A 112,611-nucleotide genomic window follows, 5' to 3' on the forward strand; every position below is an offset into this window, starting at 1 on the left:
CTTGTCGGGTAAGTTCCGACCTGCACGAATGGCGTAACGACAGCGGCGCTGTCTCCACCCGAGACTCAGTGAAATTGAAATCGCTGTGAAGATGCAGCGTTCCCGTGGCAAGACGGAAAGACCCCGTGAACCTTTACTATAGCTTTACACTGAACGTTGAGTTCGTCTGTGTAGGATAGGTGGGAGGCTATGAAACCATGGCGCTAGCTGTGGTGGAGCCAACCTTGAAATACCACCCTGTCGTGCTTGACGTTCTAACCTGGGCCCATTATCTGGGTCGGGGACCGTGTATGGTGGGTAGTTTGACTGGGGCGGTCTCCTCCTAAAGAGTAACGGAGGAGCTCGAAGGTACGCTCAGCGCGGTCGGACATCGCGCACTGTGTGCAAAGGCATAAGCGTGCTTGACTGCAAGATCGACGGATCAAGCAGGTAGGAAACTAGGACTTAGTGATCCGGTGGTTCTGTATGGAAGGGCCATCGCTCAACGGATAAAAGGTACTCCGGGGATAACAGGCTGATACCGCCCAAGAGTTCATATCGACGGCGGTGTTTGGCACCTCGATGTCGGCTCATCACATCCTGGGGCTGTAGTCGGTCCCAAGGGTATGGCTGTTCGCCATTTAAAGTGGTACGCGAGCTGGGTTCAGAACGTCGTGAGACAGTTCGGTCCCTATCTGCCATGGGCGTTGGAGATTTGAGAGGGGCTGCTCCTAGTACGAGAGGACCGGAGTGGACGAACCTCTGGTGTTCCGGTTGTCACGCCAGTGGCATTGCCGGGTAGCTATGTTCGGAAGCGATAACCGCTGAAAGCATCTAAGCGGGAAGCGCGCCTCAAGATGAGATCTCCCGGGGCACAAGCCCCCTGAAGGAACCATATAGACTATGTGGTTGATAGGTCAGGTGTGTAAGTACAGCAATGTATTGAGCTAACTGATACTAATGATCCGTGAGGCTTGACCATATAACCTCAAGTTGCCTTGGCCGACATGACATGTCGATAGATCCAAGTGCACGCTACGTCACAAGACCAAACGAGAGGCAGGCGCTCAGGCGCGTCTCTTTGTAAAGCCGGCACATCCGTGCCCGCTCCCTGCAAAGACACGACCTGCGGCGACACTCCAAAAGCCTCCCTGGTGAAATTAGCGCTGTGGAACCACCCGATCCCATCCCGAACTCGGAAGTGAAACGCAGCTGCGCCGATGGTAGTGTGGCTCAAGCCATGCGAGAGTAGGTCATCGCCAGGGTTTATACCCCGAAAACCCCGTTGCTCATGCAACGGGGTTTTCCTTTTTTTGCAGGCACCTGATTTCAGGCGCCGCATCCGGTAGCAGACGACCGTAGGTCGTGTGACACAGGGACAAATGCCGAGCTGGCGCAACGCGCCGCTCCAACCGTCTCCCTGGTGAAATTAGCGCTGTGGAACCACCCGATCCCATCCCGAACTCGGAAGTGAAACGCAGCTGCGCCGATGGTAGTGTGGCTCAAGCCATGCGAGAGTAGGTCATCGCCAGGGTTTATACCCAAAAACCCCGTTGCTCATGCAACGGGGTTTTTTCTTGTGCGCCGACTGACAGTCGGCGCCTACGCGCAACGGGGTTTTTTCTTGTGCGCCGAGCCGTTCGTTCCCGGCGGTTGATCGGGATGCAACCCTACCGGCGTCGACTGACATCGTGATTGAGACTTCCCGGATACAACCAATCACGGGCAGACGCCACCCTGTGGCCATGTCCAGTCCACGTCTCCTCATCGGCCGTCGCTCCCTCCAGGGGGCGTACTACATGCTCACCACCACGGTGGCTGACCGCCAACGCATCTTCATCGACGACGCCACCGTCGAATGCGTGGTCGAAGCCCTGCGCTGCTCCGATCGTGAAAAACGCTCGAAGACCCTCGCCTGGGTGGTCATGCCCGACCATATCCATTGGCTCATGCAACTGGGCAACGGCAACATCAGCCGCTGCATGCAGGCCTTCAAATCCCGCTCCTCTCGTGCCGTGAACCTGCACCGCGGCAGCCAGGGCTCCTTGTGGCAACGCGGCTTCTACGACCACTGCATCCGCTCGGACGAATCGCTGCTTGCACAGGCCAACCACCTCATCGAGAACCCGGTTCGTTCCGGACTCACCACGAAGGTAGGCGAATACCCTTACTGCTGGAGTCGCTGGCCATCAGCGACAGAATGACCAAAAAAAAGCGGCGCCCATCAGGGCGCCGCTTCTTCAACACCAGCGATGCAAACCAGGCTTACTTCGCCGCAGGCGCAGCCGGCTCGGTCTTGCCCTTCATCATCTCGTCGCGCGCCGCCTTGAACGGGTTGCCTTCATACCAGTTCGGCCAACGGCCGCCAACGGCCAGCTCCTTGCCCACGCCGTACAGCAGCTGCAGGTCTTCCACCGTGCCGTCCAGCTTCCAGGTGCTCGCGTCGTACTCATCCTTCGGGCCGTGGTAACGGTCGCGGCCATAGGCCTCGGCCGCCTTGCGCCCGGCATCCACGCCGCCGTCCAGCAGGTCTTCGCCGCCATCGGCATACAGCGCCGGCACGCCCGCCTTGGCGAAGTTGAAGTGGTCCGAACGGAAGTAGAAGCCGCTCTGCACCGAGCTCTCGCCGTGCAGCGCGCGCTTCTGCCCAGCGGCCAGCGGCTTGAGGATGTCCTCCAGCTCGGAACTGCCGAAACCGGTCACCGTCATGTCCTTGGCGCGGCCGGCCACCGACATCGCGTCGATGTTGATCACACCGGCGATCTTGTCCAGCGGGAAGGTCGGGTGGTTCACGTAGTACTTCGAGCCCAGCAGGCCCGACTCTTCCAGCGTCACCGCCAGGAACACCACCGAACGCTCCGGCGCCGGCTGCTGGTGCGCCATGGCATCGGCGATCTCCAGGATGCCGGCCACGCCGGTGGCGTTGTCGATGGCACCGTTGTAGATGTTGTCGCCCTGCTCACCCTCGTGCTTGCCCAGGTGGTCCCAGTGCGCCATGTACAGCACCGCCTCATCGGCCTGCTTGGCGCCCGGCAGCACACCGACCACATTGCGCGACTTCTTCTCGGCAATGGTGCTCTTCAGGTCCAGCGACAGCTTGGCCTTCAGCGGCACCGGTTTGAAGCCACGCTTGTTGGCATCCTTGTAGGCCTGGTCGAGGTCCAGCCCGGCATCGGCAAACAGCTGGCGCGCGGCGTCGGCGCTGAGCCAGCCCTGCGCCGGCAGGCGCGGTTCCGGATCGTCCTTGGCCGTCAGGTCGTACTGCGGGCCGGCCCAGGAATTCTTGACCACGTCCCAGCCGTACGACGCGCCGGCGGTGTCGTGCACGATCAACGCCGCTGCGGCACCCTTGCGGGCGGCTTCCTCGAACTTGTACGTCCAGCGCCCGTAGTAGGTCATGCGCTTGCCGTCGAACAGCTTGTCGTCGTTGGCATGGAAGCCCGGGTCGTTGACGAACATCACCACCGTCTTGCCCTTCCAGTCCTGCCCGGCGTAGTCGTTCCACTTCTGCTCCGGCGCGTCCACGCCGTAGCCGACGAAGACCAGGTCGCTGCCGTCGATCTTCACTTCCTTCTGGCCGCTGCGCGTGCCGATCACCATGTCGGTGCCGAACGTCAGATCGCGCTGCTTGCCCGCCTGGTCCAGCGTCAACACCGTGCTCTCGTCGGCGGTGGTTTCGGTCATCGCCACCTCCTGGAACCAGCTGTCGCCATTGCCCGGCTGCAGCCCGATGCGCTGCATCTGGTCGCGGATGTACTCAACCGTGCGGTCCTCGCCGGTGCTGCCCGGCGCGCGGCCTTCGAACTCGTCCGAGGACAGCGTCTTGACCAGCTCGCCGAAGTCGCCGGTGTTGATCTCCGGAGAGAAGGCGTGGCCGGCGGCGGCCGGGGCGGTATCAGCGACCGGCGCGGGTGCCGGTGCAGCGGTCTCGCCCTTGCACGCGGTCAGCGCGGCAGTGGCGGCCAGGCACAACAGAAGTTTGCGGGACATCATCGATTCCTGGAGATAAAGGGCCGGTGCGCGGGCACCGGGTGCAAGGGTATCAATCGTTCGGCGCCGCGTCGGTAGTGAACGGCACGGGTTCGGCGCCGGTGACCGCGCCGACATGGGCGCTGCGGTGCACGTACAGCGTAACCTCGCGGTCGAACTGCAGCGGACCCTTCACGGCCGCATTGGGGCCGATGATCACGCGCGGCTTGCGGCCCGGGCCCAACGACAGGCTGAAGTTGGGCTTGTTGACGTGGATCCCGCCTTCAACCACCGACCCGACGCCGACGGTAATGTCGCCGTTGACCGTCTCGATACCCTTGGACAGGCGCGTATCCACCAGCCCGATGCCACCGTTGACGGTCTCCACGCTGCCATCGATGCGGGTGCCACGGTCGGTGAAGATGCTGCCGTTGACGGTCTCAAGGTCGCCGTCGATCTCCACCTTCTGGCCGACCCGGATGCTGCCGTTGACCGTGGAGATGCCCCGGGTGCGTGCGCGGTCGCCGATCCTGATGCCGCCATTGACGGTCTGGATGTCGGCGGTCTCGGTGTCTTCGTCCACGGTGATGCCGCCGTTGACGGTTTCAAGATCGCCATAGGCCTGGCCCGCGGTGGCATGGATGCTGCCATTGACCTTGCTGATGCTCTCGTTGGCAAAGGCGGGCGCGAAGGGCAGCACCAGGGCCAACAGCAGCGGTAGCGGGAAACGTTTCATGCATGCCTCGTCCGGTATGCGGCTGGCAGGCCGCCTGCAGGAATGTCACCATGCAGCGCTGCAATCCGCATCTGCCTGAAGTCACTGGAACGCCCTTGCGCCCCAACGTCTTTTCCTCACGCCGGAGTAACAATCCGAACGCTGGGCACGGCCGTGGCCCGCGCTGGCCGGTGGCGCTGGCGATGCTGGTACTGCTGGCCGCACTGGCCGGTGCGGCGCCGCTGGGTGCACAGAACCCGAAGGAAGCCGAACGCAAGCTGCAGAAGCTGCGCACCGAGCTGAAAGGCGTGGCGCAGGAACGGCGCACCCTGGAAGGCCAGCGCGGCCAGGCCTCGCGGCAGCTGCGCGAGGCCGATGAAAAAGTGGCACGTACCGGCCGCGTGCTGGCCCAGACCGAAACGGCACTGCAGCGCGAAACCCGCGCCCTGCAGGAACTGCAGCAGCGCCGTACCGCACTGCAGAGCGGCCTGCAGCAGCAGCGCCAGGAGCTGGCGTCGCTGCTGCGCGCTGCGTATCGGATCGGCAACAACGCCCCCCTGAAGCTGCTGCTCTCGCAGGACCGGGTGGCCGATGCCAACCGCACGCTGGCCTATCACCGCTACCTGCAGCGCGAGCGCGCGCGACGCATTGGCGCGCTCACCGCCGACCTGACCGAGCTGCAATCGGTGGAGACGCAGATCGTCGAACGCCGCCAGGCCCTGGAAGGTACCCGCCAGCAGCAGAAGCAGCAGGCGGCGACGCTGGCCGATGACCGTCGCACCCGCGCGGCCGCCGTGGCCAGCCTGGACGAACGTTACAAGGACCGGAGCGAGCGCGAGAAGGCGCTGGGCCAGGACGCCAAGGCGCTGGAATCGTTGCTGGCCAACCTGCGTGCCGCCGCCGCGCGCGCCGACGCCGAGCGCCGTGCCGCCGCGCGCCGCGCCGCTGCCGAGAAGGCGGCTGCGGACAAGGCCGATCGGGCCGCCGCCGCCAGCGGCACGCGGCCGCCGCCGCGCCCGGGGAAAACACCGCCTGCGGTGGCCTCCGCACCTGCACCCAAGGTGGGTGGGCTGGGCTGGCCGCTCTCCGGCAACCTGCTGGCGCGTTATGGCGGCAAGCTGCCCGATGGCCGCACCAGCAGCGGTGTGCTGATCGGTGCCGGTGCCGGCAGCACCGTTACCGCAGTGGCCGACGGCACCGTGGTGTTCTCCGACTGGATGACCGGCTACGGCATGATCCTGATCGTGGACCACGGCAACGGCTACATGAGCCTCTACGCGCACAACGACACCCTGCTGCGTGACGCCGGTGCCACGGTGAAGAAGGGCGACGCCGTGGCCAAGGTCGGCAACTCGGGCGGGCAGGGCGTGACCGCGCTGTACTTCGAACTGCGCCGCAACGGGCAGCCGGTGGATCCGTCGTCGTGGTTGCAGCGGCGGTAGGTGTGCGTGCAGCCACCCTTGGGGTGGCGCTCCCGTTCAACAAGAATTTACCGTGCCTTCGCGCATAATCGGGCCACGCATCCCCGGTGCGTGTCGTCCCGTCCCCCGCTCACTCTGGAGTGCTTCATGCGCGTAGCCCGTTCCGCCACCCTGCTGCTGGCCCTGGTGCCGGCGCTGTCCTGGGCACAGCAGACCGCCCAGGTGCCGGAACGCGGAGGCGATGCGGCCGCCACTGAAGAAGCGGTGACCTCGCGTGTACCGCTGGAGGAAATCCGCCGCTATGTGGCCGTGTACAACGCGGTACGCGCGGCGTATGTGGAGCCGGTGGACGACAAGAAGCTGATGCAGTCGGCCATTCGCGGACTGCTGCTGGACCTGGATCCGCACAGCACCTATTTCGACAAGGAAGACGCCGAGGCCTTCGACGAGCAGGCCGAGGGTGCCTATGAAGGCATCGGCGTGGAGCTGCAGCAGCAGCCGGACAACAGCAGCCTGAAGGTCATCTCGCCGATCGACGACACCCCGGCGGCCAAGGCAGGCATTCTTGCCGGCGATCTGATCATCGCCATCGACGGCAAGCCGATCAGCGCCATCGAGGCGACCGAGCCCCTGCGCGGCAAGGCGGGCAGCAAGGTCGTGCTGACCATCGTGCGCGAGGGCAAGGCCAAGCCGTTCGATGTGTCGATCACCCGCGAAACCATCCGGGTCACCAGCGTGCGCAGCCGCATGCTGGAGCCTGGCTACGGCTACATCCGCCTGAGCACCTTCCAGGCCGACACCGGTGCGGATTTCCAGAAGCACGTGGCGCAGTTGCAGCAGCAGGCCGGTGGCAAGCTCAAGGGGCTGGTGCTGGACCTGCGCAGCAACCCCGGCGGGCTGCTCACTGCAGCGGTCCAGGTCGCCGACGACCTGCTCGACAAGGGCAACATCGTCAGCACCCGTGGCCGCATCGCCATCAGCGATGCGCGTTTCGATGCCACCCCGGGCGACCTGCTCAAGGGTGCGCCCGTGGTGGTGCTGGCCGACGCCGGCTCGGCCAGTGCGTCGGAAGTGCTGGCCGGCGCGCTGCGCGACAACGGGCGCGCCCGCGTGGTGGGCAGCCGTACGTTCGGCAAAGGCTCGGTGCAGACCGTGCTGCCGCTGGACAACGGTGATTCGGTCAAGCTGACCACCGCGCGTTACTTCACCCCCAGCGGCAAATCGATCCAGGCCACCGGCATCGTGCCTGACGTGGAACTGCAGCCGGAAAAGAAGGCCGGGGAGGAAGACGATCTGCCGGCAAGCCTGTCCGACTACAGCGAAGCGACCTTGCCCGGCCACCTGCGCGGTGACGAAGAGGGCGGCGAGGGCTACCAGGCTGGCGATGTACTGCCCGGCGACGGCCCGATCAACGACGCCCTGGCCGAACTGAAGCAGCCCGGCTCGGTGGCCGCAAAACAGAAGGCCGACGCGGCAAAGAAGCCGGCGCCGAAGGCAGCGGCAAAGCCGGAAGCAAAGCCGCTGGACACGCCGACCAAGCCCTGATCGGTAGTGCCGGCCGCTGGCCGGCTCTGCATGCATCCCACCGTACGAGGAGCCGGCCAGCGGCCGGCACTACGGTGTCGGCTTAGAACCCGTGCCGCTTGCGCAACCGCCGCGCGATCGCCGCGCGCACATACACCCCGTACGCCAGCCCGAACGCGAAACCGGCGATATGCGCCCACCAGGCCACCATGCCGAAGGTTGGGCCGATATAGGCGAATACCACCTGCAGCCCCGCCCATACGCCAATCAGCAGGTAGGCCGGTGCCCGCACGAACTCCAGGAACAGGCCCAGCGGAATCACCACGCCCAGCCGTGCCCCGGGGAACAGCGCCAGGTAGGCGCCAATCAGTGCCGACACCGCGCCGCTGGCGCCGATGATGATCTGGTCCGGGCTGCCCATCGTGTAGATCGCGGTCAGGTTGGCGATCGCCCCGCCGACCAGGAACAGCAGCATCAGCCGCCACGGGCCCAGCACCCGCTCCGCCGGCAGGCCAAAGATCAGCAGGAACACCAGGTTGCCCAGCAGGTGCGACCAGTCCGCGTGCAGGAACAGCGCGGTGAACAGCCGCAGCACGCTGCCGTCCTCGAAGGTGGCCCACCAGTCCAGCGGCCGGGTCAGCCCGGTCGACAGCGCGCCCCAATCCAGCCACAGGCTGCGCCGCGCATCGCCCGGCCGTGAGATCGACCACAGGAACGCGGCCCACAGCGTGGCGAACAGCAGGGGCGTGGCCCAGCGGACGGCGGACTTCTTGCGGGAGGGGAGCGAGACGAACATGGATGGGCGCTAGCCTAGCGCGGCAGCGCTCCTGAAGGGCGCGCGACGGGTTCAGCCTGAATAGCCTGAAGGGCGATGACCGTTATTGTTTCATTAACCGGTCTCGGTATACTCGCATACGGCGTCGTATGTCGGGAGGGGAATCCGGCGCGTTGTTTTCGGCCTTTCGGGGCGGGGAATGGCGCAGGCGCGCGTTGCCAAACATCACACGCATTTCCGGAGAGAACAAACGATGCATACCGCTTCCACCCTCGCCCGCGTCACCGCCCTGGCCGTCGGCATCGCCGGTGTCCTGGCCGTTGGCCACGTCAACGCCGCCGCCTTCCAGCTGAAGGAAAACAGCGCCAAGGGCCTCGGCCGTGCCTTCGCCGGTTCGGGCAGTGCCCAGGGCGACGCCTCGATCATCGCCGTCAACCCGGCCGGCATGCGCCAGCTGGAAGGCATGCAGATCCAGGGCGACCTGAGCGCCATCAGCTTCAAGGCCGAATACGAAGGCACCGGCCGCAAGCCGACCGGCCAGCCGCAGACCGGCGGTGACGGCGGCGACGCCGGCATGATTGCCCCGGTTCCGGCCGCTTACTTCCACATGCCGATCGGCGAACAGGCCCACTTCGGCGTGTCGCTGACCGCGCCGTTCGGCTTCAAGACCGACTACGACAACGGCTGGGTGGGTCGCTACAGCGGCCTGAAGACCGACCTGAAGGCCATCGACCTCGGCTTCGCCGCGTCGTACGACGTCAACCCGTACGTGTCCTTCGGCGCGTCGGTGTTCGTTGAGCACCTGACCATCGAACTGAGCAACAACATCGACTTCGGCACCGCGCTGGCCCAGTCCCGCGTGCCGGGCTTCGCCCCGGGCAGCGCCGATGGCAAGCTGACCGTTGAAGGTGACAACAACGCCGTGGGCTGGACCGTCGGCGGTCTGTTCAGCCCCGATGAGAACACCCACATCGGCTTCAGCTACCGTTCCAAGGTCGAGCACAAGGTCACCGGCGGCGACGCCACCTTCGACGTGCCGGCCAACGCCGCTGCCGTGCTGGCCGTTGCCCAGCCGGGCCGTTTCGTGAGCACCTCGGGCAAGGCCACCCTGACCCTGCCGGCGTCGGCCACCATGAGCGTGACCCACAACGTCAACGACCGCTGGACCGTGATGGGTGACGTCACCCGTACCGCGTGGTCGACCGCGTTCGACCAGGTCACCATCGACTACGCGTCGGCGCAGCCGGACTCGGTGCTGGAATTCGGCTACCGCGATACCACCTTCGTGTCGCTGGGTACCGACTTCAAGCTGAGCGACACTGTCACCCTGCGTGGCGGCGTGGCGTATGACCAGACCCCGACCACCGACGCCCACCGCGACGTCCGCGTGCCGGACACCAGCCGCAAGTGGCTGTCGCTGGGCGTGGGCTGGACCCCGTCGGCGAACATGGAATACAACTTCGGTTATACCCACCTGTTCACCAGCGACCCGAACCTGAACGTTGCGGGCACCACCAACAACCAGGGCAACTCGCTGACCGGCAAGTACAAGGTCCGCGGCGACGTGCTGGCTGCCTCGTTCAACTACAAGTTCTGATCCACGGCGTTCGCGCCGCGTAGTACCGGAAGGCCCCGCGAAAGCGGGGCCTTCTGCGTTTTGGGAACCGAATGGGGACAACCGACGGGGGGCATCGATGGGGGAATCGATGGGGAGGCCGATGTCCGCTCTACCCAGTCGATTGCCTCAACACTCGGGCGCACGCCCTGCCGCATACAACAACCCCTGCCGCAGGTGCGTCTGGAAATCCCGGTTGCGGTACACCGCCTTGTCATGCCCCAGGCCGGTGTACCAGCTGCGCCCGCCATCGTAGGCATGGCACCACGCAATGGGATGGTCGCTTCCCATCGTGCCGCCCTGGTACAGACGCTCGTCCACGGTGGCGGTTACCTGCACCTTGGGGCGCGGGTTGCTGCGGTAGTTGTACAGCTCGTCGCGCACCGGCCACGCGTTGCCATTCGGCTTGCCGCCGCGCTCCGGCTGCACGCGGCTGAACTGCAGGTCTTCCGGGTGGTTCTTGAAATACGCGCCGACCAGTTGCCCATACCACGGCCAGTCGTACTCGGTATCCGCCGCCGAATGCACGCCCATGAAACCGCCCCCGGCACGGATGAAGGTTTCCATCGCCTGCTGCTGCGCGGCATCGAGCACATCGCCGGTGGTGTTGGCGAACACCACCACGCGGTAACGCGCCAGGTTGGCGTCGTTGAAATCGGCCGGGTTCTCGCTCTGGTCCACCACCATCCGCTCGCGTTCGGCCAGCAGGCGCAGCGTGCTCACGGCCGTGGGAATGGAGTCGTGGCGGAACTTGGCCGTGCGGGTGAAGACCAGCACGTGCTCGTTGGCCACCGCCATGGCCGCAGGGACGGAAGACAGGAACATCGCCAGCAGCAACGGCAGGAGAGTGGGGCGCATGGTCGGATCATGCCACAGCCACGTACAATCCCGTTCCCGCGCGCCCGGCCTGCTCTGCATGCGGCGCAGGAGTCGTTCCACGATCCATGACAAGGAAACCACATGTCGCCCGTTCTGCTCCGCTCCACGCTGGCCTTGGGCCTCTCCGCGCTGGCCGCACCGGCCTTCGCCGCCGACTTCGCCACCTGCTTCACCCTCACCCCGGGCGTGTCCTGGTCCAATGGCGATGAAACGCTGACCATCGAGAAGGCCACCTTCGCCGGCCAGGACGCCATCAAGGTGCACAGCGCCGGGGGCGGCGTGGGCACGGCAAGCTACTACGACACCAGCGGCCGCCAGTTGCTGGGCGAGGACCGTTACGGCATTTCCGCCTGGGGCGGTGATGCCTCCCAACCGGTGATGACCGACACCTTCAAGCCGGCCCCGACCTTCCCGCAGAGCGCCAAGCCGGGCGAGCGCTTCCAGCTCAGCGGCAAGGGCGAACGTACGCACCATGTGGAAGAAACCGTCACCGCGATCGAGTACGACGGCTTCTCCGACTACACCTTCGTCGGCTTCGAAGATGTGGAGGCCGAGGTGGGCTACCAGCCGCGCACCTTCAAGGACACCTGCCACCTCACCGCCACGTTCGAGGACAGCCGCATCGAGGCGTGGTACGCCGCCGGCTTTGGCCGCATCAGGTTCGAGCGCTACACGGGCAACGACCTGTTGATGCGCGACGAGATTCAGACCATCGAGTAATGCCCGCCGCTGGCCGGCAGCGTCCGGTTAACAAAAAACCCCGCTTTCGCGGGGTTTTTCGTTATCGCAACGGGTGTGCGATCAATCGCCCAGTGTCAGCAGCGACGCGTTGCCGCCGGCCGCCGTGGTGTTCACGGTGACGGTCTTCTCGGTGGCGAAACGCAGCAGGTAGTGCGGGCCGCCGGCCTTCGGACCGGTGCCGGACAGGCCCTGGCCGCCGAACGGCTGCACGCCCACCACTGCACCGATCTGGTTGCGGTTGACGTACACGTTGCCCACGTTGACCCGCGAGGAAATGCGGTCCACGGTTTCATCGATCCGCGAATGCACGCCCAGGGTGAGGCCGTAGCCGGTGGCGTTGATCTGGTCGATCACCGCATCGAGCTGGTCGCCCTTCCAACGGATCACATGCAGCACCGGCCCGAAGATTTCCTTGTGCAGCTGGTCAAGGTTCTTCAATTCGTACGCGCGCGGCGCGAAGAAGGTGCCATGTGCCGCGGCTTCGCTGAGCTCGGCAGCGGCAATCAGGCGCGCTTCCTTCTCCATGCGCAGCGCGTGTTCCTGCAGGATCTGCAGCGCATCGGCATCGATCACCGGGCCCACGTCGGTGGACAGCAGGCCCGGGTCGCCGATCTTCAGTTCGGCCATTGCACCGGCCAGCATCGTCATCACCTTGTCGGCGATGTCGTCCTGCACGAACAGCACGCGCGCGGCCGAGCAGCGCTGGCCGGCCGAGGTGAAGGCCGAACCGATGGCGTCCTTGACCAGCTGTTCCGGCAGCGCCGACGAGTCGGCGATGAAGGCGTTCTGGCCGCCGGTTTCGGCGATCAGCACGCCGATCGCAGCGTCACGCGCGGCCATCGCGCGGTTGATCGCACGCGCGGTGTCGGTCGAACCGGTGAAGGCCACGCCGGCCACGCGCGGGTCGGCGGTCAGCGCCGCACCGACGGTGGCACCGTCGCCGGGCAGGAACTGCACCACGCCTTCGGGAACGCCGGCGTCCAGCAGCAGCTTCACGGCGTAGTAGCCGATCAGGTTGGTCTGTTCGGCCGGCTTGGCGATCACGCTGTTGCCGGCGGCCAGCGCGGCGCTGACCTGGCCCAGGAAGATCGCCAGCGGGAAGTTCCACGGGCTGATGCAGACGAACACACCACGGCCATGCAGCTGCAGTTCGTTGGACTCACCGGTGGGGCTGGGCAGCTTTTCGGCGTGGCCGAACTGCTCGCGCGCCTGCTTGGCGTAGTAGCGCAGGAAGTCCACCGCTTCGCGTACTTCGGCGATCGCGTCGGGCAGGCTCTTGCCGGCTTCCTTCACGCACAGCGCCATGAACTCGGCCAGGCGGGCTTCCAGCTGGTCGGCGGCGTGTTCCAGGATGGCGGCGCGGCTGGCGGCCGGCGTGCGGTTCCACTGCGGCTGCGCGGCCACGGCGTTGGCCAGCGCCTTTTCCACGGTGGCGCTGTCGGCCGGCTGCCACTGGCCCACCACCTGGCGGGTGTCGGACGGGTTGACCACGTTCAGCAGCGCGCCGGTCGGCTGCGCGCCCGGCACCAGCGGGGTGGCCTGCCAAGGCTTGACGGCGGCGTTGAGCTGCTCGGCCAGGGCGCGCAGATCGTTGTCGTTGGCGAGATTGACGCCCATGGAGTTCTTCCTGTCGTGGTTCTGGCTGCGCAGCAGGTCAACCGGCAGCGGGATTTTCGGATGCGGGATCGAGTCGAACGACGCCACGGCTTCAACCGGATCGCGGATCAGGTCGTCGATGGCCACGGCGTCGTCGGTGATGCGGTTGACGAAGCTGGAGTTGGCGCCGTTCTCAAGCAGGCGGCGCACCAGGTACGGCAGCAGGTCTTCATGCGAACCCACCGGCGCGTACACCCGGCACGGCACGTTGAGGCGATTGGCGGGCACCACTTCGGCGTACAGGTCATCGCCCATGCCGTGCAGCTTCTGGTGCTCGTACTGGCCGCCCTTGGCGATGGCCTGCACCGCCGCGATGGTGTGCGCGTTGTGCGTGGCGAACATCGGGTAGATCGCATCGGCATGCGTGAACAGACGCTTGGCGCAGGCCAGGTAGGACACGTCGGTGTTCTGCTTGCGGGTGAACACGGGATAGGCCGGCAGACCGTCGATCTGCGCGCGCTTGATCTCCGCATCCCAGTAAGCGCCCTTGACCAGGCGCACCTGCAGGCGGCGGCCGATGCGACGGGCCAGGTCGGCCAGATAGTCGATCGTGTAGGGCGTGCGCTTCTGGTACGCCTGCACCACCACGCCGAAGCCTTCCCAGCCGGCCAGCGAGGCATCGCTCACCACCGCCTCGATGATGTCCAGCGACAGTTCCAGGCGGTCGGTTTCCTCGGCGTCCACGGTGCAGCCGATGCCGTAGGACTTGGCCAGCTGTGCCAGTTCCAGCACGCCCGGCACCAGGTCGGCCATTACGCGTGCGCGCTTGGCATGTTCGTAACGCGGGTACAGCGCCGACAGCTTGATCGAGATGCCCGGGGCCGAATTGACGTCGCCGTCCGGACGGCCGCCGCGGGCCTTGTGGTCGCCGCCGATCGAGTGGATCGCGCGACGGTAGTCTTCCAGGTAACGCTTGGCGTCCTTCATCGTCAGCGCGCCTTCGCCGAGCATGTCGAACGAATAGCGATAGCTGGCGTTGTCGCCCTTGTGCGAGCGCGACAGCGCTTCGTCGATGGTGCGGCCCATGACGAACTGATGGCCCATGATCTTCATCGCCTGGCGTACGGCGAGGCGGATCACCGGCTCACCCACGCGGCCCATCAGGCGCGCGAACGCGCCCGGTACGTCGGCACGGGTGCCGTCGTTGATCTGCACGATGCGGCCGGTGAGCATCAGGCCCCAGGTGGAGGCGTTGACCAGGACCGAGTCGCTGCCGCCCAGGTGCTTCTTCCAGTCGGCATCGCCCAGCTTGTCGCGGATCAGCTTGTCGGCGGTGTCCTGGTCCGGAATGCGCAGCAGCGCCTCGGCCACGCACATCAGCAGCACGCCTTCCTCGCTGCCCAGGTCGTACTGGCGCATGAAGGCTTCAATCGCGCCCTGGTCCTGGGCGCGCACGCGCACGCGCGCCACCAGGTCGGCCGCAGTGGCCTGCACCTGCGCCTGCTCGTCGGCGGGCAGCCGCGCCTGCGCCAGCAGCTCGCGCACGTGGCTGGCCTCGTCCTTCATCCAGGCATCGGTGATGGCCTGGCGGAACGCATTGGGAACGGCCGGCAGCTCGGGGGACAGCAGCGGCGGGCGGGACGCGCCGGACGAAGCCGGGGCGGGGGGAAGGGCAGAAGGTGCGGTCATGCCGGTCGGCTCGTGGAAAACTTGACCATTTTAATCGTTTTTTCGCTCGATCGAGCAATCCGATCCAGCTGCCTGATGACGTTCATAGCCTTTCATACAGGGGGATTCGGGCGGTTTCGGCCAGCCCGTGTTTATTGTGCTGATTTCGTCAAATCGGCCGCCGATCCTCATGCTGTATTGCACCATTTCCGAAACTGTGAATGGACCCTTGCGGCTCGCGCGACAGCAGGGCTACCATCGAGACGTTTCCCGCGGCAGGAAAACGCGGTTGCGACATGATCGAGGTGCTGACAGCTCCGGACGGATCAGGGACGCAACTGCGGCTGCGTCCCCCACGGGCGCTCGATGCCCGGCAGTTCGTCCTGTTGTTTGCTGTGTTGACGGGGGCGATGTGGCTGGTGGCTGGCTTCGGCTGGGTCGCCGGCAACGTATTCGCCCCCCTGTTCGCGCTGCTGTACAGCCTGTTGCTGGCGGCGGCACTGCGTGTGTTGTGGCGTAGTGGAGAACGGCAGGAAGAAATCCGGGTAGTGCCGGCGTGCGTGGAGGTTATCCCCGCACCCGGTCAATCGCCGGTGTTCAGCGCCCACCCGCATTGGGTGAGGCTGATCACCGACGACGAGAGGGTCCGGCTTGCGTCCAGCGGTAGGCAGGTGGAAGTGGGGAGTTTCCTCGCACCGGCCGAACGCCAGGCACTGGCAGAGACACTAGAAGGCTTGCTCGCGGCCAGCGATGGCTGCAACCGACGACGCTAAGGGTCTAGGCAATGAAGCAACGCAGAAAGTGGGGCACGAGGTTCGCGAAGGCAGTGGGGTGTGGGGCAGCGCTGACGGCGCCGGCACTGGCGTGGGCCCAACAGGCCGACCCCAAGCCGTGGCAGCTGAACATGGGCAAGGGGGTGACCCAGAGCTCGCGGTTGGCCTGGGAATCCAACATGTTCTCGCTGTGGGTGTGTACGGTCATCGGCGTGCTGGTGTTCGGCGCGATGTTCTATGCCATCTTCAAGTTCCGCAAATCCAAGGGCGCGGTCGCCGCCCAGTTCAGCCACAACACCAAAGCCGAGATCATCTGGACGGTCATTCCCGTGCTGATCCTGGTGGTGATGGCGTGGCCGGCCACCGCGAACCTGATCAAGTTCTACGACACCCGCGATGCCGAAATGACCGTCAAGGTCACCGGCTACCAGTGGATGTGGAAGTACGAATACCTGGGGGAGGACATCACCTTCACCAGCCGCCTGGACCGTGAGTCCGACCGCGTCCGCCAGAGCGGCAAGGTGCCGGACCGGGAGACCCATCCGCACTACCTGCTGGATGTGGACAACCGCCTGGTGCTGCCGGTGGATACCAAGGTCCGTTTCGTCATCACCTCCGACGACGTGATCCACGCGTGGTGGGTGCCGGCCCTGGGCTGGAAACAGGACGCCATTCCGGGGTTCATCAACGAGGCCTGGACCAACATCGAACAGGTCGGCGTGTACCGCGGCCAGTGCGCTGAACTGTGCGGCAAGGACCACGGGTTCATGCCGATCGTGGTGGAAGCGGTGTCCAAGGAGGACTTCCAGAAATGGTTGGCCGAACGGCGGCCCAAGGCGGCGCCCGATCCGGCACCGGCACCGGCCGCGCCGGAAGCCACGCCGGCCCCTGCGCCGGCACCGGTCGAACCTGCAGCAGCCCCGGCAGCCGACAACGCCTGACATCGAGCCGCGCGCACCGGTCGGTGCGCGCGGGTACCAGCGGAACCAATGAGGTGTAGTTGCGATGGCGCATACCGCAGTTGACCACGACGGGCATCACGGGCATCAGCAGACGTTCTTCGAGCGTTGGTTCTTCTCGACCAACCACAAGGACATCGGCACGCTCTACCTGCTCTTCAGCTTCATCATGTTCATCATCGGCGCGGCGATGAGTGTGATCATCCGTGCCGAGCTGATGCAGCCCGGCCTGCAGTTCGTCAAGCCGGAAACGTTCAACCAGCTCACCACCGTGCACGCGCTGGTGATGATCTTCGGTGGCGTCATGCCGGCCTTCGTCGGCCTGGCCAACTGGATGATTCCGCTGCAGATCGGCGCGCCGGACATGGCCCTGCCGCGCATGAACAACTGGTCGTTCTGGCTGCTGCCGGTGGCCTTCAGCCTGCTGCTGATGACCTTCCTGCTGCCCGGTGGCGCGCCTGCCGGCGGTTGGACGCTGTACCCGCCGCTGTCGCTGCAGGGCGGCTACAACGTGGCGTTCACCGTGTTCGCCATCCACGTGGCAGGCATCAGCTCAATCATGGGCGCGATCAACATCATCGCCACCGTGCTCAACATGCGCGCGCCGGGCATCGACCTGCTCAAGATGCCGATCTTCTGCTGGTCCTGGCTGATCACCGCGTTCCTGCTCATCGCGGTGATGCCGGTACTGGCCGGTGCGGTGACCATGCTGCTGACCGACAAGTTCTTCGGCACCAGCTTCTTCAACGCGGCCGGTGGCGGCGACCCGGTGATGTTCCAGCACATCTTCTGGTTCTTCGGTCACCCCGAGGTCTACATCATGATCCTGCCGGCGTTCGGCGTGGTCAGCGAGATCATCCCCACCTTCAGCCGCAAGCCGCTGTTCGGCTACCAGGCCATGGTCTACGCGGTCGCGGCGATCGCCTTCCTGTCGTTCATCGTCTGGGCCCACCACATGTTCACCGTGGGCATGCCGCTGGGTGGCGAGATCTACTTCATGTTCGCCACCATGCTCATCTCCATCCCCACCGGGGTGAAGGTGTTCAACTGGGTGAGCACCATGTGGCGCGGCTCGCTCAGCTTCGAAGCGCCCATGCTGTGGGCGGTGGCCTTCGTCATCCTGTTCACCATCGGCGGTTTCTCCGGTCTGATGCTGGCCATCGTGGTGGCCGACTTCCAGTACCACGACACCTACTTCGTGGTGGCGCACTTCCACTACGTCCTGGTGACCGGCGCGGTGTTCGCGCTGATCGGGGCGGTGTACTACTGGTGGCCGAAGTGGACCGGGCGCATGTACAACGAGACCTGGGCCAAGGTGCATTTCTGGTGGACGATCGTGTTCGTCAACCTGCTGTTCTTCCCGCAGCACTTCCTGGGCCTGGCCGGCATGCCGCGCCGCATTCCGGATTACAGCGTGGCGTTCGCCGACTGGAACCTGATCAGCTCGATTGGCGCGTTCGGCATGTTCGCCACCCCGTTCATGATGGCGGTGATCCTGATCGCGTCGCTGCGCAACGGCGAAAAGGCTGCCGACCGTTCCTGGGAAGGTGCACGCGGACTGGAGTGGACGATTCCCTCGCCGGCGCCGGCGCACACCTTCACCGTGCCGCCGGTGATCCGCCCGGGTGACCTGGCCCACGACGACATCACCCATTGAGGTTGCCCATGCGCACGCCCGAGCACGACATCGATGACCTGGCCCAGCGCCGCCGCCGCGCGCACCGCACGGCCTGGGTGGTCGGCGGCGTGGCGCTGCTGGTGTACGTGGGCTTCATCCTGAGCGGGGTGATCGGGCGATGAACGACCCACGCCCCGCCGCGCCCGCGCGTCATGCGGGACTGCCCCGGCTGATCGGGGTGGCGGTGGCGGTGTTCGTGCTGACGTTCTCGCTGGTGCCGCTGTACCGCATTGCCTGCGAGAAGGTGTTCGGCGTGCGTCTGGAGCGCGGCCCCGGTGCGGCGGCGGTGTCCAGCCATGCCGGCAAGCGCACCGTGCGCGTGCAGTTCGACGGCGGGGTGAATTCCAAACTGCCGTGGTCCTTCCATCCCGAACAGCTGACCATGGACGTGGTGCCCGGCGAGCTCAACGAGGCGCTGTACTACGCCCGCAATGACAGCGACCGCACACTGGTGGGCAGCGCGGTGCCGTCGGTGGCACCGGCCAAGGCCTCGGGGTACTTCAGCAAGACCGAGTGCTTCTGCTTCACCGCGCAGACCCTGCTGGCGGGCGAGAAGCGCGACATGCCGGTGCGCTTCATCGTTGACCCGGATCTGCCGGCCAACGTCACCACCATCACGCTCTCCTACACCTTCTATAAAAACGATGCGCTGTCCGCGCAGCTGGCAGCGGCGACCCCGCCGGCCACTGCACGGTCCGCACCCTGATACGCACCTGGATACCGACCATGGCCCTGCAAAGCCCCGATGCCAACGTGTACTTCGTGCCCACCCACAGCAAGTGGCCCTTCATCGGCTCCATTGCGATGATGGTGACCATGGTGGGCGTGGCCAGCTGGCTCAATGACGCCGGCTGGGGCAAGTGGACCTTCTACGTGGGCCTGGCAATGCTGGTGCTGACCCTGTTCTGGTGGTTCAGCGACGTGGTGCGCGAATCGCAGGCCGGGCACTACAACCACCAGGTGGATGGCTCGTTCCGGATGGGGATGGTGTGGTTCATCTTCTCCGAGGTGATGTTCTTCGGCGCGTTCTTCGGCGCGTTGTTCTACACCCGCAACCTGGGCCTGGCATGGCTGGGCGGCGAGGGCGACGGGGTGATGACCAACGAACTGCTGTGGGATGGCTATTCCGCGGCGTGGCCGACCAACGGACCGGGCGCGATCGGTGGTCACTTCCAGACCATTCCGGCGTGGGGCCTGCCGCTGATCAACACCCTGATCCTGCTGACCTCCGGCGTTACCCTCACCATCGCCCACCATGCGCTCAAGGCCGGCCACCGCCGCCAGCTGCTGGTGTGGCTCGGCATCACCGTGGCGCTTGGCGTGTTCTTCCTCACCCTGCAGGCCGAGGAATACATCCACGCCTACAAGGAACTCAACCTCACGCTGGGCTCGGGCATCTACGGGTCCACGTTCTTCATGCTCACCGGTTTCCATGGGGCGCATGTGCTGCTGGGCACCATCATGCTGGCCGTGATGTGGCTGCGTTCGGCCAAGGGGCATTTCACCCGCGACAACCACTTCGGCTTTGAAGCGGCCGCGTGGTACTGGCACTTCGTCGACGTGGTGTGGTTGATGCTGTTCCTGTTCGTCTACGTGCTGTAGCGTCGGGCCGACACCGTGCCGTGCCCGACCGGGTGCGGCCTCAGCCGCCGATGCCGTGCGGCTTGATCCACCCGCTGTAGATGCCGAGGGCCACCAGCGCGATCAGTGCCACCGACACCACGATGCGGCGGGTGAGCGCATTGACCGTGCGCTTGGTCTGGCCGCGATCGACCAGCAGGTAATACAGGCCCGCGCCCAGATTCCAGACGATGACGATCAGAAACGCGATTACCAGCAGGGTCTTCAACGAATCATTCATGCGCAGCTCGATGGCAGGGCGGGTTCGCCTATATCACCGCGTTTTGCCGGCGTTGTCATGATGCGCAAGCACACGCGCCTGATCGGCTGGGTGGCGGCGCTGGGCGTGATCGTCGGCTTCTGCCAGCTCGGCCTCTGGCAACTGCAGCGCATGCACGACAAACAGGCGCTGCTGGACCAGCAGCTGCCGGCGCGTGCCCAGACCCTCACCCTGGCCAAGGCCCAGGCTGCCCCCGCGCAGCTGCGCTGGGTGGACGACCACGGCCGCTTCCTGCGCGGCGTGGTGCTGCTGGACAACCAGACCCGCGGCGGCCGGGCCGGCATCAAGGTCTACCAGCCGTTCCGCAGTGCGGCGGGTGCACTGGTGCTGGTCGACCTGGGGTGGCTGCCGATGCCGGCTGACCGCCAGCTGCCGCCGATCGTGCCGCGGGAGGGCGACGCCCGCGTTGCCGGCCTGCTCGCACCGCCGCCGGCCACCGGGCTGGCACTGGGCCCGGCGTTGACGCCGACCGCGCAACCGGGCGTGTGGCTGGCCAATCGCATGCCGCCCGCCGAGGTGGCCGCCGCGCTCACCCTGTCGCCGGGCAGCCTGCGTACCCCGGTGCTGCGGCTGGACCCCGCGCTACCCGGCGGCTACGCGCGCGACCTGGACCTGCTGCCCAACACCCTGCCGCCCAGCCGCCATCTGGGCTATGCCGTGCAGTGGTTCGGCCTGGCACTGACGGTGCTGATCGTCGCCCTGGTGCTCGAATGGCGCCGCCGTATCCCCCGTAAAACGGCACGCCCAACCCAACCATGAGAAAATTCCACGCATGAATGCCATCACCCCGGAACAGCTCAAGGCCCGCAACCGCGGCCGCTGGATGCTGGTCGCGCTGTTCGGCCTGTTCTTCGGGGCCATGGCGCTGGCCGGTGTGCTGCGCTTCTCCGGCTGGCAGCCCGCCGCCCACCGCAACACCGGGCAACTGCTGCAGCCCCCTGTGGATGCGCGCGCGCTGCCGCCCACCCTGGCCAACGGCCAGCCGTACCCGTGGAACCCCGAATCGCACGTGTGGCGCATCCTGGTGGCACCCGCGCCAGGCTGTGCGGCCGAGTGCGTCACTTTGTCGCAGGGATTGGCGAAGGTGTGGCAGCTGTTCGGCCATAGGGCCGATAATGTCGAGATCCTGTGGCTGGGTACGCCGCCGGCCGAGGTCCAGGGCCTTCCCGCCCTGCGCGTGCTGGCGCCCCAGCCGACCCTGCGTGCCGCCTTGCCCACCGTGGATGACGCCGCCGGCACGCCTGTGTATGTGATCGACCCCAATGGTTTCGTGATCATGCGGTATGCGCCGGGATTCGAATTGGCCGGTCTGCGCAAGGACCTGGCCACGCTGTTGAAACTGAAGTGAGTTCCGTTTGATGAACCCCACCGCGCGCCCGGCGCTGCATCGCAATTTCCACCGTCTGGCGTGGTTTGCCCTGATCATGACGGCCAGCACGATCATGTTCGGTTCGTTCGTGCGTCTGTCCGATGCCGGCCTGAGCTGCCCGGACTGGCCCACCTGCTATGGCCGCGTGACCTGGCCGCAGCATGCGCAGGAGGTGATCGGCCACGAAGCGGCCAAGATCCGCCCGCTGGAAACGCACAAGGCGTGGCGCGAACAGGTGCACCGTTTCCTGGCCGGCGCGCTCGGCATCGAGATCCTCACCCTGGCATTGCTGGCCACCCGCCGCCGTCGCTGGGGCAGTACCGCCGTGGTCACCGCCTGCGTACTGGTGGCCACCGGCATACCGCTGTACATGATGGGCATGCACGTGTCCGCCAGCATCCTGGCGATCACCGGTGAAGCCATCCTGCTGATCGCCGCGCTGCGCTGGAACAACATCGACCTCGCCCGCGCGGCGCTGCTCACGCTGGCGGTGGTGATCTTCCAGGCGCTGCTGGGCATGTGGACGGTGACCCTGCTGCTCAAACCCATCGTGGTGATGGGCCATCTGCTCGGCGGCATGCTGATGTTTGGTTTGCTGGTGTGGATGGCGTGGCGTGCCACGCACATGCCGATCACGCTGGTGGAAGCGCCGAAGCTGACGTGGCTGCTGCGTATCGGCGTGGCGGTGCTGGTGATGCAGATCGCACTGGGCGGCTGGGTCAGTGCCAACTACGCGGCCTTGGCCTGTGGCGGCGGCAGCGCTTCGCTGGACAACTTCCCGCGTTGCGTGAGCCAGTGGTGGCCGCCGCACGACTTCAAGGAAGGCTTCACGCTGTGGCGGGGCATCGGCGTGGATTACGAAGGCGGCGTGCTGGATGGCGCGTCGCGCATTGCGATCCAGATGGCGCACCGCATGTTTGCCGTGGTGGTGGCCGTGTACCTGCTGTGGCTGTCGGTGCGGTTGTTCCGGCTGCCGAGCATGCGCGGCTGGGCCAGCGCACTCGGTCTGCTGGTGGTGCTGCAGATCACCCTGGGCATCCTCAACGTGAAGCTGGCGGTGCCGCTGGAAGTGGCCGTGGCGCACAGCGGTGGCGCGGTCGCGCTGCTGTTCGTGCTGGTCACGCTGATGGCGCGCCTGCGCTCACCTTCCGACGTGGTGGATGAAACAGCTGGAGCGACACCATGAGCGTTCGGCAGTATTGGGATCTGACCAAGCCGAAGGTCGTGGCGTTGATCGTGTTCACCGCGCTGGTGGGCATGTTCCTGGCCGTTCCCGCGTTGCCCACCGCCGAGCAGGCCATCCGCGGTGCGCTCGGCTTCCTCGGCATCTGGCTGGCGGCCTCGGCCGCGGCCGCCATCAACCAGCTGCTGGACGCGCAGATCGACGCGCAGATGGCGCGCACCTCATGGCGACCGCTGGTGGTGGGCAAAGTGAAGCCGTGGCAGGTGCTGGTGTTTGCCGGCGCGCTGATCGTGCTGTCGATGACCATCCTGGTGCTGTGGGTCAACGTCATCACCGCCGTGCTCACCTTCGCCTCGCTGATCGGCTATGCGGTGATCTACACCGTCTACCTCAAGCGCGCGACCTCGCAGAACATCGTCATCGGCGGCCTGGCCGGCGCCACCCCGCCCCTGCTTGGCTGGGCGGCCATCACCGGCATGCAGGGTCCGTGGGACTGGGCGTACGCGTCGCTGCTGGTGCTGATCATCTTCATCTGGACCCCGCCGCATTTCTGGGCGCTGGCGATCTTCCGCCGCGAGGACTACGCCAAGGCCAAGATCCCGATGCTGCCGGTGACGCATGGCGTGGTGTACACCCGCAAGTCGATCCTGGTGTATTCCATCGTCCTGGCCATCGTCAGCATCCTGCCGGTGGTGGTGGGCATGAGCGGGCTGTTCTATCTGGGTGGCGCGGTGGTGCTCAACGCCGTGTTCCTCTGGTACGCCTGGCGCATGCTCAATCCGCCGGACGAGCTGTTCTCGATGAAGATGTTCGGCTATTCCATCGTCTACCTGATGGCGCTGTTCGCGTTCCTGATGGTGGACCACTGGATGTTGCCCTGGTTGTAGGGCGTACCCACCAACGGTGGGTACCTGCCTGGGCCGGCACCCTCCCAGGGCCCAACGTCACTGCCGCCGCATCACGGCGAAGTGCTGTCTGCGTCCAGCAATCGGGCCACGGTGAACCGTGGCAGGAATACCCACACGTCGTAACTGCGATCAGGTGCGGTTGACGGCCTGGGTTGCGGGCCGTCGTAGGTGACCAACGGCAGCGGGCCGCAACCACGATCTCCCTGGCAGCCCCAGAACGCGCCGCCACGTGCCTCGATGCGGACGTTGTACAGCGGCAGGTCGCCGAGCAACCACGTCAAGGTGGGAGGGCTCCGCTGCTCGCGCGAACCATGGTTGTTGCCGGCCAGCACCAGCAGGCGGCCTGATGCAGGCAACTGCGCATGACGCTCGCGCACGACGCTGGCCATCGCCGCATCCCGCGAGCCACTGACGACCTCCTCTGCCGGCGGAATCCGATCAACGCCGAACACCTGCACATCGCGGCCCTGCGCACGCAGCACTCGAATGGCCTCGATCAGGTCCAGCATGTCCTGGCTGCGGCGCCCATCATTCACATGGCTCTGGACGCGCCAGTAGTCGCCATCGCGCACGGCAAGCCGCGCGGCGGCGTCGCCGTTGGATGCCAGATAGGTGGAAAGCGCTGCATTTTCAGTCTCGGGCAGTTCGATCCCAAGCTGCACCGGCAGGCCATCGGCCGCATAGGTTTCCATCAGCGCCTGCACCAGAAGCGGTGTCTCGCGCGTGCCGTGCAGTTCGCCCAGTACGATCAGCCGGTGGTCGCCGGCGTGGGCCACGATCCGCGCCGCGATCTCTTCCTGGCCTTCGGGTGGCGCTGCGCTCGCACTTGCGCAGGCCAACGCCGCTGCCAGCGCCATCGCCATCGCCCATCTCCATCGTTTCATGCCATCGCTCCGTGATTGGTCAGGAAAGCAATGGTGCCTGCGGTGACAAACTCAAGGCCTCGAAGCGAGGAGTGAGGAGTGAGGTGCGCGATGTCCAAGTGCCGGGCGTGCCTTGGTAGGGTCGCTTCCCAAACGACTGCACTCAGACACCACCAGTCCGGTAAGGCAAGACCTTTGCCGACGTTGGGCATTGTAAGCGCCGTTACGTTTGTGATCGCGCTTACCGTCCGCCAATCATCGATACCGGCGGGGCGCTTCTCCGCATCCTGCGACCGCGCCGCTTTGCATCCATGCGCAGTGTCATTTGGGAGACGACCTGCCGGCACTCCCCTCACATGGATGGCGCTTGAGGCAAGGTCTCTTGTAAGAAACCCCCGCGTCGAGGGGTGGGGAACCGATTGCACGACCTACAACGATACACAGCGCTCACTTTCATCAGAAACAAGCCCGTAGAAATGACGTCGCGAGACTTTGCTCGCTCAATCTAATGGAGCTCGAGTGCCATCCATAAGAGACATCGGGGTCGTAGCCGCGACGGCTACTGCCCTACTCATCAGTGCAGAAGCATCTGCTGCGATGAAAGCCCTGAGTCGTGCCAACTGTCTGTTGTTCGTCAATGAATCAATCACGTATGACAGGCCGCTTTTCAGGAGAATGCCGGGATCAGCCGCGAGCACCCATCATGCGCAAGGTGAACTGAAGCCGAGGCACACCCTGGGGGCGCCCAACAATGGAACGGTTTGGTGGCGGTTTCGCGCGGGCGACCAGTCGCACAACGAGCGGATCACGGTGAAGGGCTACCACACTTGGATTTTCAGGGGCAAGGTAAATGTCGAAAACACTTACGCAGTCAACTGCAATCTGACCGAATGGTGATCTTCATGAATACTATGGCCGTGTCGTTGCTGATTGCTGCGTCGCTGTACAGTGCGCCGAGCTTCAGCGCCCAGAACGAAGTGGATGCGGTAGGAAAGTGGTTGAATGAGCGAACCATGCGCGCCGCAATGGAAGACAGCAGCAATGGAGTGCGCCGCTCGTCTGAGCAGGGTACCTATCAGGTCATTCCCCTGTCTGAGTTGGATGCACCCGAAGAAGTCAAGCAACACTTCCGTAGCGAAATAGCTCTAAGTCGAGCCGGAGTGCGACGGGTTTCCAATGGCGAGATCCCGTCGCAGGGCCAGCTGACCTCTTCGCTTCCGAGAACCGTACGTTCCAACGCAGAACTGCGTAGGCGATTGCCTTCGCCGCCATCCGATCTCCAAAGCACAATTCTCGGTGCGGCGGAGCTGATCGGAATGGAGCCAAGCGGCGCACTGGATGGGCTCAAATCCACCGGTCTAACCCGTTTCTATCGCGTGAATGGCCTGGGTATCGTCGAGTTCAATGAACACAACTTTCGTGCCCCAGGCAGCAAAGTAGAAGTGATTGCAGAGTTTCAGAACATCCGCGTTAACGGTGTGCCTGCGCAGCTGGAACAAGTCTCGGATGATCTCGGGCGCAGCCGCGCAACGTTGGAATGGGCAGGGGAAAACAAGGCCTACTCGCTGATCGCTATCGGGGAAGGCGACGTGGCGCAAAAAGCCATCGTGTTGCAACAGATCGCCGCTGGTGTGAAAGATTGATACGACGGCGATAACGGCTCAACGCTTCCACGTGCTGTCCTCCGGTAGGGTCGCTCGACAGACGACTTCCGATAACGTCGATCAGCGCAATGGCGGCATGACCTTTGCCGAAAGTGTCTCAAACGGTCGATGTCGTTCGGCATCACGCGCATCATCGGCCGCTCACCGGTATCGGCGGTCGTCTGTCGGGCGACCCTACCGCGGGTTGACGGGGTCGCGCGCATATCGCTGCGCGATCATCGCGCAGACGATCAGCTGGATCTGGTGGTAGATCATGATCGGCAGCACGATGGCGCCCAGGCTGCCGCCGGCGAACAGGATCTTGGCCATCGGCACGCCGGTGGCCAGGCTCTTCTTGGAACCGCAGAACAGGATGGTGATGCGGTCTTCGCGGTTGAAGCCAAGCCGCCGTGACAGGAATGCAATCGTCGGCATGGCGATGCCCAGCAGCACCGCCGCCACCACCGCCACGGTGAGCAGCGACAGCAGCGGGGTCTTGCTCCACAGCCCTTCGTTCACTGCTTCACCGAACGCCGAATACACCACCAGCAGGATCGTGCCCTGGTCGGTGTAGCGCAGCAGCGCGCGCTGCCGTTCCACCCACCCGGCGATCCACGGGCGCAGCAGGTGGCCGGCCACGAAGGGCACCAGCAGCTGCAGCATGATGCTAAGGATCGCCTGGCCGGGGTTGTGCATGCCGCCCTGTGTGCCGGCCAGCAGGGCTAGCAGCAGCGGGGTGAGGAACACGCCGAGGATGCTCGACAGCGAGGCGCTGCACACAGCGGCGGGCACATTGCCACGCGCCAGTGATGTGAACGCAATGGAGGACTGCACCGTGGACGGCAGCGCGCACAGGAACAGCACGCCGATGTACAGCTCGGGGGTGAGCAGCCAGCCATCCAGTGGCTTGAAGGCCAGCCCCAGCAGCGGGAACAACGCGAACGTGCACGCCAGGATGGTGAGGTGCAGCCGCCAGTGCAGCATGCCCGCCACGATGGACTCGCGCGACAGCCGCGCGCCGTGCAGGAAGAACAGCGCGGCAATGGCCACATCGGTGACATCGTCCAGCACCATCGCGGCGGCGCCGTGCATCGGCAGGAACGACGCCAGCAGCACGGTGCAGAGCAGGGCGAGGGTGAAGTTGTCCGGTCGCAGGCGCGACCACCAGCGGGTCATGGTGGGCAGGCTCCTGTAGAGCAGGGGGCGGTGGTGCGTCGCTACAGACGCAGGCTTGCACGGGCCTTCAGCAGCTCGCGCATCTCGTACTTGTCAGTATCGTCCAAGCCGTGTTGTCGCTGCTTGGCGTTAAGGTCATCGATCCGCTGGAGCAGCAGCTGCTTCTCCATCTGCACCACTGCGTCGTGCAGCTCCTCGGTCCAGCTGGCTTCGTCGCCGGCCAGTGTCTGCGCGGCCAGCTTGTGCAGCGATTCCTGCTCTTCACGACCGTCGAAATGCTCCAGCAGTGCACCGGTCCTGATGTCCGGGCGCTGCTCGACCAGGGTCAGCAGTTCGATCAGCAATTCCACGCCCGGCAGGCGCAGGCCGCCGAAGTGGTGGCCTTCCAGGGTCATGGCCAGCGAGGGCTGCTGCAGCAGGATCGCAATGGCCGCGCGCACCAGGCTGCGCCGCTGCGCCGGGGCGACCGCGCGCGGCGGCGGGCGCTGTGCCGGTGCGGCCGTCGTGTTGTTGCCCAGCCCGGTCAACGTGGCCAGCTGCTGCTTCATCAGGTCGCCGAAGGCGCCGTCCGGAATCTGCGCCAGCATCGGGCGTGCGCGCTCGGCCAGGCGCGCCTTGCCGTCCAGCGTGGTCATGTTGACCTCGCGGGTAAGTTCATCGAAGAAGAACTGCGACAGTGGCGTGGCCTGCTTGAGGCGTTCGTCGAAGCCTTCCTTGCCTTCCTTGCGGACGATGGTGTCGGGGTCTTCGCCATCGGGCAGGAACAGGAAGAACGCCTGGCGCCCGTCCTTCATGCGCGGCAGCACCGACTCCAGCGCGCGCCAGCCGGCGCGGCGGCCGGCGGCGTCACCGTCGAAGCAGAAGAACACGTCCGGCGCGTTGCGGAACAGCAGCTCGGCGTGTTCCGGCGTCGTGGCCGTGCCCAGCGTGGCCACCGCCTGGGTAACCCCGAACTGGAACAGCGAGACCACGTCCATGTAGCCCTCGACCACGATCAACCGCTCGATCTTCTGGTTGGCCTGGCGCACCTGCCACAGGCCGTACAGCTCGCGTCCCTTGTGGAACAGCGCGGTTTCCGGCGAATTGAGGTATTTCGGGCCGTCGTCCTTCTCCATCACCCGGCCGCCGTAGGCGATCACGCGGCCACGGCGGTCGAAGATCGGGAACATCACCCGGTCGCGGAACTTGTCGTAGACGTGGCCGCGGTCGTTCTTGGAGAACATGCCGGCACGGTCGAGCAGCTTCATGCGCCGCTCGTCCTTGCCCAGTGCATCCTTCAGCGCGCTGTAGCCATCCGGCGCGTAGCCGATGGCAAACCGCGTGCGGTTCTCCTCGTCCACGCCGCGCTGGTCCAGGTAGGCGCGGGCCTTGTCGCTGCCTTCCAGCGCCTTCTGGAAGAAGCGCGTGGTGGCGTCGAGTGCGGAATAGAGGTCGCGGCTGTCATCCTGCTGCTGCGCGGTGCGCGGCTGGGTGTCGCGCGGCACTTCCATGCCGACCCGCTTGGCCAGCTCGTCGACGGCGTCGAGGAACTCCAGGCGGTCGTAGTTCATCAGGAAGCTGATCGCGGTGCCGTGCGCCCCGCAGCCAAAGCAGTGGTAGAACTGCTTGGTGGGTGAGACCGTGAACGACGCCGATCGCTCGTCATGGAACGGGCAGCGCGCCGAATATTCCTTGCCCTGTCGCTTCAGCGGCACGCGACTGCCCACCACTTCGACGATGTCGGAGCGGGCCAGCAGGTCGTCGATGAACGCGTCGGGGATACGGGCCATGGGCAGCAGGCAGGGGGCGTGACCGGCAACGGCCACGCACGGAAGCGGGGGACCCCACTAGTCTACTAGCTGGCGCTGCCTTCGCCCGGTTTCGGCGGGACGATCCCGGCTTCGGCCAGGTGGACGCGTGCACGCAGGCGCTCATCGATCACGGCGGTCATCAGCGCGCCCACGAAGAACACCACCGTGGCGTAGTAGATCCAGACCAGCGAGATCACCAGCGCGCCCATGGAGCCGTAAGCACTGCCGGGCGCCACCGTGGCGATGTACAACCCGATCGCATACCGCCCCAGCGCGAACAGCGCAGCGGTGATCGCCCCACCGATGAAGGCCTGTCGCCATGCCACGCGGCGGTCGGGCAGGTAGTGGTAGAGGAAGGCGAAGCCGACCGTGTACAGCAGCAGGCTGGTCAGGTAGCCGATGGCGGGCAGCACCGAGGGCAGCTGCGCGAAGGCCACCTGCAGCATGGTGGTGGCGGTCATCGACAGGATCAGCAGGAACCCCAGCGCCAGCACCACGCCAAACGAGAACACACGTTTGCGCAGCCAGGCCACGATCCCATCCAGGCGTTCGCCGCTGGTGTTGAAGATGAGGTTCAGTGCGTTCTGCAGCTGCGCGAATACGGCGGTGGCGCCGATGAACAGCAGCAGCGTGCTCCACAGGCCGGCCAGGGAACCCACGTCCGGCTGGTTGTCGGCGTTCTGCAGCACCGTATCGGCCACCGTGGCCGCACTGCTGCCGGCCACATCGCTGATCTGGCCGATCAGCGCCTGTTGCGCGGGCGGGTACAGCGAGGCGGTCAGCCACAACAGCAGCACCAGCAGCGGTGCCATCGACAGCAGGGCGTAGAAGGAGACCGAGGCGGCCTGGGTGAGAACGTCGATCTCGACGAAGCGCTTGCCTACCGCGACCGGGAAGCTGCGTTCGAGCCGGTCCACGTACTTGCGCAGGCGGGGCGGAACGCCGCTGTGCGGGTGTGCGGGCGTGGGCGTGGGGGAAGGAGGCAGCGAAGACATGCCTGGATTTCTAGCAGGCCCGGGTCGAAGGCCGGGTGAAACGCGTGCGGTGGCGTGCCGCGTGCACCGACCAGCGGTCGGCGCCTAGCGCGGGGATCGACCGACGGTAGGCACACGCGCAGCGCGGGCATACCGTGGGTCGTGTCCCTCGTGCACTCAAGCGGCCAGCTGCTGCTTGACCAGCTTGGACACCAGGCCCATGTCGGCCTGACCGGCCAGCTTCGGCTTCAGCGCGCCCATCAGCTTGCCCATGTCGGCCGCGCTGGTGGCGCCGGTTTCGGCAATGGCGGCCTGGATGGCGGCCACGATCTCGGCTTCGCCCATCTTGGCCGGCAGGTAGGTATCGATGATGACCAGCTCGTCGCGCTCGATCTGGGCCAGGTCTTCACGGTTGGCCGCTTCGAACTGGGTGATCGAGTCCTTGCGCTGCTTGACCATCTTGTCCAGCACGGCAATCACGGCGGCGTCGTCGAGCGTGATGCGCTCGTCCACTTCGCGCCGCTGGATGTCCGCGTTGATCAGGCGGATCACGGAAAGCTTGTGCTTTTCGCCCGCCTTCATGGCGGCCTTCATGTCATCGGTGAGCTGCTGCTTCAGGCTCATGAAACACCTCGTGTCGGTGAAAGGGTGGGGCAAGGGCGCGCGACCGATGGAAACGCAAAAAGCCGGTAACGCTTGCGCGTTCCGGCTTCGGCTCCGCCGCGACAGGCCAGGCCTGCCGCATCGAAGTTGCGTCCGATCAGTACAGGCGCTGACGCTTGGTGACGTCGCGCGACGAGCGGCGCAGCTGACGCTTCACAGCAGCAGCAGCCTTACGCTTACGCTCCTGGGTCGGCTTTTCGTAGAACTCGCGCTTGCGGGTTTCGGCCAGCACGCCGGCCTTTTCGCAGGTGCGCTTGAAGCGACGGAGCGCAAACTCGAAGGGCTCGTTCTCGCGGACTTTAACGCTGGGCATGGAATCTCCGGGACACAGTAGAACCGGGTCACGCCCGGTGAGAGCCGCACATTATAGCGGCGACAAAAGAAGTTGCAACCCACCCCGGCAAAATTCCTGGCCTGAGGTAGTGAAGGGCACGTCGGCGGTACATCTGCCAAGGCCTCAAGGGGTCCATAATACCGGTTATGCGAGTACTTGGTATCGAATCTTCCTGCGATGAGACCGGCGTGGCGGTGTATGACACCTCCCGCACCGGTAGCGACGCCCTGCGCGCCCACACGGTCTACAGCCAGATCGCCCTTCACGCCGAATACGGCGGGGTGGTGCCCGAGCTGGCCAGCCGCGACCACGTGCGCAAGCTGCTGCCACTGATCCGCCAGACCCTGGCCGAGGCCGGGTTGGGCGTGGGCGACATCGACGGGGTGGCCTACACCGCCGGTCCGGGCCTGGTCGGCGCGCTGCTGGTCGGCGCCGGCGTGGCCCGTTCGCTGGCGTGGGCGTTGGAGGTGCCTGCGGTCGGCGTACATCATATGGAAGGCCACCTGCTGGCCCCGCTGATGGAAGAAGACCCGCCGGAGCCGCCGTTCGTGGCGCTGCTGGTGTCCGGTGGTCACACCCAGCTGGTGGCGGTTGACCGGATCGGTCAGTACCGGCTGCTGGGCGAGACCCTGGACGACGCGGCTGGCGAAGCCTTCGACAAGACCGCCAAGCTGATGGGCCTGCCTTACCCGGGGGGGCCCCAGCTGGCCGCCCTGGCTGAACGCGGTACGGCGGGAAAGTTCAGGTTCACCCGCCCCATGACCGACCGACCGGGGCTGGATTTCAGCTTCTCCGGCCTGAAGACCCAGGTGCTGCTGGCCTGGCGCGACAGCGACCAGAGCGAGCAGACCCGCGCCGACATCGCCCGCGGCTTCGAAGATGCCGTGGTCGAGACCCTGGCGATCAAATGCGAGCGCGCGCTGGATGCGGCCGGCACCGACGTGATCGTCGTGGCCGGTGGCGTGGGCGCCAACAAGCGCCTGCGGGCCAGGCTGCAGCAGATGGCAGAGCGTCGTGGCGGCCGTGCCTGCTTCCCGCGCCCGTCGTTGTGCACCGACAACGGCGCCATGATCGCCTTCGCCGGCGCGCTGCGCCTGGAAGCGGGCCAGCACAACCCGCCGCAGGTGCAGGTCACCCCGCGCTGGGACATGGCGACGCTGCCGGCGGTGTAGGGGCGGCAGTTCCATCGATTCCTTTGATACTGAGATGGTGCCAGCAGTTTTGTCCGCGCCCGCGCCGCATGCTGTTGGGAACGAGGAGTGATCATGTTCAAAATCGATCTCAAGAAGGTGGTCACCGTCGGCGCCGTCAGGGACGCCAACACGCGGCTCATGTCCGGTGCCCACGCAACCGGACGCTTCATTGGCAGCGCACCGGGCAGCACCATCTCGCTTCAGTTGACCTCGGAGCAGATCAACCAGGCCGGTAGGGTTGCCTTCAACTCATTGAAGCGGCGGTAGTCATGAGCGGGCCGCATGTCACCTACGGCACGCGCATCGGTGTCCTGAACCTGGCATCTGACGTATTCGAATATGAAGTAACGTCCAGAGTGGATTGACCCCGGCGCAGGGCCCGTCAAGCACCGGTTCCAGGCACGTTCTGCCCCGCCCCGTTACCATGGTCGCCATCTTTCACGTGGCACTCCTATGGACAAGGTATTCATCGAAGGGCTTGAGATCGATGCCCTGATCGGGATCTACGATTGGGAACGGCGGATCCGCCAGACCCTGCGTTTCGACCTGGAAATGGGCTTCGACAACCGCGTCCCGGCCGCCAGCGACGACATCGCCGATACCCTCAACTACAAGGCCGTGAGCAAACGCATCGAGCAGTTCGTGCGTGAGTCCGACTTTGGCCTGGTGGAAACCCTCGCCGAGCGCATCGCCGAGATCGTGCTGCGCGAATTCAACGTGCAATGGCTGCGCCTGAAGCTGAGCAAGCCCGGTGCCGTGCGCGGCGCCAAGGCCGTGGGCGTGATCATCGAACGCAGCGCCGCCTGACGCCACACCCCCGGTAGCGCCTGCCGCTGGCAGGCCCCCGCACGCCCGAGAGAAATCGACACACGATGGTAGACGCCGTAATCGCCGTACAGTTTCTGGAAAACCTGCAGGACACCCTCGAACCCTGGCCCTGGGCCTACAGCGCGCTGGTGCTCTGCGCCCTGGCGCTGGCCGCCTGGCTGGCGAACTTCGTGACCAAAAAGGTCCTGCTGCGCGGCCTGCGACGGCTGGTCCGCCGCCTGCCGGGCAACACCGCCGGCCCCGAGGGCGGCAGCAACCTGCGGGTGATCTCGCGCCTGGCGAACGTGGTGCCCAGCATGGTCATCGCCGCCGGCATCCGCATCGTCCCCGACCTGCCGCCGGAACTGGTGCTGTTCGTGGTGGGCGCGTGCCGGGCGTGGGCCATCCTGACCGTGGCGCTGGCCGTCTCGCACGCGCTGGATGCGGCCAACGAGCTGTACGAACGCCGCCCCGACTCCCGCAACAAGCCGATCAAGGGCTACCTGCAGGTAGTGAAGATCGTGGTCTTCGTCATCGCCGGCTTGTCTATCGTCGCCACCCTGCTGGGCGTGAAGCTCGGCCCGCTGGTCACCGGCCTGGGCGCGGCCACCGCGGTGCTGATGCTGATCTTCCAGGACACCATCCTGTCGCTGGTGGCCAGCGTGCAGATCAGTGGCGATGGGCGCGTGCGGCTGGGCGACTGGATCGAGATGCCCAGCCAGAACGCCGATGGCGATGTCATCGATATCGCGCTGCACACCATTACCGTGCAGAACTTCGACAAGACCATCACCACCATCCCGACCAAGAAGCTGGTCACCGAGTCGTTCAAGAACTGGCGCGGCATGCAGGAAGCCGGCGGGCGCCGGATCAAGCGCGCGCTCTACCTGGACCAGCACAGCGTGGGCTTCGTGGACGCGCCGGGCCTGGCGCGGCTGGAACAGTTCGCCCTGCTGAGCGACTACCTGCGCGACAAGCAGGCCGAACTGGCGCAGTGGAACACCGAGCTGCAGGCCAAGGGCGTGGCGGCGATCAACGCGCGCCGGGTCACCAACCTGGGCACCTTCCGCGCCTATGTGGAACGCTACCTGCGCCAGCACCCCGGGATCCATACGGACATGACCCTGCTGGTACGGCAGCTGCAACCGACCACCGAAGGCCTGCCGCTGGAGGTGTACTGCTTCACGCGCACCACGGCCTGGGCCGGCTACGAAGGCATCCAGTCGGATGTGTTCGACCACCTGCTGGCGATCCTGCCGGCGTTCGGGTTGCGGGTGTTCCAGGCCTCCAGCGATGCCATGTTGATGGCCGCGCAGCAGCAGCGGGGCGGCGCAGAGTAAGCTCCCCTGCTGCCCGGCGAAGCGTGAGCAACGTCAGGGAATTCCCCCCGGGGAAGAAAAATGAACGCCAAAATCATTCACAACGGGTCCGGGAACGCTAGAATCCCGGCCTTGTAAACGTTTTCATAAGGATAGCCGGTGGCCTCCGATCGCATCGAAACCCTCATTGCCCAGATGACCGTCGAAGAAAAAGTCGGCCAGCTGGGTGTGTTCGCGGACATGGTCCGGCCGTTCGCCCCGGACGTGAACCCCGAAGCCAACGTCAGCAACGCCGACCAGGTGCTGCAGCAGGTGCGCGAGGGCAAGGTGGGCTCGCTGTTCAACGGCGTGGGCGTGGAAGCCGGCCGCCGCATCCAGCAGGTGGCGCTGGAAGAGAGCCGCCTGCGTATTCCGGTGATCCTGGCCGCCGACGTCATCCACGGCATGCGCACCGTGTTCCCGATCCCGCTGGGCGAAGCCGCCAGCTTCGAGCCGGACCTGGCCGAACGCACCGCCCGCGCCACCGCCATCGAAGCGACGGCGGCCGGCCTGCACTGGACCTATGCCCCGGCCGTGGACATTGCCCGTGACCAGCGCTGGGGCCGGGGTGCCGAAGGCGCCGGCGAAGACGTGGTGCTGGGCTGTGCGTTCGCCGCCGCCCGCGTGCGCGGCTTCCAGGGCCCGGACCTGCGCGCGGCCGACGCGCTGCTGGCCACGCCCAAGCACTTCGCCGCCTACGGTGCGGTGATGGCCGGCATGGAATACAACATGGTGGACATCTCGCCGCAGACCCTGCGCGACGTGCACCTGCCGCCGTTCAAGGCCGCCTTCGACGCCGGCGCGCTCACCGTCATGTCGTCCTTCAACGACATCAACGGCGTGCCCGCCAGCGCCAACGCCGAGCTGCTGACCGACATCCTGCGCGGGGAGTGGAACTTCCCGGGCGTGGTGATTTCCGATTACACCGCCGACATGGAGCTGGTGGCGCACGGCTACGCGGCCGACGACCGCGATGCCACCGCCAAGGCGTTCACCGCCGGGCTGGACCTGAGCATGCAGAGCGGCTTCTATGCCGAGCACCTGCCGGGCCTGATCGAGAGTGGCGAAGTGCCGATGGCCACGCTGGACGAATCGGTACGCCGCATCCTCAACCTGAAGGAAGCGATCGGCCTGTTCGACGACCCGTACCGTTCGCTGGACCTGGTGCGTGAAGCGGATACCGCGCACATCGCTGCGCACGACGCGCTGTCGCGCGATGCCGCGCGCCGCTCGATCGTGCTGCTGAAGAATGACAACAACGTGCTGCCGCTGCGCAGGAATGGGCAGAAGATCGCGCTGATCGGGCCGTTCGTGCAGGACCGCGACAACATCGAAGGCTGCTGGACGCTGTTCGGCGACAAGTCGCGCTACGTCACCCTGGAGGCCGGCGTGCGTGCGGCCATCAGCGATGAGAGCCTGCTGGAGATCGTGCCGGGCTGTGATCTGGAAGCGGCCGTGCAGGACGGTATCGAACAGGCGGTGGCTGCCGCGCTGCGCGCCGACGTCGTGGTGCTGGCGCTGGGCGAGCCGCAGCGTTACAGCGGCGAGGCGCAGTCGCGGGTGGAAATCACCCTGCCGCCGGCGCAGCAGGCGCTGGCCGAAGCGGTGGCCATGACCGGCAAGCCGCTGGTGGTGCTGCTGCGCAACGGCCGCGCGCTGGCACTGCAGGGCGCGGTGCGCAATGCGCACGCCGTGGCCATTACCTGGTACCTGGGCACCCAGACCGGACCGGCCGTGGCCGACGTGCTGTTCGGGGACTACAACCCCTCCGGCCGCCTGCCGGTGAGCTTTCCGCAGGTGTCCGGCCAGCAGCCGTTCTTCTACAACCACGCGCGTACCGGCCGCCCCGAGCTGCCCACCATGTCCGAGTTCAAGGCACGCTGGCGCGAGATTCCGAACGCGGCGCTGTACCCGTTCGGCCACGGCATCGGCTACACCACCTTCGGTTACGGCGTGCCGCAGCTGAGCAGCGCCTCGCTGGGCTGGAATGACACGCTGGAGATCAGCACCACCCTGACCAACACCGGCGCGGTCGCCGGCGAGGAAGTGGTGCAGCTGTACATCCACGACCGTGTGGCCAGCCGCGTGCGGCCGGTGCGTGAGCTGAAGGACTTCCGCAAGGTGGCGCTGCAGCCGGGCGAAAGCACGCAGGTGCGCTTCACGCTGGACCGCCATGCGCTGGGGTTCACCGGCCGCGATGGCGTGTTCCGTGCGGAGCCGGGGCAGTTCGAGCTGTGGGTGTGCGCATCGTCCGCGAGCGGCGAAGCGGTCATCTTCGAGCTGCTGGCCGGTTGACGTACTGCCAGGCAGGGCCTGGCACTACCGTCATCGGTATTCCACGCCTCACCGGCTACGCTGGCGCCTTCGTGATACCGATGGAGCCGTGCGCATGCGCCTGATCAAGATCCTGCTTCCCACGCTGATGCTGGCTGCCTGCAGCCAGCCCAACGCGCCGGCCAATGACGCTGCCGCGCCTGCGACCTCACCACCGGCCACGACCGCCACGGCGCCCGAAGACGCGCCGCAGGCGGGGTTGTCGCCGGATGCGGTGGAACCCAGCACCGCCGCCACGCCGGATACGGCGCCGCCCGTAGCAGGCACCGATTCGGCCGCGACGCCCGCCACGGCAGCGGCCGAGGGCGACGCACGTGAGCGCATTACCCGACTGCTGGGCGATGCCGATCAGTACGAGAGCGTGTTCAACGAGCTGCAGCGCGGCGTAGCGGCGGGCGACCGGGCCGCAGTGGCCGGCCTGATGCGGTATCCGGTGCGGGTCAGCATCGCTGGCAAGAGCCGGAAGATCGCCGATGCGGCCACGTTCCAGCGCGACTACGACACGATCGTGACGCCGCCGCTGGCCACGCTGATCGCGGCGCAGAAGTTCGACACCTTGTTCGTCAACTGGCAGGGCGTGATGCTGGGCCAGGGCGAGGTGTGGATCAACGGCAAGTGCCTGGACAAGGACTGCGCCAAGGCCGAGGTGAAGGTCAACAACATCGGCGAATGACGCAACGGCGTGCGGACCAACGGTCCGCACCTGCCGATGATGTGTCGCCGGCAGGTGTCGACCGTTGGTCGGCACTCGCTCTCAACCCTTCGGCGTGAGCTTCAACAGCTTGCCGTTGCTGCCGTCTTCCAGCAGCCAGATCGCACCATCCGGGCCCTGTTCCACTTCGCGGATACGCTCGCCCATCAGGAAACGCTCGGCTTCGCGTGCGTTGTCGCCATCGAAGGCCACGCGCACCAGCGACGTGGAGGACAGCCCACCGATGAAGCCGCTGCCGGTCCACTGCGGGAACAGCTTGCCGCTGTAGATGATGAAGCCGGCCGGCGAAATCACCGGCGTCCACGTCACCTTCGGCGCGGCGAACTCCGGGCGCGTGCTGTGGTCGGGAATATCGCGGCCGTCATAGTGGTTGCCGTTGGACACGATCGGGTAGCCGTAGTTGGCGCCGCGCGTGATCAGGTTCAACTCATCGCCACCGGCCGGGCCCATCTCGTGCACCCACAGCGTGCCGCGCGCATCGAAGGCGATGCCCAGCGCGTTGCGGTGGCCCAGCGACCACACCTGCGCCGCCACGCCGCCCTGGGAGGCGAAGGGGTTGTCGGCCGGCACGCTGCCGTCGTCGTTGAGGCGGATGATCTTGCCCAGGTTCGTGGCCATGTCCTGCGCCGGGTCGAACTTCTGGCGTTCGCTCGAGGTGATCCACAGCTTGCCGTCCGGGCCAAAGGCCAGGCGGTGACCGTAGTGGCCCTTGCCTTCCACCTTCGGCGTCTGGCGCCAGATCACCTTGAAGTCCTGCAGCGTGCCGCTGCCATCGGCGGCCAGCACCAACCGGGCGCGACCCACGGCGGCGCCGCGCGTGTCGTTCTCGCCTTCTTCGGCGTAGCTCAGGTACACCAGCTGGTTGCTGGCGAACTTCGGGTGCGGCAGGACATCGCCGAAGCCGCCCTGGCCGCCGTAGGCAACCTTCGGCACGCCCTTGATATCGGCGCTCTTGCGGGTCTGCACGTTGAAGTGCTTCAGCGCGCCTTGCTTCTCGCTGACCAGCAAGCTGCCATCGGGCAGGAAGCTCATCGCCCAGGGTTGGTCGAAGCGGGCGAATTCGGTGGCCGTGAACGGCCACTGGGCCTTCTCAAGGGCAGGCGCGGCGGCTTTCCCGGGCGTGTCGGCGGCGACACAGGCGGTAGTGAACAGGGCCGGGGTGGCGGCAAGGGCGATGCTGAGCAGCAGGCGGCGGGTCATGGGAAATCTCCGGAAGGGGACGCGAATGGCCAGCCGTTGTTGTACACCATGGCCATCAACGCAGCGTGGACCATACGTCATCCCCCGTAGGCGGGTGCTCCTGAATCGGCTACCGTAGGCCCCGGCTGCCGCCATCAAAACGGAGTTTGATCAATGAAAGCACAGGTAAACAAACCGTCGCCGGCGTTCATCGCCGCGTCCTGGACCGCGTTGCTGCTGGGGGCCGCCGCTTACCTGGTCGGTCTGTTCAATGCCGAGATGGCGCTCAACGAGAAGGGCTATTACCTCACCCTGCTGTTGTTCGGCCTGTTTGCCGCGGTGTCCCTGCAGAAGAGCGTGCGCGACCGCGTCGAAGACATTCCGGTCAGCGGCCTGTACTACGCGCTGTGCTGGTTCGCGCTGCTGGCGTCGCTGATGCTGCTGCTGGTGGGCCTGTGGAACGCCACGCTGGTGCTGAGCGAAAAGGGCTTCTACGGCATGGCGTTCGCGCTCAGCCTGTTCGGCGCGGTGGCGGTGCAGAAAAACACCCGCGACCTGATGGCCGCGGGTGAGGGTGTGACGGTTGAAAAGCCCTCGCGCGTTCCGCCGCTGCCCAGCGGCGACTGAGTGCACGTGCAGCCGTGCGGTACTCAGGTGCCGCGCGGTACGCCCTTGTCCAGGTGCGCCTGGTGCAGGGCGGTGGACTCATCCCAGCCACGGCGCACCGCATTGCGGGCCTGTTCCCAGGTGAGTTTGCTGGTGGCCTGCTCACGCGCCCAGCGCGATTGCAGCTCTGCTTCCACCTGTTCGTAGGCTTCAATCACTTCATCGGCACGGGTACGCGTGTGCCGGGTGCTGTAGCCGAGGTAATACGCCGGTTCGTAATCATCGAACTGCTGGCTGCTGTCGTAGTAAGGCTCTGCGCTGAAGCGCTCGCGCCAGTAATCCGAGACCGCTTCGCGCGGCACGCCGTCTTCCGGCACCCGGCCGGGAATCTGGTAATCAGGGCTCATGTCTGGCTCCGGTGGGGTGAGGCTTCAACCTACCTGCCTGCCGGTTAACGCCACGGGCGCGTGGGGTGAATGTTGGATCAACGCGGGCACAGGGCGGTGCCATGGATGGCGCTGCCACGCAGGGCGTGGCACTACTGTTTGCGTGGCAGCAGGTAGATGACCGCGCCCACCGCGAACGCGATCAACGCGGCCGCAATGTTCTGCCAGCTCGCACTGGCAAACAGGGCCAGGCACAGCACCAGCGCCAGGATCGGAATCAACGGGCCGCCCGGCAGTTTCAACGCACCAGGTCGGTCGCGGAAGCGCCGCGCCAGCACGATTACGGCCGCCGCGGTGCCGATATAGGCGAACAGGCGCGTGGTCATCGACAGCAGGGCCAACTGCACGAACGACCCCGACAGCGCCAGCGCCAGCGCGATCAGCCCTTGGGTGATGATCGCCGCCGCCGGCGTGCGGAAGCGCGGGTGCACCTGCGCCAGCAGTTTCGGGCCGTAGCCGTCGCGGGCCAGCGCGAACAGGAAGCGTGGGCCCATCATCATCGTGTTGCTGTTGGTGCCCAGGATGGAGATCGTGGCGCCCACGGTGAGGATCAGCGCCAGCGCCTCACCGCCGAAACCGGCCGCCGCGTCGGCGAGCGGCGTGGCCGAATCCGCCAGGCCAGGCAGCGTGCCCTGCGCGATGAACTGCACCGCGCCATAGATCACCGTCACCGTGATGATCATCGTGATCAGCGCGAACGGGATGTCACGGCGCGGGTTGCGGTACTCGCCGGCCGCGGCCGGAATGTTCTCGAAGCCGGCATAGGCATACAGCAGCAGCAACGCCGCCTCGCCCATGCGCTGCAGGTCGTGCGGGTCGGGGCGGGTGCCGGAGAAGGCCAGGTCCGTGTCCACGTAGAACGCGCCGATCGCCACGAACAGCAGCAGCGGCAGCATCTTGCCGATCACCAGCACGATCCCGGTGCGCGCCGCCGAGCGCACGCCGGCCACGTTCACCGCCGTGAGGAAGCCCAGCGACACCACGATGATCACCACCCGGCCCACGTCATGTCCGGCCCACGGCCAGAACCGCGCCACGGCGTCGGCCAGCGCGTTGCTCAGCGCCGCCGCCGAACTGATCCGGGTCAGCCAGATCATCCAGCCGATCTCGAAGCCGGCGAACCGCCCGAATGCCTCGCGTGCGTACAGGTAGCTGCCGCCCGCCTCGTCGAAATAGCTGGCGGCCTGCGCGTAGCACAGCACCAGCAACGCCACCACGATGCCCGCCGCTACCACGCCCCACAGGCTGAACGGGCCCAGCAGCAGCACGGTGGCTGCCGGCAGCAGGTAGATGCCGCTGCCGATCACATCGTTGATCGACAGCCCCACGATCTGCCAGCGGCTGACCGCGCGTTCCAGCTGCGGTTCGGCGGGGCTGCTCATCGGGCCGCCCCCGCTCGCGGGGGCAGGGAAGGCAATGCCCAGTCGTGCTGCAGCCGCTGGTACTGCGCGCGCGGCAGCAGCACGAACACCGGCTTCGCCGCCGGGTCCAGCCATTTCAGCAGGGCGTGCATGTGCTCGGGCTGCATCGCCGTGCACCCGGCGGTGGCTTCACCGGGGGTGCGCCACAGGTGGGCGAAGATGCAGCTGCCCCTGCCCGCTTCGCCGCCCGGGTTGTGCTCGATCACGAAGCCCTCGCGGTAACGCACGTCGCCCTTGTTGTGCAGGTCCAGCCGCATCGGTTCGGTGGACCCTTCCACCGCCTCCGAACCGACCACGTCGGCGTCGACGATGCGGTTGTAATACTTCGAATCCGGCACGTCCATGCAGTAGCTGCTGGCGAGCATCGGCTGGTAGGGAAGGGCGGTATCGGCCTTGCCGGCATACCCGAACGCAGTGCCGATGAAGAACATGCCCGCGGGGCTGCGCCCGTCGCCTTCCCGTTTGACCGGCTCGCCGGGCCGCTGCGCGCCCGCATCGGTGGGGTTCGGTCGCAGGCCCACCCCCCAGGCGCTGCCGCTGCGGCCCACGGCCACCTCGAACGGCGGCCCTTCAGCCTGCCAGCCCTTCGTATCGTCAAAGCTGTACGCCTGGAGGGCGCCGTGGGTGGCATCCCAGCCATCGGTGGTGACCACGATCATCTGGCGGGTGTCCTGCACCAGTGCGACCGGCGAACCCAACGCGGCGGCGGGCAGGGCGCTGGCAACCAGCACGACGGCAAGGGCGGAACGCAGCAGCGGCAGCATCGTGGCGTACTCCGGGAATCAGGTGTCGATCAGGTGTTCGATCCGTTCCAGGTTCACCCCGAGCTGGCGGTGGCGGTCCGGGTTGGCGTGGCAGAGCAGCACGAACACGAAGTCCAGCAGCGACTGCAAAGCAGAACGGTACAACAGTTGCGCCACGTGCGGCGCCGGATCGTGCGCGCAGACCACCAACGCGCCGTCGGCGTGCGCGCGCAGCGGGTTGGCACTGTGCCGGGTGATCGAGACCACCTTGCCACCCACGTCCTGGAACTGGCGCGAGAGCTGGAACAGCTGCGGCAGCTTGCCGAATTCGGAGAACACCAGCATCACATCGCCGGGGCGTGCGGCCGACAGGTTGGCCATCATCAGGATCGGGTCGGCGTGGTGCACGGTGAGCATGCCCAGCAGCGACAGGCGCATCGCGAACTCGCGCGCGTACAGCCCATCGTCGCCCAGCCCGTAGACGAATACCTTCGGCGCCCCGTCGATCAGCCGCACGATGGTCTGCACGTCGGCCTGTGCATTGGCCAGCCGGGTCTCCTCGTCGGCGGCGCTGCGGCTCAGGCGCAGGCGCTCGGCCAGCTGCGCGTAGTCGTCGCCGGTCTCGGCGGACGGCGGCACGGCACCCGCGTCGCTGCCGGCGCGCGCCACGGCCTGGCCGATCGAGTACTTCAGATCCGGGTAGCCCTTGAAGCCCAGCTTCTGGCTGAACTTCACCACGCTGGACTGGCTGATGCCCAACGCGCTGGCCAGCTGCTGCGACGAGTAATCGCGCAGCAGGTGGGCGTTGTCGAGGATGAAGTCGGCGATGCGGCGTTCGATTGCCGACATGTGGTCACGCTCGGAGCGGATTTTCACCAGGGGCGGCATGGAGGACGCGTTGGTTCCTGTGTGTGGGAGGTGTAGAGCCACGCCCTGCGTGGCTGACGTACACCGGGACCGCGCGATGCAGCCACGCAGGGCGTGGCTCTACGGCGTGAGGTTACCAGCGCGGGGGTGTAATCATCTCCAGACCCCGTACTTCCGTGATGCCCAAGCCCGGCGCGTCGCTGATGGTGATCTCCGACTCGTTGAAATGTACCCCGCCGGTGACCGGATTGAATTGCCCCAGCGACGGGCCGTCCAGGTCCACCTTGGTGATGATCTCGCTCTTGGCCACCGCCAGGTGCACCGCCGCGGCCACGCTGATGCTTGACTCGATCATGCAGCCGATCATGCACGGCACGCCATAGATGGCGGCGATGTCGGCAATGCGGATCGCGTTGGAGAGCCCGCCGGTCTTCATCAGCTTGATGTTGATGATGTCCGCCGCGCGCTGCTGGATCAGGTCGAACACCTGGCCCGGGTTGAACACGCTTTCATCGGCCATCACCGGCGTATTGACCCGGTCGGTGACGTACTTCAGCCCGGTGATGTCGGCCGCCTTCACCGGCTGCTCCAGCAGCTCCAGCACCACCCCGGCCTCTTCCAGCGTGCGCATGGCGTGCACCGCCTGCTTGGCGGTCCAGCCCTGGTTGGCATCCAGCCGCAGCAGCGCACGGCCCTGCACGGCGGCGTGGATCGCCTTGACCCGCTCGATATCCAGCCCGATGTCCTTGCCGACCTTGATCTTCAACGACTCGAAGCCGCGGTCGATCGCCGACAGCGAATCGGCCACCATCTTGTCGATGTAATCCACGCTGATGGTGATGTCGGTGGTGATCACCGGATCGCCGCCGCCCAGCATCTGGTACAGCGGCGCGTTGTGCAGCTGCGCCCAGAGGTCGTACACCGCGATCTCCACCGCGGCCTTGGCGCTGGTGTTGCGCTCCATCGACGACTGGATCAGCGCGCAGAGGCGGTTGAGGTTGGCCACGTCCTGGCCGATCAGGCGCGGCTTGATGAAGCGGTCGATGGCTTCGATGATCGAACCGTGCGTGTCGCCGGTGATCACCGCCGTGGCGGGGGCCTCGCCGTAGCCGGTGTGGCCGGTATCGGTGCGCACCAGCACCACCACGTCTTCCACGGTGTCCACGGTGCGCAGCGCGGTCTTGAACGGGGTTTTCAGCGGCACGCGCAGCATGCCAAGTTCAATGTCGGTAATTTTCATCAAGGAGTCTGTGGCCGGATGCGCTGGATGTTGGTGATGCGGTCGATGTAGCTCACGGTGTCGCTGGCCATCATCGGCTGCAGCGGAGTCACCGAAACACCGTTGAGATGGGCCTGCACCCGATGGCCGTCGTGGCCGAACCAGCTGCCGCCGGCGGTGTCGTGGATCATCCACGTCTGCCCGTCGAGCTGCCCGATGGTCACCATGACGTGGCCGGGGATGTAGACTAGGTCGCCCACCTGCAGCTGCTGCACGGCGGCGTTGCGCGTGGCCTTGCCGTCTTTTTCGCGGAAGGCGATGCGGTCCAGTGCCGGGCTCACGGCCTGTGCGCTGGTGTTGCGCGGCATCAGCACGCCGAAGCTGCGGTAGATCTCGGACACGAAGCCGCTGCAATCGCGGGTGTCGTAGGAATGGCCCCAGCCGTAGCGTTCGCCCAGGAACTTGAAGCTCTGGGTGAGCAGGTTGCGCGGGGTCAGCGGCAGGTAATCGCTGGCGGTGTCCTGCGAACGCGGCAGCAGCGCCGGCACCAGCGCCAGCGTGCCGTCGTCGTTGCGCACCGGCAGCTGCACCACGTGCGCGGCGTGCGCCTGCTGGCCGTTCACGGTCTGGTGGAGCGGCCAGTCGGCCAGCACCGGCACGCGCACGCCCATGTCCAGTTGCAGCCGGGAAACGCGCGGTTCTTCCGGCGTAAACGCGGTGAAGGCGGTGGCGCCGGTGATCACCCGGTAGGGCCCACGCTGGCCGTAGCCGAACACGGCCTCGGCGCTGCCGATGCCGACGAAGCGCTTCTCAATCCACGCCGCGTAGCGCTCGCTGGTGACGAACAGCCAGTGGCCGTCGGCACTCTCATGCAGCACCGCCACCGCGTCGCCCGGGAACAGCGCCGACTCCTGGAAGCGGTCGATATCGGTGTCGCCCTGCGTGGTGAACACCCGCAGCGTGGTCGGGAACGCCCGCAGCGCCGCGCGGTGTGTGACCAGCCCGTACTGCAGCGGGCGCTGGGCGGGAATGGCCGCCAAGGCGAGGTTCGCCTCGATGGCGGTACGCGCGGTGCCTGCAATCGGTTGTTCGTCTTCGCCGAACAACGGCTTCTCCGGCCAGCGCGACAGTGCCTGGATGTCGGCCAGCACCCGCTCGCGCGTCAGCTGGGCCGGGAGCGCCCGCAGGTCATGAATCGAGTGGTCCTCGGCGCGCATGCGCGCGTTCTGCGCAGCAATGCCGGCGGCATCGAGGATCACGCGATCGGCATCGGGCAACCGGTCTGCCCAGAACGCCGGATCGAGATAGGCCTCGCGCAACCCGATGACCCCGCCGAACGCGGGCGGCGGCGCAAAGGGCGCTTGGGCCCAGGTCGCGCCGGCGGGCAGCAGCACCAGCGCCGCCAGCAAGGCGCGGGCCGGCCACGCAAGCCGCACGGAGCGGCGGGGGGAAGCCTGGATCATGGAGCGGTCATCCTCCTCGGAAGCGTCAGGAATATTTATTCGTTTCGATGGCGAAAGCAAGAATAAATTATTGACCACCTGTCAGGCCCGTGTTACACAGCGATTACCACCTGCACCTGGGAAGTGTCGCCGTGGATCCTGTTGTACGCAAACCGCGTTCGCTCCACCACATCGCATGGCGCACGGCGGCTTGCCTGCTGCTGGCGGCGCCGTCGGTATGGGCGCAATCCATGGCGACGCTGCCCGAGGTAATCGTCGCCATCGACCAGGGTCGCTTTGCGGCGGCCGACGCCGACATCGGCAAGGCGCTCGCGGACCCGTCGGTGGGCCCGCACCTGCGGGATGACTACGCCTTCCAGCGCGAGCGCATGCGCCGCATGCGGCTGGATTTCAGCTTGGAGGCCGCCGCCGCCAAGGCCCTGCTGCGCAAACAGATTCCGGACCTGCGCGACGACGAGTTCGTGCGCTGGGAGGCCGCCGGCCTCATGGAACACCTCGATATCGACGGCCAGCGCCGCTACTTCAAGCGCGCACCGGCCAACCTGTTCCGGCTCAGCGGCGAGGCCCGCGCGCGGCGTGCACCGGGCGTGCCGCTGCCGGTGGACGGCCCGTACGAGAACCTCGCCCCGCACCATCGCGAGGTGATCGCCGCCGCCCAGGCCAGCGGCGCCACCAGCGTGGTGCCGCGCCGGGTGGAGGTCACCCAGTCGCTCACGGTAAAGGCCGACGCGGTGCCGGACGGCGCGCTGCTGCGTGCCTGGATTCCGTACCCGCGCGCCATTCCGGGCCAGCAGGAAGACATCACCTTCCTCGGCGCCACGAACTGGATCGATGGCATCGACGGCAGCTTCATCGCGCCCGAAACAGCGCCCCAGCGCACGCTCCAGATGGCGAAAAACGCAGTGGCGGGCCAGCCCACCCGCTTCGAGATCCGCTATGCCGTGACGGTGTATGCCCGTCATTTCAACATCGATCCTGACAAGGTGCTGCCCACCCCGAACGATCCGGCGCTGCAGCCCTACCTGTCCGAGCGCGCGCCGCACGTGGTATTCACCCCGGCGCTGCGCGCGTTCTCGCAGCGTGTGGTCGGTGGCGAGACCAACCCGTACCGCATTGCCAGCAAGCTGTTCGACGCCGTCGACCAGATTCCCTGGGCCGGCGCCCGCGAGTACTCCACCCTCTCCAACATCAGCGATTACGCCCTGCATGCCGGCCATGCCGACTGCGGGCAGCAGACCCTGCTGCTGATCGCGCTGCTGCGGCTCAACGGCATTCCCGCGCGCTGGCAATCGGGCATGGTCTATTCGGACGACGCGGTGGGCTACAACAACCTGCACGACTGGGGCGCGCTGTACCTGGCCCCGTACGGCTGGGTCCCGATGGATGTCACCACCGGCCGCCTGGACAGCCCTGAACCCGCGTTGCGCGACTTCTACTTTGGCGGGCTGGATGCGTATCGCATCGCCTTCAACGACGACTTCCAGCGGCCGCTGGTCCCGGCGGCGTCATTCGCACGCGCGGACAACGTCGATTCGCAGCGCGGCGAAGTCGAATGGTCCGGCGGCAACCTGTATTTCGATCAATGGAATTACGACTTCCAGTCGCACGTGGTGCCACTGGAGTCGACGCGGTAATCGGCGGTATCACCATTTTCACCCTTGAAGGAGAGAGCAGGGAATGAAAGCGAACAGTTTGAAGCGGGCGGCGCTATGCGTTGCATTGGGTGCGTGCTTTGGCAGCGTGCTGCCCACGGTGGTGTACGCGCAGGCAGTGAGTGGTGCGGTGGCCGGTCGGGCCAGCGCGGGTGACCAGGTCACCGTGGTCAGCACCAGCACCGGCCTCACCCGTACCGTCACGGCCAGCACCGATGGCAGCTACCGCCTGGGCCAGCTGCCGGTGGGCGACTACCAGCTGCAGCTCAGCCGCGACGGGCAGAAGCTCGGCGAACCGGTCGCGGTCAGCGTGGCGATCGGGGGCACCACGACGGTGAACCTGGCCAGCGGCGGCGGGGTGGTCAATCTTGATGCGCTGCAGGTGGTCGGCACGCGCGTGGTCAACCGCGTCGATGTGTCCACCACCGAAACCTCGTTCAACGTCAACCGCCAGGAACTGCAGCGTCTTCCCGTCGCGCAGGACCTCAGCGCCGTGGCGCTGCTGGCACCGGGCGTGGTTGGCGGCAACTCCACCTTCGGCGGCCTGTCGTTCGCCGGTTCGTCGGTGGCGGAGAACGCGGTGTTCATCAACGGCCTCAACGTCACCGACATGTACACCCGGCGCGGCTTCTCCAGCGCACCGTTTGCTTTCTTCAGCGAATTCCAGGTCAAGACCGGCGGTTACTCGGTGGAGTTCGGCCGCTCCACCGGCGGGGTGATCAACGCGGTGACCCGCTCGGGCAGCAATGAGCTGCAGGGCGGCGTGGAAGTCACTGCCGAACCCAGCGCGTGGCGCTCCAGCGGCCGCGACCATTTCCACCGCGATGGCACTCCGCACTCGTATGCCAGCCGCGACGACAACTCGTTCTTCAAGACCAATGTCTGGGGCTCGGGCGCACTGGTGCAGGACAAGCTGTTCCTGTTCGCCATGTACGAAGACCGCAACGACCATGGCCACAACACCTCGTCGGATGCGCTGACGTGGTTCAAGAACGAAGCCAACAACGGCTTCTGGGGTGCCAAGCTCGACTGGAACATCACCGACAACCACACCCTGGCGCTGTTGGCGTTCTCCGATGAAGGCGACGTCACCAACGCCTCCTACAACTACGACTGGGATGACAGCCGGATCGGCGCATGGGGCGGCGACTCGGTGACCGAAAGCGGCGGCCGCAATTACTCGGCCACCTATACCGGCCACTTCGGTGAGAACTTCACCGCACGTGCCATGGTCGGCCAGAACAACCAGCGTGCGTTCACCCGGTCCTCGCTGGACGAAGCATGCAGCCCGGTGTTCACCGACGCCAGCTACGCCTCGCGTCTGTACCAGCTCAACGGCCTGCGCCCGGGCTGCCACCCGACCGGCGCTGCCGTGGCCGAGCGCGACGACACCCGCGACGCAGCCCGCCTGGACTTCGAATGGCAGCTCGGCCGCCACCTGTTGCGCTTCGGCGTGGATCGCGAGTTGATGACCACCGAGCAGTCCACCCGCTACCCGGGCCCGACCCAGCTCAGCTACACCGCCTACGTGGCCCGCCCGGGCGATGAAGTGTGGGACGGCGCCAACGCCTACGTGCCGGCCGGCGTCACCGAGATGCTGCGCGGCCGCAACCGCGTATCCGGCGGCACCTTTGAAACCGAAGCCAACGCCTTCTACCTCGAAGACATCTGGAACATCACCAACAACCTCATGCTCAACCTGGGCGTGCGCTGGGACCGCTTCGAGAACCGCACCGCCGATGGCGATGCCTTCATCAAGATGGACGACCTCATCGCACCGCGCGTGGGCTTCTCCTGGGACGTGAAGGGCGACTCCACCACCAAGCTGTTCGGCAACGCAGGCCGCTATTACCTGCCGGTAACCAACAACATCAACGTCAACTTCGCCGGTGGCCTTACCGACGAATACTCCTACTACGTCCTGCAGGGGTGGCAGCAGCAGGCCAACCCGGTCACCGGCGCGCCGTACATGGCGCCGATCATCGGGCAGCAGATCGGCCCGACCGACACCCGCATGAACACCGGCGCGGCCGACCTGCGCCAGAGCGTGGATCGCGACCTCAAGGCGGTCTATCAGGACGAATACATCCTGGGCTTCCAGAGCATGATCAACCCGGCCTGGTCGTGGGGCGTCAATGCCACCTACCGCACCATGGAACGCGCACTGGACGACCTGCGCCTGAACTACACCCCGTGCGGCCCGACCGGTACCACCCTGTGGCCGATCGCCAACCCGGGTGAAAGCCTGACCATCTGGGGCGACTCCAGCATCGGCTGCACCACCGAAGGCTGGATCACCATCGACACGGCCAACAGCGGCTACCGCAAGGGCGGCAGCGGCGAAGTGGTGGGCTATTCCAAGCCCAAGCGCACCTACAAGGCGCTGGAGTTCCAGCTCGACCGCGCGTGGGACGAGAAGTGGCTGTTCAACGCCTCCTACCTGTGGTCGCGCAGCGACGGCAACTTCGAAGGCCCGGTCAACTCCGACACCGGCTACGGCGACACCGGCATGGTCCAGCATTGGGACCATCCGTCCAACAACGAACGCTATGGCGTGCTGTTCAACGACTTCCGCCACCAGTTCAAGCTGCGCGCCGCTTACGCTCTAAATGAACAGTGGTCATTCGGCACCACCCTGCAGGTGCAGTCCGGCGGCCCGGTCACCGCCTTCGGCGTGATGTGGCCCAACGACACCGTGGCCGGTGGCAGCACCTCCAATGAAAGTGGCGGCGGCGGCACTGGCTGGTTGTGCGTGGCCAACTGCTCCGGCCCGTACGACCAGCGCCAGTTCGAGTACAGCCCGCGCGGTGCGTATGGCCGCCTGCCGTGGACCTGGACCATGGGCGCCAACGTCACCTGGCGTCTGCCGGTGGAAGGTATCGACCTGAGCGCACGGCTGTCGGTGTTCAACCTCTTCAACAACCAGACCGTCATCAACGTCCACCAGCGTTACGAAGCCCAGCCGGGCCAGTACCGCGAGAACACCTTCAATACCGGCACCCGTTGGCAGGCCCCGCGTTACACCCAGCTGATGGTGACCTGGAACTTCTGATCGGACAGCGCGGGGGACGGCAGCGTCGTCCCCCGCGTCAATGGCCGACCTACCGCGGTAGGTGTTGACCGTGGGTCGGCACGGCTCTGGACGCACATGCACTTCAAACCGCTACGACCGACGACGCTGCTTCTGTCACTCACGCTGGCCGCTTCATGTCCGGCGACAGCGGCCGAAATGTCACCGTTCACCCCGATGCTCGACGACACCGTCGCGCAGCATCACCTGCCAGGCATCGCCATGGCGGTGGTCGAAGACGGGCAGGTGGTGTTCACCGATACCCGTGGCCAACGCAGCGCCGGCGGCGGCGAACCCATCGACGCCGACACCCTCTTCAAGATCGCCTCCAACAGCAAGGCCATGACCGCCGCGGTACTGGCGCGCCTGGTCGATCGCGGCCAGCTGCGCTGGGACGACCCGGTCATCAAGTACCTGCCGCAGTTCCGCATGCATGACCCCTGGGTCACCGAGCACATGCAGGTGCGCGACCTGCTCATCCACAACAGCGGGCTGGGCCTGGGGGCGGGCGACCTGATGCTCTGGCCCGAGCCCAACGCCTTCACCCGCGCCGACATCCTCGCCGGGCTGGCCCATCTCAAACCGGTCACCAGCTTCCGCAGCGGCTATGCCTACGACAACCTGATGTACGTGGTGGCCGGCGAAGTGGCCGCCGCTGCCGGCGGTAAACCGTACGACCAGCTGCTGCGCGAAGAGGTTTTCGCACCCTTGGGCATGACCCGTTGCCAGGCCGGCACATGGTCGGTGGCGCAGGTGGGCAACGTGGCCCAGCCGCATGCGCGCCGCGAGGGGCGCAACGTGGTGATCAATGCAGACGCTGCCACCGCCCCGGACCTGACCTCCATGGCGGCGGGCGGCATCCGCTGCAGCCTGCGCGACATGACCCGCTGGATGCAGGTGCTGCTCGACGCTGCACTGGCGCCCGGTTGGCTGAGCGATGCCCAGCGCCGCGCGCTGTGGACCGCGCACATGCCCATGCCGCTGGGCGAGCGCCAGCGCCGCTGGGACAACGCCCACTTCTCCGCCTATGGCTATGGCTGGCGTCTGTCGGACATGGATGGGCAGTGGAAGGTGGCGCACACCGGCACCTTGTCGGGCATGTATTCCTCGCTCGCGCTGCTGCCCGACCGGCACGTGGGCGTAGTCATACTGATCAACGGCGAGGGCGAGGACGCACGCACCGTGCTCATGCAGGCCGCGCTGAAGCACTACACAGCGCCGGAGCAGAAGCAGACCGTAGCCGGCTACGCCGCGCAGCTGCAGGCCAAACGAACCCAGCGCCGCAACACCACCCATGCGCTGCCAGACGCGACCGCACGCAAACCGGTAGAGCCACGCCGCGCCGCATCAACAGTGGGCGCCGTCTCGATGAACGCGTCGCCACGCGCCCGATACCGGCCGCTCGAACCGGAGCATGATTCTGTTGCGTGGCTGAGCAGTGCCGACCCTCCCGCAGCCACGCAGGGCGTGGCTCTACGCGGTGGCGACCACCCCGCAGCCGTGCAGGGCCTATACCGCGACCCCTGGCTGGGCCAGGCCCGGCTCTGCACGGAAAACGGCACCCTGCGCTTCAGCGTGGACAAATCGCCCACCCTGCGCGGCACCGTGACGCAGCTCGGGTCGCGCTGGCGGATTCAGTGGGATACCCTCGGGGCGGATGCCGAGCCCTGGCTGCAGGTACAGCCGGGCACCCCGCCGACGCTCACGTTGAGCGCGATCGATCCGGATATCGACTTCAGCTATGACTACCAGGATCTGCAGTTCAGCCGTATCGGCGATTGTCCCTAGCCTCCTGCTGTATGCCCTGGCGATGACGCCTGCCCTGGCGCAGGCCGTCACCATCGTGCCGGTGAGTACCCCGGAGGAGGCCGGCATGGTCGACATCCGCACGCTGGCGCCCGATATCCAGCAGGACATCCGCTACGCCGGCAGCAACAACTTCACCGGCCGCCCGGTGCCCGGTTATGAGGCCGAGAAGTGCTACCTGCTCGCGCCGGCCGCGCAGGCACTGGCGAAGGTGGACGCGCAGCTGCGCACCGAAGGCTACGCGCTGCAGCTGTTCGACTGCTATCGCCCCGCCCAGTCGGTGCATTCCTTCGTGGAGTGGGCCAACGATCCGCGCGAACAGTCGCGAAAGGCGCTGCAATACCCCGGGCTGGACAAGCCGCAGCTGCTGGGCGGCTACATCGCCGAGACCTCCGGGCACAGCCGTGGCGCCACCGTCGACCTGGGCCTGCTTCAGTGCAGCGGTGATACCTGCACCGCGCTCGACATGGGCACCGACTTCGACTACTTCGGCCCGCGCGCGAACACTGACGCCGCCGACATCACCCTCACCCAGTACCAGAACCGGCAGATCCTGTTGAAGGCCATGGAGCGCGAGGGCTTCACCAACTACCCGCAGGAGTGGTGGCACTTCACCCTCACGCCCGAGCCCAGCCCCACCACCGCCTACGACGTGCCGGTGCGCTGAGCGGCCCGTGCCCGGTGCAGGCCAGCGCGCCGCTACAATGCGCGCTCACCGAACCCACGGACCACCATGAACCTGCCGTTGCACTTTGGATTGCTGGGCACGCTGGAGGCCGGGCTGATCGCCCTGCTGATCGGCCTGCTGGTGTACGCACTGTGGCACCGGGTGTGCCGCTGGGCAGGGTGGTCGGACGGCTATGCCATTGGCTGGGCGTGCGTGATCGGTGTGGTCATCTCGGCCGGCATCGATGCGTGGAAGCTGTTCTACATGGGGGTGATGCGGCTGGAGTCGCCGATGTTCGCGCGGATGTTCCTGGCCACCATCCACGATCCGAACGAGCTGGGCTCGCGCGTGGTGCTGGAAGTGGTGGGGGCGCTGTCCGGTGTTGCGCTGGGCTGGCTCATATTCAGTTCCCGCTCAGGCGAAAAAAGCGCCAGCGATGCCTGAGGTTTCGTTTGCTTCCGGTTAAATCCGGCCGCGTTGAATGCCTGTCTTACCAATCGCTCACCTGCGCGTAACTGCACGGGTAATGCAGCGCTGCGCGCGGGTGGTTAAGACCGCGTGCGCGCGCCGATCGCGGCGCAAGATCGATTCACAAACGGGCTGGCAGTGTGGGGTCGTGCGGAAACAACGAACCGTGCAAGACCCCATCAAGGAGACCACCCAATGACTATTCGCAACCGCAAGCCCCTGATCGCCCTGATCGTCGCCGCAGGCAGTGTGCTGGCCATTCCGGCGATGGCCCAGACCGCGCAGCAGAGCGCCGCGCAGGCGCAGAACCAGGCCGCGCAGGCGCAGCAGGCAGCGGCACAGGCTGACCAGGCAGCGGACGCGGCATCCGGGGCAGCCGCCCAGGCCTCCTCGCAGGCCGGTGGTGGTGGCCAGACCTGGGCCAGCGTGGATACCGACGGCGACGGCAGCATCAGCAAGCCCGAGGCCCAGGTAAACGCAGGCCTTGCCCAGGTCTTCGACCAGGCCGACACCAACAAGGACGGCAAGCTCACGCCGGACGAGTACAAGGCCTACGTGGCCGCCCAGCAGGGCGCCGCCGCAGGCGGCAACGCCGCCCCGGGCCGCTGATCCAGCCAGCTTCACCGTGCCGACTGTGTAGAGCCGACTGTGTCGATCGGCTGCCCCAACCGGCGCCCGTAAAACCCGCACCACCCCGAAACCGCTGGACAACGGTATCGGACCCGGAAGGGCGGCCACGCCGCCCTTCCTCCCAAAAAGGGGACGGAGGACGTTAATTGGCCAATTAACGTCCTCCGTCCCCTTTTCAGTCCTTGCTATCCTTGCCGCATGATGACCTCCATGCCCACGCCCAACGGCGCCATCGGTCTGGTCGGTTTTGACGGTGACGACACGCTGTGGAAGAGCGAGGATTACTACCGCAAGGCCGAGCAGGATTACCTCGACATCCTGTCGCGCTACATCGACGTGCACGACACCGCCACCGCGCGCCACCTGCTTGAAGTGCAGCAGCGCAACCTCGGCGTCTTCGGCTACGGCGTAAAGGGCATGACCCTGTCGATGCTCGAAGCGGCCATCGAGATCACCCAGAAGACCATCGTCGCGCGCGACCTGCAGCTGATCCTCGACATTGGTCACGACACCCTGCGCCATCCGGTCGAACTGATCGACGGCGTGTCCGAATCGGTGGCCGAGATCGCGCGCGACTACCCGATCGTGCTGATCACCAAGGGTGACCTGTTCCACCAGGAAGCCAAGATCAAGGTCGCCAACCTGCGTGATCTGTTCCCACGCATCGAGATCGTGTCCGAGAAGGATCCGGAAACCTACGCACGCGTGCTGGAAGAATTCGACCTGCCCATGCAGCGCTTCGTCATGGTGGGCAACTCGCTGCGCTCGGACATCGAACCCGTGGTCACCCTCGGCGGCTGGGGCATCCACACCCCGTACGCCGTCACCTGGGCGCATGAAACCCAGCATGGCGTGGCTGCAGACGAGCCGCGCATGGTCGAGGCCGCTACCGCCTTCGACTGGCCGCAGGCGCTGCGCGCCATCGAAGCCAAGGCGGCGGGCGGCTGAGCCGGTGAAGCGCCTGCCCCGTCTGCTGCTTGTGCTGCTGCTGTGGCTGCCGTTGCTGGCCACCGCACAGCAGACCGCTGAAAAGTCCGAGGCATACCGTGTCCACACCGGGGATGCCTGGGTAGACACCCAGCTGCAGGACATCAACCACTACGCCGAGCGCTACCCGGACAGCTTCCTGGACGAAGTATCGCGGTATGCAGGCGTATCGCGGGGCTATGTGGCCGCGTTGATGTTCACCCATGGCTGGCAGGCGGGTGACATCTACTTCGCCTGCTTCTGGGCCAAGGTGACCGAGCATTCGTGCCGCGACGCCGTGCGCGCCTGGTCGCGCACCGTGCCTGACGAGGGCGCCGACAAGCGCTGGTCCGATGTAGTGGCGCAGATGCCGGTCACGCCCAGCAACCTGCACTGGCGCGCGCTGCGCCATGCCATCGTCGCCAGCCACGACCACTGGGACCGCCCGGTGACCCTGGACGCCACCCTCAGGCAGCAGCTCGGCGATCGCGCCCAGCGCGACCGCGCGGCGGCCAATTCGGCGCCGGGGCGCTGACGTACCGCGCAGCCACGCAGGGCGTGGCTCTACCGCGCCCGTAGAGCCACGCCCTGCGTGGCTGCCGTGCGCCGGCCAACCTTCGGCCCCCAATGCTGCTCTGCACCTCGCCGGCCACCGTTCGCCTGCGCGACAATGCGCGACTGCCTTCCCCGTGATCCGTTGCCGAGTACGTAATGAGCGCCGACCGTTTCGTTTCACCCGACGATATCCGCAGCCTGTTCGCCCAGGCCATGTCCACCATGTACCGCACCGAAGTGCCGCTGTACGGCACCCTGGTCGACCTGGTGGCCGAGATCAACGACGCCGTGCTCACCGCCGACCCGGCGCTGGCCGCGCAGCTGGACCGCAATGACGAACGCGCGCGCCTGGCGCAGGAACGCCACGGCGCCATCCGCGTCGGCACGGCCGAAGAGCTCGCCACCCTGGGCCGCCTGTTCGCCGTCATGGGCATGCATCCGGTCGGCTATTACGACCTGTCCGTGGCCGGCGTTCCCGTGCATTCCACCGCGTTCCGCCCGCGCACCGCACCCGCGCTGGCGGCCAACCCGTTCCGCGTGTTCACCTCGCTGCTGCGCCTGGAGCTGATCGACGATGAAGCGCTGCGCGAGGAATCGGCGCGCATCCTCGCGCGTCGCCGCATCTTCACCGACGAGGCGCTGGCACTGATTGCCCAGGCCGAGCGCGACGGCGGCCTGGCCGAAGCCGATGCCCGCCGCTTCGTCCTGGCCACGCTGGAGACCTTCCGCTGGCACAGCGACGCCACGGTGTCGCTGGCCACCTACCACGCCCTGAGCGCGGCCCACCGCCTGGTGGCCGACGTGGTCAGCTTCCGTGGCCCACACATCAACCACCTCACCCCGCGCACGCTGGACATCGACGCCGCGCAGGCCGCCATGCTCGCCCGTGGCATCGACGCCAAGGCCGTGGTCGAAGGCCCGCCGCCGCGCCGCTGCCCGATCCTGCTGCGCCAGACCAGCTTCAAGGCGCTGCAGGAAACGGTGAACTTCCCCACCGATGGCGGCGGCGATGCCGGCACCCACACCGCGCGCTTCGGCGAGATCGAACAGCGCGGCCTGGCGCTGACGCCCAAGGGGCGCGCGCTGTACGACCAGTTGCTGGGCCAGGCACGTGATGCCGGCGGCGATGGCAGCACCGGCCAGGACTATCCAACCCGCCTGGCCGCAGCATTCGTGCAGTTCCCGGACGACCACGACACCCTGCGCCGCGAAGGGTTGGGGTACTACCGCTACGCGCTCACCGAAGCGGGCCGCGCCACGCCCGCCGCCGTGGGCGAGCTGCCGGCCGAAGCGCTGGTCGCCGCCGGCCTGGCCAGCGCCGACCCGATCGTCTACGAGGATTTCCTGCCGGTCAGTGCTGCAGGCATCTTCCAGTCCAACCTCGGCGGCGAAGAGCAGCGTGCGTATGCCGCGCATGCCAACCGCGATGCGTTCGAGCAGGCGTTGGGCATGAAGGTCGAAGACGAGTTCGCGATCTACGAACGGCTGCAGCAGGAATCGCTGGACCGCCTGCGCAGATGATAAAAAAACGCCGGGAATTCCCGGCGTTTTTCGTTGCATCCCATCACACCTTCATCGTGCCCGTATCCAACCACCGCTGGTGCCACGACAACGCTTCCGGCAACAGATGCGGTGTGTGCTTGCCATAACTATCGCGGCTGGCGCGCTCGAAATAATCGTTGAGCTGGTCGCGGAAATCCGGGTGCGCGCAGTTGTCGATCACCACCCGCGCGCGCTTGCGCGGCGGCAGCCCGCGCAGGTCGGCCAGGCCCTGCTCGGTCACGATCACCGACACGTCGTGCTCGGTGTGGTCCACATGGCTCACCATCGGCACGATCGCCGAAATGGTGCCGTTCTTCGCCGTGGACGGGCTCAGGAAGGCCGACAGGAAGCCGTTGCGGGCGAAATCACCCGAACCGCCAATGCCGTTCATGATCCGCGTGCCCATCACGTGCGTTGAATTGACGTTGCCGTACAGGTCCACCTCGATCATCCCGTTCATGCCGATGCAGCCCAACCGGCGCACCAGCTCCGGATGGTTCGAGATCTCCTGCGTGCGCATGATGATGCGCTCGCGGTAGAAGTCGATGTGCTCCTTGAACGTTTCATTGGCCTGCGGGCTCAGCGCGAAACCGGTGCACGAGGCGTAGCTCAGCACGCCGTCGCGCAGCAGGTCCAGCATGCCGTCCTGGATGACTTCGGTGAACGCGGTCAGGTCGCGGAAACCGCTCTTGGCCAGCCCTGCCAGCACCGCATTGGGAATGTTGCCCACGCCGCTCTGCAGCGGCAGCAGGTTGGCCGGCAACCGGCCCTTGGCCACTTCATGTTTCAGGAAGTCGATGAGGTATTCGGCGATCTGCTCGCTGCTGCGGTCGATCGGGCTGAACGGGCTGTTGCGGTCCGGGCCGTTGGTGCGCACCACCGCCACGATCTTGTCCGGATCGCAGCGCAGCGCCGTTTCACCGATGCGGTCGTTGGCATGCACCAGCGGAATCGGCTTGCGGAATGGCGGCAGCGCCGTGCCGTAGTAGATGTCGTGCATGCCGTCCACGCCGGCCGGCTGCCACTCATTGACCTCGACAATCACCTTCTTGGCCAGGTCCAGCCAGGTCTTGTTGTTGCCCACCGACGTGGAGGGCACCAGCGACCCGTCTTCGCGGATCGCCGAGACCTCGATCACCGCCGTATCGATCTCTCCGTAGAACCCGAACCACACGTGCTGCGCCACGTGGCTGAGGTGGATGTCGATGTAATCCAGCTTGCCTTCGTTGATGCGGTTGCGTGCGTACGGATCGCTCTGGAACGGCATGCGCATCGCGATGCCATCGGCCTTGGCCAGTGCACCGTCCAGTTCCGGTGCCGTCGAGGCACCCGTCATCAGGCTGATCTGGAAGGGCAGGTCCTGTGCGTGGAACGCCTCGATCCGCTGCGCCAGCGCCACCGGCACCGCCTTGGGATACCCGGAGCCGGTGAATCCGCTCATGGCCACGGTTTCACCCGGCTGAATGAGGGCGGCGGCGGCCTCGGCCGATACAACGCGATCGCGCAGGCGCGCGTCGGCAATGCGATCTACGGACATGACGACTACGTTTTCTGGGGGAGTTTCATTATCGACCATCACCGGCCCTGCCGGGGTGCGACCAAGGTGGCATGGCGTTTTCAGACGCCCGGGTGCCTGTTCAGCAAAATGATGCCTTCTGTACCCGCCGGTATTGTTTTGCAGTGCAGCGTGCAAGTTGTTCGCCGAGCCTAGAAGATCGCCCTGCATCCCGACGTGGGGGAGGGAGCAGAGCCCGCTGGCAGTTCGCTGCAAGCGGGCTTTTTTATGTCTGAAATTTGGTGAACGGCGCTGATTCTCTGGAGATCTACGAGAACGGCAGCCACGCAGGGCGTGGCTCTACCGGGCTTCGGCCGGTATCTCGGGACACGCATGGCGTGTCTCTACGGGTTTCGGCCGGTATCGCGGGGACACGCGTGGCGTGCCCCTACGGGTTTCGGCCGGTATCTCGGGACACGCATGGCGTGTCCGTACGCGCTTCGGCCGGCATCTCGGGACACGCATGGCGTGTCTCTACGCGCTTTGGCCGGCATCTCCAGGACACGCATGGCGTGTCCGTACGCGCCGGGCCCGCGTAGCGACACGCCATGCGTGTCCCACGCGCAAGGTCATCGCCCGACCGTCCCCAACCGCCCCATGCATAATCGCCTTATGCCGATTCCTGCCGATGCCGTCCCCGCCGCCCTCGTTCCCCTGGTCGACCGCGCGCTTGCCCGCCTTGCGCTCAGCCTGAATGACTCAGGCAGCTGGCCGCCGCCAGAACCCGTGGTCGACCAGCTGCGCCTGCTCGCCATCACCAGCGATTTCGCCATCGATACCCTGTGCCGGCAGCCCGCGCTGCTGTCGCAATTGACCCTGCCGGACTGCCCGCCGCTGCCGTTGCCCGTGCTGGACCCGCAGCAGCCCACCGAATGGCCCGTGCGCCTGCGCCGCTACCGCACCGCCGCGTCCACCCGGCTGATCTGGCGCGACCTGGCCGCGCTGGACGACGTGCCGGCCACCCTGGCCGGCGCCACCGTGCTGGCCGAAGACTGCATGGCGCTGGCGCTCACCGCGCTGGAGCAGGAATTCGCCAGCCGCCACGGCGTGGTCCGCGCCGCCGATGGCAGCGCCCAGCAGCTGGTGGTGTTCGGCCTGGGCAAGCTCGGCGGCGGCGAACTGAACTTCAGTTCCGACGTCGACCTCGTCTACGCCTACCCGCAGGGCGGCGAATCCGACGGTGCACGCCCGCTGGCTGCCGAGGAATACTTCGCCCGGCTCGGCCAGCGGCTGGCGCGGCTGCTCGATGAAACCACCGTGGACGGCTTCTGCCACCGCGTGGACCTGCGCCTGCGACCGTTCGGCAGCGCCGGGCGCGTGGCGCTGTCGTTCGCCGGCATGGACCAGTACTTCCAGCGCGAGGGCCGCGACTGGGAACGCTACGCCTGGCTCAAGGCGCGCGCCGTGGCCGGCGACATCGCCGCCGGCGAAGCGTGGCTGCAGACCCTGCGCCCCTTCGTGTACCGGCGCTACCTGGACTTCACCGCGCTCGACGGCCTGCGTGAAATGAAGGCGGCCATCACCGCCGAAGTCTCGCGCCGCGACATGTTCGATGACATCAAGCGCGGTCCCGGTGGCATTCGCGAGATCGAATTCCTTTCCCAGGCCCTGCAGCTCATCCGCGGTGGCCGCGAGGCCTCGCTGCGCGAGCGCCGCCTGCTGCACGCACTGCCGGCCCTGGTCGCGTGCGGGCAGATGGCCGCGCAGGATGGCGACGACCTGCTGCACGCGTACGCGTTCCTGCGCCGCGTGGAGAACCGCCTGCAGATGCTGCGCGACGCCCAGACCCACGCCCTGCCCACCGACCCCACCGACCGCCTGCGTATCGCCTGTGGCCTGGGCTACGCCGATTGGGACGCGCTGGTGGCCGCACTGGATGTGCAGCGCCAGCGGGTCAGCACCGAATTTGCCGCACTGCTTGCCCCGCGCGCCGGCCAGGCCGCGCCGGACGCACTGGCCAGCTACTGGCGTGGCCTGCCCGACGGCGGCAGCGCCGAGGTGTTGGCCGACGCGGGCTTCCACGATCCGCAGGGTGCCGACCAGTCATTGCGCGATTTCGCCCAGTCGCTGGGCGTGAAGTCGCTGTCCGACAGCGCCCGCGCCCGCCTGGACCGCGTGCTGCCCGCGCTGCTGCACGCCGCCACCCGCTCGCCGCAGCCCGACGCCGCACTCAAGCGCGTGCTCGGCCTGCTGCAGGCCATCCTGCGCCGCACCAGCTACTTGGCGCTGCTGGACGAACAACCCAGCGCGCTGGCGCGGTTGGTCAACGTGCTGGCGCGCAGCGCGCTGCTGGCCGAGCGCATCGCGGCGTACCCGCTGCTGCTCGACGAACTGCTCGACGTGCGCGTGTCCGGCCCCATTCCCGATGCCGCCGCCATGCAGGCCGAATGCGATGCCGCGCTGGCCGTGGACGATCCCGAAGGCGCGCTGCGCCTGCTCAATGAAACCCGGCTCGCGCTCAGCTTCCGCATGGCGCTGGCCACCCTCGACGGCCGCCAGCGCGCCGTGGACAGCACCCGCCAGCTGGCCGAGCTGGCCCAGGCCGTGGTGGTAACCGCGCACGCCATGGGCGAGGCCGACATGCGCAGCGCCCACGGCGTCATTCCCGGCGGGCGCTTCGCCATCATCGGCTACGGCAGCCTGGGTGGGCTGGAGCTGGGCTTCGGTTCGGATCTGGATCTGGTGTTCCTGCACGACCACCCGGCCGACCAGGACAGCAGCAACGGCGCCCGCCCACTCGACCCCGGCCGCTGGTACGCACGCCTGGCGCAGAAGGTGATGGCGCTGCTGGGTGCCGTCACCGCTGCCGGCCGCCTGTACGACATCGACGTGCGCCTGCGCCCGGACGGCGGCAAGGGCAGCCTCGTCTCGTCGCTGGCCAGCTACACCGAATACCAGCGCGAGCGCGCGTGGACCTGGGAACACCAGGCGCTGGTGCGCGCGCGCGGCATCGCCGGCGACGCCAGCCTGCTGGCCGATTTCGAACGGATCCGCGCGCAGACCCTGGCACGCCCGCGCGAGCGCGACGTGCTGTACGCCGACGTGGTGAAGATGCGGGCGCGCATGCGTACCGAACTGGACCGCAGCGATGCCGCGCGCTGGGACCTGAAGCAGGGCGCCGGCGGCATCGTGGATCTGGAATTCCTGCTGCAGACCGGCGTGCTCGACAGCGCCGGCGTGCACCCGCAGGTCCTGCAGCCGCGCGATACGCCGAGCCTGATCGACGTGCTGGCCAGCATCGCGTGGCTGCCGGGCGGCACGCGCGACGCATTGCATGAGGCGCATGCGGCGTTGCTGGATGTGGGGTTGGCGTGCACGTTGGATAGAAGGCCACGGCTGGCCGTACTCACCCCCGCGCTGGAAGAAGCGCAGCGGGTGATCACCGCCGCATGCGAGGCAGCGGAGCTGCCCTTCAACGGCACGCCTGGATAACGCGATACCGAACAACGGACAACGCAAAAAACACAACGTCCGTAGAGCCACGCCCTGCGTGGCTGCTCTCCGCGATAAAACAGGATGCACCGTGCAGCCACGCAGGGCGTGGCTCTACCGCGGGCGGGCAGGTTTCCAGCGCGCTACGCCACCCGCGGCGCCATCTTCCACAACAACGCGCGGAACGGCGCCAGCAGAAACACGCCAATCGCCAGCTTCACCGCCAGATCGCCCGCCGCCCAGCTCACCCACGGCAGACTGGACCCGGCAAACGCGATGCTCCAGAAAATGGTCGTATCCAGCGTCGCACTGCACGTCGTGGCCACCATCGGCGCGCGCCACCAATGCCCGCGCCGCAGCCGGTCGAACACCGTGATGTCCAGCAGCTGCGCCGCAATGAACGCCAGGCATGAAGCCACCGCAATGCGCGGCGTCGCAATCCAGATCGACAACAGCACCGCCAACGCGAACCCGGCCCACGCCACTCGCCGCGCCGCCGCCGGACCAAACCGGCGGTTGATCAGGTTGCTCACCAGGAATGCCACCGGGTAGCTGAAGGCACCCCAGGTCAGCCAGTCGTTGATCGGGTACTGCACCAGCACGTTCGAGCCCAGCACCACCGCGCCCATGGCCAACACCGCCAGCAGCAGCGAGCGCAGGGTCAACGGGGCAAACACAATGGCAGGGCGCGCGGACATGGCGAACCAGGGGGAAGACGAGGAAGCGGCGGATTATCCGGGCTTGGGGCGGCCACGGCCACCCCAGGCCGGTTCACTTACCAGCGTTCGCTCAGGTTGTTGGCGGCCGCATCGGTCGTAGGCATGAACGCCAGCGCCGTGCCCTGCGCATCGGCCACCATCCAGCCCGCACCGGCCTCGGTGGGCGTGAAGTCCAGCACATCGCCCACCTTCAGCGCCTGCGCCGGGTTCTCGTCGCGTGCCGGCCACTGCACCACCGCCAGGTCATCAGGTGATTGCGGGTTCTTCAGCGCCACCTGGTAGCCACCGTCGGCCTGCCGTTCCACCTTCTCCACCGTCAGCGGCGGCAGCGGCCCGGCCTTGCCGTTGCCCGTTCCCGTCGCCTTGGCCGCCGTGCGCCGCTCCGAGCCCTTGCCGGACTCCTTGAAGCCGGCCGCCGTGAGCCAGATCGGCGCGGTGATCACCGCCACGCTGATGAACGAGCCCAGCATCACGACGCTGCTCGCCTTCTGGCCGGGGGTGAAGTTCTGCGCGTGTGCCGGCGGTGCTGCAATCGCCACGCTCAGTGCTACCGCCAGAATCGAAAAACGCTTCATGCCAACTCCTTCTGCAAAGGCGGTACCGGCATCAGGCCAGTGCCGCGAAAATGTGTCACGGCCTTGGCGCGGCCATACCTGCCACCGGCTCGTGCGCCACCGTCACTTCCTGCGCCAGCACCTTCTGCTGCTGCAGGAAATCAAAGACGGACTCCACCGTCACCACCGAATAGTTGCCCGAGATGCGCTCGCTGGCCGGGTGGTCGGTGGTGGCCGCATTGGCCGCGAAGAATCGCGCGCCCAGCCGCTTGCCCACCCCGATGTGCAGCGAACTGGGCGTGTACCTCTGTTCCTTCAGCCACGTCTGCACCTGCGCACGGCGCACCAGCAGCGTGCCGTCGCGGGACTGCGCCATCGCCGCCGCCAGCACTTCCAGCACCCACTGGTTGGAGTTCTGGTATTCCTCGCTGAAGGGGTAGGCCACCACGCTGTAGCGCGGCTCGTGCAATGCCTTGGCCTGGATCCCCGGCGGCGTGAGCATCGCCTTCAACGCCGCGCGCACGGCTGGCGTGGGCACGCCCACGCGCAGGTCGGTGTGCGTACCAGTTTCGCCGATGAAGTTGCCCAGCCCTTCGTGGAACAGCGCCGACTCGGGCGATTTGCAGTGGTTGAGCAGGTGCACTGCCCGCCAGTTACCGTCGGCCTCGCGTATCGCAAACGCCAGGTGGCTGTGGCGCAGCCCGTATTTGCTGAGGTCCTGACCGCCGCGCGCGATGATCACCACATCCACGCCATCCAGCGCTTCCAGCGTTTCATCGGCACGCTGGGCTACATCGAACATGGATGCCAGCGCGGCCGGGGTGGGGTGGCGCTCCAGGCATTCGGGTTGTTGCGATTGCGCCTTTGTGGCGGGCGCGGCCAGCAACAACGCCGCGCACAACAGCGCCGGCAGCGCGAGGCGCTTCAGCGGCGGGTGCTCAGGCAATCCGGGGCAGGGCAGATCCATTGCGTTTCATTCTCCAGCGGTACGGTGCCGCGTCGGCATCATAGCGGCATCAGGCCGTGTACCGACGATGCGGTACAGGCGGCCCGTAGTGGCACCCCATGGGTGTCATCGAGGTCCATGGGTGTCATCGCGGTCCACGGGTGTCATCCCGGTGCCAGACCACCACCGAACTCAGCGACTCAGTTCCCGCGCACAAGGCTCGCTCACCGGCACGGGCGGTTCCTGCGGCCAGCGTTCCTTCTTCTGCTGGTCGGTCATCGGCGGCTGGTTGCGATACGCGGTGAGCTCCTTGTGGCAGCTCCACGACACCGCATCCTGCCCGGTAGGCATGCTCGAACAGCCGGCGACCAGCACGGCCATCACCACCAACACAGCACTGCGCATACGCACTCTCCTTCCTTGGGTGAACCTCGAATCTACCGGCATCGCACCGCCATCGGTAGCCACGCGACGCGCGTTTTTAAGCCGGGATATCCAATGCAGCCCGCACCTGCGCGGCAATGCGTGCGGTCTCGCGCAGCGGCTCGATCGGCCCGGGGTAGCCCCAGTCCAGCCAGCGTTCCTGCAGCCGGCCGCGCGCGCGCAGCGCCTGCTGGAACGTCACCATCCGCCCCTGCGCCTGGCTCTGCAGCGCCACCGCCACCGGCAGGCGCGTGCCGCAGGCTTCGGACAGCAGGTTCACCGAATCGGGTGACACCACGATCCGCTCGGCCCAACCCAGCAGCCCGGCATACGGGTTCACCCCGTCGCCGCCATCGCCCCAGATCACGTGCGGCACATCGGCGAACGCACTGCGCAGCGCGCCCACCAGCGCCGGTGGCGTGCGCCGCGACGTGGTGGCCAGCAGGCTGCCGCCCTCCGCACGCAGCTGGTCGGCCAGCTGGTGGAAGACCTGCACCATGTCCGGTTCGTGCCACGGTGCATGCGGCGTCGGCCCGCCCACCAGCAGCGCCGTGCGCGGGCCGGGCAGGTCGCCGAAGCTGGCGAAGGCCGCGCGGCCCAGCGAGAGCCAATCGTCATCCACCGGGTTCAGGCTGCCCAGCAGCGTGAGCACGTTGCCGCCGCGCAGGCGGTCGTGTTCGGGCACCACCAGCAGGTCCCAGTGGCGCGTGCCCAAGCGCGGGTCCAGGATCTGAACGCCCTTGCTGCCGTGCCGGCGCAGTTCGCGCAGCGCCCCGGCCGCCTGCCGGCCACAGCCAATCGCCAGCGCCGGTGGGTCCTGCACCAGCGTGGCAAATGCGTCGCCATAGCCGTGAGACGCACCCGGCAGCCAGCGCGGCGCCACCCATTTCCACGGCGCGCGCGGCACCAGCACCAGCGGACGATGTGCCCCCAGCTTCAATGCCGTGGCCAGGGCCACCGCCTGCCGCACATTGCCGGCACGGCCGTCAGTGATCGTCCAGGGCGGACTCCATCGTTTCACGTATGGCATTAATTCGTTTCAGTCAGGCTGGGTGTTGCAACAGTCGCGACACTCTACACTGCCAGCCTTCGCCGACCGTGCGGTGCCTGGTAAAGGTAGCCCAAGGCGTGCGGGATTCCTTCTTTGTCCAAGTGTCTTTCCGGAGGCTTCATGTCCAACGTGCTCAACGATGCTGCGCTTGACCAGCTGTTCCGTACCGCCCGCACCCAGAATGCCTTCCTCGACACCCCCGTCGAAGACAGCCAGCTGAAGGCCCTGTACGAACTGCTCAAGTGGGGCCCCACGGCCGCCAACGGCAGCCCGGCGCGTTTCGTGTTCGTGAAGTCGCCCGAAGCCAAGGCCAAGCTGGCCCCGGCGCTGTCCGAAGGCAACCATGACAAGACTCTGGCCGCCCCGGTCACCGTCATCATCGGCTTCGACGAAGACTTCCACGAAAAGCTGCCCTACCTGTTCCCGCACACCGACGCGAAGGCATGGTTCGACGGCCCGCGTGAAAACCGCCATGAATCGGCCTTCCGCAATGGCAGCCTGCAGGGCGCCTACCTGATCCTGGCCGCCCGCGCGCTGGGCCTGGACGCCGGCCCGATGTCGGGCTTCGACCCGGCCAAGGTGGACGAGGCCTTCTTCAAGGGCACCACCATCAAGTCGAACTTCCTGGTCAATCTGGGGTACGGTGATTCTTCGGGCCTGTTCCCGCGGCTGCCGCGCCTGTCCTTCGACGAAGCGGCGCGCATCGAATAAGTTTTTCCGTCGAAGAGAGCGGCCTGGCGCCGTTCTCGACGTCGCGCAGCGACGGCCTGAGGGAAACTGCCTCGATGGCCGGTATTACGGGCCCCTCCGTGCGGACGGGCTGTTGCACCACTTTTCCTTTTCCCTACGAATGCGAGAGAGACCTGACATGACCATGACCCGCAAACTGCTGCTGCCGCTGGCCCTCACCTTGGCCATCGCCGCCTGCTCCAAGCCGGCTGAAGACACCGCCGCCCCGGCCGCCGACGCGACCCCGGCTGCTGCCGCCACCGCACCGGCTGATGCCGCTGCCACCCCGGCCGCTGCCCCGGCTGCTGAAGCCATCCAGATCGCATCGGGCACCTACAAGCTCGACCCGAGCCACACTGACGTGCTGGCCCAGTGGAGCCACTTCGGCTTCTCGCACCCGACCGCCCACTTCGGCGCCGCCGAAGGCACCCTGGTGTATGACGCGGCCGACGTGACCAAGTCCACCGTGGAAGTGAAGCTGCCGCTGACCGGCCTCAACAGCTTCACCGCCAAGTTCGACGAACACCTGAAGAGCGCCGATTTCTTCGACGCGGCCAAGTTCCCGGCGGCCACCTTCAAGAGCACCAAGGTGGAAGCGGCGGGCGCCAACAAGCTGACCGTCACCGGTGATCTGACCATCAAGGACATCACCAAGCCGGTCACCCTGGACGTCACCGTCAACGCCGGCGGCGAGCACCCGATGGCCAAGGTTCCGGCCGCTGGTTTCGACGCCACCACCACCATCAAGCGCAGCGATTTCGGCGTGGGCGCGTATGCCCCGAACGTCAGCGATGAAGTGAACATCCGCATCACCACCGAAGCCACCGGCGAAAAGCCGGCTGCGTAAGCGGTAGCGATGTGGAAATGCAGAAATCCCGCCGAAAGGCGGGATTTTTGTTTGCGCCGACCGCGTGATTCGGAGCTGGCTAACTGGACTGGGCAGAGCCGACTGGGTAGAGCCGACTGTTAGTCGGCTGCTCCTCCGCTTTCCGCTCCGGCACCGCGAAGCCACGCATGGCGTGGCTCTACACTGTGCACCACGCAACAACGGAGCACCCCGTGCAAGACGCACACTACTGGATGATGGAATTCTGGACCGGGCTCAGCCTGCTCGACCTCATCGGCGGCAGCCTCCTCGGCACCGTGCTGGGCCTGCTGCTCGGCATCGCCACCTGGTACGCACTGCGCCGCCGCCAATGGCTGCACCGCCAGCGCCGCTGGCACCACTGGCTCATCGCCTGCCACGCGGTCCTGCTGCCGCTGCTGTTCGCCTTCACCGGCCTGCAGCTCGGCTTCGCCGCCGGCGCGCAGCGCGCCCTGTACAAGCAGATCGATCACTTCCAGCCGCACCTGCAGACCCTCGTGGCCAGCTGGCAGGTGGACTTCGAAAATTCCCTCGACGACCCGGACATCGCCGCCCTCATGCGCAGCGACGCCACCCTGCACCAGGTCACCCGCCAGGTGGTGGACAACTACCTCGCCGAAAACCCGCTGCCCGGCGCCGGCTACCTGCAGGGCGAAGGCTTCGCCACCCGCTGGACGCGCCGTGGCGTGGAAGCCCTGCGTGGCGCGCTGATGTCGCGTTGGGTGGAAGACAGCCTGGCCAAGGAAGTGGCCGGCCACAGCGGCGTGGACAAGCGCGTGTTCCGCGAAGCGCTGAGCATGCGCATGGATGAGCTGCTGCACACCAAGGGCGTGATCCGCCTGCTCAAGGCGCAGCTCAGCGCGATGATGCCGGGCATTTACCTCGGCCTGTTGCTGCCGCTGCTGATCGTGATGGCCCTGGTGTTGCTGGAGATAGGGCTGGCCAAGCGCTATGGGTGGCGGGCGAACCCGACGGGGTAGAGCCGACTGTTAGTCGGCTAACGCGCGATGCGTCACACCCGACGGGGTAGAGCCGACTGTTAGTCGGCTGGCGCGCGATGCGTCACACCCGACGGGGTAGAGCCGACTGTTAGTCGGCTAGCGCGCGATGCGTCACACCCGACGGGGTAGAGCCGACTGTTAGTCGGCTAGCGCGCGATGCGTCACACCCGACGGGGTAGAGCCGACTGTTAGTCGGCTGGTGTTTGTTCGGGCGGTGCGCTCAAAGGCAGCCGACTAACAGTCGGCTCTACCCAGTCGGCCCCACCCAGTCGGCCCACCCAGTCGGCCCACCCAGTCGGTCCCACCCAGTCGCCCCACCCGTCGGCACCACCCGCCCAACAAAACCCCCGCAATCACCCCGCCGCCAGCGTCGCCAACCACCCGCTCGTGAAATCCGTCGGCAACCGCCGTGCCGGTGCGGTCAACCCGCTCTCACGCAGAAACGCATGCGTGGCCTGCGCGAAATTCTGCCGCGCAATCAGCGCTGCCTGCTTCACCGTCGCCTGCTGCTTGCGCAGCTGCACGATCTGCAGGCTCGGCTTCCCCGGCAATGCGTACTTCTGGTAACGCCGCAGCTCGTCGGCCACCAGCGTGATATCCGTGTTGGCCTGCACCAGCGCCAGCTGCGCGCGGGCCAGCGGCAGGGCCGCCTCGCGCATCGGTACCGTGGCCTCGGGCGCCGCGGACGCCAGCGTGGCGTCCAACGCGGGATCGGCACGCTCCAGGCGCGCGATCAGGTCGGCCAGTGCCGAAAGAGAAGCTGCTTGCATCGAAAGCCACCGGCCCAAAACGCGATTGTCGCATGGCGGAGGTAACGACCAACGGTCGTGACCCCCGGCACCACCCCGGTAGCGCACAACCGTTGGTCGTGCGGCGCAGGTAGGCCATCAGGCCTCGCTGGCCGCGGTGCGTATCGCCTGGCCCGGCCAACGGCCGGCACCACCCCGGTAGCGCACCACCGTTGGTCGTGCGGCGCAGGTGATCAATATCGCCTCAATCCCCCTCGTGCCCCGGGTGCGCCTTCCAGTACCCCGTGGAGCGGATCCACTCCTTCGGCACCCCCAGGTGGCCCTCGATGTACTTTCGCATCATCCGCGCCCGGCGCGATTCAGTGGCAATCCAGTAGAACGTGTCGCCCTCCGGCTCCTCAAAGTCGGTGAACACGTCTTCCAGCAGCGTGCTCGTCGCCCCATCAAAGCCATTGCGCTCCAGCCACGACACCCGGATGCGGTCGTCTTCCGGCAGGAACTGGCGGTCATCCGCCTCCGGAATCTCGATGTACACCTCCGCCCGCGCCTGCGCCGGCAGCGTCTCCAGCCAGCGGCCAATGGCCGGCAGCGCCGTCTCATCGCCAATGAGCACATAGGTGTCGTAGTCGTCTGCGGTCATGTGCGAGCCGCGCGGGCCGCCCACCGCGATGGGGTCGCCCGGCTGCGCATTGGCCGCCCAGCTCGACGCCACCCCGTGCCCGTGCAGCACGAAGTCGATGGCCAATTCCTTCGCCTCCAGGTCCCACCAGCGCGGCGTGTAATCGCGGGCGGGGGAGGGTTCCTGGCCTTCCGGGTAGCGCGGGCCTTCCGGGGTCATCGTCGGCACCACGAACTGCCCTTCCGCATTGGGGAAGAACAGCTTCACGTGGTCGTCGGGCGAGGGCGAATCGAAGCCCTCCAGCGCCTCACCGCCCACGATCACCCGGCGCATGCACGGGGTGATCTCCTCGGTGCGCAGCACCTGCAGCGGGCGGAACTTCACGGTATGACGCAGCAACCGGTTTTCATGCAAAGCCATGGGAATACCTGTTCTTTCAGTGCCGCATACGCGGCGTAGGGGGAAGGACCTGGCTGGCCAACGGCGGGCTGGGTCTGGATCAATCGGGTCAGCGGCCCTGCGCACGGATCTGCGCGGCGGCCTCGCGCAGCGCCTGCGCCACCGCCGCCGCGTTGTCGTCCTGCCAGCGGGCGTGGTGCAGGCCCAGCGCCTGCTTCAGCTCGCGCAGCGAGTCGCGCACCACCGGCGGCAGGTTGGCCTTGGCGATCGAGCGCGCGCTGTGGCGCACCCGGTGCAGCGCCGCGTCCACCTCCTCGCGCTGCGCCGCCAGCTCGGCCTGGCCCAGCGCGTTGAGCTGGTAGCGCTTGCGGCCGCCGTCTTCCAGCGCACTCACCCAGCCGGCCGCCTCGAACTGCGACAGCACCGGGTAGATGGAGCCCGCGCTGGGCGTGTACACCCGCACGAACATCTCGCTGATGCACTGGATCAGCTCATAGCCGTGGCGCGGCTGCTCGCCCAGCAGCGACAGCACCAGCAGGCGCAGGTCGCCCCGGCTGAGCGGCCGCGCCGGGGTAGAGCGGGCAGAACGTTCAAGGTCACGCGGAGCAGTCATTTCGATATATCGAATGAAGTGCGATAACGATATATCGAAAAGTTGCGGACGTGTAGAACCGCGCCCTGCGTGGCTGCGCAACCGTTCAGCATTCGACCGCCGCCGCAGCCGCGAAAAGCGCCCACCAACCCATGGCCCCCACGCGACGGTGCGTGCCCCACGTAGAACGCTGGCGAGCCCCCGCCCACCGAGACCACCCACGTTCCACGCCCCCCACATGACAGCGTTGGCCAATCCGCCCCACCCCAAACCGGCCCCCACCTGTACGCCGCTGTCCTCCTGCCGCACCCATGTCATCGCCATCAACCACCCTGAAACCGCGCGTGGAACCGGCAAAATCCAGCCGCCCCACTGTCGCGCGATGTCCCCCAGACACCGCGCAGCGCTTCCATACGCACCCGTAGCGAAGTAAGCAAACCCATTGGTGCGCTACACTTTGCGGCTAGAAATCTAAAACAGTCGCGCGCGTGCGTGCGGTCATGGGAGCGCAAATGAACTGGTTGAACGAGGTGCTGAACAACGACCCGAATCCTGTGGAAACCCAGGAATGGATCGAGTCGCTGAAGGCCGTAATTGATGTCGAGGGCCCTGAGCGCGCGCATCAACTGTTGGAAGGCATGGTGGAACTGACCCGTCGTTCGGGTGCTTACCTGCCGTTCTCTCCCACCACCGAGTACGTGAACACCATCGCGCCGACCCTGGAGGCCAAGAGCCCGGGCAACGCCGAACTGGAATGGCGCATTCGTTCCATCATCCGTTGGAACGCCATGGCCACCGTCGTGCGCGCCAACCGCAAGCCGGGCGACCTGGGCGGCCACATCGCCAGCTTCGCCTCCGGCGCCACCCTGTACGACGTGGGCTTCAACCACTTCTGGCGCGCCCCCAGCGACAACCACCCCGGCGACCTGCTCTTCATCCAGGGCCACAGCGCCCCGGGCATCTATGCGCGTTCCTTCCTGGAAGGCCGCATCGATGAGCAGCAGCTCGACAAGTTCCGCATGGAAGTCGATGGTGGCGGCCTGTCCAGCTACCCGCACCCGTGGCTGATGCCCGATTACTGGCAGACCCCCACCGTGTCGATGGGCCTGGGCCCGCTGGCTGCCATCTACCAGGCGCAGTTCCTGCGTTACCTGGAAAACCGTGGCCTGATCGAGAAGTCCGACCGCAAGGTGTGGTGCTTCATCGGCGACGGCGAATCGGACGAGCCGGAAACCCTGGGCGCCATCGCGCTGGCCGGCCGTGAAGGCCTGGACAACCTGATCTTCGTAGTGAACTGCAACCTGCAGCGCCTCGACGGCCCGGTGCGCGGCAACGGCAAGATCATCCAGGAACTGGAAGGCGTGTTCCGTGGCGGCGGCTGGAATGTCATCAAGCTGCTGTGGGGCGGTTACTGGGATGCCCTGCTGGCCAAGGACACCAACGGCGTCCTGCGCAAGCTGATGATGGAAACCGTCGACGGCGAATACCAGAACTGCAAGGCCTTCGGCGGCGCGTACACGCGCGAGCATTTCTTCGGCAAGTACCCGGAAACCGCTGCCATGGTCGCCGGCCTGTCCGACGACGACATCTGGCGCCTCAACCGTGGTGGCCACGACCCGCACAAGGTGTACGCCGCCTACCACCAGGCCGTGAACACCAAGGGCATGCCCACCGTGATCCTGGCCAAGACGGTCAAGGGCTACGGCATGGGCAGCGCCGGTGAAGCGCTCAACCCGACCCACCAGACCAAGAAGCTGGACGACGAAGCGGTCAAGCACTTCCGCGACCGCTTCAACATTCCGGTGACCGACGCGCAGCTGGCCGACGGCCAGGTGCCGTTCTACCACCCGGGCCCGGATTCGCCGGAAGTGAAGTACCTGCAGGAGCGTCGCGCCGCACTGGGCGGTTACCTGCCGCAGCGCCGCCGCAAGGCCACCAAGAGCTTCAACGCACCGAAGCTGGAAACCTACGAACGCCTGCTCAAGAGCAGCGGCGAGCGCAGCTACTCCACCACCATGGCCTTCGTGCAGAGCCTGAACATCACCCTGCGCGACAAGGAACTGGGCCCGCACATCGTGCCGATCGTGGCCGACGAAGCCCGTACCTTCGGTATGGAAGGCCTGTTCCGCCAGATCGGCATCTACGCGCCGTTCGGCCAGAAGTACAAGCCGGTCGACGCCGACCAGCTCATGTTCTACCGCGAAGACCAGAGCGGCCAGGTGCTGCAGCAGGGCATCAGCGAGCCGGGCGCCATCAGCTCCTGGATGGCCGCCGGTACCAGCTACTCGGTGTCCAACGTGCCGATGCTGCCGTTCTACATCTACTACAGCATGTTCGGCTTCCAGCGCGTGGGCGACATTGCCTGGCAGGCCGCCGATATGCGTACCCGCGGCTTCCTGCTCGGCGGCACCGCCGGGCGCACCACGCTCAACGGTGAAGGCCTGCAGCACGAAGATGGCCACAGCCATCTGGCCGCTGGCGGCATTCCGAACGTGCGCAGCTACGATCCTACGTTTGGCTTCGAAGTGACCGTCATCCTCCAGCACGGCACCAAGGCCATGATGGAAGACCAGATTGATGAGTACTACTACATCACTCTGATGAACGAGAACTACACCCACCCGGAAATGCCGGAAGGCGCGGCCGAAGGCATCGTCAAGGGCATGTACCTGCTCACCGACGCCGGCAAGCCGAAGAAGGGCGAGCTGCGCGTGCAGCTGCTGGGTTCGGGCACCATCCTGCGCGAGGCCATTGAAGCGGCCGCGCTGCTGGAGAAGGACTTCGGCGTCACCGCCGACATCTGGAGCTGCCCGAGCTTCAACGAACTGCGCCGCGATGGTTTCGACGCCGAGCGTTGGAACCGCCTGCACCCGGAAGACACCCAGCGCAAGGCCTACGTGACCGAGCTGCTGGAAGACCGCCAGGGCCCGGTGATTGCCGCTACCGACTACGTGCGTGCGTATGCGGACCAGATCCGCGCGTTCGTGCCGGCTACCTTCACCGTGCTGGGTACGGATGGCTTCGGCCGTTCGGACACCCGTGCGAACCTGCGTCGCTTCTTCGAGGTCGACCGGTACTACATCGCGCATGCCGCTATTGCGGCGCTGGCCAAGGACGGGAAGATGACCGGGAAGGATGTGGCCCGGGCTATCAAGCAGTACAAGATTGATCCTGAGAAGGGTAATCCTGTCGGGGTTTGATCAGTAATGTGAAGAAGAAGGGCGGCCTAGGCCGCCCTTCTTCTGGACATGAATCGGGCGATAGTGTTCGCCTGGTGAGGCGAGAGCGGCGCTGGGTGGAAGACAAGCCGCTACTGGAGTTTGAGCTGAGCGATGAAGAAGCGACGCGCCGACTGGACAACACCATCCTGCGTGACGCCCTGAACCGCAGCGTGTAGATGACACCGCTAGGAGCGCCCACACCATCAGGGAGTAGGTGTTACTTCGCTGACTCAACAACCTGCCGCCACTACTCGCCGCTCTTAGTGGTCGCACCGGTCATTGCGTTAGCCTTGGGGGGGGCGGAATCCTCAATCTTGGGCAGGTGGAGCAGGGGCAAAGTCTCACCTTCGGCATGGTTCATGGATCACAGGAGTATTCCTGCAGCCTCCATTCTCTTGCCGTCCCTAAGGCACGCGCCGGCTGTTTGGGCGTGGCGTTCCATTCGAGCATCTCGCACATCTGAGTCTCCCACGGCAGCCTTGGAGCTGGCTTTCTGCTGCCCATTGAAGAGTCATAGATACGGAGGCCATTGATAGGCTGGGCTATAGGGCGCCAATGCGGTGTCTGAGTACAGCGACATGGCATTGTCGTCCACAATAGCCAGCTCTCCTAGGCGCTGACATGCTTGGACCACTTCTGCGTGCGGATGGTGGTACTTGCTGTTTGGCTTAGCGGGAGCGATGAATACTGTCGGACGAGCCAGGCGGGTTGCCAGATCGTGGAGCAGGCTTACGTCCTCATCAAAACTCATGCGGGACCCGTGATGTGGAAGCACCATTACGGTGGTGAGTGGAAGCTCGCCAAAGTAGTGCTCCATGAATTTACTTAGCTTCTCACTCGTATTGAAGCCTGCGTCGCCAGTGTGGATCCAACCGATCTTTCTCGTGGTTGCTTCGCGGGGGAGCGGTGCCTTCAAGATTGAGTTGTCCTGTAGCCGCACGAAGTGCTGACGCGGGCCAACTATGCCTCGGTCAGACGGACCAGAATAGACGCACATAGAGGCATCGTTGTAGTCGCTTAGCGAAGGGGATGCCTTGTAGAGCCTTGAGAGGAGCTCTTTGCAGCTAACTTCTCCGCTTGATATGTCTGCGGATAGCTTGGTCCACGCCGATGTGCTGGGTGTTGGGGGAGTGGAAAGCTTCCAAAGCCCGGCGTCAACTTTCTTCTTCAACTCTTCTCTAAGCGAGGATGAGAAGGTCTGCCACTGCTCAACGTCAAAATCAGAATCTATGGAGTCGATAACTGCCTTCAGTGCTTGAAGCGCTGGGTAGCTCCAGATATCTGCGGCCTCAAGCGGAAAGCTCCACTCGCGTGAATAGAATCGGATCAACCAGTCAAGTTGGAAAGTCAGCGAAGTGGACGACGAAAGACCCACTCCATTCGCTTGCTGTGCCCTGGAAATTGCGCGAAGAGCTTTGCCGGTTAGAGGTCCGGAATGGCTGTCTCGGTAATCATCCGCGTCGTCATTCCTTCCTCTGTCATCAATTTCATTCGCATCGCTCGTAGGACCGCCGACCTGCACTACGGGCCCGAATCTCCCCGAGTAAAGTCCAAAGGAGGTCCGGGCAAAACTGGCAATGGCTTCGGGAGCGCCCTCATCGGAGCTTCCTCTATCGCTGGCGGTCGATCCACCGCAGATCTTGAGAGTCATCCACTTTAGATAGCTGCTCGCATCGACGTGGGGGAGAAAGACGGTGCCGAAGCTGACGCCGGCTATCCTAAGGTCCTCCAGTCCATTGATGTGGTCATCGTCTAGATGACTGATGGCCAAGAAATCGTGTTCGCGCCTGCCCTCCGCAAATGCCTTGGCAAGCGAAGTCCGGTGAGGCTTATTCGAACCCCCGCAGTCAATAACCATGCTGAACCCATCCCACCCATTGGAGTGAAGCGCCATGGAGTGAAATCCACCTTGCCCTATTGGAAGCTGCATTCTGTCAACTTGGAAGTGCATCATGTTCATTCCTTGGTAATCATGATCTTAGGACTGCGAGGAGGATTGTCGGCACGTCCAATACGTGGTTGGGCGAGCTTCGGAATGGCGGTTAACCGTCCAGCCTCTTTACTAGCTGGAGTAGCAGTCGACGTAGCTGAAGCCTCGTCTGTACCACATTCTTGGAGTTGGCCAAAATCTTCTTCCCAGCCAAGAACTTGTCGATGTACCACGCAATGATTGAGATCGCCATGGAAAGCGATATCGATGCGTACCAAGATCGACGGCTGGGGCGCGCGCTTGCATCCTGAGATAGCACGCTGAACATCCCATCTTCGATCCGCTTCGGGTCCATGTTAGCTAGGGCGCATCTCCCCTCGGCTACCAGCTCTGCTTGGTCATGGACGGTCCCTGCGTCGCCGGCGCTCTCATGCTCGAACGCCTGAAAGTGGAAGTCATGCTTGCTGCCCTTCGGAAGAGGAGCCCGCTTGTCAATTGCGCGATACTCGATCTCCGCTTCGAGCAGTGCGGTCAGGTCCTGATAAGTCACAGAGAGTGATGCGGTGGTTGCACCCTTACGGTAATACGCTAGATTGCCGGAGGACAGCTCAAGTCTGCCCTTCCGGCCACCATTGCGGTCAACGATCTGAACAGCAGTGAATTGGATACTCTTGGGTTCGCGAACGGACATACTTCCCTTCCTTAAGCGTTAGCCTTGACATCTTCAGTGATGAACAGCCTTACTGCGGTGGAACCCACGATGTTGGTTGCTGTCAGATCTACCGCACCGCCAATTACGCCGCCAAGGATTGGAACCATCTTGCTAAGGTTCACGATGCCGGTTGTTCCCGCTTTGGTGAGAAGGCGGAAGCCAACAGCTTGGTTGATCTTGGTGATGGTGGCGCCGGTGATGCGATTGATGCTTGCCTGGGCAAGCTTCTTTCCGAACTGGATGCCCACGTCTTTCAGGACCTCTTTGGCAGCGTTCCCGGTTAGGCACGCGTACACCATGGCCTTTACTTTGTCATCGCGAACCTCATAGCCGGCCATGTGAGCAATGGCGGCAATCATGCGAATCTGGATGAAGTAGATGCTTGCGAGGTTGGCCGGGATGGTTACGGGCATGACAAGCAGTCCGCCCAACCCTGTGATGAACCCGGATGTAGCAGCTTTGGTGTTCTGCCATCGCACGAGGGAGTTGGCTCTCTGTTCAAGTGTGCCGGATTCCTTCATGTAGCTATCGGCCATCTCGATAGCCGAGTCCAACCCTGGCAGGCCAGTCATCGCCTTCTCGTAGGCAAAGTCCAGTGCTTGCATGATCTTGCTTTCGGTTAGTTCTTTCGTCACGGGCAGTCCCTGTTCCAATGCATAGGACGGTCCGCGATCGCGGACCGTGCAGTCACCTAGGAAGTGCATGCTGCCCTACAGGTGCCGACTCGCGTCCAGCTGCGCGCGCCGTGAGCGGCGCATGGCCTCCGTGAGAGACATGACTATCCTTAGTTCCGCCTAGGTTATCGGCCGGTATCAGGGATACTTTAGCAATTGATAGGGTGTGGGCCATGATCTGAGTGGGGTGGGGCGGTTGAGAACCCACCGAATTTCCTGTCAGAGCGCTCAAGATGCTCACGTTGGACGCGCGAGTCCGCCCTCAGCGTAATCGCGAATAGGGGGCAGCTATAAGATAATGCTACGGCAGTCAAGCCACTACTACTTCAGCAATCAGCGCTCGCGAGCAAATCATCAGGCGGTCAGGTGAGTAAGTCGCATCTGCAACGACAATGAACCTTCCTTCGCCGTCATGACACGGTCCCAAGGGCTGGGAGGGCGCCGATGTAGCCTCACATGGGGTCAATGGGTGCTGCGAAAGCCGCGCAGCTTGATAACCACAGATTGGGATGAAGAGCTCGTAAGCCGAGGTGCGCTTGGAGCTCTCTTCGAACGTCGCGGACGACCTCCTGGATACTGTGAGAGTACGGCCCACAATACTTCGAACGAAACGGTCCGAGCGGGAGCTGGCAAGCTCCACTCTACTGAAAGTGCATTGACAAACGAAGTGTAGCTGTCGGCATGCCTCGAGAAAACAGCAGCGGCTTCCGTCCAACGAGACAGGAAGCCCTCCTCAATGCAGAGCTCAAACGTGCACAGTTCTCTTTCTACTAGCAAATCGTTCATGCTGCGCAACATGATGGATTCCTGGCGTTTCACGATCGGCCCGTGGGTCCCGATATCATTGGCGACCTCAAGAAGAGTTCGCCGGATCCTGCGGTCCACCGCAATGCGTGAGAGAAAAATCTTCGCAGAGTGGGGCGGGACTCTAATGTGGCTTAACACAACCCCTATGTGCTCGGGAAGCGCTGCCATGAAATCTCGCGGACAGCTGCTGCCAAGATCTGGCGCGTCAGAGATGCCCATTGATGCGCAGTATGCGCTCCAATCAAAATCTCCAGTTTGATGATTTGATCCAGAAAACAGGGCTCGTGCAAGACGCCGGAGTTTGCTTCCGAGTGCCGTGGACGAGGACGGTGCTTGCCGTGTTCGAAGACTCAACCACAGATCCTCTGTCGTATTCAAGCCCGCTGCTGCCAAATCATCTGTTGAGATTCCACAGGGAAATGACCTAAGGGGTAGCCCCCTGACTGGGCTAGGAACAGGAGAAAATAGCTCCGGTCCGTCACTAATCTGCTCCTTTAGCTGAGGCGAATGTGACGCGGTTGTGGTCAGCACAGAGAGAATAAGCGGCAGATTGCGTAGTACATCGAGAGGGGCGCACTGCCAAGCGTCGCTTAGTTCGTCGACGAATTCGTAGATGGTAAATTCTGGCGCATGTGAGAGATGCGAAGCCGCCTTCTTCCAGTAGGCGACGAAGCTAGGACGAACTCGTCCCGAGAAGCGTGGATCCACATCGCCCATGAATGCCTTGGAGAACAGCGAAAGCAGCTTGCGTTCCCTCTGGCGGACGCGCTCTCTGGTGACCGCGGGAACACTCGCGGTAGCGAGCAGCTCAAGCGTTGCCTGCTCGCTAGGAACACGCAGGATCCTGAACTCCAGTATTCGCCGATCCAGATCAGACTCCTTAATATCCAGAAGTCCATGTAGTACCTCGCCAATCGAATCGAAGAACTCGGCAGCGGAGCTCACCTTCATGGTGGGTAGTAACTGGGTACCATCCCGATAGCAACGCAACTCCACATGGTGGTCTTCGGACCCCGTGGCTGCGGATGTGCTCGGAACAGGCCCGACGATCTCATCGAACAAATCCCAATCGATTGTTCCATCCTCTTTAAGCGAACGAGAGATCGCGTTAAGCCTGTTTCTAACGCAAAGGATGTGCTCGTGGGAAAGTGGGCGAAGCTTGTTGAGGAACCCTGGGGTGATCTCCACCTTGGCTAGCAGGTCGCCAAGAGTAGATACGCCCGCAGCAGCCAGAAGTGAATCCACTCCTGCAAAGTGAAGTCTTGATAGCGGGGTAGAGTACACGCTCTGATCCACGCTGTAGAAGAGTGATGCGTCCATCTCAGTGCACCCTTCTCCATCCTCTGAGAACGACCGCTGCTTGACCGCGTTCATTCATATGCGCTGCCTTCTCAAGGCGAACGCTGAATGTGCCTGATCCTTGCACCAAGGAAAATGCAAGGCAATCACCTTCCGCTGCCCCAACGGACCGGAGGTACTTGGTGAGATGTGTTATCCGGTACTCGTTCCGGGTGCCAGTGGGAACGTGCAGCTTGTTGTTGTAGTAGATGTATCGGAACCTCCAAAGCTGGCCGTGCTCATCCACGCAGTCGATCCAAGCATCTGGATTGAGCTTTGCTGGATCGAGAGCAGCGAAGAAGGTGAGGAGCTCGTTGTGGGTGCGAGGGACTAGGATTCCGGCTTGGTGGCTACCAGTCGCGCCGGCATCATTTGCGCTGAGACACTTTGCAAAGGTCTTTGTAGTCATTTTGAGATAGGGCTGATAAATAGTGCGCGCTTCATATCGTGTCCTAGGCTGTCACTATCCTGGACCGCTCCTTCACCTAGTTGACTTCTAGCCTTCGACCTCTCCAGCATCAATTCCTCGACGGTACTGAGGTAATAGAGGTGGTACACGGTCACGGGCTGTGTCTGGCCCCTTCGATGGGCTCGGGCACTTGCCTGCGCCTCAAGAGCGGGATTCCAAACTTGTGTGAAGTGAATGACAACAGTTGCAGCGGTAATGTTCAAGCCAGCACCCGCAGCCCTTGGATTAAGAACGAGTACTGATGGTCCGGGGTGCGCCGAAAACTCATCGACGATGGCTTGTCGATCGGCCTGCGGTGTCGAGCCATTAATCGCGCTCCAGTATGCGTCTGGTGTTAGTCCGGCCTCCTGCTCGAGAATTGCTCCCAGCGAGTTGTAGTTGCAGAAGACAAGAACCTTGCGTTGACTTGCAATGGCCGAGCGAATCAATTCGGCAGCCATCTCAAGCTTTGGGGTGGTGGCGCGTGGAAGAGTTGGAGTACTCGCGCCGCTAAGTGTTCGGTTTCTTGGCAAGGTTCGGCCGTCAATCAGCATAGGATCAGCGCAAAACATCTGAAGCTTGCCAGTAGCAACTAGTGCGCCGGCAGCCCCGTACTCTTCCAGTACGTCTTGGCGGACCCTTTCGTAGGAGAGTGCAAGCTCGTCAGTTAGATCAAGTGGCACCACAACGTCCGTACGCTCGGGAAGATCGCCGGCCACCTCGGAAACACGCCGCCTAAGCATCAATGGGGCAACCAAGTCTCCCAGCTTCCACGCATGATCCGTTGTCTCAAGGAAGGATGACTCGAATATCTTCCTGGGGCCGAGCACATTTGGAATCGCGAGGTCGATGAGGGACCAGAGGTCAAGGAGTCGAATCTCCATTGGAGTGCCCGTAACGGGCAGCATATAGCGCCTGGGAATCTGAGCGACGGCGGTGCGCCGCTGAGAGTCTGGATTCTTCAACGCCTGTGCCTCGTCACACACCAGCCATGACCAGTCGATTGCTCGAAAGAGAACAAGATCATTCACTGCGGTGTCGTAGGTTGTTAGTACAACATCGGCGCCAAGGAGGTCGCGTGGTAGATTTCCACGCGCTGGCCCGCGATGCACTTTAATGGTGAGAGAGGGCGCGAATACGCTAATCTCTTTGGTCCAGTTCGCGATCAACGTCGTCGGGCAAAGTATCAGCGCAGGGGTTGATGGACTCGGTGGCATCAGCAGCAGAAGAGCTATTACCTGGATGGTTTTACCCAATCCCATCTCATCTGCCAGAATAGCCCCGCCCAGCGCCGCAATGGTGCCTCTTAGCCAAGAAACTCCCTGAGCTTGATAGTGGTAGAGGGTTGCTCTTAGGCCTTGGATGTCCGTCAGATCGAGATGGGAGCCGGCCAAGTCGTTGGCGGTAGCCATTGTCGACTCGTCCAAGGCTACCTTTACGTCAGTGTTGTGAGAAGTGTAGAGGGAGAGTACTTCCGGGAAACTTAGATCGCTAGGGTCCAGTCCGGAGAGTAGGGATTTAACGACTCCGGGGCAGTCGACGGGAAGCGGAAAAGCTGTCTTTCCGCGAACTACCCAGTTGGATGAGAGCGATGGGGCAGGCAGGAAGCTGGGCTCGGCATCGCGTGATCCCGAGTACGAACCGAGCCTGACGTAGTAACGGTTGCCTGTTCTCGACACTTTAAGCGTCGGCTCAAGTACCGAGTTGCGGACACTCCAGCCTTCAGGTAGTGCTGCGATCAACTCATCGAAGCTGTCGGGGAGAGGATGCAAGGAATTGCTATTCATGCGTGAGCAGAGTCCTTAACTCTTCCAACGAATAGGGATACGGTCGCCTTGTGTGAACTAGCCTGTGACAGTTCGGACAGAGTGGGACGAGATCCTTCTCCGGACAGTACGCGCGCGGCTCCTCAAGAATAGAGAGTGGCTCGATATGATGAACTTCGATGATGTCGGCCTCTTGACCATAGAGAAGAACTGGGTCTAATCCGCAAGCCGCGCACACGTTTCCGTGAATGGAAATGCATAGGAATCTGTTTCTCCGGCTGCGCTCACGCCTTCTGTACGTTGAGAGAGTGAGTTCACCTTCAATATTCGCCTCATCTCGAACCCGAGGCTGCTCGTCGTAGCCGATCAGCTCTGCCATGGATGCAAGCATTGGTGCCGCTACATGCTCTGCGACATACTCAAGTGCTTCCTCGCTCCCATGGTTTGAAATCGCGGCTCCAAGTGCTTCAATCGAAAAACGGCCGTCTTTCACATGCCAGTTGCTAGCATCTTGATTAGGAGATATCTCAACCGAATAGCTGGATGGTATGGTTCCGAGAAGTGCTCTGGCTGTTGTGACCTGTTCCTCATTCGCTAACAGCATCTGTCTGATGCAAGGCCCGGCGTAGTCGCCAAATGAGAGCCTCACTTTATAGCGCTTAAGGCCGTATGGCGTAATCGCGCAGATGGGCCCATTGAGGCTGCGAAAGTCTGTGAAGTGTGCCGACCATCCCGACCTGATGCCGGAGTTTAGCTCCTCCACTGAGACCGCTGTGCCGATGCCTCGCTCCAGCGCACTCTCCAAGAGCTGGTTCCATCTACGCATATACGTCAGTCCTCAGTTCCAGATTCGGAGGGGGCATCAAGAGCGGCTGGATCAGGCATTGGTGTGTCGCGAAGTAGCTTCTTCAGATTCATTGAGATCTCATCACGCAGGTCTTCGAACACTGGTGTGAGCTCAGGGTTTGAATTGTTGATTTCAGCTGCGGCAAAAGCCCAAAGGAGATAGTCGATCCCATCGAGCGTGTAGCCTTGTCCTGCTGCACGTAGATAGATCTTCTGGAAGAAGTCATGGTGCTTGTTGACACGCACGCCAACGCTGTGACCTGCCTGCCCGGGACTACGCATCGCAGGTTCCCAGACGTGACCGCTGGTTATATCGTCAACTGTGTCTACATACACGGATTTGGGGTTAACGTTGCTCTCGACTGGGATGTGCAACTTTATCCCTTGTCCATGGTTGTTATTGACCGTAGCTGTCTGTGATGAGGCGTCAACAGAGGACACGGCGGCAGTCTGTGCATTCGTTGCCGCAATGGTCCTATTTGCGCTCTGATGGTCCATGATCGTAGACGCTGCGAGAGTTTTATCCTTCCGTCTATAGCGCTTGTCCGCCTCCTTCCAGAAGGGGGTCAACTGGGTCTTCAGGAACTCCTCCAGTGCGGGATCGAACAAGATGCGAGACTTCTTGACGTCAATCTTGAACGCATCGTCGAGATTGTGATCAAAGTCAAACTCAACTCTGAGAAGAGAATAGTGCGGGTCATCACTTCTGAATACCCCAAGCCACCCACCGTGGTGGATGATCCGGCCCTCACGGTGTATGTAGAAGCCCTGTCCACGGCTAGAAATCCTTGCTCTTTCGTTCTCTTTTTCGGTGAGGTCCTTGCTGTGGGGAAGGATCCATGCGCGCATGCCGGCATCGTGTGACGTTCCGTCTTCGAGCTGAATCGATATGCGCTGAGCATGCTTAGGAAGAACTTGCTCGGACTTCTCCGTGAAGAACGGGTCCCAAGGCTTCACCCACTGCCCATTGACCGAAATGGCCACGTTCGAGTAGTCACTATTTGACGTGTCCAGATATCGATGGAAGATCATCGATACGTGCTCGCGAAGCTTGTCCGCCCGAGATGTGACCGCCCGCCGCTCCTGAGTTCCGCCAGCTTGCTCGTAGTTCTTTGAGAGAAGACGGTCGCATTTTGACCAAATGAGAAGAGTTCCACGCTCGCCGCAGAGTTCTTCAAATCGCTGCTTCTCTTCCTCGGTAACAGTCTCCTGCAGCATCTCCCAGGCATTATTCGACTCGACGTGTTCAAGATCCCACGCAAGCTTCTTCAGTGGATCTTCTTTTGAGATGCGGGTGACGATGGTGAATTTAAGGCAGATCGAGCTGGAAGCTGTCTTCAATCCCAGTCCGAATTTTCCCAAGCTCTTGAGGTTCGATCGCTTTGGAGCTCCATATCTCATCGCTTGGAACAGCTCCTCCTCTTCCATGCCGGTTCCGTTGTCTCCGAAGTAAACGAACTTCCTTCCATCACGTTCAAGCTCAACATGAATGTTGACTTCGGTTGAACCTGCTGCGATTGAATTGTCGATGATATCTGCAGCTGCGGTATTGAAGTCATAGCCCGTATCTCTAAGGCCAAAGATCAGCCTTGAGGGATCGGGCAGATTCGTGAGGTCGCGGTTTGTTCCATTCTTCATTTCGATGATCCTGAACGCTTGATGGAGATTTCGCTGGAGAGAGTGATGGGGCTGCCCTGGTGGGGCGCATGTCAGATGTGCTCGCGCCCCGGTGCATGCAGGTGTAGCGGAGAATCACGAAGGTGATCTAATGCTTGCTCCGGTTCGCCTTTTGTCGCGCTACGTCCATGAAGTCGAATAGGCTGTATAGCTTGCTTCTTTGATCTTCTGGGTAGGCCGGCTGAAGAGGTGCTGGAACGACCAAGGTCAGGCCTCTTCCGTACATCTCACTCAGTTGCCTACTCGATATGGGGGACTCAAGGGTGAGTAGATGTTTTCGCACGATGCGGTCCGCTTCAGCCAAGACCTGCCGCCATCGGTCTTTGCAGGTAGTCTTCACGGCCAACATCAGGAGCCGGTCCTCGTTGACGTTCGGATCGTGGTAGCAGGACTCACTAGGGAACAGGAAGTCGGGATTCGAATGGCCTTCAGTGCGCGCGGATCGAGTACAGATGAGCCTTGCTTCCTTGAAGATGTGCTCGAGGTGGTTCTCAAGGGTCAATCCGGCTCTGCTCTTCCTCCTGTTCTGAACCGAGAGGGAGTAAGAAACGAAAGCATCCACGTCCGGGTCATGTTGTGAGGCTCCGAAGCCTTCCCTTAGCCTCTGAGAAACAAGATGTTTCTCGAATGACCTGAAGAGTTGCTCTTCTCGTTCTAGCCAAGTCATTAGAGCAAGATCTGGCTCTTGAGTAGAGTCAATCTGTGGACACTTTGATCGACTAAACGCTGAGAATCGCAGTGTCGGAGGGAACGTGCTCCCAAACAGGGCTATCATTTCATCCAGGTGACTATCATCGCGATGGCTGACCTCTAGGCCAATACTCTCCAGAATGAAGCGCGATGCGAACCCGAGCCGCTCAGCATCAAACGCTGGCTCCTGCTTGACTTCGTAGTTGCCGTCCTGTGTATTCAGGCCAAACAGCCATTCCATCTGTTGGAGGGCACTTGAGGAGGATTGCGCGACGATGACAAGTAGGGATCCGTCTTGGCAAAGAGCTATGACCAGCAGATCGCCGGTGGCGAACTTGGCTGACACAGAGGTACTTGGAAAGTACAGACGGTACTCCTCGCGCATAACACCGCGCTCTTCACGGGCTTTCTGCCGCGCGTCGTACCACGTCAGCACTGCTTCCTCCACGAGAGCATCCGGCTGTTCGTCGCTGAGGTATACCATTTTGGATGGATATGGAGTCCTTCCATCTGGCTCCCCCAGAATCTCTCTAAGAGCTTTTACCCCGTTGAACTCGTGCTGGTTCGAGGCGAGAACATCGGCCTCAACTTCGCTCAGGCGTTTCGCCGCAACGCCCTGAAAATACTCCGACAAACTTCCCTGTTTCATGTCGCCCCCTGTCGGCGCCAATCACTATTGTGAACCAAGAATGTCAACTGCCAGCTGGTCGAAAACCTCTGCCTTCAGTGCAGGACTCGACCCTCGGAGGGCGCATTCCCACACCTCGATGATGCGCCATCCGGTTGAAGTTAACTGTTCAGATACCCGTTTGTCACGCGATCTGTTTCCTTCAATCTTCGCCAGCCAGAATTCGGGCCGGGTCTTTGGCAGTCGGAACAGCGGGCAATTGTGCCCGTGCCAGAAACAACCATGCACGAAGACCACCACTTTGTACTTTGGCAGAACAATGTCCGGTCGCCCTGGCAGCCCAGCCCCACCCAGCCGGTAGCGAAACCCCCTTGAATGAAGGGCCCTGCGCACAAGGACCTCCAGCTTCGTGTTCGCGCCTCGAATCCGCGACATCTGCGCGGATCGTTGCTCGGGGGTAAGGCTGTCAACCAACGTCAGGCCTTCTTCTTCCGGGGTGGATTTGCCAGTTCGGGGACGGCGTTGTCAACCAGGTAGGGCACCATGATCCGCGCAACCTCGCTGATGACGGGAACGACCACTGAATTCCCGAACTGCTTGTAGGCGCGGGTGTCGGAAACCGGAATCCGGAAGTTGTCATCGAACCCCATCAGGCGGGCACATTCGCGCGGCGTAAGGCGGCGCGGATTCTTCTTTGCACCTTGAGAGATGAGGATCTCCGAACCATCCTTGTAGTAGCGGGCAGACAGCGTGCGGCAAGTGCTTTCACCGTTCACCAGCCCGAATCCAAAGCCATTCCCCTTGTCGCGGTGCTTCGTGGCGTAGTTCTGCAGGTACTCCCACAGCTTGTCCGAAAGGGTGTACTTCTCAAGCACCTTGCCCTTCGCCCCATCAATGTAAGGGGAGTCAGCGGCTTCCGTCCCATCCTGGCTGTGCAGAATGGAGCCCATCTTCGGAGCGTCCTCAAATCCGGGAAGCTCGACTTTGTGAATGTCGAAATCGTTCGGTTCGCGGAAGCCCACGATGATGATGCGCTCGCGGTGCTGCGGGCCGAAGTGCTTGCCGTTGATGACTTTGTGCTTGACCTGGTAGCCCAGCTCGTTCTGCAGCACGTCAATGATCGTGGAGAACGTACGGCCCTTGTCGTGGCTCAACAGGTTCTTCACGTTCTCAAGCAGGAATGCGCGCGGCTTCTTTTCGGCGATGATGCGGGCCACGTCAAAGAACAGGGTTCCCTGCGTCTTGTCGGAGAACCCGTGCGGACGGCCAAGCGCGTTCTTCTTGGATACACCCGCAATGGAGAAGGGTTGGCACGGGAAGCCCGCCAGAAGCACATCATGGTCCGGCACATCGGCCTCATGGACCTTGGTGATGTCCTCGGCGAAAGTGTGCCCGGGGCCGTCATGGAAGTTGGCCTTGTAGGTCTTTACTGCATAGGGGTCCCATTCGCTGGTGAACACACAGCGTCCACCCTGCCTCTCAAACGCCGTCCGGATTCCACCGATGCCGGCGAACAGGTCGATGAAGCGGAACTTTCCTTCCCCGGTCGGCGGGTCGCCGAAGGGGAGCAGGCGCTGACGGATGGCGTCAGCAATGTAGGGCTTTGGCTCGGTCTCGCGGACCTGCCAGCGCTTCACGGTCTTCGGATCAACTCCAAGGGCTTGGGCGACTTCCTTCGTTGAAAAGCGCTGGAGGGAAAGGTCGATCAGCTCGTACGTATTCATGGATGCTCCGGGAATCTGGTGGACAGTATGTCCAATTTCGTCCCGTGGGTGAAGGGGGGCCATCGTCGGAAGGCTCGTTGTGCAGTCAGGGATCTACGCGGCGGAGGCTGCGGCAATGCCGGTGACTGTTCACGTTAGCCATTCCCGGTCTCATCAGCGGAGACGGACGGGGGGCATTTCGGTCCGATCCGCCAGGATGATGTGATGGCAGAGGTCGAGGCTCCACACGCACTCATGAACCCGAAGCTACGAGTCCATGCCTGTCGACTCGCTTCGCATACCAACGTCATGCAATTTTAGGGATGGTCGTCCCAGTTCTGCTGCCGCATCAGGACGGACGCGACATTGATTAGGCTTGGCCAACTAAAGCCGGCGTATCAACAGCAACAAGCGATTTCCTATCTTCTTCCCCATCCCGCATGGTGCACACCGGAGCGTAGAAACTCCTCTAGTAGGAAGATAGATGGACGTCCCATGTCGGGAGGGTGGCTAATACAACACCCCCTGTGGAAATACGCCCGCCGGTTCCTACTAGACGGTTTCTAACCTCCCGACTCCCTTGCCGTTCCGGCGAGGGATCTTCCTGCCGGAGGTCCAACATGCTGCTTACGACGTCGCACAGCTCGTTCGGGTTCGTGCCACCCATCCCCAAGCCATATGCCCGCCGACCTTGCAGCCACCAAGGTCGCGCGACGGCGCATTCCACCCATGCGCAGCACATTGCCGTCGAGATTGTGCCTTACCTGCGATTGCCCAGCCGCTGGCTTGACCGGTTGGGACTGGTCACGGACGTATCTCAGTATCGAGCTCAGGTTCGATGGCGTCACGCGGACGATCAGCCGAAGGCCAGTCGCAGTCCACGCGTAGAACCCAATGAAGCCTCAGCGGGAATCCTGCTGAGCTGATCGGCGCCGCGTGGCCGCCACCTGCACGGCAACACCCGCCACACCCTACAGAGCGCTCGAAGCCTGGCGACATTGAACGCCAAGCCTCCGTAGACCCCCGCTCTGAATCTCACCAACGAGCATGCCATTGCACCGCAGGTGCGGTGCGTACGCGCATGCCCGCTCAACCCGAAGCAGTAGGAGGACGTCATGAAGAAGAGTGTCTTGATCCAGCTGGAGATCGATGAAGCGCTGCTCACCAAGTTCGAGGCAGCAACGGCAACCGAAAACCTTACCGGAGCGCAGGTGCTCCGGCAGCTGATGCGGGAGTACGTATACATGCACTGCCGCACGGAGGCGCACAACGAGGCGAAGCGACTGGAATCGGCCAAGCGCGTCTCGGCGATAGTCGCCCTGGATGCGGTCATGGCGTCCAACCACGTGCCAGATGCGGTGGCCCGTTTCGCGGACGATGACCGGGATGTGGATGAGATGGGGCGGCGGCAGCATGGGTGGAGTAGCTCCCCCGCTGGCGACCGGTAAGTGCCCACGACCACCGGAGGGCCGCGCCGTGCGGTTCCGGTGGTCCTGCGTCATGCAGAGAGCGCTTCGACTTGCCCTGGTTGTGGGTGGTTCCGTCGTCTCGGCGCACCTAGGCAGTTGCGGATCATGGTCGGGCTTGATGTGACCGGCGCACGTGGCGAGGCAACTAGCACGGGGGGGCATCGGGCTTGCCAGGCGGACTGCTAAGCAGGATGGAACCTACCCCGCGCTCGGCCGCGGATCAGACTATTCCGATACCCCGCAGGCAAGGGCTGTGACATCCTGCTCTGTGGAGCGGGGTGGGTGGTGACGAGAACCTGGAGAATGGACTTGAACCAGAGCGAACATAGGAAGCCAATCGCGGCAGCGTCTTTGCCGCTTATCCCTGCCAGACTTCGGGAAATGCTGAAGGACTATCCGCAGAACATAGCCAAAGTTCAGAAGCTGGTAGCTTCCTTCGTCAACAACCCTAAGCCATGGTCATGCTACGAGGAGCTCATATGGGCATTCGAGGATTGTGCTGGCGGCTTCTTCCAGGATGCGCGCGCTGAACTGAGCGCCGCGGAGAAAAGCGGGGATGTCGAACTGGTCGCAAAGGCTGAGGCGAAGGAAAGGCAGATGGGCAGAATCGTGCTGCAGAAGCCCTGGTTTTGCGACGCGGAGTTCAACGATTACTTTGATAAAGAGTCCATCTCGAATGATACGGCTGCGGTGGATGCACTGATTGCTAGTCGCACGCGCAGATAGGAAGCCAGCCATGCCCGCGTCCTCGCCTCGCTTTCCCGCCCGGCTTCAGGAGATGCTGAAGAACAATCCAGAACATGTAGACGACCTTAAGAGGCTTATCGCTTCCTTCGCTGACAAGCCACGCACATGGTCGAACTATGAAGAGCTCAATTGGGCACTGGAAGACAGGGTCGGCAGGTACTTTCAGGTTGCTCGCAAGGAGCTGGAAGCCGCGAAGGAGGCAGGAGATGCAGAATTGATCGCGAAGGCTGAGGCCACGCAAGCAACCATGGGCAGGTTAATCGTTCAAACGCCTTGGGTTGGAGGCCTCGATTTCATGCCGGTGATAAAAAGGCCGGATTCGTCGCCCAAGATGACGGCCCATGAATAGGACGTGCGACATGCCTCGTCCGCCACCCCTAGTTCCGAAGAACCTCCGTGAGTTGCTGCAGAACTGCCCGGGGCACATTGAACGGTTGAGGGCAGCGATTGAAGCGGCCGCTTCTGATGGTGGAGCCAACGCTCCGCGGATTGAATACATCGTATGGGCGCTAGAGGACACGCTGGAGTCGTTCATCATTGAGGCAAAGAACGAGCTTGATGCTGCGCGCTCAGTAGGCAGCGCAGACGACGTAACGAAGGCCGAGGCGAAAGAGATGCTGATGAATCGTGCCGCGTTGAAGCAGCAATGGATGGGCGACAGTGGCCTGGTCGACTTCATCTCGAGGGGCAAGCAGTAAGTAAAATGGGAGTAGGTGTCGACCTGCTAGATAACGACGAACATTGCCCAAACCCTGCCTGGCGTGCTCATCAGTGCTTATGGTGTTGATGATGCTTGGTCGCATGAGAAGCGGGGAACTCTCCATCTCAGGAGTTCAGTCCGGCGCTGGTAACGAGGGGCCAGCGGCTCTGTGGCGAACCGACGCGCAGTGCGTCGCCCGAAGGAATGATGCGGATGATCAAATCGATCCGAACGAGTAGATATCCAGTCCTATGAAAGGGAGTCTGTCTATGCATATTGCACCGCCTCCTGTACCCGCGAGCCTGCGGGAATTGCTTAAAGAGCATCCGCGTCACATCGAGCGGCTTCAGGAGGTGCTCACTTCGGTTGCAATGGAGCCGGGTGGCGCTGCGCCTCAGTTTCAGCTTGCTGTCTGGGCGTTGGAGGGAAGGCTGGAGTCATTCTTCTTAGAAGCGCGACGTGAGCTGGAGACAGCAAAGGCGACGGGTGATGCCCAGCTAACGACGCTGGCGGAAGCGAAGGCCAGACTGATGTCCCGAGTTGCATGGAAGCATGTCTGGATAACAGATGAAGGCCTCTTGGAGTACTTCGGATAGGGAGGCCCGGTAAGCGCTGCCGTCGGCGACGCCCCCGGAATGCGGTTGACACGATGTGCGTCCTACGCTCTGCGTAGAACGGGCGCCGTACGGACGATGCCCGGGATGAGAGGCCTGTAAACAATCGTCAGGTTGACGGAGGGTCGAGCGGGGAGGGCGGCGAAGTGGACGTTTCCGGGTGTTGGCGTGCGGCCTTCTTGATCTGTCTGGAGCGAAAGTCAGAGTTTTCCGATAGTCCAAATGGGCGGCCTGTGGCAGCCTGTAACGTGGCCAGGACCGGCGGCTGTCAATCCTTGATTCGGTTGGGAGCGACCAGGTCAGCTCCGTCGCAAACCAAGTGGCAGGTCAGTGCCGTAATGTAGCAATCGCAAGCCGCACGCCTAGATAGGACGCCAGTCATGACAGTATCCTCGCCTCCTTTTCCCACCCGTCTTCGGGAGATGCTTAAGGACTATCCGGACCACATAGCCGACCTTCAAAGGCTGATAGCATCCTTCGCTGCCAAGCCAGGGCCATTGTCGCGATATGAGGAGCTCATCTGGGCGCTCGAAGATAGTGCCGGCAGCTTCTTCCAGGATGCGGGCGCTGAGCTAAAGTCTGCGAAGGAGAGCGGGGATGTTGATCTCATCTCGAAGGCCGATGAGAAAGAGAAGCAAATGGGCCGCATAGTCCTTCAGAAGCCCTGGTTAGGTGACGCGGAGTTCAGGGACTACTTCAGGTAAAAGGACTTTTTGAATGAGCAGCACGGCTGACCAGTTGAGCCGGGAGGAGCATGCCCGCATCCTGCGGGAGCGCATACTCCCATTAAGTGATTTCGATTCACTGACCTCCCATGAGCGACCTAAAGCAATCATCTTGGCAGGTCAACCAGGTGCGGGTAAGGGGGGGCTGGGCGACGCAGCCAGAGTGGAGCTCCTCCGCGATGTCGCTGTGATTGATCCAGACGCGCTCCGCGAATACCACCCGGGCACGCGGGACTTCCGTAGAGAGAATCCCGTCACCTGGTCCGGACGCACCCATCCTGACGCGAGTGCTTGGGCTGATGAGACCTTTGACGTCGCATCTGCCGGCAAGAAGAACCTGATTCTCGATAAGACCCTGGCGAACGGTGAGCGGGCGGTCGATCTGATCAAGGACCTCCAGCAGAAGGGCTACGAAGTGGAAGTGCGGGTGGTCGCCACCCACAAGCTGGAAAGCGAGCTCGGTGTAGATCAGCGATTCACCCGCAGCATTGATGGTCGAGGCCATGGTCGACACGTGCCCGAGTCAGCGCGCGATGCCATCTACGACAGCATTCCGCGCAGCTTGGATCTTCTCCAGGCAAAGACGGGTGTTACGATTCTCATCTACAACCGGGAAGGAGAGCTCCTTTACGACAGCCGTGTCGATCCACGGCCAGCTGGACAAGCTCTTGAGGAGGAGCGCACTGTCCGACTTCGAAATCCATCGGTAACGCAGAATCTGCGTAACCAAGGTGCCGAACAGTTGGATTGGCACGAAAAGGTACCAGAGCGCACCAACGATATCCCTGGCATGGATCGCGCCAGCCACGCCCAGCTCGTGCGCGAGCAGGCGTCGGAGGGCCTGCTTGAGAACGCAAAAGTTCAGGCGCAGGTTGGCGCCAGCGTTGACTCTGCATTCCGCCCCGGCGCTCCACCCGCTGTTGTCCATCGCGAGCCGCAAGCGCCAGACCTGAAGCGATTCGGATTAGGCATGGGCGCTACCGTCCTTGGCGCCGCCGCCAGCGCCTACGACGCCCATGAAACCGCTGAGCGCGTCGGCTCGCTGCTGAAAGAGCAGAACCTCCCTGCAGCCGAATCAGAGCTGACCCAGTTCGCCGCTCGTGGCGTAGGCGGCTGGGCAGGCGGAACGCTGGCTGCCGGCCTGGTAGGCACCACAGGGGCCGCACCGATGGCATTGATCGCCGCCGACGCCTATCTGTTCTCAGCGGCGTTCGAGAAGGCCGCGACCCTGCGAGAGAACCATTCCATCTACAACCAGCAGGACAAGGCTGGAGTCGACTGGAACTACAACGGTCACGCCTGGGTACGGGAAGCCTCGCTCGATCGAACGCAGGACGGGGTGGACAACCCCATCAAGCAGGATGTAAGCGCCACCTACGAAAAGACGCGGGAACTCAACGCATTGGCAAGTGCCCGCGCGGTGGCACTCGAGCTGGGCAAGGTGCCCGCTCCCCAGGATCCATTCAATGTGCCGGCTCGCGCGGGTGACCAGCGCGGCCTGGACAACACGAACTGGCAGCGCGACGCGCAGACCGAGCAATGGATGCGCCAGGTCAAGACCGGCGTCTCGGGTGCGAACGACCGTGGCAGCTACACCCAGGAAGTGGCAAGCCCGGAGCGTGCGCGGGAACTGGACCAGGAAGCGGTCGCGCGCATCAAGGACAACATCGCCAATGGTCGTGAGGCCGTGGCGGCCGCCTACCTCGAGAACCACGCTGCGCTTCGCTCGCAGGACTACGTCGCCGTGCCACCCGCGGTGGAATTCGCCAGGGCCAAGGCGGATGTGGCGCGTGGCTCAGACGACCGGCTCTACAGCCGGGATGAGGCAGGGCAGTGGACCCACGAAGGCGTCGCGGCGCACGGAAACCGCGCCCTGGAGCTGGAGCTGACCCGAGAGATTCGCCAGCCGTCGCTTGCGCAGTTCGACGCCTCGTTGGACGCCACGTTGGCGCGCCCCGCCCCGACTGCTGCTGAGGTGGATCGGAACGAGGTGCTCCACCGCTATCAGACCTACAACGTTCGCGTGCCCGAGGACTACCTGCCGGCCATCGAACTGGCTACGCAGCGCACACTTGAGGCGCAAGGCGTAACCGGTCGCACGGTACAGGAGCTGCAGCCCGGCGAATCCGGTCTGTACAGTGCGGAAAGCGCGATCGTGCACTACCAGATCGGCGAGGATGGCGTAGCGCACCGGATCGCGCTGACCACCCCGCAGGATATCCAGCAGGCACACCGGGATCTTCAGGCCCAGCGCTTGGAGCAGGCGCCCATCCACGATGCGCCGGAGCTGCGCATCGATGCGCTGTCGCCGCAGGAGCGCGAAGCGCACCAGCAGGCCCTGCATGAGGCAAACCGCCAAGGGGCCTCGGTTGGCGAAGCGGAGCAGGTAGCAGCCTTCGCCGCGATGGAAGCAGGTGGCGTGCGTGTTGATGAGGCGCGTTCGCCTCAGTTGCCTGAGGAAGCGCCACCAGCGCCCAAGCAGGTACAGACTGCCGATGCTGCCGTTCCTCAGATGGCCGCAGCCGCAGTGGCGGTCACTCCCGCGCTCACCGAGCGGGAAGCACAGCCCAAGCCCTCCCAGCCGACCGAGACGCCTCGCCAGGCGGCGCAGGAAGAAGCGGCACGGGCCGAGGAGGCGCGTGCCAGGGACGACACGGCCCGCACCGCAGAGCGGAGCGAGCAAGGCCGCCAGGAGCAGGGCGCAGCACCGGGCCACGCACAGCCGGCGGCCCAGCAGCCACAGGCTGCCTCGGCCCCGACGCAGGTGCCGCCGGCAGCACCGCTCAGCGCTGAGGCAACCGAACGCGCCGTTGCCGCTGCTCAGCTGCATCCACAGGCGGGTGCGACGAAGCAACCAGATGAAGCGCGCGCCCAGCACGAGCCGATTGAACGCGCGCGGGAGTCTGTGCCGCCGGCAAGGGAAGCGCACGGCGAACGTGAGCTGGCCGAGCCCTCCAGGAGCCAACCGAGCGAAACAGGCGAGCGTCTGCGGGGCAACCTCCACGCCGCAGCCATATCCTCAGATCCCAACGAGCAGCCTTCGCAGGTCCCGCAACGCGATGCGCATGCGCAGGACGCAGTGGCACCTACGCCGGTGCCACCAGAAGATGCTCCGGCGCATCAGCCCACCGCAGCAAAGGCCGACGCCGAGCCTTGGTCACCGGTAAATCCCCAGCACCCCGACCACGCGCTCTACCAGCAGGTTCGCCACGAGGTCACCGCGCTCGACGCCTCTCATGGCCGCAGCTACGACCAGACCAGCGAGCGCCTCACTGGCAGTCTGCTGGTGCTTGCCAAGAGCAACGGGCTGGATCGGGTGGACCACGTGGTGCTCAGCCGCCCAACAGCAGACCTGGCCGGCGGGCAAAACGTGTTCGTGGTGCAGGGCGAGTTGAACGACCCGGGCCATCTGCGCGCCAGCATGCCCACCGACCAGGCGGTAAAGACCCCGTTCGATCAATCCATGGCGCAGTTCGACGTGGCGGCGCAGGAGCAGGAGCAGGCGCAGCAGTTGAGCCGCCAGCGCGAGACCGAAGAGCGGCAGCAGGAAGTGCAGCGGTCCGCGATGAGCATGGGGTAGCGATTCCATGGCCTTCCCGACCTGGAGGAACCCGTGTAGTGCGGACGGCGCCATGCGGGAAGTTACACTCCCGCAGGACTAGACGGGTCGCGCCCACAAAGACAAAGGGAGTTGGCGCCATGCATGGACGAGCGCGGCTGTTGCTGGGGGCGGTGGCTGTTGCAGCATTGGTGGGCGTTGCACTCTGGCGGCAGGTTCCTGCAACGCGTGTTGCTGCGCCGACTGTGCAGACTCCGAAGGCTGCGGCAGTACAGTCGCCAGCTTCAGCAGGCATGCTCGGTGATGGCACGGGCGCTCATGCCGCCCGCGGCCGCCCTGCAGCGGCCGACAGGGTAAAGGCCTTCGAAGAGCTCAAGCAGCGTGCGAAGGCCGGTGACGCCGTGGCGCAACGCAAACTCGCGGAGGCCTATGACGCCTGCTTCATGGTCAACCTTGACCGCGAGGGGTTCATCAAAGGTCTCGACCTCAACAGACGCATGATGAGAGAGCCCGCACGGCCCGCTGTGCTGGAGCAGGCACTGGGCGATCGTGTCGCACAGTGTGACGCAGTGGATGGCGGGGCCATCGTGCCGCTGGACCTTATCCGTGGTTGGTACGCGCAGGCTGCCGAGAACGGCGACCTGCCCTCTCGTCTGATGGACAATGCGTTCAAGCAGAAGAGCCCGGATCCGGCCGAGTCTGCCCGGCTGCTTGAGGAGGTACTGGCGTCCAATGATCCTGCGGCTGTGTTCGCCATGGGGGGCACGCTCGTGACCAACTACAGTGTCACCCCGGATGACCCCACTGCGGCGCTGATGACAGGGGAGCAGGCCAGCTGGGCATGGATGGTGGCGGCGTGCCGCATGGGGTACGACTGCGGCCCCTCCAGCACGCTGATGGGGACGCTGTGTCTCGTCCAGAACGGATGTACTGGCGAAGACTTCGAGGCCTACTTGAAGAGGGATCTGCGCAGTAACGCGGAGCGCAGGGACCTGGAACGCAGGGTGACGGAGATACTGCGGTTGGTCGAGGGGCAGTGACCGGTCCTCCGCGGACAGTCAACCCATCCGCATGCTTCGTGACTCAACCTCGCGCTGATCCTGCTGGGTGCGCTGTTCGGTCTGCATCGCCAGCGCCTGCTGGTCCTGGCCAGCCACCTCCAGCCGTTGCAGCGACTGCTCCACTGGCGTCTGCACAGCCACCTCCGTCGGCATCGCAGCGCGTAGGTGTGCGGGGTTGCCGAGGTCGCCCTGCACCACGAAAATGTTGCGCCCCGCCGCAGCGTCGGTGGTGGCTTGGCTGAACACCACATGGTCAGCCCGGTCGAGTTTGTTCTCCACGGCCAGCGCGGTGAGGCTGGTCGAAAGCCTCTCGCTGGTCTCGTCAAAACTGCGTCCATGCTTGGCGTCCAGCGCTGCCACATGCTCGCGAATCTGCTGATACAGCTGGTAGTGCTCATCGCCCGGCTTCAGCCCTGCGATGCGGGTGCTCTGCTCCTGTCCGGGTGCGTCATTAAGAACCACCTTGGGTGTTTCGATGCGCTGCCGATAGGGGTCGTCCTCATGGAACTGGGTTCCCTTGTGTTGGCGCTCCAGGCGCACCTCGCGCGCTTCGTTCAGGCCTTCAATCACCCGTGCGTTGCGCTCCTGCATTGGGACGCCACCCTCGGTAAAGCGTTGCCATGTGCCCGCCTTCTCGTCGTATATGTGATGGTAGCTGCGGACACCGATGACATTAGGATCAACGGCCGGAAGTGCCTGATCCATCATGGCCACTTCATACACGCCCAGCTTTACCACGTAGGCGCCTGCCTGCACTTTCGGCATGGCGTCGAACGCGTGATTGGCTGTGTTCCACGCCCGCGCAGTTCCGCCCCTACCGTTGTTGAGCATTTGCTTCCAGACGTCCTCGGCGGCATCTTCGCTCAGATTCTTCCGCGCAGCTTCCAGCAGGATGCGAGGTGTCCAGCAGTTGGGATCCAGGCCGTGCTCGACGAAGGCCTTGTCATGCGCAACCTGTACATCTCTGCCTGGAAGGTTCAGTGCCAGGTCTGGCCGGCGCGAGCCCATCCAGTACTCGCGCCGTTCAAGGTCGCGATCCAGCAGGGTCTGTCCGAAGTCCTCCCACTCACGCTCTGTCAGTACGCGGTTCTGAAACCTTGGGTCGCGATCGTGCTGGTCACTGGCCTTCGATTGCGCGTAGGCATTCGCCACCTGCCCGGGCAGGTTGTCGTTGCGTACTACGCCGAGCGCCAGCAGCCCATAGCCGTCCGAGCCCTCGGTCTGCGCCAGGTAGTTCCAGTAAAGCTCACGGTTTCCCTTGGAGGCGTACTCCCGCAGGATATCGATATCCTTTTGATTCAATCCGCTCATGCGTTGTTCCTCCTGAACATCCTTGGGTTACTGCGCCTTGTAGCGTGCTAATGCTGCGCGGGTGGCTTCTTCCATCACCTTCCAATCCTTCAGCAGCACCCGTGGATAGAACAGGGTCACGCCAAGGTTGTCCTTGGTATCGACGAAGTAATGCGTGCAGCTGGCAACCTTGACCGTGGCATCGGGAACGAGCAGGTCGCCCTGGATCGCGAGGCCTTCGTTCCCACCTTCAGGGTGGTTGCACTTGATGAAGGTCGCCAGCTGGCCGTCAGGCGCCCGGACGATGTACCACTCGTCTTCTTTACGGGCGTTACGTGTGAGCGGTTGCCCACGCTTCGTCTCGTATTCCTTGGCAAACAACGCCATGCGATCTTCATCGATGGCATAGGGCGTCAGGCCAAACTTGCTGGCGCCAGCCTTGCGCAGATCCAGACGACGTCGGGGATCATTGCGATTGACCGACCCTTCCTCGGTGGTTGCCTGCGTATCGGTCAGGCGCGGGAGCAGCTCCGATGCCGAAACCGCATCCAGATAGTCGATTGAGGCGGTAATCGCCCGGTAGTGATCTTCCATGCTGCGTGTTGGGCGATCACCGGGAGGAGCTGCCTGCAGACCGGGCCACATGAAGGTCAGTGCGATGCCACCGCCAACGGAAGGGCCAATCTGGTCGTCGTACAAGTTGGCGGGGAAGGCATAGCGGTGCGGCCCCAGCTTCGCCTCCACCGGCGCCGTGGTGTAGGTATAGCCATCGACTGCGCGGCTCTGGCTCGAATCTTCAGACATGGCAGTCTCCTTGTATCCCTTCTCCGTGGGTGGGGCCTTTGCACAGGCGCTGGCGCTCAGGGCGACGGCGAGTGCAACTGTCAGGCACCGGCCGGATGACATCACGCTCATGGGCCATTCCATTGCATTGGTTGGGGTCAACTATAGGCCATGTCACCTTGCGAAGATGCATAGGCTGGGCATAGCTGTTGGCAACCTGACCCGGAGCGCTGTCGTTACGAACCACGCCACGTGCCAACGTTCCGTAGCCATCGGCTCCAGGAAGCTGGGAAAGGTAGTTCCAGTAAAGCTCTCGGTTGCCGGTATCCGCGTACTGCTCCAAGACTTCCAGATTGCGCGCAGTCAATCCACTCATATCCAACTCCTGTAAATGCGGGGATTACTTGACCTTGGAGCGATTCAAGATGTCCCGAATGGCCAGTTCCATGGCCTTCCAATCCTTGAGGAACACGCGGTTGTAGTTGATGCTGATGGAAAGGCTGTTTGCGATGTCGGCGATGTAGTGTGTGCAGCCTGCAATGGTGCTACCTGGAGCATCTACAATGTCATCGCCCTTGATCTCCAGGCCATCGCCAGAATGCTTCTGACTGTCGCATTTGATGAAGGTAGAGAGCGCGCCATCCGGTCCGCGCGCGATGTACCAGTCATCTTCGAACGCCGGGTTGCGTGGATGTGGGTGACGATACCTGGCCTCATATTCGCGGGCATAATCGACCATTAGCGATTCGTTGATGGCATAGGGAGTCAGCCCCAGTCGCTCTGGCTGGGCAACGCGAAGATCCAGTCGGTCGGCAGGATTTCGGCGCTCCAGCCCGCCGTCCGTTGTGATCGCCTCGTTGGACGAGAACCGTTCCAACAGGCTTTCGATCGGAACCCTGTCGACGTAATCCACCAGAACCCGAATCTCCTTTCGGAAATCATTGGTGCGCGGATTCACCCGAGCACCCGGCGGGGTTGGCTTCATGTCCGGCCACTCGATGATCAAGTAGAGACCTTCACCCCATGGGGAAATTTGGCTGTCGAAGTAGTTTGCCGGAATCTGAAAGGTGTTCGGACCCAGCTTCGCTTCAACGGGTGCATTGGTGTAGGTGCGACCATTGATGGTTCGACCGATTTCCGTTGCGGCAGGCGCTCCTGCCTGTTTCGGCGGCGGAGTCTGCGCACAGGCAGTGGCACTCAGCGTGATGCCGAGTGCAACCACCAGGCAGCGCCCGGATGGAAACGACATTGCATTCATGAGAAGTCCAAATGCTACTGGAGGGGCGAGCTGATCTCGTCAGGTGGCGGTCCCGGGAAAGGTTATCTGCCAGAACGACAGTGCCATTGGAAGAAACGAGGGCACTTGGAGCTGAAAGAATGCCGACTCCCGCTCAGGCTGCGGGTGGGGCAATCGCCAAGTGGTGTACTTCAAAGCAAATCACCCCATACGCATGCTTCGCGCTTCAACCTCGCGCTGGTCCTGCTGGCTGAGCTGCTCAGTTTGCATAGCCAACGCCCGCTGTTCCTGCCCGGCAACCTCCAGGCGCTGAAGCGATTGCTCCACCGGCGTCTGCACGGCCACGTCCGTTGGCATGGATGCCCGTCGGTGTGCCGGGTCGGCCAGGTCGCCCTGCACCACGAAGACATTGCGCCCTGCAGCGCTGTCGGCTGTCTGCGCACTAAGCAGTACGTGGTCCGCACGGTCCAACCCGTTCTGGCGGGTCAGTGCCATCACGCTGGCGGTCAGGCGCTCGCTGTTCTCGTCAGGGGCGCGGCCGTGCTTGGCGTCGATTGCGGCAACCCCCTCCCGAACCTGCTGGAGCAGCGCATACTCTGGATGGCCTGGCCCGATATCGGCCAGGCGGGTGGGCGCCTGCCGCTCGTCTCTGACTCCATCAATAGAAGCGGTTCTCGGGCTTGGGGTGATGGTGCGGTACGGGTCTTCCTCATGGAAGTGGGTGGCCTTCTCCTGCCGCTCAAGCCGTACGTTGCGGATATCGTTCAGTTCGGAGATCCGCTCGGGATTGGTCTCTTCCCTCGTGGAAACGCGGCCGCCGCCTACACTCACGTTGAGCCACTTCTTGTCCTGTTCGAAGTACATCGAGTAGAAGCTGTTGCCGCCGATCAAGTTGGGATCAACAGCAGCCCGGGATTCGGCAAGAGTCGTCACCTCCAGAGCAGTAAGCTTGATCATGTACTTGCCGCCTTCCCACTTCCCCATCTCTGCAACCGCGTCAAGCCCGGTCTTTCCTGCGCGATTAAAACCCAGGTTTTCATTGTCGAGCATGTTCTTCCATATTTGCTCGGCCTTCTCAGGTCCACTGTTTTGCCTTGCAGCCTCCAGCAGCACGCGTGGTGTCCAGCAGTTGGGGTCCAGCTCGTGTACTTCAAACGCGCGGTCGTGTGCCCCCATGACGTCTTTTCCGGGAAGATTCAGAGCCAATTCGGGCAGCTTCTGCTCCATCCAGAACTTACGGTACTCCAGGTCCTTCTCCAGAAGCGTCTGCCCAAAGCTCTCCCATTCGCGCTCGGTCAACGTCGCGTTTGCGAACTTCGATCCATTGTCGTGCTGAGTTCTAGCGTAGTTCTGGGCGTAACTGTTGGCGACGGCACCCGGAAGGTTGTCATTCCGGACAACGCCCAAGGCCAAGGTTCCGTATCCATCTGCACCAGGGAGCTGGGAGAGATAGTTCCAGTACAACACGCGGTTTCCTTGATCTGCATAGCTGGTCAGAACCCGCATATCCCGCTCGGTCAATCCACTCATCTAAAACTCCTGTAATAGCAGGGATTACTTGACCTTGTAGCGGGCAAGCACATTCCGGACAGACGCTTCCATGGCCTTCCAATCCTTGAGGAACGCGCGCTTATAGCTCAGCCTGATGGACAGGCTGTTCGCAACATCGGACATGTAGTGATCGCAGCTCGCTGCGACCTCCTTCGGTATGCTGATGACCTGGTCACCCTCAAGGCGAACGCCATCCTTGCGGAAGGCGGTGTTGTCGCACTTGATGAACGTGGTGAGCTCTCCACCCGCGCCACGGGCGATGTACCAGTCGTCCTGGTATGCGGGATTGCGCGTGTAAGGCCGGCCGTAGCGGACTTCATAGTCCCGCGAGTAGGCATCCATCAGGTTCTGGTCGATGGCGTAGGGGATGAGTCCCATGTGCTCGGGCTGGGCAACACGAAGGTCGAGACGGTCTTTGGGGTTTCTACGTTCTACGGAACTCTCCTCCGTGACCGCATTGTTGGACGAAAGGCGCTCCAGCGAAGTCTCAATGGGAGCCCGATCAATGTAGTCGATGAGTACAGAGATCTCTTTGCGGAAATCATTGGTGCGCGGATTCGCTCGCGCTCCCGGCGGAGTCGGCTTCATATCCGGCCATTCGATCACCAAGCTGACACCGTCACCCGGCCACGGCGCAATCTGGCTGTCCAGATAGTTCGCCGGAATCCGGAAGGTATTCGGCCCCAGCTTCACCTCTACCGGTGCATTGGTATAGGTGTGCCCATTGATGGTACGACCGGTTTCAGCTGGTTCCGACATGTTCGATTTCCCTTCCTGTTCCGTAGGCGGCGTCCGTGCACATGCGCTGGCGCTCAGGGCGACGGCAAGTGCAACTGTCAGGCACCGGCCGGATGACATCACGCTCATGGGCCATTCCATTGCATTGGTTGGGGTCAACTATAGGCAAAGTCCGCGGAACAGGACAGGACTACGGGGAGATGGCCGATGGATGAAGGGCGGCGGATTCACTACGACGTGACGCATCCAGCTTGCTGCGGACACATAGCCGAAGGTACACACATACGACGCGCCCAGAATGGTGCTGTCTTAAGAGCCAGTGCGAAGCGGGCACGCCCTCTCGACACTTTACCCATCCGCAGGGAGCTCAGTTGACTAGTGACCGGCTTAGCACGTCGCGCGTGGCGTACTCCATGGCTTTCCAATCCTTGAGGAACACGCGGTTGTAGTTGAGGCTGATGGAAAGGCTGTTCACGATGTCCACTATGTAATGTTTGCAGCTTGCAACGGTTTCGCCTTCTGCATCAACGATATCGTTACCCTCGATCTCAAGGCCGTCGGCTGAGTACTTGGCGCTGTCGCATTTGATGAAGGTAGTGATCGCACCATCCGGCGCCCGCGCAACGTACCAGGCGTCTTCGAAGGCAGGGTTGCGTGGATGTGGGTGGCCGTACTTGGCCTCATACGCACGCGCATAGTCCTCCATCAACGATTCGTTGATGGCGTAGGGGGTCAGGCCTAGCCGGTCTGGCTGGGCAACGCGTAGATCCAGGCGGACTGATGGATCCCGGCGCTCAATCCAGCCTTCCTCTGTGATGGAATCGTTGGTCACATACCGCCCCAACAGATCTCTGATCGGGACCCTGTCGATGTAGTCGATCAATACGCGGATTTCCTTGCGGAAATCATTGGTGCGCGGGTTGGCTCGCGCTCCTGGCGGCGTCGGCTTCATATCCGGCCATTCGATCACCAGACTCACGCCCTCACCAGGCCACGGCGCAATCTGGCTGTCCAGGTAGTTGGCCGGAATCCGGAACGTATTCGGCCCCAGCTTCACCTCTACCGGTGCATTGGTGTAGGTGTGCCCATTGATGGTGCGACCGGTTTCAGTTGCGTCCGACAGCTTCGATTTTCCTTCCTGTTCCGTAGGCGGCGCCTTTGCACAGGCGCTGGCGCTCAGGGCGACGGCGAGTGCAACTGTCAGGCAGCATCCGGAAGGCGACGACATTGCATTCATGAGCGATTCCAATGCTATTGGCAGGGGGCGCCGTCCTTGTCAGTTGGCGGTCCCGGGGATGAATATCTCTGCCAGGACGACTGTGCCATTGGGCGAAACGACTTCGGGGGGGACGGAAAGAATGCCGACACCGCTTATAGCGTTGAGCGTAGTAATTGCGAGGTGACGCACATCGTCATGGGACGATCCGCCTTCGTTGGCAGAGAAGAGAAGACCGTACGCGAGAGAGCAAAGAAATTCGAAGTCGCCGTCTGCACTCATGAACACGGGCTTCTGTTTCAGCATGGACTTCAGTGTCACTTCACGGGTCATGTCCAGGGAGTACGCCCACTCCCGCCGCGGCTCAAACTGAAAGCGATCTTTACCGCCTCTGAGACCAAGAAAGCCGACCCTCTCGCTGCCACGAAGGAACACGTACTGGTACTCGGCCGGATCACCACCGTCCGGCAACGCGCCCTGCAATCTGGAAAGCAGGATTCTGACGCCGCTCTCGTTCTCGATGGCGGAGCGTGGCTCTTGCTGCGAAATACTGGTCATTGGTTTTCCTTCCAAGCAAATCAACCCACCCGCACGCTGCGTGCCTCAACCTCGCGCTGGTCCTGCTGGCTGAGCTGCTCAGTTTGCATAGCCAACGCCCGCATTTCCTGCCCGGCAACGTCCAGGCGCTGCAGCGATTGTTCCACCGGGGTTTGAACGGCCACGTCCGTCGGCATGGAGGCCCGTCGGTGCGCCGGGTCGGCCAGGTCGCCCTGCACCACGAATACATTGCGCCCGGAAGCGCTGTCGGTGGTCTGCGCACTAAGCAGCACGTGGTCCGCACGGTCCAATCCGTTCTGGCGGGTCAGTGCCATCACGCTGGCGGTCAGGCGCTCGCTGTTCTCGTCAGCGGCGCGGCCGTGCTTGGCGTCGATGGCGGCGACACCTTCCCTGACCTGCTGGAGCAACGCGTACTCGGGATGGCCTGGGCCGATATCGGCCAGTCGGGTGGGCGCCTGCCTCTCGCCATTGACCCCGTCAATAGATGCGGTCTTCGGGCTTGGAGTGATTGTCCGGTAAGGGTCTTCCTCGTGGAACTGCGTGGCCTTTTCCTGGCGCTCGAGCCGTAATTTGCGGGTATCGTTCAGTTCGGAAATCCGATCAGGATTGGTTTCTTCCCTCAAGTAAACGTGGCCGTCGCTTACACCCACGTTGAACCACTTCTTGCCCTGCTCGGAGTACGTGGAGTAGAAGCTCTTGGCGCCGACCAAGTTTGGATCAACAGCAGCGCGGGATTCGGCAAATGTCGTAACCTCCAGCGCAGTGAGCTTGACGACGTACTTGCCGCCTTCCCACCGCCCCATTTCCGCAACGGCATCCAGCCCGGTCTTCCCTGCGCGATTGAGGCCCCAGTTCTCGTTGTCGAGCATGTTCTTCCAGATCTGCTCGACCTTCTCTGGGCCGCTGTTCTCACGGGCAGCCTGCAGGAGAACGCGCGGGGTCCAGCAATTCGGGTCGAGGTGGTGGGCTTCGAATGCGAGATCGTGCGCCTTCATTACATCTCTGCCAGGAAGGTTCAGTGCCAGGTCGGGCCTGAGCTCGTCCATCCAGAACTGGCGGCGCTGAAGATCCTGCTCGAGCAACGTTTGCCCAAAACTGTCCCACTGACGCTCTGACAGCGTCGCATTTGGAAAGCGCGACCCGTTGTCGTGTTGCTCCCTGGCGTAGCTCTGCGCATAGCTGTTGGCGACGGCTCCCGGAAGGCTGTCATTGCGTACTACGCCAAGTGCCAGCGTTCCATAGCCATCCGCTCCTGGCAACTGCGAGAGATAGTTCCAGTAAAGCTCTCGGTTCCCGGCCCGGACATAGCTCTCCAGGACCTTGACGTCTTGATTGGTCAATCCACTCATCTACGGCTCCCTGTAGTTCCGCGGCTCACTTGACCTTGTAGCGGGTCAAAATGCCGCGAACGGCGTCCTCAATGCGCTTCCAGTCTTTCAGGAATACGCGTTTGTAACTCAGCGTGATGGAAAGGCTGTTCTCTACATCAACAAAGTAGTGCGTACACAGCGCTGAGACAGCGCCCTCCACCGGCGTCGCCTGTTCGCCTTCCAGTACAACACCATCTTCCCGATATGCCGCGTTGTCGCACCTGATGAATGTGGCTATGTCGCCATTCTCCGAGCGCGCGATGTACCAGTCAGGCTCGAACGAAAGGTTCCGCGGGAACGGGCGCCCTGTCTTCGCTTCCTGCGCGTGCGCGTATGCCACGCGCAGTTCCTCATCGATTGCATAAGGCGTGAGTCCCATGCGTTCGGGCTGCGCCACCCTGAGATCCAGTCGAGCAGAGGGATCCTGACGCTCAAGCGAACCTTCGGTGGTGTGACCGTTGTTGGTCACGCGCCTGGCCATGGCCCCCTCGATCGGAAGCCGGTCGATGTAGTCAACAGAAATCGCGATCTCGCGGAAGAAGTCATTGGTTCTCGGTGCAGCTCGAGCCCCAGGCGCCGTGGGCGTCATGCCCGGCCATTCCAGCTTAAGGTCCATGCCCTCGTCGAAGGGGCCAATCTGGCTGTCGAAGTAGTTCGCCGGAATCCGGAAGGTATTCGGCCCCAGCTTCACCTCTACTGGTGCATTGGTGTAGGTATGCCCATTGATGGTACGACCGGTTTCAGTTGCTTCCGACATGTTCGATTTCCCTTCCTGTTCCGTAGGCGGCGTCCGTGCACATGCGCTGGCGCTCAGGGCGACGGCGAGTGCAACTGTCAGGCACCGGCCGGATGACAACACGCTCATGGGCCATTCCATTGCATTGATTGGGGTCAACTATAGGCAAAGTCTTGGCAACGGGACAGGAACCGGGTCACTGCGGCCAGCGGGCGGCCACACCGAGCGCGTCCGCCGGGTAAGGCCCACGCGGCGAGGCGTGACGCATCCAGCCCGTATGCGGAAGTGCCCGTGATAATCTGGAGCCCAAGCGGTTCGGCAGGCACAGCAAACCGATACGAGTCTCGGGAGGACTTTGGAACGTGAAGGAACACAACGGAGCTGACACCGCCGATCTGGCGCTCTACCAGCAGATTCGCCGCGAAGTGGTCGCGCTCGACAAAGCCCACGGCCGCACCTACGACAAGACCAGCGAGCGCCTCACCGGCAGCCTGTTGGCACTGGCCAAGGACTATGGCCTGAAGCGCGTGGACCACGTAGTGCTGAGCGACCCCACCGCAGACCAGCCCGGCGCGCACAACGTATTCGTGGTGCAGGGCGAGCTGGACAACCCCGGCCACCTGCGCGCCGGCATGCGCACCGTGCTTGCGGTGCAGCCCCGCCCTGAAGAATTGCTGGAGCAGCTCGACGCAGCCGCGCAGGCACCCAGCAGCGACACAGAATAGACCGCTATGGCTTGTCTACGCACCTCCCAGCCTCCTCAGTTCGTTTCATAGCTCATGCGAGACCACATGGAATCTGGACAGAACTTTGATGACATCAGCCAGGCAAGGCGGGTCGACGCGGTACGGTTCGCTGCGGCGTCACTAGCGTTAGAGGGCCTCGCTGTCAGCAACGAGGCCGAAGAGCTGGCGCGCATGTTTGCGATCGGTGCAATCAGTCTGGAAGAGCTGGTCGCTACAGAGCGAGTTTGACTGTCCGATCATAGCCGCGCTCTGCCGCCCGGCCCTTGGCTCCTGCTCCTGCTGGCGGCTCAGCTGTTCAACGCCAGCCCCGCCGGCGGCCACAACGGATCGGCCCGATCCAGATCGTAGTCATTGCCAAACGCCAACGCCGCCTCACGCGGCTCCAGGTCGTAGTAGCTCACCAGCAGCTGCTCATCCATGCCGGCGTCGCTGTGGTTGATGGCAAACAGGCCAAGCATGGCCTGGTCGAACTCTTCCAGCCATTCAGTGTCGATCTTGTTCATGTGGATCCTCCGAAGCGGAGGGCAGGATCGCGCAGAGGCGTCTCACAGCATGGGACGCAGGCGTACCAAGGCCTCAGATCGCGGGAAACCTCTCGTTTCACCGCCCTCCATAGCTGTGGCCGATCTCGCGAACCCGCTCCTGTTAACATGTCAGGGCCAGCCAGCCTTCCCACGTCGTTCGACTGTGTGGTTGGCCGCCTTCCAGCGGCCACGCGAGCCAGGATCCTTTCCTATGCCTCTCACAAGGACGCTCGCATGCACCCTCGTTCCCTGTTCCGTTCGGCCGCCCTGGCGCTGGCCGTCAGCCTGACCCTCGGCGCCCCGTCCGCCTTCGCCGCCGACAAGGCCGGCACCACCGCAGCCGCCACGGCCGTCCAACGCACCGCCGTTGCGCAGGGCCTGTATGAGCTGGCCTTCAGCCCCACCCAGAACGCGCTGTTCGTGGCCTCATCGGGCGGCTTCGGCGACGCGGCCGGCCCGGCCCAGGTGCTGCGCCTCAATCCCGATTCGCTGGCCGTTGAAGCCAAGATCCCGCTGGAGCGCAAGGCGTTCGGCGTGGTGCTCGACGACGCCCACAACCGCCTGTATGTGGGCAACACCGTGGACACCTCGGTGACCGTGGTCGACACCGCCTCCAACAAGGCCGTGGGCATCGTGCAGCTGATGGAAAAGAAGGTGGGCAAGGACGGCAAGGCCGGCTACACCCACGACCTGCGCGAGCTGGTGGTCGATTCCCCGAACAACCGCCTGTACGTCACCGGTCACTCCGGCGAAGGTAGCGTGCTGTTCGTGGTGGACACGCAGTCGCTCAAACTCATCAACACCATTCCGGGCCTGGGCAACGCCAAGGCACCGGGCCTCACGCTGGATGCGGCCAACAAGCGCGTGCTCACCTCCAACCTGCTGGGCGAAGTGGTCACCGTTGGCACCGAGAGCGGCAAGGTGGAGCAGCGCTTCAAGGTCAGCGCCGAGCAGCCGATGAACCTGGCACTGGACCCGAGCGGCAAGCGCCTGTTCGTGACCGACCAGGGCCTGGAAATGATCCGCAAGTACCAGGGCAACAGCATTCCGGGCTTCGCCTCCAAGCACCCGGGCCAGCGCGTGCTGGTGCTGGACCCCACCACCGGCAAGGAACTGGCCAGCATCGCCACGGATGCCGGCCCGCTGGGACTGCTGCTGGACGCACCGCGCAAGCGCCTGTACGTGACCAACCGCGAGGCGGGCACGGTGACTGCGTATGACAGTGAGAGCTACAAGAAGGTGGGCAGCTATGATGTGCCGACCCACCCGAACAGCCTGGCGCTGGATGCGAAGAAGAACGTCCTGTACGTGACCATCAAGAATGGTGACAAGGACGAAAAGGGTAGTGAGGAGTCTGTGGCGCGGATTGCGCTGTAAGGAATCCGGTAGTGCCCAGTCGCATGAGCGGCTGGGTACTGCTCTCGCTACGGAGCAGAAAACGCGGCCTGTATGCGCTGCAGCATTCCTTCCAGCGTCATGGAGCGCCCAAAGCGGGAGATGTCGGGCTTTTCGATGCGTGCCTCGTCAGTGAATCGCGCGATGTCACTGGCGATGCGCAAGCTGACCTCAAATCGACTCTCAGGCGTTAGCACCTGAGCAAGTGACAGAACATCCATGAGGTGCTTTCGGATGTGCTTGCTGTCAATTTCCGCACCCATTGCCTTGCGTTCCCGCATCTCAAGCCACGCAAGTGCCTTCAGCGCGATCAGGCAACCCTCGCCGATGTACGGCATGCCCATCAGGTCACGGCGCGCGGCGAGGATGAACGCGTAGTAGTCGGCATCCAGGAGGATGGCGGAGAGGCTCTCAACATCCTCACCAACCGGGATGGGTGTGAGGTGGGCGCCAGGGGCGATAGGTGTGCGCAGTGCGGGCTCTCGACTGAAGAGCTCCAGCATTGCTGGGAATTCAGGATCGGCCGGCTTCTGGAAACGGTAGAAGTTGCGTTGCTCATCCTGGCTGACTTGCCTTAGCACGTACCCGCCTTCTTCCACGAACTGCCAGAACAGGGACACGAAGGAAGCATCAATTGCTTCAACCACCAACACGATGTCCAGATCTTTGGTGGCACGTGGACTGAGGTCAGCCTCGGTCAACACGGCGTGGAGCGCACAGCCACCAATGAGAATGTACTTTTCCTTGTGGTTCGCGAACCTGTCGCGGAAAAGCGTTAGTCCTTTAACTTCTGCCACGTGGTGTTCTCCAGCGCTTCAAGCGTGATCTGCACGCGCTCATCCGTTTCGTTCTGCAGGCTGAGGATCAGCGACAGCGGATCCACCGTGGCCTCGTCGTCCAGAAGCCACGGGTGATAGCTCCAGATCTGTAGCATGAAGGTGTTGGTATCCGCCTCAGGACTGATGGTGAATTCGGACTGCCTTGTGCGCCAATCGTTTGGTCCAATTGCAAAGACACTTTCCGATGGATGGGTCAGAAGAGTGAGTTCGGCTAGCGCGGTCTCGCCCGCCAGTTTCAGCCGGTCCTTGGGACCGATGACATGCAGCGACTTGGTAACGGGGGTGCGCATGAGCGGCCTGGCCCGTTCCCAGATTTCCTGACGGGTATCAGCCAGAGTGAGCGTGGATTTGGAGCCGATCCGATTGACAGTGGCCAGGCCTGCAGCCTCCAGTTCGCGATTGGCACGGCTCGCGGTCATCGGCGAATACCCCAGGCTTCGCGCAACGGCCAACGTCGGCATCGCGCCGTTGCTCTTGAGCAGCAGTGTCAGAAGCACTGCTTGTGTGGCAGGGAGGAGTGCCAGGACTTCAGTGAGTGGGGCGGAGGAGCTGGTGTTCTCGCGCAGGTCCATGGCGAGGCTGGGGGCGAACAGCTGGCTCCCGGGCACGACAAACTCCACGCGTTCTGCAAGCAGCCGCTTACGCTCGTATGCGCTCAAGTGGGGCGCCACGTACAGCACCCTGCAACCTGCAATGTTCTGCAGCCGGTGCAGCATTTTGCGCAGCGTCTGCTGAGACGTAGTCTCTTTGGTCGCAGCCAGGATCACCGGGTGCCCGTGCAACTTCAGCTCGGCAAGCTCGAAGGCATCGCGCAGTAAGTAAGGCAGCGCAGTGGACTGCCACGGTGCGGCGGATGAAACAATCCCAGGAAGCAGGCCTGCGAGGTAGTGCTGTGCGCTTGGCAGCAATGAAGCCATGAGCGTGTGCCTAATACCATGAAAATGCACTGTAACACCGTTTAGTGTTACAGTGCAAAGTGGTGCTATAGGCCAATAAAGTTCTTTTTAATCAATTGGATGCCGAAGTTTGGGCCAGGGCATTAGGTCGGGTCAGGCATTCACATCCACCACCAACCGCCCACGCACCTTGCCTTCCAGGAATGCCGGGAACACTTCCAGCACGTCCTTCAGGCCAATCACTTCGACGGTGCTCGCCAGCTTGCCCAGATCCAGATCGGTCGCAAGCCGCTTCCACGCTTCAATGCGCACGCTGCGGGGCGCCTGCACGGAATCGATACCTGCCAGCGTCACGTTGCGCAGGATGAAAGGCAGTACCGAGGTGGTCAGGTCATCGCCCTGTGCAAGCCCGGCGGCGGCCACCACGCCTCGATACTTCGTCTGCGCCAGTGCATTGGCCAGCGTGTGGCTGCCGGCCACATCCACCACGCCCGCCCAGCGCTCGGCGTCGAGCCCGCGGGTGCGGGGCGCGGCCAGCGTGGTGCGGTCGATGAGTTCTGCGGCGCCCAGATCCTTCAGATACTGCGCGTGTTCCGGCCTTCCGGTCGACGCCACCACGCGGTAGCCCAGCTTGGACAGAATCGCCACCGCGATGGAGCCCACGCCGCCGTTCGCGCCGGTCACCAGGATGTCGCCGTGCTCGGGCTTCACGCCACCGTGTTCGAGCGCCAGCACGCACAGCATGGCGGTATAACCGGCAGTGCCGATGGCCATGGCGTCTTTGCTGCTGATGCTGTCGGGCAGCTTCACCAGCCACCCGCCGGGAACGCGCGCGCGCTGGGCCAGGCCGCCGTGGTGGGTCTGGCTGAGGCCGTAGCCGTTGAGCACCACGCGGTCGCCGGTGCGGAACTCGGCATGGCTGGATTCCACCACGGTGCCAGCCAAGTCGATGCCGGGAATCATCGGGAAGTTGCGGATGATCGGCGAGCGGTTGGTCATCGCCAGCGAGTCTTTGTAGTTCAGGGTGGAGTAGTCCACCTGCACCACTACATCGCCGTCGTGCAGATCGGCGTCGTCAAAGCTCACGAGCTTGGTGGAGACCTGGCCGTCTTCTTTGCTGGCCAGCAGGGCATTGAATTTCATGGCGTTGATCACCTCGGGGAACATGAGCTGCATGCTATGGTCGTGCCGTGGTTGCCAAAAGAACTATGCTTTTCCATAGGTACTATGGTTTTCAGGAGTATCCCGTAATGGCTCGGCGCGTATATGGCAAAACCGGCTGCAGTGTGGAGGCTACGCTTTCGGTCATGGGTGGCACGTGGAAGCCGGTGATCCTGTTCTACCTGGTGTCCGGCACCAAGCGCTTCATGGAGCTGACCCGGCTGATCCCCAATGCCACGCAATCGATGTTGACCAGCCAGCTCCGCGAGCTGGAGGCCGACGGCGTGGTGGTGCGGCACGTGTACCCCGAGGTCCCGCCGAAGGTGGAGTACCGGCTTTCGGAGCTTGGGCAGACGCTGGTGCCCGTGTTGCTGGCGATGCGTGATTGGGGGAGTGCCTACAAGCGGAAGAACCGGGAGCAGGCAGAGGCGGGTTGAGGAATTCCAACGTCGGGAACATGTGCCACCAACAAGGAGTGCGTCTTGCTCAACATCCATTCAATGCGTGCAGCGGCGGTTGTGGCAATGTTGCTGCTGCCCGCGCTTGCAAACGCAGACACAACCTACCCGCCGTCGCTGGACCTGTGGTACGACCTCGTGCAGCCTGGCTGGCGCGCTCCACGCCTTCCGCTCGAACCAGGCAGTGTTGTAGTTGAAACTGAGGCGCGTTGGACGCACCCGCCATGTAATCTCGCGCGGTCGGATACGGCCTGGGGCGTGCCGACCGCTGAAAGCACTTCTGACGAGGGAACGCCTGACGCCCTCGACGACCTATGGGACGTCGTGTTGTGCGAGACGGGCCCCGCTGAGTCTGGCAATGGTGAAGCGGAGACACCTGCCTAGCCGGCGCGCAGGTAGGACTTTTCCTATTTGTCGAAGGTGCAGGTTCCGCCACACTACGCACGCGCTACGATCGCCCGTATCAGGAACAGACGTGACCATGATGCAGAAGGCCTATAGATCAATTGTGTTGGGTGCTGCGTGCGTGATCGCGATAGCGGCCCTGGCCGGGTGCAGTCGCGGAGCAGAGACCGCGCAACCCAGCTTGGAGGTCAACAAGGAGAGCGCTCAGATGCGGACTGTAGTTCCTCTTACTCGACCGATTGCGTTGGACAAGGCGGGCGAGGTGATCAACCTTGAGTTTGAAGTCCCGCCGCCCGGGCCAAATGCGGTGCCCCACCTCATGCTGGGTTTGCGACTGACCAGGCCGGACGCAGCGTCTGGAACTGCGCTTTCCATGAGGTTGGTCGAAGCAAAAATGGCGGCCAACGTACGACTGCTCCGCATCGAAGAAGGCGCCGTCACAATGGTGCCTCTGATGAGGAATACGCCAGACCTGCGTGATCGAGTCACGGTTCCTGTAGACGGTAGCGTGCCAGGTCTAACCACGACCAGCGTTGATACATCGTTACTAGAAGATGCCGGACTTCTCGACGCCACTCTGTTCTATGACGTCCTTCAACTCGCATCTGCAGAGAATATCCAGCCAGGGCACTACCGCTTGAGCATTGAAGTTTCGGCGGATCACCCCGAGTTCCAGGGCGACAAAGCTGAGTTGCTTGTTGCTTACTTCAAAAAGGCGAAATGATTCATGGGCAAGGACGCACCCTATACCGTCACCGTTTACGTAGCTGCCCCCGGCACACCGCTAGCCCGGGGTGGTACATCGGCCGCAGGCCATATGTACTTGTCGGTCGAGCATGGGATCTTCTCGCAGAGCCTCGGGTTCGCGCCAATCAAACATGGCGCTACGAGCGGGCCGGGAGCTGTAACGGGCCTGGACGAGGCAGACTACATAAAGCCCTTCTATGCACGGAAGATGGA

General features: G+C 64.0%; 105 protein-coding genes, 3 rRNA genes and 1 pseudogene (2 of these 109 cut by a window edge). 56 read left to right on the top strand and 53 right to left on the bottom strand.

Going from position 1 to position 112,611, the window contains the following annotated elements; all coding sequences use genetic code 11:
* The 4 genes from AC3ITN_RS01995 to AC3ITN_RS02010 all read left to right on the top strand — a co-directional run.
* Positions 1–961: ribosomal RNA gene (locus AC3ITN_RS01995) — 23S ribosomal RNA — on the top strand; it begins 1,918 nt to the left of the window's first position.
* Positions 962–1,129: 168 nt separating this feature from the next.
* Positions 1,130–1,244 (top strand): 5S ribosomal RNA (gene rrf / locus AC3ITN_RS02000).
* Positions 1,245–1,398: 154 nt separating this feature from the next.
* Positions 1,399–1,513 (top strand): 5S ribosomal RNA (gene rrf, locus AC3ITN_RS02005).
* A gap of 211 nt (positions 1,514–1,724) precedes the next feature.
* Positions 1,725–2,183, top strand: coding sequence for an REP-associated tyrosine transposase (locus tag AC3ITN_RS02010; protein WP_489391896.1), 459 nt, complete (start codon positions 1,725–1,727; stop codon positions 2,181–2,183).
* A 61-nt stretch (positions 2,184–2,244) separates the two neighbouring features.
* On the opposite strand, the gene AC3ITN_RS02015 is transcribed toward AC3ITN_RS02010, so the two are convergent.
* Together AC3ITN_RS02015 and AC3ITN_RS02020 are read right to left on the bottom strand one after the other, a co-directional pair.
* Positions 2,245–3,969, bottom strand: a complete 1,725-nt coding sequence (locus AC3ITN_RS02015) for a M28 family metallopeptidase (RefSeq protein WP_489391897.1) — start codon at positions 3,967–3,969, stop codon at positions 2,245–2,247.
* A 52-nt stretch (positions 3,970–4,021) separates the two neighbouring features.
* On the bottom strand, positions 4,022–4,684 hold the full coding sequence (locus AC3ITN_RS02020) for a DUF4097 family beta strand repeat-containing protein (protein ID WP_313347723.1): 663 nt from the start codon (positions 4,682–4,684) through the stop codon (positions 4,022–4,024).
* 182 nt (positions 4,685–4,866) lie between these two features.
* Here AC3ITN_RS02020 and AC3ITN_RS02025 point away from each other — a divergent pair, with 182 nt between their 5' ends.
* Positions 4,867–6,105, top strand: coding sequence for a murein hydrolase activator EnvC family protein (locus tag AC3ITN_RS02025; RefSeq protein ID WP_313347724.1), 1,239 nt, complete (start codon positions 4,867–4,869; stop codon positions 6,103–6,105).
* A 126-nt stretch (positions 6,106–6,231) separates the two neighbouring features.
* Positions 6,232–7,629 carry a S41 family peptidase gene (locus AC3ITN_RS02030; protein WP_489391898.1) on the top strand — a complete coding sequence of 466 codons (1,398 nt, stop codon included), beginning with the start codon at positions 6,232–6,234 and terminating at the stop codon, positions 7,627–7,629.
* An 82-nt stretch (positions 7,630–7,711) separates the two neighbouring features.
* On the opposite strand, the gene AC3ITN_RS02035 is transcribed toward AC3ITN_RS02030, so the two are convergent.
* Positions 7,712–8,404 carry a rhomboid family intramembrane serine protease gene (locus AC3ITN_RS02035; protein WP_313347726.1) on the bottom strand — a complete coding sequence of 231 codons (693 nt, stop codon included), beginning with the start codon at positions 8,402–8,404 and terminating at the stop codon, positions 7,712–7,714.
* Positions 8,405–8,636: 232 nt separating this feature from the next.
* Between AC3ITN_RS02035 and AC3ITN_RS02040 the strand changes: the two genes are divergently transcribed.
* The gene (locus tag AC3ITN_RS02040; protein WP_489391899.1) at positions 8,637–9,980 is read left to right on the top strand and encodes an outer membrane protein transport protein; all 1,344 of its coding nucleotides are present in this window, start codon (positions 8,637–8,639) and stop codon (positions 9,978–9,980) included.
* A gap of 147 nt (positions 9,981–10,127) precedes the next feature.
* Here AC3ITN_RS02040 and AC3ITN_RS02045 read toward each other — a convergent pair whose 3' ends face one another.
* Positions 10,128–10,856 carry a ThuA domain-containing protein gene (locus tag AC3ITN_RS02045; RefSeq protein WP_489391900.1) on the bottom strand — a complete coding sequence of 243 codons (729 nt, stop codon included), beginning with the start codon at positions 10,854–10,856 and terminating at the stop codon, positions 10,128–10,130.
* A 102-nt stretch (positions 10,857–10,958) separates the two neighbouring features.
* Between AC3ITN_RS02045 and AC3ITN_RS02050 the strand changes: the two genes are divergently transcribed.
* Positions 10,959–11,597, top strand: coding sequence for a hypothetical protein (locus tag AC3ITN_RS02050; RefSeq protein WP_489391901.1), 639 nt, complete (start codon positions 10,959–10,961; stop codon positions 11,595–11,597).
* A gap of 81 nt (positions 11,598–11,678) precedes the next feature.
* Here the strand turns inward: AC3ITN_RS02050 and putA are convergent, their stop codons facing one another.
* Positions 11,679–14,903, bottom strand: a complete 3,225-nt coding sequence (putA, locus tag AC3ITN_RS02055) for a bifunctional proline dehydrogenase/L-glutamate gamma-semialdehyde dehydrogenase PutA (RefSeq protein ID WP_489391902.1) — start codon at positions 14,901–14,903, stop codon at positions 11,679–11,681.
* Positions 14,904–15,178: 275 nt separating this feature from the next.
* On the opposite strand from putA, the gene AC3ITN_RS02060 reads away from it, so the two are divergent.
* The 6 genes from AC3ITN_RS02060 (at position 15,179) to AC3ITN_RS02085 (ending at position 19,894) form a co-directional block, all read left to right on the top strand.
* Positions 15,179–15,655, top strand: a complete 477-nt coding sequence (locus AC3ITN_RS02060; RefSeq protein WP_313347731.1) for a DUF2244 domain-containing protein — start codon at positions 15,179–15,181, stop codon at positions 15,653–15,655.
* A gap of 11 nt (positions 15,656–15,666) precedes the next feature.
* Entirely contained in the window at positions 15,667–16,596 is a 930-nt protein-coding gene (gene coxB / locus AC3ITN_RS02065; RefSeq protein WP_313347732.1) for a cytochrome c oxidase subunit II, read from the top strand.
* Between the two features lie 64 nt (positions 16,597–16,660).
* Complete coding sequence (ctaD, locus tag AC3ITN_RS02070) at positions 16,661–18,271, top strand: cytochrome c oxidase subunit I (RefSeq protein WP_313347733.1); 1,611 nt, start codon at positions 16,661–16,663, stop codon at positions 18,269–18,271.
* Positions 18,272–18,279: 8 nt separating this feature from the next.
* Positions 18,280–18,414, top strand: coding sequence for a hypothetical protein (locus AC3ITN_RS02075; protein WP_489391903.1), 135 nt, complete (start codon positions 18,280–18,282; stop codon positions 18,412–18,414).
* Positions 18,411–18,998, top strand: a complete 588-nt coding sequence (locus tag AC3ITN_RS02080; protein ID WP_489391904.1) for a cytochrome c oxidase assembly protein — start codon at positions 18,411–18,413, stop codon at positions 18,996–18,998. The genes AC3ITN_RS02075 and AC3ITN_RS02080 overlap by 4 nt, the downstream gene beginning before the upstream one ends.
* A gap of 20 nt (positions 18,999–19,018) precedes the next feature.
* Complete coding sequence (locus AC3ITN_RS02085; protein ID WP_313347736.1) at positions 19,019–19,894, top strand: cytochrome c oxidase subunit 3; 876 nt, start codon at positions 19,019–19,021, stop codon at positions 19,892–19,894.
* 40 nt (positions 19,895–19,934) lie between these two features.
* On the opposite strand, the gene AC3ITN_RS02090 is transcribed toward AC3ITN_RS02085, so the two are convergent.
* Positions 19,935–20,153, bottom strand: a complete 219-nt coding sequence (locus tag AC3ITN_RS02090; RefSeq protein ID WP_313347737.1) for a twin transmembrane helix small protein — start codon at positions 20,151–20,153, stop codon at positions 19,935–19,937.
* A 57-nt stretch (positions 20,154–20,210) separates the two neighbouring features.
* Between AC3ITN_RS02090 and AC3ITN_RS02095 the strand changes: the two genes are divergently transcribed.
* Genes AC3ITN_RS02095 through cyoE form a run of 4 tightly spaced genes read left to right on the top strand, consistent with a single transcriptional unit; the run spans position 20,211 to position 23,631 of the window.
* The gene (locus tag AC3ITN_RS02095; RefSeq protein WP_489391905.1) at positions 20,211–20,951 is read left to right on the top strand and encodes an SURF1 family protein; all 741 of its coding nucleotides are present in this window, start codon (positions 20,211–20,213) and stop codon (positions 20,949–20,951) included.
* A gap of 13 nt (positions 20,952–20,964) precedes the next feature.
* Positions 20,965–21,540: a hypothetical protein gene (locus AC3ITN_RS02100; protein WP_489391906.1), complete on the top strand. Its 576-nt coding sequence runs from the start codon at positions 20,965–20,967 to the stop codon at positions 21,538–21,540.
* Between the two features lie 10 nt (positions 21,541–21,550).
* Positions 21,551–22,747, top strand: a complete 1,197-nt coding sequence (locus AC3ITN_RS02105; protein ID WP_489391907.1) for a COX15/CtaA family protein — start codon at positions 21,551–21,553, stop codon at positions 22,745–22,747.
* Entirely contained in the window at positions 22,744–23,631 is an 888-nt protein-coding gene (gene cyoE / locus AC3ITN_RS02110; RefSeq protein ID WP_489391908.1) for a heme o synthase, read from the top strand. Before AC3ITN_RS02105 ends, cyoE begins: the two co-directional genes overlap by 4 nt.
* Positions 23,632–23,702: 71 nt before the next feature.
* Here cyoE and AC3ITN_RS02115 read toward each other — a convergent pair whose 3' ends face one another.
* Positions 23,703–24,536 (bottom strand): calcium-binding protein, encoded by an 834-nt coding sequence (locus AC3ITN_RS02115; RefSeq protein WP_489391909.1) that lies wholly within the window; start codon positions 24,534–24,536, stop codon positions 23,703–23,705.
* Between the two features lie 576 nt (positions 24,537–25,112).
* On the opposite strand from AC3ITN_RS02115, the gene AC3ITN_RS02120 reads away from it, so the two are divergent.
* Together AC3ITN_RS02120 and AC3ITN_RS02125 are read left to right on the top strand one after the other, a co-directional pair.
* Positions 25,113–25,412 carry a hypothetical protein gene (locus AC3ITN_RS02120; protein ID WP_489391910.1) on the top strand — a complete coding sequence of 100 codons (300 nt, stop codon included), beginning with the start codon at positions 25,113–25,115 and terminating at the stop codon, positions 25,410–25,412.
* Between the two features lie 5 nt (positions 25,413–25,417).
* Complete coding sequence (locus AC3ITN_RS02125) at positions 25,418–26,158, top strand: hypothetical protein (protein ID WP_489391911.1); 741 nt, start codon at positions 25,418–25,420, stop codon at positions 26,156–26,158.
* A gap of 195 nt (positions 26,159–26,353) precedes the next feature.
* Here the strand turns inward: AC3ITN_RS02125 and AC3ITN_RS02130 are convergent, their stop codons facing one another.
* The 5 genes from AC3ITN_RS02130 to rpsU all read right to left on the bottom strand — a co-directional run bounded on the left by AC3ITN_RS02130 (position 26,354) and on the right by rpsU (position 31,074).
* Complete coding sequence (locus tag AC3ITN_RS02130; RefSeq protein ID WP_489391912.1) at positions 26,354–27,334, bottom strand: bile acid:sodium symporter family protein; 981 nt, start codon at positions 27,332–27,334, stop codon at positions 26,354–26,356.
* A 41-nt stretch (positions 27,335–27,375) separates the two neighbouring features.
* The gene (gene dnaG, locus AC3ITN_RS02135) at positions 27,376–29,103 is read right to left on the bottom strand and encodes a DNA primase (RefSeq protein ID WP_489391913.1); all 1,728 of its coding nucleotides are present in this window, start codon (positions 29,101–29,103) and stop codon (positions 27,376–27,378) included.
* Between the two features lie 65 nt (positions 29,104–29,168).
* On the bottom strand, positions 29,169–30,119 hold the full coding sequence (locus tag AC3ITN_RS02140; RefSeq protein WP_313347746.1) for a YihY/virulence factor BrkB family protein: 951 nt from the start codon (positions 30,117–30,119) through the stop codon (positions 29,169–29,171).
* 156 nt (positions 30,120–30,275) lie between these two features.
* A complete protein-coding gene (locus tag AC3ITN_RS02145; RefSeq protein WP_489391914.1) occupies positions 30,276–30,722 on the bottom strand; it encodes a GatB/YqeY domain-containing protein in 447 nt (148 codons plus the stop codon).
* A gap of 136 nt (positions 30,723–30,858) precedes the next feature.
* The gene (gene rpsU, locus AC3ITN_RS02150) at positions 30,859–31,074 is read right to left on the bottom strand and encodes a 30S ribosomal protein S21 (RefSeq protein ID WP_002808376.1); all 216 of its coding nucleotides are present in this window, start codon (positions 31,072–31,074) and stop codon (positions 30,859–30,861) included.
* A gap of 167 nt (positions 31,075–31,241) precedes the next feature.
* Between rpsU and tsaD the strand changes: the two genes are divergently transcribed.
* From tsaD to AC3ITN_RS02180, 6 genes are all read left to right on the top strand, one after another.
* Positions 31,242–32,267, top strand: coding sequence for a tRNA (adenosine(37)-N6)-threonylcarbamoyltransferase complex transferase subunit TsaD (gene tsaD, locus AC3ITN_RS02155; protein WP_489391915.1), 1,026 nt, complete (start codon positions 31,242–31,244; stop codon positions 32,265–32,267).
* A gap of 93 nt (positions 32,268–32,360) precedes the next feature.
* Positions 32,361–32,555, top strand: coding sequence for a hypothetical protein (locus AC3ITN_RS02160; protein ID WP_313347749.1), 195 nt, complete (start codon positions 32,361–32,363; stop codon positions 32,553–32,555).
* Between the two features lie 186 nt (positions 32,556–32,741).
* Complete coding sequence (gene folB / locus AC3ITN_RS02165; protein WP_489391916.1) at positions 32,742–33,095, top strand: dihydroneopterin aldolase; 354 nt, start codon at positions 32,742–32,744, stop codon at positions 33,093–33,095.
* A 65-nt stretch (positions 33,096–33,160) separates the two neighbouring features.
* Positions 33,161–34,435 (top strand): mechanosensitive ion channel family protein, encoded by a 1,275-nt coding sequence (locus AC3ITN_RS02170; protein ID WP_489391917.1) that lies wholly within the window; start codon positions 33,161–33,163, stop codon positions 34,433–34,435.
* A gap of 138 nt (positions 34,436–34,573) precedes the next feature.
* Positions 34,574–36,748 carry a glycoside hydrolase family 3 N-terminal domain-containing protein gene (locus AC3ITN_RS02175; protein ID WP_489391918.1) on the top strand — a complete coding sequence of 725 codons (2,175 nt, stop codon included), beginning with the start codon at positions 34,574–34,576 and terminating at the stop codon, positions 36,746–36,748.
* Positions 36,749–36,842: 94 nt separating this feature from the next.
* Positions 36,843–37,460: a hypothetical protein gene (locus tag AC3ITN_RS02180; RefSeq protein ID WP_489391919.1), complete on the top strand. Its 618-nt coding sequence runs from the start codon at positions 36,843–36,845 to the stop codon at positions 37,458–37,460.
* 81 nt (positions 37,461–37,541) lie between these two features.
* On the opposite strand, the gene AC3ITN_RS02185 is transcribed toward AC3ITN_RS02180, so the two are convergent.
* Positions 37,542–38,699 carry a PQQ-dependent sugar dehydrogenase gene (locus AC3ITN_RS02185; protein WP_489391920.1) on the bottom strand — a complete coding sequence of 386 codons (1,158 nt, stop codon included), beginning with the start codon at positions 38,697–38,699 and terminating at the stop codon, positions 37,542–37,544.
* A 153-nt stretch (positions 38,700–38,852) separates the two neighbouring features.
* Between AC3ITN_RS02185 and yiaA the strand changes: the two genes are divergently transcribed.
* A complete protein-coding gene (yiaA, locus tag AC3ITN_RS02190) occupies positions 38,853–39,305 on the top strand; it encodes an inner membrane protein YiaA (RefSeq protein ID WP_313347756.1) in 453 nt (150 codons plus the stop codon).
* 23 nt (positions 39,306–39,328) lie between these two features.
* Here the strand turns inward: yiaA and AC3ITN_RS02195 are convergent, their stop codons facing one another.
* The 6 genes from AC3ITN_RS02195 to AC3ITN_RS02220 all read right to left on the bottom strand — a co-directional run bounded on the left by AC3ITN_RS02195 (position 39,329) and on the right by AC3ITN_RS02220 (position 45,443).
* Positions 39,329–39,691 (bottom strand): hypothetical protein, encoded by a 363-nt coding sequence (locus AC3ITN_RS02195; RefSeq protein WP_489391921.1) that lies wholly within the window; start codon positions 39,689–39,691, stop codon positions 39,329–39,331.
* Positions 39,692–39,822: 131 nt separating this feature from the next.
* Positions 39,823–41,112 (bottom strand): APC family permease, encoded by a 1,290-nt coding sequence (locus tag AC3ITN_RS02200; protein WP_313347758.1) that lies wholly within the window; start codon positions 41,110–41,112, stop codon positions 39,823–39,825.
* Entirely contained in the window at positions 41,109–41,915 is an 807-nt protein-coding gene (locus AC3ITN_RS02205) for a L,D-transpeptidase family protein (RefSeq protein ID WP_489391922.1), read from the bottom strand. Before AC3ITN_RS02205 ends, AC3ITN_RS02200 begins: the two co-directional genes overlap by 4 nt.
* A gap of 18 nt (positions 41,916–41,933) precedes the next feature.
* The gene (locus AC3ITN_RS02210) at positions 41,934–42,782 is read right to left on the bottom strand and encodes a MurR/RpiR family transcriptional regulator (RefSeq protein ID WP_489391923.1); all 849 of its coding nucleotides are present in this window, start codon (positions 42,780–42,782) and stop codon (positions 41,934–41,936) included.
* A 112-nt stretch (positions 42,783–42,894) separates the two neighbouring features.
* On the bottom strand, positions 42,895–44,001 hold the full coding sequence (locus AC3ITN_RS02215; RefSeq protein ID WP_313347761.1) for a dipeptide epimerase: 1,107 nt from the start codon (positions 43,999–44,001) through the stop codon (positions 42,895–42,897).
* Positions 44,001–45,443 (bottom strand): C40 family peptidase, encoded by a 1,443-nt coding sequence (locus AC3ITN_RS02220; protein WP_489391924.1) that lies wholly within the window; start codon positions 45,441–45,443, stop codon positions 44,001–44,003. Before AC3ITN_RS02220 ends, AC3ITN_RS02215 begins: the two co-directional genes overlap by 1 nt.
* Before the next feature lie 131 nt (positions 45,444–45,574).
* On the opposite strand from AC3ITN_RS02220, the gene AC3ITN_RS02225 reads away from it, so the two are divergent.
* From AC3ITN_RS02225 to hglS, 9 genes are all read left to right on the top strand, one after another.
* Positions 45,575–47,077: a transglutaminase-like domain-containing protein gene (locus AC3ITN_RS02225; protein WP_489391925.1), complete on the top strand. Its 1,503-nt coding sequence runs from the start codon at positions 45,575–45,577 to the stop codon at positions 47,075–47,077.
* A gap of 43 nt (positions 47,078–47,120) precedes the next feature.
* On the top strand, positions 47,121–50,147 hold the full coding sequence (locus AC3ITN_RS02230) for a TonB-dependent receptor (RefSeq protein WP_489391926.1): 3,027 nt from the start codon (positions 47,121–47,123) through the stop codon (positions 50,145–50,147).
* 177 nt (positions 50,148–50,324) lie between these two features.
* Positions 50,325–51,953, top strand: coding sequence for a serine hydrolase domain-containing protein (locus AC3ITN_RS02235; protein WP_489391927.1), 1,629 nt, complete (start codon positions 50,325–50,327; stop codon positions 51,951–51,953).
* Complete coding sequence (locus tag AC3ITN_RS02240; protein WP_489391928.1) at positions 51,907–52,638, top strand: M15 family metallopeptidase; 732 nt, start codon at positions 51,907–51,909, stop codon at positions 52,636–52,638. Before AC3ITN_RS02235 ends, AC3ITN_RS02240 begins: the two co-directional genes overlap by 47 nt.
* A gap of 66 nt (positions 52,639–52,704) precedes the next feature.
* A complete protein-coding gene (locus tag AC3ITN_RS02245; protein WP_313347766.1) occupies positions 52,705–53,082 on the top strand; it encodes a hypothetical protein in 378 nt (125 codons plus the stop codon).
* 219 nt (positions 53,083–53,301) lie between these two features.
* Positions 53,302–53,715 (top strand): EF-hand domain-containing protein, encoded by a 414-nt coding sequence (locus tag AC3ITN_RS02250; protein WP_489391929.1) that lies wholly within the window; start codon positions 53,302–53,304, stop codon positions 53,713–53,715.
* 219 nt (positions 53,716–53,934) lie between these two features.
* The gene (locus AC3ITN_RS02255; RefSeq protein WP_489391930.1) at positions 53,935–54,684 is read left to right on the top strand and encodes an HAD family hydrolase; all 750 of its coding nucleotides are present in this window, start codon (positions 53,935–53,937) and stop codon (positions 54,682–54,684) included.
* Between the two features lie 4 nt (positions 54,685–54,688).
* Entirely contained in the window at positions 54,689–55,237 is a 549-nt protein-coding gene (locus tag AC3ITN_RS02260) for a hypothetical protein (RefSeq protein ID WP_489391931.1), read from the top strand.
* Between the two features lie 176 nt (positions 55,238–55,413).
* A complete protein-coding gene (gene hglS, locus AC3ITN_RS02265; RefSeq protein ID WP_489391932.1) occupies positions 55,414–56,778 on the top strand; it encodes a 2-oxoadipate dioxygenase/decarboxylase HglS in 1,365 nt (454 codons plus the stop codon).
* Positions 56,779–56,821: 43 nt separating this feature from the next.
* Here hglS and scpC read toward each other — a convergent pair whose 3' ends face one another.
* Positions 56,822–58,336, bottom strand: coding sequence for a succinyl-CoA:acetate CoA-transferase ScpC (scpC, locus tag AC3ITN_RS02270; RefSeq protein ID WP_313347771.1), 1,515 nt, complete (start codon positions 58,334–58,336; stop codon positions 56,822–56,824).
* Positions 58,337–58,966: 630 nt separating this feature from the next.
* On the opposite strand from scpC, the gene glnE reads away from it, so the two are divergent.
* Entirely contained in the window at positions 58,967–61,786 is a 2,820-nt protein-coding gene (gene glnE, locus AC3ITN_RS02275) for a bifunctional [glutamate--ammonia ligase]-adenylyl-L-tyrosine phosphorylase/[glutamate--ammonia-ligase] adenylyltransferase (RefSeq protein WP_489391933.1), read from the top strand.
* A 143-nt stretch (positions 61,787–61,929) separates the two neighbouring features.
* On the opposite strand, the gene AC3ITN_RS02280 is transcribed toward glnE, so the two are convergent.
* The 5 genes from AC3ITN_RS02280 to AC3ITN_RS02300 all read right to left on the bottom strand — a co-directional run bounded on the left by AC3ITN_RS02280 (position 61,930) and on the right by AC3ITN_RS02300 (position 65,458).
* Positions 61,930–62,484 carry a queuosine precursor transporter gene (locus tag AC3ITN_RS02280; protein WP_489391934.1) on the bottom strand — a complete coding sequence of 185 codons (555 nt, stop codon included), beginning with the start codon at positions 62,482–62,484 and terminating at the stop codon, positions 61,930–61,932.
* Positions 62,485–62,561: 77 nt separating this feature from the next.
* Entirely contained in the window at positions 62,562–63,080 is a 519-nt protein-coding gene (locus AC3ITN_RS02285) for a hypothetical protein (RefSeq protein ID WP_489391935.1), read from the bottom strand.
* 55 nt (positions 63,081–63,135) lie between these two features.
* Positions 63,136–64,026, bottom strand: coding sequence for a DUF2145 domain-containing protein (locus tag AC3ITN_RS02290; protein WP_489391936.1), 891 nt, complete (start codon positions 64,024–64,026; stop codon positions 63,136–63,138).
* A gap of 171 nt (positions 64,027–64,197) precedes the next feature.
* A complete protein-coding gene (locus tag AC3ITN_RS02295) occupies positions 64,198–64,410 on the bottom strand; it encodes a hypothetical protein (RefSeq protein WP_313347778.1) in 213 nt (70 codons plus the stop codon).
* A 76-nt stretch (positions 64,411–64,486) separates the two neighbouring features.
* Positions 64,487–65,458, bottom strand: a complete 972-nt coding sequence (locus tag AC3ITN_RS02300; RefSeq protein WP_489391937.1) for a mitochondrial fission ELM1 family protein — start codon at positions 65,456–65,458, stop codon at positions 64,487–64,489.
* Positions 65,459–65,599: 141 nt separating this feature from the next.
* On the opposite strand from AC3ITN_RS02300, the gene AC3ITN_RS02305 reads away from it, so the two are divergent.
* From AC3ITN_RS02305 to AC3ITN_RS02315, 3 genes are all read left to right on the top strand, one after another.
* A complete protein-coding gene (locus AC3ITN_RS02305) occupies positions 65,600–66,190 on the top strand; it encodes a malonic semialdehyde reductase (RefSeq protein ID WP_313347780.1) in 591 nt (196 codons plus the stop codon).
* A 157-nt stretch (positions 66,191–66,347) separates the two neighbouring features.
* Complete coding sequence (locus AC3ITN_RS02310; RefSeq protein ID WP_313347781.1) at positions 66,348–67,055, top strand: YceI family protein; 708 nt, start codon at positions 66,348–66,350, stop codon at positions 67,053–67,055.
* A gap of 212 nt (positions 67,056–67,267) precedes the next feature.
* Positions 67,268–68,053: a hypothetical protein gene (locus AC3ITN_RS02315; RefSeq protein WP_489391938.1), complete on the top strand. Its 786-nt coding sequence runs from the start codon at positions 67,268–67,270 to the stop codon at positions 68,051–68,053.
* Between the two features lie 374 nt (positions 68,054–68,427).
* On the opposite strand, the gene AC3ITN_RS02320 is transcribed toward AC3ITN_RS02315, so the two are convergent.
* The 3 genes from AC3ITN_RS02320 to AC3ITN_RS02330 all read right to left on the bottom strand — a co-directional run bounded on the left by AC3ITN_RS02320 (position 68,428) and on the right by AC3ITN_RS02330 (position 70,454).
* Positions 68,428–68,844, bottom strand: coding sequence for a hypothetical protein (locus tag AC3ITN_RS02320; protein ID WP_313347783.1), 417 nt, complete (start codon positions 68,842–68,844; stop codon positions 68,428–68,430).
* A gap of 223 nt (positions 68,845–69,067) precedes the next feature.
* Positions 69,068–69,862: a siderophore-interacting protein gene (locus tag AC3ITN_RS02325; protein ID WP_489391939.1), complete on the bottom strand. Its 795-nt coding sequence runs from the start codon at positions 69,860–69,862 to the stop codon at positions 69,068–69,070.
* 88 nt (positions 69,863–69,950) lie between these two features.
* Complete coding sequence (locus AC3ITN_RS02330; protein ID WP_489391940.1) at positions 69,951–70,454, bottom strand: PadR family transcriptional regulator; 504 nt, start codon at positions 70,452–70,454, stop codon at positions 69,951–69,953.
* Between the two features lie 491 nt (positions 70,455–70,945).
* Here AC3ITN_RS02330 and aceE point away from each other — a divergent pair, with 491 nt between their 5' ends.
* Both aceE and AC3ITN_RS02340 read left to right on the top strand, forming a co-directional pair.
* The gene (aceE, locus tag AC3ITN_RS02335; RefSeq protein WP_489391941.1) at positions 70,946–73,633 is read left to right on the top strand and encodes a pyruvate dehydrogenase (acetyl-transferring), homodimeric type; all 2,688 of its coding nucleotides are present in this window, start codon (positions 70,946–70,948) and stop codon (positions 73,631–73,633) included.
* An 8-nt stretch (positions 73,634–73,641) separates the two neighbouring features.
* Positions 73,642–73,830 (top strand): hypothetical protein, encoded by a 189-nt coding sequence (locus AC3ITN_RS02340; RefSeq protein ID WP_489391942.1) that lies wholly within the window; start codon positions 73,642–73,644, stop codon positions 73,828–73,830.
* Between the two features lie 335 nt (positions 73,831–74,165).
* Here AC3ITN_RS02340 and AC3ITN_RS02345 read toward each other — a convergent pair whose 3' ends face one another.
* From AC3ITN_RS02345 to dcm, 11 genes are all read right to left on the bottom strand, one after another.
* Entirely contained in the window at positions 74,166–75,614 is a 1,449-nt protein-coding gene (locus AC3ITN_RS02345) for a hypothetical protein (protein WP_489391943.1), read from the bottom strand.
* An 82-nt stretch (positions 75,615–75,696) separates the two neighbouring features.
* Positions 75,697–76,275 (bottom strand): hypothetical protein, encoded by a 579-nt coding sequence (locus tag AC3ITN_RS02350; protein ID WP_489391944.1) that lies wholly within the window; start codon positions 76,273–76,275, stop codon positions 75,697–75,699.
* Between the two features lie 11 nt (positions 76,276–76,286).
* Positions 76,287–76,931, bottom strand: coding sequence for an EcsC family protein (locus AC3ITN_RS02355; protein ID WP_489391945.1), 645 nt, complete (start codon positions 76,929–76,931; stop codon positions 76,287–76,289).
* A gap of 501 nt (positions 76,932–77,432) precedes the next feature.
* Entirely contained in the window at positions 77,433–79,097 is a 1,665-nt protein-coding gene (locus tag AC3ITN_RS02360; protein ID WP_489391946.1) for a hypothetical protein, read from the bottom strand.
* Between the two features lies 1 nt (position 79,098).
* Entirely contained in the window at positions 79,099–79,524 is a 426-nt protein-coding gene (locus AC3ITN_RS02365; protein WP_489391947.1) for an EcoRII N-terminal effector-binding domain-containing protein, read from the bottom strand.
* Positions 79,521–81,350: a DEAD/DEAH box helicase gene (locus AC3ITN_RS02370; RefSeq protein WP_489391948.1), complete on the bottom strand. Its 1,830-nt coding sequence runs from the start codon at positions 81,348–81,350 to the stop codon at positions 79,521–79,523. Before AC3ITN_RS02370 ends, AC3ITN_RS02365 begins: the two co-directional genes overlap by 4 nt.
* Positions 81,343–82,134 (bottom strand): HNH endonuclease, encoded by a 792-nt coding sequence (locus AC3ITN_RS02375; RefSeq protein WP_489391949.1) that lies wholly within the window; start codon positions 82,132–82,134, stop codon positions 81,343–81,345. Before AC3ITN_RS02375 ends, AC3ITN_RS02370 begins: the two co-directional genes overlap by 8 nt.
* Before the next feature lie 26 nt (positions 82,135–82,160).
* A complete protein-coding gene (locus AC3ITN_RS02380) occupies positions 82,161–83,813 on the bottom strand; it encodes an ATP-binding protein (RefSeq protein ID WP_489391950.1) in 1,653 nt (550 codons plus the stop codon).
* Positions 83,814–83,940: 127 nt separating this feature from the next.
* The gene (locus AC3ITN_RS02385) at positions 83,941–85,191 is read right to left on the bottom strand and encodes a type II restriction endonuclease (protein WP_489391951.1); all 1,251 of its coding nucleotides are present in this window, start codon (positions 85,189–85,191) and stop codon (positions 83,941–83,943) included.
* 24 nt (positions 85,192–85,215) lie between these two features.
* Complete coding sequence (locus tag AC3ITN_RS02390; protein WP_489391952.1) at positions 85,216–85,644, bottom strand: very short patch repair endonuclease; 429 nt, start codon at positions 85,642–85,644, stop codon at positions 85,216–85,218.
* A 2-nt stretch (positions 85,645–85,646) separates the two neighbouring features.
* Positions 85,647–86,894 carry a DNA (cytosine-5-)-methyltransferase gene (gene dcm / locus AC3ITN_RS02395; protein WP_489391953.1) on the bottom strand — a complete coding sequence of 416 codons (1,248 nt, stop codon included), beginning with the start codon at positions 86,892–86,894 and terminating at the stop codon, positions 85,647–85,649.
* Between the two features lie 1,094 nt (positions 86,895–87,988).
* Here dcm and AC3ITN_RS02400 point away from each other — a divergent pair.
* The 8 genes from AC3ITN_RS02400 (at position 87,989) to AC3ITN_RS02435 (ending at position 95,727) form a co-directional block, all read left to right on the top strand.
* Positions 87,989–88,321, top strand: coding sequence for a hypothetical protein (locus AC3ITN_RS02400; RefSeq protein ID WP_489391954.1), 333 nt, complete (start codon positions 87,989–87,991; stop codon positions 88,319–88,321).
* A 330-nt stretch (positions 88,322–88,651) separates the two neighbouring features.
* Positions 88,652–89,068: a hypothetical protein gene (locus AC3ITN_RS02405; RefSeq protein ID WP_489391955.1), complete on the top strand. Its 417-nt coding sequence runs from the start codon at positions 88,652–88,654 to the stop codon at positions 89,066–89,068.
* A 10-nt stretch (positions 89,069–89,078) separates the two neighbouring features.
* Positions 89,079–89,438, top strand: coding sequence for a hypothetical protein (locus AC3ITN_RS02410; RefSeq protein ID WP_489391956.1), 360 nt, complete (start codon positions 89,079–89,081; stop codon positions 89,436–89,438).
* 10 nt (positions 89,439–89,448) lie between these two features.
* Positions 89,449–89,787: a hypothetical protein gene (locus AC3ITN_RS02415; RefSeq protein ID WP_489391957.1), complete on the top strand. Its 339-nt coding sequence runs from the start codon at positions 89,449–89,451 to the stop codon at positions 89,785–89,787.
* Positions 89,788–90,058: 271 nt separating this feature from the next.
* Positions 90,059–90,385 carry a hypothetical protein gene (locus AC3ITN_RS02420; protein ID WP_489391958.1) on the top strand — a complete coding sequence of 109 codons (327 nt, stop codon included), beginning with the start codon at positions 90,059–90,061 and terminating at the stop codon, positions 90,383–90,385.
* A 398-nt stretch (positions 90,386–90,783) separates the two neighbouring features.
* A complete protein-coding gene (locus tag AC3ITN_RS02425) occupies positions 90,784–91,107 on the top strand; it encodes a hypothetical protein (protein WP_489391959.1) in 324 nt (107 codons plus the stop codon).
* Between the two features lie 13 nt (positions 91,108–91,120).
* Positions 91,121–94,708, top strand: coding sequence for a zeta toxin family protein (locus AC3ITN_RS02430; RefSeq protein ID WP_489391960.1), 3,588 nt, complete (start codon positions 91,121–91,123; stop codon positions 94,706–94,708).
* A 119-nt stretch (positions 94,709–94,827) separates the two neighbouring features.
* Positions 94,828–95,727: a hypothetical protein gene (locus AC3ITN_RS02435; RefSeq protein WP_489391961.1), complete on the top strand. Its 900-nt coding sequence runs from the start codon at positions 94,828–94,830 to the stop codon at positions 95,725–95,727.
* Positions 95,728–95,745: 18 nt separating this feature from the next.
* Here the strand turns inward: AC3ITN_RS02435 and AC3ITN_RS02440 are convergent, their stop codons facing one another.
* The 10 genes and pseudogenes from AC3ITN_RS02440 to AC3ITN_RS02485 form a co-directional block, all read right to left on the bottom strand.
* On the bottom strand, positions 95,746–97,059 hold the full coding sequence (locus AC3ITN_RS02440) for an XVIPCD domain-containing protein (RefSeq protein WP_489391962.1): 1,314 nt from the start codon (positions 97,057–97,059) through the stop codon (positions 95,746–95,748).
* Between the two features lie 27 nt (positions 97,060–97,086).
* Positions 97,087–97,842 carry a hypothetical protein gene (locus AC3ITN_RS02445; protein WP_489391963.1) on the bottom strand — a complete coding sequence of 252 codons (756 nt, stop codon included), beginning with the start codon at positions 97,840–97,842 and terminating at the stop codon, positions 97,087–97,089.
* A 175-nt stretch (positions 97,843–98,017) separates the two neighbouring features.
* A pseudogene (locus AC3ITN_RS02450) lies at positions 98,018–98,197 on the bottom strand (Smlt3024 family type IV secretion system effector); the annotation flags it as partial.
* 24 nt (positions 98,198–98,221) lie between these two features.
* The gene (locus AC3ITN_RS02455; RefSeq protein WP_489391964.1) at positions 98,222–99,079 is read right to left on the bottom strand and encodes a hypothetical protein; all 858 of its coding nucleotides are present in this window, start codon (positions 99,077–99,079) and stop codon (positions 98,222–98,224) included.
* Between the two features lie 180 nt (positions 99,080–99,259).
* Positions 99,260–100,588, bottom strand: a complete 1,329-nt coding sequence (locus tag AC3ITN_RS02460; protein WP_489391965.1) for an XVIPCD domain-containing protein — start codon at positions 100,586–100,588, stop codon at positions 99,260–99,262.
* A 24-nt stretch (positions 100,589–100,612) separates the two neighbouring features.
* The gene (locus tag AC3ITN_RS02465; RefSeq protein ID WP_489391966.1) at positions 100,613–101,476 is read right to left on the bottom strand and encodes a Smlt3025 familytype IV secretion system inhibitor; all 864 of its coding nucleotides are present in this window, start codon (positions 101,474–101,476) and stop codon (positions 100,613–100,615) included.
* A 238-nt stretch (positions 101,477–101,714) separates the two neighbouring features.
* A complete protein-coding gene (locus AC3ITN_RS02470; RefSeq protein ID WP_489391967.1) occupies positions 101,715–102,584 on the bottom strand; it encodes a Smlt3025 familytype IV secretion system inhibitor in 870 nt (289 codons plus the stop codon).
* Between the two features lie 39 nt (positions 102,585–102,623).
* The gene (locus AC3ITN_RS02475) at positions 102,624–103,121 is read right to left on the bottom strand and encodes a hypothetical protein (RefSeq protein ID WP_313347917.1); all 498 of its coding nucleotides are present in this window, start codon (positions 103,119–103,121) and stop codon (positions 102,624–102,626) included.
* Between the two features lie 20 nt (positions 103,122–103,141).
* Complete coding sequence (locus tag AC3ITN_RS02480; RefSeq protein ID WP_489391968.1) at positions 103,142–104,470, bottom strand: XVIPCD domain-containing protein; 1,329 nt, start codon at positions 104,468–104,470, stop codon at positions 103,142–103,144.
* A gap of 25 nt (positions 104,471–104,495) precedes the next feature.
* On the bottom strand, positions 104,496–105,356 hold the full coding sequence (locus AC3ITN_RS02485; protein WP_313347919.1) for a Smlt3025 familytype IV secretion system inhibitor: 861 nt from the start codon (positions 105,354–105,356) through the stop codon (positions 104,496–104,498).
* Positions 105,357–105,589: 233 nt separating this feature from the next.
* Here AC3ITN_RS02485 and AC3ITN_RS02490 point away from each other — a divergent pair, with 233 nt between their 5' ends.
* Both AC3ITN_RS02490 and AC3ITN_RS02495 read left to right on the top strand, forming a co-directional pair.
* Positions 105,590–105,952 carry an XVIPCD domain-containing protein gene (locus tag AC3ITN_RS02490; RefSeq protein WP_489391969.1) on the top strand — a complete coding sequence of 121 codons (363 nt, stop codon included), beginning with the start codon at positions 105,590–105,592 and terminating at the stop codon, positions 105,950–105,952.
* A 66-nt stretch (positions 105,953–106,018) separates the two neighbouring features.
* Positions 106,019–106,201: an antitoxin VbhA family protein gene (locus tag AC3ITN_RS02495; protein WP_313347921.1), complete on the top strand. Its 183-nt coding sequence runs from the start codon at positions 106,019–106,021 to the stop codon at positions 106,199–106,201.
* A 59-nt stretch (positions 106,202–106,260) separates the two neighbouring features.
* Here AC3ITN_RS02495 and AC3ITN_RS02500 read toward each other — a convergent pair whose 3' ends face one another.
* Positions 106,261–106,476 carry a hypothetical protein gene (locus AC3ITN_RS02500; RefSeq protein ID WP_313347922.1) on the bottom strand — a complete coding sequence of 72 codons (216 nt, stop codon included), beginning with the start codon at positions 106,474–106,476 and terminating at the stop codon, positions 106,261–106,263.
* A 255-nt stretch (positions 106,477–106,731) separates the two neighbouring features.
* On the opposite strand from AC3ITN_RS02500, the gene AC3ITN_RS02505 reads away from it, so the two are divergent.
* A complete protein-coding gene (locus AC3ITN_RS02505) occupies positions 106,732–107,874 on the top strand; it encodes a YncE family protein (RefSeq protein WP_489391970.1) in 1,143 nt (380 codons plus the stop codon).
* Between the two features lie 47 nt (positions 107,875–107,921).
* Here the strand turns inward: AC3ITN_RS02505 and AC3ITN_RS02510 are convergent, their stop codons facing one another.
* From AC3ITN_RS02510 to acuI, 3 genes are all read right to left on the bottom strand, one after another.
* A complete protein-coding gene (locus AC3ITN_RS02510) occupies positions 107,922–108,689 on the bottom strand; it encodes a hypothetical protein (RefSeq protein ID WP_489391971.1) in 768 nt (255 codons plus the stop codon).
* Entirely contained in the window at positions 108,668–109,648 is a 981-nt protein-coding gene (locus tag AC3ITN_RS02515) for a hypothetical protein (protein ID WP_489391972.1), read from the bottom strand. The genes AC3ITN_RS02510 and AC3ITN_RS02515 overlap by 22 nt, the downstream gene beginning before the upstream one ends.
* 132 nt (positions 109,649–109,780) lie before the next feature.
* Positions 109,781–110,770 carry an acrylyl-CoA reductase (NADPH) gene (gene acuI / locus AC3ITN_RS02520; RefSeq protein WP_489392862.1) on the bottom strand — a complete coding sequence of 330 codons (990 nt, stop codon included), beginning with the start codon at positions 110,768–110,770 and terminating at the stop codon, positions 109,781–109,783.
* Between the two features lie 107 nt (positions 110,771–110,877).
* Here acuI and AC3ITN_RS02525 point away from each other — a divergent pair, with 107 nt between their 5' ends.
* The 3 genes from AC3ITN_RS02525 to AC3ITN_RS02535 form a co-directional block, all read left to right on the top strand.
* Positions 110,878–111,225 carry a winged helix-turn-helix transcriptional regulator gene (locus AC3ITN_RS02525; RefSeq protein ID WP_489391973.1) on the top strand — a complete coding sequence of 116 codons (348 nt, stop codon included), beginning with the start codon at positions 110,878–110,880 and terminating at the stop codon, positions 111,223–111,225.
* Positions 111,226–111,721: 496 nt separating this feature from the next.
* Positions 111,722–112,375: a hypothetical protein gene (locus AC3ITN_RS02530; RefSeq protein WP_489391974.1), complete on the top strand. Its 654-nt coding sequence runs from the start codon at positions 111,722–111,724 to the stop codon at positions 112,373–112,375.
* Between the two features lie 3 nt (positions 112,376–112,378).
* Positions 112,379–112,611, top strand: the beginning of a protein-coding gene (locus AC3ITN_RS02535; protein ID WP_489391975.1) for an XVIPCD domain-containing protein. Its footprint extends 718 nt past the window's final position; 233 of the gene's 951 nt are visible here — the first part of the coding sequence; the start codon lies at positions 112,379–112,381; its stop codon lies beyond the right edge, outside the window.

The sequence above is a fragment of the Stenotrophomonas sp. KH_036_B genome (genome assembly GCF_057839485.1).

Excerpts from the sequence above, each read along its gene's own strand:
- AC3ITN_RS02145 (WP_489391914.1), bottom strand. The coding sequence starts at position 30,722 with ATGAGCCTGAAGCAGCAGCTCACCGATGACATGAAGGCCGCCATGAAG.
- AC3ITN_RS02170 (WP_489391917.1), top strand. The coding sequence starts at position 33,161 with ATGGTAGACGCCGTAATCGCCGTACAGTTTCTGGAAAACCTGCAGGAC.
- rpsU (WP_002808376.1), bottom strand. The coding sequence starts at position 31,074 with ATGCCCAGCGTTAAAGTCCGCGAGAACGAGCCCTTCGAGTTTGCGCTC.
- AC3ITN_RS02470 (WP_489391967.1), bottom strand. The coding sequence starts at position 102,584 with ATGAATGCAATGTCGTCGCCTTCCGGATGCTGCCTGACAGTTGCACTC.
- AC3ITN_RS02295 (WP_313347778.1), bottom strand. The coding sequence starts at position 64,410 with ATGCGCAGTGCTGTGTTGGTGGTGATGGCCGTGCTGGTCGCCGGCTGT.
- AC3ITN_RS02385 (WP_489391951.1), bottom strand. The coding sequence starts at position 85,191 with ATGAAACAGGGAAGTTTGTCGGAGTATTTTCAGGGCGTTGCGGCGAAA.
- AC3ITN_RS02230 (WP_489391926.1), top strand. The coding sequence starts at position 47,121 with ATGAAAGCGAACAGTTTGAAGCGGGCGGCGCTATGCGTTGCATTGGGT.
- AC3ITN_RS02320 (WP_313347783.1), bottom strand. The coding sequence starts at position 68,844 with ATGCAAGCAGCTTCTCTTTCGGCACTGGCCGACCTGATCGCGCGCCTG.
- AC3ITN_RS02240 (WP_489391928.1), top strand. The coding sequence starts at position 51,907 with ATGACTACCAGGATCTGCAGTTCAGCCGTATCGGCGATTGTCCCTAGC.
- AC3ITN_RS02285 (WP_489391935.1), bottom strand. The coding sequence starts at position 63,080 with ATGAAGCGTTTTTCGATTCTGGCGGTAGCACTGAGCGTGGCGATTGCA.
- AC3ITN_RS02415 (WP_489391957.1), top strand. The coding sequence starts at position 89,449 with ATGCCTCGTCCGCCACCCCTAGTTCCGAAGAACCTCCGTGAGTTGCTG.
- AC3ITN_RS02215 (WP_313347761.1), bottom strand. The coding sequence starts at position 44,001 with ATGAAAATTACCGACATTGAACTTGGCATGCTGCGCGTGCCGCTGAAA.
- tsaD (WP_489391915.1), top strand. The coding sequence starts at position 31,242 with ATGCGAGTACTTGGTATCGAATCTTCCTGCGATGAGACCGGCGTGGCG.
- AC3ITN_RS02330 (WP_489391940.1), bottom strand. The coding sequence starts at position 70,454 with ATGACTGCTCCGCGTGACCTTGAACGTTCTGCCCGCTCTACCCCGGCG.
- AC3ITN_RS02025 (WP_313347724.1), top strand. The coding sequence starts at position 4,867 with ATGCTGGTACTGCTGGCCGCACTGGCCGGTGCGGCGCCGCTGGGTGCA.
- AC3ITN_RS02020 (WP_313347723.1), bottom strand. The coding sequence starts at position 4,684 with ATGAAACGTTTCCCGCTACCGCTGCTGTTGGCCCTGGTGCTGCCCTTC.
- AC3ITN_RS02500 (WP_313347922.1), bottom strand. The coding sequence starts at position 106,476 with ATGAACAAGATCGACACTGAATGGCTGGAAGAGTTCGACCAGGCCATG.
- ctaD (WP_313347733.1), top strand. The coding sequence starts at position 16,661 with ATGGCGCATACCGCAGTTGACCACGACGGGCATCACGGGCATCAGCAG.
- AC3ITN_RS02515 (WP_489391972.1), bottom strand. The coding sequence starts at position 109,648 with ATGGCTTCATTGCTGCCAAGCGCACAGCACTACCTCGCAGGCCTGCTT.
- AC3ITN_RS02360 (WP_489391946.1), bottom strand. The coding sequence starts at position 79,097 with ATGGACGCATCACTCTTCTACAGCGTGGATCAGAGCGTGTACTCTACC.
- AC3ITN_RS02035 (WP_313347726.1), bottom strand. The coding sequence starts at position 8,404 with ATGTTCGTCTCGCTCCCCTCCCGCAAGAAGTCCGCCGTCCGCTGGGCC.
- AC3ITN_RS02435 (WP_489391961.1), top strand. The coding sequence starts at position 94,828 with ATGCATGGACGAGCGCGGCTGTTGCTGGGGGCGGTGGCTGTTGCAGCA.
- AC3ITN_RS02280 (WP_489391934.1), bottom strand. The coding sequence starts at position 62,484 with ATGTCCGCGCGCCCTGCCATTGTGTTTGCCCCGTTGACCCTGCGCTCG.
- dnaG (WP_489391913.1), bottom strand. The coding sequence starts at position 29,103 with ATGGCCCGTATCCCCGACGCGTTCATCGACGACCTGCTGGCCCGCTCC.
- AC3ITN_RS02365 (WP_489391947.1), bottom strand. The coding sequence starts at position 79,524 with ATGACTACAAAGACCTTTGCAAAGTGTCTCAGCGCAAATGATGCCGGC.
- cyoE (WP_489391908.1), top strand. The coding sequence starts at position 22,744 with ATGAGCGTTCGGCAGTATTGGGATCTGACCAAGCCGAAGGTCGTGGCG.
- AC3ITN_RS02460 (WP_489391965.1), bottom strand. The coding sequence starts at position 100,588 with ATGAGTGGATTGACCGAGCGGGATATGCGGGTTCTGACCAGCTATGCA.
- AC3ITN_RS02325 (WP_489391939.1), bottom strand. The coding sequence starts at position 69,862 with ATGGCTTTGCATGAAAACCGGTTGCTGCGTCATACCGTGAAGTTCCGC.
- AC3ITN_RS02290 (WP_489391936.1), bottom strand. The coding sequence starts at position 64,026 with ATGGATCTGCCCTGCCCCGGATTGCCTGAGCACCCGCCGCTGAAGCGC.
- AC3ITN_RS02440 (WP_489391962.1), bottom strand. The coding sequence starts at position 97,059 with ATGAGCGGATTGAATCAAAAGGATATCGATATCCTGCGGGAGTACGCC.
- glnE (WP_489391933.1), top strand. The coding sequence starts at position 58,967 with ATGCCGATTCCTGCCGATGCCGTCCCCGCCGCCCTCGTTCCCCTGGTC.
- AC3ITN_RS02010 (WP_489391896.1), top strand. The coding sequence starts at position 1,725 with ATGTCCAGTCCACGTCTCCTCATCGGCCGTCGCTCCCTCCAGGGGGCG.
- AC3ITN_RS02060 (WP_313347731.1), top strand. The coding sequence starts at position 15,179 with ATGATCGAGGTGCTGACAGCTCCGGACGGATCAGGGACGCAACTGCGG.
- AC3ITN_RS02105 (WP_489391907.1), top strand. The coding sequence starts at position 21,551 with ATGAACCCCACCGCGCGCCCGGCGCTGCATCGCAATTTCCACCGTCTG.
- AC3ITN_RS02250 (WP_489391929.1), top strand. The coding sequence starts at position 53,302 with ATGACTATTCGCAACCGCAAGCCCCTGATCGCCCTGATCGTCGCCGCA.
- AC3ITN_RS02120 (WP_489391910.1), top strand. The coding sequence starts at position 25,113 with ATGAAAGCCCTGAGTCGTGCCAACTGTCTGTTGTTCGTCAATGAATCA.
- AC3ITN_RS02255 (WP_489391930.1), top strand. The coding sequence starts at position 53,935 with ATGATGACCTCCATGCCCACGCCCAACGGCGCCATCGGTCTGGTCGGT.
- AC3ITN_RS02505 (WP_489391970.1), top strand. The coding sequence starts at position 106,732 with ATGCACCCTCGTTCCCTGTTCCGTTCGGCCGCCCTGGCGCTGGCCGTC.
- AC3ITN_RS02045 (WP_489391900.1), bottom strand. The coding sequence starts at position 10,856 with ATGCGCCCCACTCTCCTGCCGTTGCTGCTGGCGATGTTCCTGTCTTCC.
- AC3ITN_RS02080 (WP_489391904.1), top strand. The coding sequence starts at position 18,411 with ATGAACGACCCACGCCCCGCCGCGCCCGCGCGTCATGCGGGACTGCCC.
- AC3ITN_RS02525 (WP_489391973.1), top strand. The coding sequence starts at position 110,878 with ATGGCTCGGCGCGTATATGGCAAAACCGGCTGCAGTGTGGAGGCTACG.
- AC3ITN_RS02160 (WP_313347749.1), top strand. The coding sequence starts at position 32,361 with ATGTTCAAAATCGATCTCAAGAAGGTGGTCACCGTCGGCGCCGTCAGG.
- AC3ITN_RS02140 (WP_313347746.1), bottom strand. The coding sequence starts at position 30,119 with ATGTCTTCGCTGCCTCCTTCCCCCACGCCCACGCCCGCACACCCGCAC.
- AC3ITN_RS02410 (WP_489391956.1), top strand. The coding sequence starts at position 89,079 with ATGCCCGCGTCCTCGCCTCGCTTTCCCGCCCGGCTTCAGGAGATGCTG.
- scpC (WP_313347771.1), bottom strand. The coding sequence starts at position 58,336 with ATGTCCGTAGATCGCATTGCCGACGCGCGCCTGCGCGATCGCGTTGTA.
- AC3ITN_RS02370 (WP_489391948.1), bottom strand. The coding sequence starts at position 81,350 with ATGAATAGCAATTCCTTGCATCCTCTCCCCGACAGCTTCGATGAGTTG.
- AC3ITN_RS02015 (WP_489391897.1), bottom strand. The coding sequence starts at position 3,969 with ATGTCCCGCAAACTTCTGTTGTGCCTGGCCGCCACTGCCGCGCTGACC.
- hglS (WP_489391932.1), top strand. The coding sequence starts at position 55,414 with ATGAGCGCCGACCGTTTCGTTTCACCCGACGATATCCGCAGCCTGTTC.
- AC3ITN_RS02425 (WP_489391959.1), top strand. The coding sequence starts at position 90,784 with ATGACAGTATCCTCGCCTCCTTTTCCCACCCGTCTTCGGGAGATGCTT.
- AC3ITN_RS02380 (WP_489391950.1), bottom strand. The coding sequence starts at position 83,813 with ATGAAGAATGGAACAAACCGCGACCTCACGAATCTGCCCGATCCCTCA.
- AC3ITN_RS02100 (WP_489391906.1), top strand. The coding sequence starts at position 20,965 with ATGAATGCCATCACCCCGGAACAGCTCAAGGCCCGCAACCGCGGCCGC.
- AC3ITN_RS02480 (WP_489391968.1), bottom strand. The coding sequence starts at position 104,470 with ATGAGTGGATTGACCAATCAAGACGTCAAGGTCCTGGAGAGCTATGTC.
- AC3ITN_RS02345 (WP_489391943.1), bottom strand. The coding sequence starts at position 75,614 with ATGAACATGATGCACTTCCAAGTTGACAGAATGCAGCTTCCAATAGGG.
- AC3ITN_RS02085 (WP_313347736.1), top strand. The coding sequence starts at position 19,019 with ATGGCCCTGCAAAGCCCCGATGCCAACGTGTACTTCGTGCCCACCCAC.
- AC3ITN_RS02040 (WP_489391899.1), top strand. The coding sequence starts at position 8,637 with ATGCATACCGCTTCCACCCTCGCCCGCGTCACCGCCCTGGCCGTCGGC.
- AC3ITN_RS02195 (WP_489391921.1), bottom strand. The coding sequence starts at position 39,691 with ATGAGCCCTGATTACCAGATTCCCGGCCGGGTGCCGGAAGACGGCGTG.
- AC3ITN_RS02430 (WP_489391960.1), top strand. The coding sequence starts at position 91,121 with ATGAGCAGCACGGCTGACCAGTTGAGCCGGGAGGAGCATGCCCGCATC.
- AC3ITN_RS02400 (WP_489391954.1), top strand. The coding sequence starts at position 87,989 with ATGAAGAAGAGTGTCTTGATCCAGCTGGAGATCGATGAAGCGCTGCTC.
- AC3ITN_RS02465 (WP_489391966.1), bottom strand. The coding sequence starts at position 101,476 with ATGAGCGTGATGTCATCCGGCCGGTGCCTGACAGTTGCACTTGCCGTC.
- AC3ITN_RS02245 (WP_313347766.1), top strand. The coding sequence starts at position 52,705 with ATGAACCTGCCGTTGCACTTTGGATTGCTGGGCACGCTGGAGGCCGGG.
- AC3ITN_RS02205 (WP_489391922.1), bottom strand. The coding sequence starts at position 41,915 with ATGCTGCCGCTGCTGCGTTCCGCCCTTGCCGTCGTGCTGGTTGCCAGC.
- AC3ITN_RS02310 (WP_313347781.1), top strand. The coding sequence starts at position 66,348 with ATGACCATGACCCGCAAACTGCTGCTGCCGCTGGCCCTCACCTTGGCC.
- AC3ITN_RS02235 (WP_489391927.1), top strand. The coding sequence starts at position 50,325 with ATGTCACCGTTCACCCCGATGCTCGACGACACCGTCGCGCAGCATCAC.
- AC3ITN_RS02095 (WP_489391905.1), top strand. The coding sequence starts at position 20,211 with ATGATGCGCAAGCACACGCGCCTGATCGGCTGGGTGGCGGCGCTGGGC.
- AC3ITN_RS02050 (WP_489391901.1), top strand. The coding sequence starts at position 10,959 with ATGTCGCCCGTTCTGCTCCGCTCCACGCTGGCCTTGGGCCTCTCCGCG.
- AC3ITN_RS02220 (WP_489391924.1), bottom strand. The coding sequence starts at position 45,443 with ATGATCCAGGCTTCCCCCCGCCGCTCCGTGCGGCTTGCGTGGCCGGCC.
- AC3ITN_RS02445 (WP_489391963.1), bottom strand. The coding sequence starts at position 97,842 with ATGTCTGAAGATTCGAGCCAGAGCCGCGCAGTCGATGGCTATACCTAC.
- AC3ITN_RS02455 (WP_489391964.1), bottom strand. The coding sequence starts at position 99,079 with ATGAATGCAATGTCGTTTCCATCCGGGCGCTGCCTGGTGGTTGCACTC.
- AC3ITN_RS02210 (WP_489391923.1), bottom strand. The coding sequence starts at position 42,782 with ATGCCGCCCCTGGTGAAAATCCGCTCCGAGCGTGACCACATGTCGGCA.
- AC3ITN_RS02485 (WP_313347919.1), bottom strand. The coding sequence starts at position 105,356 with ATGAGCGTGTTGTCATCCGGCCGGTGCCTGACAGTTGCACTCGCCGTC.
- folB (WP_489391916.1), top strand. The coding sequence starts at position 32,742 with ATGGACAAGGTATTCATCGAAGGGCTTGAGATCGATGCCCTGATCGGG.
- AC3ITN_RS02030 (WP_489391898.1), top strand. The coding sequence starts at position 6,232 with ATGCGCGTAGCCCGTTCCGCCACCCTGCTGCTGGCCCTGGTGCCGGCG.
- AC3ITN_RS02130 (WP_489391912.1), bottom strand. The coding sequence starts at position 27,334 with ATGACCCGCTGGTGGTCGCGCCTGCGACCGGACAACTTCACCCTCGCC.
- AC3ITN_RS02115 (WP_489391909.1), bottom strand. The coding sequence starts at position 24,536 with ATGAAACGATGGAGATGGGCGATGGCGATGGCGCTGGCAGCGGCGTTG.
- AC3ITN_RS02180 (WP_489391919.1), top strand. The coding sequence starts at position 36,843 with ATGCGCCTGATCAAGATCCTGCTTCCCACGCTGATGCTGGCTGCCTGC.
- AC3ITN_RS02420 (WP_489391958.1), top strand. The coding sequence starts at position 90,059 with ATGCATATTGCACCGCCTCCTGTACCCGCGAGCCTGCGGGAATTGCTT.
- dcm (WP_489391953.1), bottom strand. The coding sequence starts at position 86,894 with ATGAATACGTACGAGCTGATCGACCTTTCCCTCCAGCGCTTTTCAACG.
- aceE (WP_489391941.1), top strand. The coding sequence starts at position 70,946 with ATGAACTGGTTGAACGAGGTGCTGAACAACGACCCGAATCCTGTGGAA.
- AC3ITN_RS02185 (WP_489391920.1), bottom strand. The coding sequence starts at position 38,699 with ATGACCCGCCGCCTGCTGCTCAGCATCGCCCTTGCCGCCACCCCGGCC.
- AC3ITN_RS02075 (WP_489391903.1), top strand. The coding sequence starts at position 18,280 with ATGCGCACGCCCGAGCACGACATCGATGACCTGGCCCAGCGCCGCCGC.
- putA (WP_489391902.1), bottom strand. The coding sequence starts at position 14,903 with ATGACCGCACCTTCTGCCCTTCCCCCCGCCCCGGCTTCGTCCGGCGCG.
- AC3ITN_RS02350 (WP_489391944.1), bottom strand. The coding sequence starts at position 76,275 with ATGTCCGTTCGCGAACCCAAGAGTATCCAATTCACTGCTGTTCAGATC.
- AC3ITN_RS02200 (WP_313347758.1), bottom strand. The coding sequence starts at position 41,112 with ATGAGCAGCCCCGCCGAACCGCAGCTGGAACGCGCGGTCAGCCGCTGG.
- yiaA (WP_313347756.1), top strand. The coding sequence starts at position 38,853 with ATGAAAGCACAGGTAAACAAACCGTCGCCGGCGTTCATCGCCGCGTCC.
- acuI (WP_489392862.1), bottom strand. The coding sequence starts at position 110,770 with ATGAAATTCAATGCCCTGCTGGCCAGCAAAGAAGACGGCCAGGTCTCC.
- AC3ITN_RS02300 (WP_489391937.1), bottom strand. The coding sequence starts at position 65,458 with ATGCCATACGTGAAACGATGGAGTCCGCCCTGGACGATCACTGACGGC.
- AC3ITN_RS02495 (WP_313347921.1), top strand. The coding sequence starts at position 106,019 with ATGGAATCTGGACAGAACTTTGATGACATCAGCCAGGCAAGGCGGGTC.
- AC3ITN_RS02305 (WP_313347780.1), top strand. The coding sequence starts at position 65,600 with ATGTCCAACGTGCTCAACGATGCTGCGCTTGACCAGCTGTTCCGTACC.
- AC3ITN_RS02090 (WP_313347737.1), bottom strand. The coding sequence starts at position 20,153 with ATGAATGATTCGTTGAAGACCCTGCTGGTAATCGCGTTTCTGATCGTC.
- AC3ITN_RS02475 (WP_313347917.1), bottom strand. The coding sequence starts at position 103,121 with ATGACCAGTATTTCGCAGCAAGAGCCACGCTCCGCCATCGAGAACGAG.
- coxB (WP_313347732.1), top strand. The coding sequence starts at position 15,667 with ATGAAGCAACGCAGAAAGTGGGGCACGAGGTTCGCGAAGGCAGTGGGG.
- AC3ITN_RS02125 (WP_489391911.1), top strand. The coding sequence starts at position 25,418 with ATGAATACTATGGCCGTGTCGTTGCTGATTGCTGCGTCGCTGTACAGT.